General features: G+C 48.6%; 103 protein-coding genes, 1 tRNA gene, 1 other RNA gene and 2 pseudogenes (2 of these 107 only partly in view). 32 read left to right on the top strand and 75 right to left on the bottom strand.

What is annotated here, in order from left to right; translation table 11 throughout:
* On the bottom strand, positions 1 to 930 hold the 5' portion of the coding sequence (locus tag QNH46_RS01375) for a hypothetical protein (protein WP_283926597.1). Its footprint begins 402 nt before the window's first position; the window shows 930 of its 1,332 coding nt (coding positions 1-930); its start codon is at positions 928 to 930; its stop codon lies beyond the left edge, outside the window.
* An 897-nt stretch (positions 931 to 1,827) separates the two neighbouring features.
* Here QNH46_RS01375 and QNH46_RS01370 point away from each other — a divergent pair.
* From QNH46_RS01370 to QNH46_RS01335, 8 genes are all read left to right on the top strand, one after another.
* Positions 1,828 to 3,156: an ABC transporter substrate-binding protein gene (locus QNH46_RS01370; RefSeq protein WP_125081468.1), complete on the top strand. Its 1,329-nt coding sequence runs from the start codon at positions 1,828 to 1,830 to the stop codon at positions 3,154 to 3,156.
* Between the two features lie 157 nt (positions 3,157 to 3,313).
* Entirely contained in the window at positions 3,314 to 5,095 is a 1,782-nt protein-coding gene (locus QNH46_RS01365; RefSeq protein WP_283926596.1) for a cache domain-containing sensor histidine kinase, read from the top strand.
* A 5-nt stretch (positions 5,096 to 5,100) separates the two neighbouring features.
* On the top strand, positions 5,101 to 6,726 hold the full coding sequence (locus QNH46_RS01360) for a response regulator transcription factor (RefSeq protein ID WP_283926595.1): 1,626 nt from the start codon (positions 5,101 to 5,103) through the stop codon (positions 6,724 to 6,726).
* 262 nt (positions 6,727 to 6,988) lie between these two features.
* The gene (locus QNH46_RS01355) at positions 6,989 to 8,491 is read left to right on the top strand and encodes a glycoside hydrolase family 32 protein (protein ID WP_283926594.1); all 1,503 of its coding nucleotides are present in this window, start codon (positions 6,989 to 6,991) and stop codon (positions 8,489 to 8,491) included.
* Positions 8,492 to 8,503: 12 nt separating this feature from the next.
* Positions 8,504 to 10,402 carry a GH32 C-terminal domain-containing protein gene (locus tag QNH46_RS01350; protein WP_283926593.1) on the top strand — a complete coding sequence of 633 codons (1,899 nt, stop codon included), beginning with the start codon at positions 8,504 to 8,506 and terminating at the stop codon, positions 10,400 to 10,402.
* A 17-nt stretch (positions 10,403 to 10,419) separates the two neighbouring features.
* The gene (locus tag QNH46_RS01345) at positions 10,420 to 11,355 is read left to right on the top strand and encodes a carbohydrate ABC transporter permease (protein ID WP_283926592.1); all 936 of its coding nucleotides are present in this window, start codon (positions 10,420 to 10,422) and stop codon (positions 11,353 to 11,355) included.
* A gap of 82 nt (positions 11,356 to 11,437) precedes the next feature.
* Complete coding sequence (locus QNH46_RS01340) at positions 11,438 to 12,277, top strand: carbohydrate ABC transporter permease (protein WP_155612375.1); 840 nt, start codon at positions 11,438 to 11,440, stop codon at positions 12,275 to 12,277.
* Positions 12,278 to 12,327: 50 nt separating this feature from the next.
* Positions 12,328 to 13,311 carry a carbohydrate kinase family protein gene (locus QNH46_RS01335; protein ID WP_283926591.1) on the top strand — a complete coding sequence of 328 codons (984 nt, stop codon included), beginning with the start codon at positions 12,328 to 12,330 and terminating at the stop codon, positions 13,309 to 13,311.
* A 128-nt stretch (positions 13,312 to 13,439) separates the two neighbouring features.
* Here the strand turns inward: QNH46_RS01335 and QNH46_RS01330 are convergent.
* Positions 13,440 to 13,601: pseudogene (locus tag QNH46_RS01330) on the bottom strand (transposase); the annotation flags it as partial.
* A 536-nt stretch (positions 13,602 to 14,137) separates the two neighbouring features.
* A complete protein-coding gene (locus QNH46_RS01325; protein ID WP_283926590.1) occupies positions 14,138 to 14,401 on the bottom strand; it encodes a hypothetical protein in 264 nt (87 codons plus the stop codon).
* Positions 14,402 to 14,572: 171 nt separating this feature from the next.
* On the opposite strand from QNH46_RS01325, the gene QNH46_RS01320 reads away from it, so the two are divergent.
* On the top strand, positions 14,573 to 15,538 hold the full coding sequence (locus QNH46_RS01320; RefSeq protein ID WP_283926589.1) for a copper amine oxidase N-terminal domain-containing protein: 966 nt from the start codon (positions 14,573 to 14,575) through the stop codon (positions 15,536 to 15,538).
* 6 nt (positions 15,539 to 15,544) lie between these two features.
* Here QNH46_RS01320 and QNH46_RS01315 read toward each other — a convergent pair whose 3' ends face one another.
* Positions 15,545 to 15,760 (bottom strand): hypothetical protein, encoded by a 216-nt coding sequence (locus QNH46_RS01315; RefSeq protein ID WP_213594627.1) that lies wholly within the window; start codon positions 15,758 to 15,760, stop codon positions 15,545 to 15,547.
* 68 nt (positions 15,761 to 15,828) lie between these two features.
* Between QNH46_RS01315 and QNH46_RS01310 the strand changes: the two genes are divergently transcribed.
* Entirely contained in the window at positions 15,829 to 16,260 is a 432-nt protein-coding gene (locus QNH46_RS01310; protein ID WP_283926588.1) for a hypothetical protein, read from the top strand.
* An 86-nt stretch (positions 16,261 to 16,346) separates the two neighbouring features.
* Here the strand turns inward: QNH46_RS01310 and QNH46_RS01305 are convergent, their stop codons facing one another.
* Positions 16,347 to 16,883, bottom strand: coding sequence for an NAD(P)H-dependent oxidoreductase (locus QNH46_RS01305; protein ID WP_213594830.1), 537 nt, complete (start codon positions 16,881 to 16,883; stop codon positions 16,347 to 16,349).
* 286 nt (positions 16,884 to 17,169) lie between these two features.
* On the opposite strand from QNH46_RS01305, the gene QNH46_RS01300 reads away from it, so the two are divergent.
* Entirely contained in the window at positions 17,170 to 17,562 is a 393-nt protein-coding gene (locus QNH46_RS01300; RefSeq protein ID WP_430691870.1) for a winged helix-turn-helix transcriptional regulator, read from the top strand.
* 78 nt (positions 17,563 to 17,640) lie between these two features.
* On the opposite strand, the gene QNH46_RS01295 is transcribed toward QNH46_RS01300, so the two are convergent.
* The 6 genes from QNH46_RS01295 to QNH46_RS01270 form a co-directional block, all read right to left on the bottom strand.
* A complete protein-coding gene (locus QNH46_RS01295) occupies positions 17,641 to 19,341 on the bottom strand; it encodes an ABC transporter substrate-binding protein (RefSeq protein WP_283926587.1) in 1,701 nt (566 codons plus the stop codon).
* An 81-nt stretch (positions 19,342 to 19,422) separates the two neighbouring features.
* A complete protein-coding gene (locus tag QNH46_RS01290) occupies positions 19,423 to 20,307 on the bottom strand; it encodes a carbohydrate ABC transporter permease (RefSeq protein WP_283926586.1) in 885 nt (294 codons plus the stop codon).
* 21 nt (positions 20,308 to 20,328) lie between these two features.
* Positions 20,329 to 21,285 (bottom strand): ABC transporter permease, encoded by a 957-nt coding sequence (locus tag QNH46_RS01285; RefSeq protein WP_155612384.1) that lies wholly within the window; start codon positions 21,283 to 21,285, stop codon positions 20,329 to 20,331.
* Positions 21,286 to 21,394: 109 nt separating this feature from the next.
* Positions 21,395 to 22,966, bottom strand: a complete 1,572-nt coding sequence (locus tag QNH46_RS01280; protein ID WP_283926585.1) for a response regulator transcription factor — start codon at positions 22,964 to 22,966, stop codon at positions 21,395 to 21,397.
* Complete coding sequence (locus tag QNH46_RS01275) at positions 22,959 to 24,752, bottom strand: sensor histidine kinase (protein WP_283928313.1); 1,794 nt, start codon at positions 24,750 to 24,752, stop codon at positions 22,959 to 22,961. The genes QNH46_RS01280 and QNH46_RS01275 overlap by 8 nt, the downstream gene beginning before the upstream one ends.
* 220 nt (positions 24,753 to 24,972) lie before the next feature.
* Complete coding sequence (locus QNH46_RS01270; RefSeq protein WP_283926584.1) at positions 24,973 to 25,422, bottom strand: VOC family protein; 450 nt, start codon at positions 25,420 to 25,422, stop codon at positions 24,973 to 24,975.
* A 119-nt stretch (positions 25,423 to 25,541) separates the two neighbouring features.
* Between QNH46_RS01270 and QNH46_RS01265 the strand changes: the two genes are divergently transcribed.
* Together QNH46_RS01265 and shc are read left to right on the top strand one after the other, a co-directional pair.
* Entirely contained in the window at positions 25,542 to 26,480 is a 939-nt protein-coding gene (locus QNH46_RS01265; RefSeq protein WP_283926583.1) for a helix-turn-helix transcriptional regulator, read from the top strand.
* A gap of 71 nt (positions 26,481 to 26,551) precedes the next feature.
* Positions 26,552 to 28,450 (top strand): squalene--hopene cyclase, encoded by a 1,899-nt coding sequence (shc, locus tag QNH46_RS01260; protein WP_283926582.1) that lies wholly within the window; start codon positions 26,552 to 26,554, stop codon positions 28,448 to 28,450.
* 51 nt (positions 28,451 to 28,501) lie between these two features.
* On the opposite strand, the gene ahpF is transcribed toward shc, so the two are convergent.
* From ahpF to QNH46_RS01245, 3 genes are all read right to left on the bottom strand, one after another.
* A complete protein-coding gene (gene ahpF / locus QNH46_RS01255) occupies positions 28,502 to 30,031 on the bottom strand; it encodes an alkyl hydroperoxide reductase subunit F (protein WP_283926581.1) in 1,530 nt (509 codons plus the stop codon).
* A gap of 13 nt (positions 30,032 to 30,044) precedes the next feature.
* Complete coding sequence (gene ahpC, locus QNH46_RS01250; RefSeq protein WP_283926580.1) at positions 30,045 to 30,608, bottom strand: alkyl hydroperoxide reductase subunit C; 564 nt, start codon at positions 30,606 to 30,608, stop codon at positions 30,045 to 30,047.
* A 295-nt stretch (positions 30,609 to 30,903) separates the two neighbouring features.
* Positions 30,904 to 31,893 (bottom strand): cysteine peptidase family C39 domain-containing protein, encoded by a 990-nt coding sequence (locus QNH46_RS01245; RefSeq protein ID WP_283926579.1) that lies wholly within the window; start codon positions 31,891 to 31,893, stop codon positions 30,904 to 30,906.
* Positions 31,894 to 32,660: 767 nt separating this feature from the next.
* On the opposite strand from QNH46_RS01245, the gene QNH46_RS01240 reads away from it, so the two are divergent.
* Complete coding sequence (locus tag QNH46_RS01240) at positions 32,661 to 36,623, top strand: glycoside hydrolase family 10 protein (RefSeq protein ID WP_283926578.1); 3,963 nt, start codon at positions 32,661 to 32,663, stop codon at positions 36,621 to 36,623.
* A 118-nt stretch (positions 36,624 to 36,741) separates the two neighbouring features.
* A complete protein-coding gene (locus QNH46_RS01235) occupies positions 36,742 to 36,933 on the top strand; it encodes a hypothetical protein (protein ID WP_283926577.1) in 192 nt (63 codons plus the stop codon).
* Positions 36,934 to 37,099: 166 nt separating this feature from the next.
* Here the strand turns inward: QNH46_RS01235 and QNH46_RS01230 are convergent, their stop codons facing one another.
* The 21 genes and pseudogenes from QNH46_RS01230 to QNH46_RS01130 form a co-directional block, all read right to left on the bottom strand.
* Complete coding sequence (locus QNH46_RS01230; RefSeq protein ID WP_283926576.1) at positions 37,100 to 37,672, bottom strand: histidine phosphatase family protein; 573 nt, start codon at positions 37,670 to 37,672, stop codon at positions 37,100 to 37,102.
* On the bottom strand, positions 37,669 to 38,409 hold the full coding sequence (locus QNH46_RS01225; protein ID WP_283926575.1) for a DeoR/GlpR family DNA-binding transcription regulator: 741 nt from the start codon (positions 38,407 to 38,409) through the stop codon (positions 37,669 to 37,671). The genes QNH46_RS01230 and QNH46_RS01225 overlap by 4 nt, the downstream gene beginning before the upstream one ends.
* A 76-nt stretch (positions 38,410 to 38,485) precedes the next feature.
* Positions 38,486 to 39,400, bottom strand: a complete 915-nt coding sequence (locus QNH46_RS01220) for a ribokinase (protein ID WP_283926574.1) — start codon at positions 39,398 to 39,400, stop codon at positions 38,486 to 38,488.
* A 43-nt stretch (positions 39,401 to 39,443) separates the two neighbouring features.
* Entirely contained in the window at positions 39,444 to 40,427 is a 984-nt protein-coding gene (locus QNH46_RS01215) for an ABC transporter permease (protein WP_283926573.1), read from the bottom strand.
* A 2-nt stretch (positions 40,428 to 40,429) separates the two neighbouring features.
* Entirely contained in the window at positions 40,430 to 41,929 is a 1,500-nt protein-coding gene (locus QNH46_RS01210; protein ID WP_283926572.1) for a sugar ABC transporter ATP-binding protein, read from the bottom strand.
* A 77-nt stretch (positions 41,930 to 42,006) separates the two neighbouring features.
* On the bottom strand, positions 42,007 to 43,113 hold the full coding sequence (locus QNH46_RS01205; protein ID WP_283926571.1) for a sugar ABC transporter substrate-binding protein: 1,107 nt from the start codon (positions 43,111 to 43,113) through the stop codon (positions 42,007 to 42,009).
* A gap of 93 nt (positions 43,114 to 43,206) precedes the next feature.
* Complete coding sequence (locus QNH46_RS01200) at positions 43,207 to 44,127, bottom strand: sugar phosphate isomerase/epimerase family protein (RefSeq protein ID WP_283926570.1); 921 nt, start codon at positions 44,125 to 44,127, stop codon at positions 43,207 to 43,209.
* A gap of 323 nt (positions 44,128 to 44,450) precedes the next feature.
* A complete protein-coding gene (locus tag QNH46_RS01195) occupies positions 44,451 to 45,209 on the bottom strand; it encodes an ABC transporter ATP-binding protein (RefSeq protein WP_283926569.1) in 759 nt (252 codons plus the stop codon).
* 4 nt (positions 45,210 to 45,213) lie between these two features.
* Positions 45,214 to 47,288: pseudogene (locus QNH46_RS01190) on the bottom strand (ABC transporter permease).
* A gap of 3 nt (positions 47,289 to 47,291) precedes the next feature.
* Complete coding sequence (locus QNH46_RS01185) at positions 47,292 to 47,936, bottom strand: TetR/AcrR family transcriptional regulator (protein WP_283926568.1); 645 nt, start codon at positions 47,934 to 47,936, stop codon at positions 47,292 to 47,294.
* 173 nt (positions 47,937 to 48,109) lie between these two features.
* A complete protein-coding gene (locus tag QNH46_RS01180) occupies positions 48,110 to 48,532 on the bottom strand; it encodes a DUF1259 domain-containing protein (RefSeq protein ID WP_283926567.1) in 423 nt (140 codons plus the stop codon).
* Between the two features lie 48 nt (positions 48,533 to 48,580).
* Entirely contained in the window at positions 48,581 to 49,000 is a 420-nt protein-coding gene (locus QNH46_RS01175; RefSeq protein WP_283926566.1) for a DUF1259 domain-containing protein, read from the bottom strand.
* A gap of 134 nt (positions 49,001 to 49,134) precedes the next feature.
* Entirely contained in the window at positions 49,135 to 49,437 is a 303-nt protein-coding gene (locus QNH46_RS01170) for a hypothetical protein (protein WP_283926565.1), read from the bottom strand.
* Positions 49,421 to 49,879 (bottom strand): hypothetical protein, encoded by a 459-nt coding sequence (locus QNH46_RS01165; protein ID WP_283926564.1) that lies wholly within the window; start codon positions 49,877 to 49,879, stop codon positions 49,421 to 49,423. The genes QNH46_RS01170 and QNH46_RS01165 overlap by 17 nt, the downstream gene beginning before the upstream one ends.
* Positions 49,880 to 49,957: 78 nt before the next feature.
* On the bottom strand, positions 49,958 to 50,527 hold the full coding sequence (locus QNH46_RS01160; protein WP_283926563.1) for a TetR/AcrR family transcriptional regulator: 570 nt from the start codon (positions 50,525 to 50,527) through the stop codon (positions 49,958 to 49,960).
* A gap of 133 nt (positions 50,528 to 50,660) precedes the next feature.
* Positions 50,661 to 50,825, bottom strand: a complete 165-nt coding sequence (locus QNH46_RS01155) for a hypothetical protein (protein ID WP_283926562.1) — start codon at positions 50,823 to 50,825, stop codon at positions 50,661 to 50,663.
* A 35-nt stretch (positions 50,826 to 50,860) separates the two neighbouring features.
* Positions 50,861 to 51,460 (bottom strand): 4Fe-4S single cluster domain-containing protein, encoded by a 600-nt coding sequence (locus tag QNH46_RS01150; protein WP_283926561.1) that lies wholly within the window; start codon positions 51,458 to 51,460, stop codon positions 50,861 to 50,863.
* Positions 51,460 to 52,500: a helix-hairpin-helix domain-containing protein gene (locus QNH46_RS01145; protein ID WP_283926560.1), complete on the bottom strand. Its 1,041-nt coding sequence runs from the start codon at positions 52,498 to 52,500 to the stop codon at positions 51,460 to 51,462. The genes QNH46_RS01150 and QNH46_RS01145 overlap by 1 nt, the downstream gene beginning before the upstream one ends.
* Before the next feature lie 5 nt (positions 52,501 to 52,505).
* Positions 52,506 to 53,261 carry a hypothetical protein gene (locus QNH46_RS01140; protein WP_283926559.1) on the bottom strand — a complete coding sequence of 252 codons (756 nt, stop codon included), beginning with the start codon at positions 53,259 to 53,261 and terminating at the stop codon, positions 52,506 to 52,508.
* A complete protein-coding gene (locus QNH46_RS01135; RefSeq protein ID WP_283926558.1) occupies positions 53,262 to 53,489 on the bottom strand; it encodes a DUF2997 domain-containing protein in 228 nt (75 codons plus the stop codon).
* 139 nt (positions 53,490 to 53,628) lie between these two features.
* Positions 53,629 to 54,567: an aldo/keto reductase family protein gene (locus tag QNH46_RS01130; RefSeq protein WP_283926557.1), complete on the bottom strand. Its 939-nt coding sequence runs from the start codon at positions 54,565 to 54,567 to the stop codon at positions 53,629 to 53,631.
* Between the two features lie 160 nt (positions 54,568 to 54,727).
* Here QNH46_RS01130 and QNH46_RS01125 point away from each other — a divergent pair, with 160 nt between their 5' ends.
* Positions 54,728 to 55,072 (top strand): winged helix-turn-helix transcriptional regulator, encoded by a 345-nt coding sequence (locus QNH46_RS01125; RefSeq protein ID WP_283926556.1) that lies wholly within the window; start codon positions 54,728 to 54,730, stop codon positions 55,070 to 55,072.
* A 43-nt stretch (positions 55,073 to 55,115) separates the two neighbouring features.
* Here the strand turns inward: QNH46_RS01125 and QNH46_RS01120 are convergent, their stop codons facing one another.
* A complete protein-coding gene (locus QNH46_RS01120; RefSeq protein WP_283926555.1) occupies positions 55,116 to 55,913 on the bottom strand; it encodes an SDR family oxidoreductase in 798 nt (265 codons plus the stop codon).
* 329 nt (positions 55,914 to 56,242) lie between these two features.
* Positions 56,243 to 56,917, bottom strand: coding sequence for a uracil-DNA glycosylase (locus QNH46_RS01115; protein WP_283926554.1), 675 nt, complete (start codon positions 56,915 to 56,917; stop codon positions 56,243 to 56,245).
* Positions 56,918 to 57,078: 161 nt separating this feature from the next.
* On the opposite strand from QNH46_RS01115, the gene QNH46_RS01110 reads away from it, so the two are divergent.
* The gene (locus QNH46_RS01110; RefSeq protein ID WP_283926553.1) at positions 57,079 to 57,423 is read left to right on the top strand and encodes a hypothetical protein; all 345 of its coding nucleotides are present in this window, start codon (positions 57,079 to 57,081) and stop codon (positions 57,421 to 57,423) included.
* Positions 57,424 to 57,463: 40 nt separating this feature from the next.
* On the opposite strand, the gene QNH46_RS01105 is transcribed toward QNH46_RS01110, so the two are convergent.
* The gene (locus QNH46_RS01105; RefSeq protein WP_283926552.1) at positions 57,464 to 57,952 is read right to left on the bottom strand and encodes a MarR family transcriptional regulator; all 489 of its coding nucleotides are present in this window, start codon (positions 57,950 to 57,952) and stop codon (positions 57,464 to 57,466) included.
* A gap of 161 nt (positions 57,953 to 58,113) precedes the next feature.
* Here QNH46_RS01105 and QNH46_RS01100 point away from each other — a divergent pair, with 161 nt between their 5' ends.
* Positions 58,114 to 58,857 carry an NADPH-dependent oxidoreductase gene (locus QNH46_RS01100; protein ID WP_283926551.1) on the top strand — a complete coding sequence of 248 codons (744 nt, stop codon included), beginning with the start codon at positions 58,114 to 58,116 and terminating at the stop codon, positions 58,855 to 58,857.
* 10 nt (positions 58,858 to 58,867) lie between these two features.
* On the opposite strand, the gene QNH46_RS01095 is transcribed toward QNH46_RS01100, so the two are convergent.
* The 11 genes from QNH46_RS01095 to QNH46_RS01045 all read right to left on the bottom strand — a co-directional run bounded on the left by QNH46_RS01095 (position 58,868) and on the right by QNH46_RS01045 (position 74,060).
* The gene (locus QNH46_RS01095; RefSeq protein ID WP_283926550.1) at positions 58,868 to 59,788 is read right to left on the bottom strand and encodes a VOC family protein; all 921 of its coding nucleotides are present in this window, start codon (positions 59,786 to 59,788) and stop codon (positions 58,868 to 58,870) included.
* A gap of 190 nt (positions 59,789 to 59,978) precedes the next feature.
* Positions 59,979 to 60,260 carry a hypothetical protein gene (locus QNH46_RS01090; protein WP_283926549.1) on the bottom strand — a complete coding sequence of 94 codons (282 nt, stop codon included), beginning with the start codon at positions 60,258 to 60,260 and terminating at the stop codon, positions 59,979 to 59,981.
* Between the two features lie 244 nt (positions 60,261 to 60,504).
* Positions 60,505 to 62,055 carry a solute symporter family protein gene (locus tag QNH46_RS01085; protein ID WP_283926548.1) on the bottom strand — a complete coding sequence of 517 codons (1,551 nt, stop codon included), beginning with the start codon at positions 62,053 to 62,055 and terminating at the stop codon, positions 60,505 to 60,507.
* A gap of 3 nt (positions 62,056 to 62,058) precedes the next feature.
* Positions 62,059 to 62,400 (bottom strand): DUF485 domain-containing protein, encoded by a 342-nt coding sequence (locus QNH46_RS01080; RefSeq protein ID WP_283926547.1) that lies wholly within the window; start codon positions 62,398 to 62,400, stop codon positions 62,059 to 62,061.
* Positions 62,401 to 62,728: 328 nt separating this feature from the next.
* Entirely contained in the window at positions 62,729 to 63,889 is a 1,161-nt protein-coding gene (locus tag QNH46_RS01075) for a cobalamin-independent methionine synthase II family protein (protein ID WP_283926546.1), read from the bottom strand.
* Positions 63,890 to 64,277: 388 nt separating this feature from the next.
* Entirely contained in the window at positions 64,278 to 64,634 is a 357-nt protein-coding gene (locus QNH46_RS01070; protein ID WP_283926545.1) for an ATPase, read from the bottom strand.
* Between the two features lie 917 nt (positions 64,635 to 65,551).
* Positions 65,552 to 65,953: an HNH endonuclease gene (locus QNH46_RS01065; protein ID WP_283926544.1), complete on the bottom strand. Its 402-nt coding sequence runs from the start codon at positions 65,951 to 65,953 to the stop codon at positions 65,552 to 65,554.
* Positions 65,954 to 66,446: 493 nt separating this feature from the next.
* Positions 66,447 to 69,785 (bottom strand): DEAD/DEAH box helicase family protein, encoded by a 3,339-nt coding sequence (locus tag QNH46_RS01060; RefSeq protein ID WP_283926543.1) that lies wholly within the window; start codon positions 69,783 to 69,785, stop codon positions 66,447 to 66,449.
* A gap of 24 nt (positions 69,786 to 69,809) precedes the next feature.
* The gene (locus tag QNH46_RS01055; protein ID WP_283926542.1) at positions 69,810 to 70,952 is read right to left on the bottom strand and encodes a restriction endonuclease subunit S; all 1,143 of its coding nucleotides are present in this window, start codon (positions 70,950 to 70,952) and stop codon (positions 69,810 to 69,812) included.
* A gap of 1 nt (position 70,953) precedes the next feature.
* Positions 70,954 to 72,447 carry a type I restriction-modification system subunit M gene (locus QNH46_RS01050; protein ID WP_283926541.1) on the bottom strand — a complete coding sequence of 498 codons (1,494 nt, stop codon included), beginning with the start codon at positions 72,445 to 72,447 and terminating at the stop codon, positions 70,954 to 70,956.
* A gap of 359 nt (positions 72,448 to 72,806) precedes the next feature.
* Complete coding sequence (locus tag QNH46_RS01045) at positions 72,807 to 74,060, bottom strand: mechanosensitive ion channel family protein (RefSeq protein ID WP_283926540.1); 1,254 nt, start codon at positions 74,058 to 74,060, stop codon at positions 72,807 to 72,809.
* Between the two features lie 84 nt (positions 74,061 to 74,144).
* Here QNH46_RS01045 and QNH46_RS01040 point away from each other — a divergent pair, with 84 nt between their 5' ends.
* Positions 74,145 to 74,276 carry a hypothetical protein gene (locus tag QNH46_RS01040; RefSeq protein ID WP_283926539.1) on the top strand — a complete coding sequence of 44 codons (132 nt, stop codon included), beginning with the start codon at positions 74,145 to 74,147 and terminating at the stop codon, positions 74,274 to 74,276.
* A 381-nt stretch (positions 74,277 to 74,657) separates the two neighbouring features.
* Positions 74,658 to 74,981, top strand: a complete 324-nt coding sequence (locus QNH46_RS01035; RefSeq protein WP_283926538.1) for a hypothetical protein — start codon at positions 74,658 to 74,660, stop codon at positions 74,979 to 74,981.
* A gap of 388 nt (positions 74,982 to 75,369) precedes the next feature.
* Here the strand turns inward: QNH46_RS01035 and QNH46_RS01030 are convergent, their stop codons facing one another.
* The 4 genes from QNH46_RS01030 to ssrA all read right to left on the bottom strand — a co-directional run bounded on the left by QNH46_RS01030 (position 75,370) and on the right by ssrA (position 78,063).
* A complete protein-coding gene (locus QNH46_RS01030; protein WP_283926537.1) occupies positions 75,370 to 76,254 on the bottom strand; it encodes an IS3 family transposase in 885 nt (294 codons plus the stop codon).
* Positions 76,176 to 76,472, bottom strand: coding sequence for a helix-turn-helix domain-containing protein (locus tag QNH46_RS01025; RefSeq protein ID WP_283928312.1), 297 nt, complete (start codon positions 76,470 to 76,472; stop codon positions 76,176 to 76,178). The genes QNH46_RS01030 and QNH46_RS01025 overlap by 79 nt, the downstream gene beginning before the upstream one ends.
* A 251-nt stretch (positions 76,473 to 76,723) precedes the next feature.
* Positions 76,724 to 77,374: a type III toxin-antitoxin system ToxN/AbiQ family toxin gene (locus QNH46_RS01020; RefSeq protein ID WP_283926536.1), complete on the bottom strand. Its 651-nt coding sequence runs from the start codon at positions 77,372 to 77,374 to the stop codon at positions 76,724 to 76,726.
* Positions 77,375 to 77,699: 325 nt separating this feature from the next.
* Positions 77,700 to 78,063: a transfer-messenger RNA gene (gene ssrA / locus QNH46_RS01015) on the bottom strand.
* 345 nt (positions 78,064 to 78,408) lie between these two features.
* Here ssrA and QNH46_RS01010 point away from each other — a divergent pair.
* On the top strand, positions 78,409 to 79,443 hold the full coding sequence (locus QNH46_RS01010) for a DUF2167 domain-containing protein (RefSeq protein WP_283926535.1): 1,035 nt from the start codon (positions 78,409 to 78,411) through the stop codon (positions 79,441 to 79,443).
* A 77-nt stretch (positions 79,444 to 79,520) separates the two neighbouring features.
* Here the strand turns inward: QNH46_RS01010 and smpB are convergent, their stop codons facing one another.
* The 9 genes from smpB to QNH46_RS00965 all read right to left on the bottom strand — a co-directional run bounded on the left by smpB (position 79,521) and on the right by QNH46_RS00965 (position 91,408).
* Positions 79,521 to 80,000 carry an SsrA-binding protein SmpB gene (gene smpB / locus QNH46_RS01005; RefSeq protein ID WP_283926534.1) on the bottom strand — a complete coding sequence of 160 codons (480 nt, stop codon included), beginning with the start codon at positions 79,998 to 80,000 and terminating at the stop codon, positions 79,521 to 79,523.
* A 197-nt stretch (positions 80,001 to 80,197) separates the two neighbouring features.
* On the bottom strand, positions 80,198 to 82,780 hold the full coding sequence (rnr, locus tag QNH46_RS01000; RefSeq protein ID WP_283926533.1) for a ribonuclease R: 2,583 nt from the start codon (positions 82,778 to 82,780) through the stop codon (positions 80,198 to 80,200).
* Between the two features lie 237 nt (positions 82,781 to 83,017).
* Positions 83,018 to 83,251: a preprotein translocase subunit SecG gene (gene secG / locus QNH46_RS00995; protein WP_155612437.1), complete on the bottom strand. Its 234-nt coding sequence runs from the start codon at positions 83,249 to 83,251 to the stop codon at positions 83,018 to 83,020.
* A gap of 972 nt (positions 83,252 to 84,223) precedes the next feature.
* Positions 84,224 to 85,510: a phosphopyruvate hydratase gene (gene eno, locus QNH46_RS00990; protein WP_283926532.1), complete on the bottom strand. Its 1,287-nt coding sequence runs from the start codon at positions 85,508 to 85,510 to the stop codon at positions 84,224 to 84,226.
* Positions 85,511 to 85,539: 29 nt separating this feature from the next.
* Complete coding sequence (gpmI, locus tag QNH46_RS00985; RefSeq protein WP_283926531.1) at positions 85,540 to 87,087, bottom strand: 2,3-bisphosphoglycerate-independent phosphoglycerate mutase; 1,548 nt, start codon at positions 87,085 to 87,087, stop codon at positions 85,540 to 85,542.
* Positions 87,088 to 87,840 (bottom strand): triose-phosphate isomerase, encoded by a 753-nt coding sequence (tpiA, locus tag QNH46_RS00980; protein WP_283926530.1) that lies wholly within the window; start codon positions 87,838 to 87,840, stop codon positions 87,088 to 87,090.
* Positions 87,841 to 87,871: 31 nt separating this feature from the next.
* A complete protein-coding gene (locus tag QNH46_RS00975) occupies positions 87,872 to 89,053 on the bottom strand; it encodes a phosphoglycerate kinase (protein ID WP_283926529.1) in 1,182 nt (393 codons plus the stop codon).
* A gap of 201 nt (positions 89,054 to 89,254) precedes the next feature.
* Positions 89,255 to 90,265, bottom strand: coding sequence for a type I glyceraldehyde-3-phosphate dehydrogenase (gene gap / locus QNH46_RS00970; protein WP_055105504.1), 1,011 nt, complete (start codon positions 90,263 to 90,265; stop codon positions 89,255 to 89,257).
* An 81-nt stretch (positions 90,266 to 90,346) separates the two neighbouring features.
* Positions 90,347 to 91,408, bottom strand: coding sequence for a sugar-binding transcriptional regulator (locus tag QNH46_RS00965; protein WP_283926528.1), 1,062 nt, complete (start codon positions 91,406 to 91,408; stop codon positions 90,347 to 90,349).
* Positions 91,409 to 91,817: 409 nt separating this feature from the next.
* Here QNH46_RS00965 and QNH46_RS00960 point away from each other — a divergent pair, with 409 nt between their 5' ends.
* The 6 genes from QNH46_RS00960 to QNH46_RS00935 all read left to right on the top strand — a co-directional run bounded on the left by QNH46_RS00960 (position 91,818) and on the right by QNH46_RS00935 (position 98,269).
* Positions 91,818 to 92,939, top strand: coding sequence for an extracellular solute-binding protein (locus QNH46_RS00960; RefSeq protein ID WP_283926527.1), 1,122 nt, complete (start codon positions 91,818 to 91,820; stop codon positions 92,937 to 92,939).
* A 156-nt stretch (positions 92,940 to 93,095) separates the two neighbouring features.
* Positions 93,096 to 94,415: an ABC transporter substrate-binding protein gene (locus tag QNH46_RS00955; protein WP_213594748.1), complete on the top strand. Its 1,320-nt coding sequence runs from the start codon at positions 93,096 to 93,098 to the stop codon at positions 94,413 to 94,415.
* A 189-nt stretch (positions 94,416 to 94,604) separates the two neighbouring features.
* Positions 94,605 to 94,679 (top strand) — tRNA-Arg (locus tag QNH46_RS00950).
* 344 nt (positions 94,680 to 95,023) lie between these two features.
* Positions 95,024 to 95,620: an ATP-dependent Clp endopeptidase proteolytic subunit ClpP gene (gene clpP, locus QNH46_RS00945; protein WP_213594750.1), complete on the top strand. Its 597-nt coding sequence runs from the start codon at positions 95,024 to 95,026 to the stop codon at positions 95,618 to 95,620.
* An 88-nt stretch (positions 95,621 to 95,708) separates the two neighbouring features.
* A complete protein-coding gene (gene ade / locus QNH46_RS00940; RefSeq protein WP_283926526.1) occupies positions 95,709 to 97,505 on the top strand; it encodes an adenine deaminase in 1,797 nt (598 codons plus the stop codon).
* A gap of 29 nt (positions 97,506 to 97,534) precedes the next feature.
* Positions 97,535 to 98,269 (top strand): DsbA family oxidoreductase, encoded by a 735-nt coding sequence (locus QNH46_RS00935; RefSeq protein WP_283926525.1) that lies wholly within the window; start codon positions 97,535 to 97,537, stop codon positions 98,267 to 98,269.
* 118 nt (positions 98,270 to 98,387) lie between these two features.
* On the opposite strand, the gene QNH46_RS00930 is transcribed toward QNH46_RS00935, so the two are convergent.
* The 13 genes from QNH46_RS00930 to QNH46_RS00870 form a co-directional block, all read right to left on the bottom strand.
* Positions 98,388 to 99,185 (bottom strand): DUF3298 and DUF4163 domain-containing protein, encoded by a 798-nt coding sequence (locus tag QNH46_RS00930; protein ID WP_283926524.1) that lies wholly within the window; start codon positions 99,183 to 99,185, stop codon positions 98,388 to 98,390.
* Between the two features lie 150 nt (positions 99,186 to 99,335).
* Positions 99,336 to 100,385 (bottom strand): ABC transporter substrate-binding protein, encoded by a 1,050-nt coding sequence (locus QNH46_RS00925; RefSeq protein ID WP_283926523.1) that lies wholly within the window; start codon positions 100,383 to 100,385, stop codon positions 99,336 to 99,338.
* Positions 100,386 to 100,690: 305 nt separating this feature from the next.
* Entirely contained in the window at positions 100,691 to 101,497 is an 807-nt protein-coding gene (locus QNH46_RS00920) for an ABC transporter permease (protein WP_213594758.1), read from the bottom strand.
* Complete coding sequence (locus QNH46_RS00915; RefSeq protein ID WP_283926522.1) at positions 101,497 to 102,345, bottom strand: ABC transporter permease; 849 nt, start codon at positions 102,343 to 102,345, stop codon at positions 101,497 to 101,499. Before QNH46_RS00915 ends, QNH46_RS00920 begins: the two co-directional genes overlap by 1 nt.
* Positions 102,342 to 103,310: an ABC transporter ATP-binding protein gene (locus QNH46_RS00910; RefSeq protein WP_213594763.1), complete on the bottom strand. Its 969-nt coding sequence runs from the start codon at positions 103,308 to 103,310 to the stop codon at positions 102,342 to 102,344. The genes QNH46_RS00915 and QNH46_RS00910 overlap by 4 nt, the downstream gene beginning before the upstream one ends.
* 268 nt (positions 103,311 to 103,578) lie before the next feature.
* Positions 103,579 to 104,331 (bottom strand): SIMPL domain-containing protein, encoded by a 753-nt coding sequence (locus tag QNH46_RS00905; RefSeq protein ID WP_283926521.1) that lies wholly within the window; start codon positions 104,329 to 104,331, stop codon positions 103,579 to 103,581.
* 181 nt (positions 104,332 to 104,512) lie between these two features.
* A complete protein-coding gene (locus tag QNH46_RS00900; RefSeq protein WP_019640181.1) occupies positions 104,513 to 104,782 on the bottom strand; it encodes an HPr family phosphocarrier protein in 270 nt (89 codons plus the stop codon).
* Between the two features lie 100 nt (positions 104,783 to 104,882).
* Positions 104,883 to 105,821 (bottom strand): DNA-binding protein WhiA, encoded by a 939-nt coding sequence (gene whiA, locus QNH46_RS00895; RefSeq protein ID WP_213594767.1) that lies wholly within the window; start codon positions 105,819 to 105,821, stop codon positions 104,883 to 104,885.
* A 5-nt stretch (positions 105,822 to 105,826) separates the two neighbouring features.
* On the bottom strand, positions 105,827 to 106,813 hold the full coding sequence (locus QNH46_RS00890) for a gluconeogenesis factor YvcK family protein (protein ID WP_283926520.1): 987 nt from the start codon (positions 106,811 to 106,813) through the stop codon (positions 105,827 to 105,829).
* A gap of 17 nt (positions 106,814 to 106,830) precedes the next feature.
* A complete protein-coding gene (rapZ, locus tag QNH46_RS00885; protein ID WP_283926519.1) occupies positions 106,831 to 107,724 on the bottom strand; it encodes an RNase adapter RapZ in 894 nt (297 codons plus the stop codon).
* Between the two features lie 195 nt (positions 107,725 to 107,919).
* Positions 107,920 to 108,870, bottom strand: coding sequence for an ROK family glucokinase (locus QNH46_RS00880; RefSeq protein ID WP_283926518.1), 951 nt, complete (start codon positions 108,868 to 108,870; stop codon positions 107,920 to 107,922).
* A 274-nt stretch (positions 108,871 to 109,144) separates the two neighbouring features.
* The gene (locus tag QNH46_RS00875) at positions 109,145 to 110,410 is read right to left on the bottom strand and encodes a DUF438 domain-containing protein (protein ID WP_283926517.1); all 1,266 of its coding nucleotides are present in this window, start codon (positions 110,408 to 110,410) and stop codon (positions 109,145 to 109,147) included.
* A 78-nt stretch (positions 110,411 to 110,488) separates the two neighbouring features.
* Positions 110,489 to 110,716, bottom strand: a complete 228-nt coding sequence (locus QNH46_RS00870; protein WP_213594776.1) for a DUF1858 domain-containing protein — start codon at positions 110,714 to 110,716, stop codon at positions 110,489 to 110,491.
* 173 nt (positions 110,717 to 110,889) lie between these two features.
* Here QNH46_RS00870 and QNH46_RS00865 point away from each other — a divergent pair, with 173 nt between their 5' ends.
* The 5 genes from QNH46_RS00865 to QNH46_RS00845 all read left to right on the top strand — a co-directional run.
* Positions 110,890 to 111,567, top strand: coding sequence for a response regulator transcription factor (locus tag QNH46_RS00865; protein ID WP_430691914.1), 678 nt, complete (start codon positions 110,890 to 110,892; stop codon positions 111,565 to 111,567).
* Positions 111,564 to 112,958 carry a sensor histidine kinase gene (locus tag QNH46_RS00860; RefSeq protein ID WP_283926515.1) on the top strand — a complete coding sequence of 465 codons (1,395 nt, stop codon included), beginning with the start codon at positions 111,564 to 111,566 and terminating at the stop codon, positions 112,956 to 112,958. The genes QNH46_RS00865 and QNH46_RS00860 overlap by 4 nt, the downstream gene beginning before the upstream one ends.
* Positions 112,959 to 113,029: 71 nt before the next feature.
* Positions 113,030 to 113,941, top strand: a complete 912-nt coding sequence (locus tag QNH46_RS00855) for an ABC transporter ATP-binding protein (RefSeq protein WP_283926514.1) — start codon at positions 113,030 to 113,032, stop codon at positions 113,939 to 113,941.
* The gene (locus tag QNH46_RS00850; protein WP_283926513.1) at positions 113,938 to 114,651 is read left to right on the top strand and encodes an ABC transporter permease; all 714 of its coding nucleotides are present in this window, start codon (positions 113,938 to 113,940) and stop codon (positions 114,649 to 114,651) included. The genes QNH46_RS00855 and QNH46_RS00850 overlap by 4 nt, the downstream gene beginning before the upstream one ends.
* 2 nt (positions 114,652 to 114,653) lie before the next feature.
* Positions 114,654 to 115,343 carry the 5' portion of an ABC transporter permease gene (locus QNH46_RS00845; protein ID WP_283926512.1) on the top strand. The gene runs 45 nt beyond the window's last position, so 690 of the gene's 735 nt are visible here — the first part of the coding sequence; it begins with the start codon at positions 114,654 to 114,656; the stop codon falls past the right edge of the window.

Raw genomic sequence — 115,343 nt, 5'->3', positions numbered from 1 at the left:
TTCCCTTAAAAACATGGCATTCGCTCGAGACTCCACGGCGCTTCGGAAATCATTCATAATACATTTTCGAAAGATCGCATCAATGGAAAGATCACCTGCTACATCATCAAGATAATGTCCATACTCATGGAAAAAAACAACGCCAGTTCCCTTCCTAGTATAATCTTTTGCAATGTTTAAAAATACGGTGTCCTTGGAATCCCTATAAAATGATCCATCCTCATTTGTTAGCTCTAAGAGAGAGTTATTTTTGACGTATTTTAAAAATAGTTCCTGTGCAATTGGTGTTCCGCTCATAAATCTGTTAATTACTGCATCACGATAGTCTTTATGCTCGTCTATGCCTGGTAGGGTGTCTAACTTCTTTGCAAATAAAGCCAGTAGAATATCCTTTCTGGTTGGCGCTGATCCGCCGTCTATTGATTTCTTCTCCCAATTCATCACGAGATTATGGGTGGTCGGAAGTTTTGGGGTATTTTTCACCGCAGTATCGCTTTCTTCTTGCTGCCCGAAATTAATTTTTCTAAGCTGATCTTTCTTCTGAGACAAGGACAGTTTAAACATTCCTACACTATCTTTATTGTCATAGCCCTCTTCATAATCCAAAACATAAGCATTGGTGAAATTGATTTCCCGTATGACTTGCTCGTCTTTCTCATATGTAATATAAACGTTGCGATAATAATCTGTACCAGGTTCGTAAGGAAGATGGGCCCATTTACTGAGCTCCAAAATCTCCTGCCCCGTTCCTGATTCTTTCATTGGCATTACCTTGCCTGAAATGAGAAGAGTATATCCCGGATCATAAGTCCTTGCTGATGGAACTGTGCTTGTATGGTGCAGATATTCAATGCATGTCAATAATTCATCATCCAGTTCAATGGAGCACCCTTCGTTATCCAGGCCTACAATTTTTAATGCTATTCCCATTAACAGCCTCCTGACAGGGTTAATCACCCTTGTATTCCTTTATTATGTAAATCGGTAAATTCCATCATATTTATTAATTCAAACATTTACCCAGCAAATGCTTATGGCTCGCTCCGCTGCTCTTTGCCCCATAACAGCAAAAAAACCGCTCAAAGAGCGGCTTATATCGAAACCCTAGTTAACGTATCATCACCTTCAAACTAAGCTTCTTTTTGCATGAAGACGGGACCACCTTAACGAATACTAACATCCCCCAAACCTCACCTTCTCACAAACAGCCGAAAGACATTCAATACTACAGAAAACAACCCGCCACCCAGTGCAAAAAGTAAAGTTAAACGGAAGCCGGCCATGGGATTAGATGTAGGATTGATCAATAGAAACAGTCCGCCAAGAATGAATCCTCCGAGACAATACAGCAAGAGATGTGCGAGTTTCCCATACTTCTTAATTCTCATATCGATAAATATGGATATAGGAACAGCAATAAATAAATATATGGCGAACAAAAGGACAAACCCGTTTAATAACTTACTTGTAAAGCTGTAAGATAAGACATTGTCCTCATTCGTATGGCTAATCATAGTGAATACAAGAGATAGAATGAATGCAGAAATGATGGATGATATGATCCTAATCAAAAGACATTCCCTCCTTATGTAGAGCTATTTATGACAAACGCCTGTTAATATCGGCAATAACCTCTCCATATTGATCGCAATTCTTTTAAAAGACTTGACCTCCTGCAGTAGATATGTTTCTTCAATTATAGTTGTTTTAGATCGAAATACCGAACATTTTGAAAGTTTAGTGCAGAGGATAATGAATTTTATCACCGGGCATATCTGATAGTATTCAGTTGTAAGCGTAAGCAACAGATGAAAGGGGAGGTCATTATTGATTAGCAAGAGTAAAGTGGTACTAAGCGTGATGTTGGCAATTGGATTACTCGCAGGATGTGGAAGCAAAGGGGATCATGCACAGCCACAGGCGGGATCGTCAGTAGCACCCAAAGAAGAGAAGGTGTCTATCACGTTCTGGAGGAACTCGGGCAATGACGCCGAGAATTCAGCCTATGACAAACTGGTGGCCTCGTTTAATGAAGCGCATCCCAATATCAAGGTTGAGATGAGTCCGATTCCGTTTGCTGATTACGATACCAAGGTGAGAACAGCCATTGCTTCGGGCAACCCGCCTGATATTATGGCTATCGATGGCCCGAATATGGCTTCTTACGCCCAGGCTGGTGCATTGCAGCCGCTGACCGCATATTTCAAGAAGGACGGTAACCTGGAGGATATTCCGGAATCGACCATTGCCACGTACACCTATAATAATGAAATTTACATGGCTCCGCTCACCGAATCCTCCATTGCTCTTTTCTATAATAAAAAAATGTTTGAAGCGAAGGGAATTCCTCTCCCTTCCAAGAACCCGGAAGAGCCTTGGACTTGGGATCAGGTGCTGGATGCAGCCAAAAAGCTAAACGACCCGGCCAAAGGCGTGTACGGCATTGATCCGGCGCAAGGCTTCGGTAATGCAGGCGGAACAGCATACTTTAAATATCCGATTATTTGGCAGTTTGGAGGGGAGATTATGAGCCCGGACGGAACAACCTCCAAAGGCTATCTGGATAAACCGGAGACCAAAAAAGCGCTGCAATTCTTCTCCGACCTGTATAATGAACATAAAGTGTCTTCCCTGGAATACCCGCCAGATGCGTTCCCGAACGGCCAGCTGGCGATAACGGTTGACGGTTCCTGGTCACTAGGCAATTTAGCTGATAAATTCCCGAACTTCAAATTGGGTGAAGATTATGACATCGCGCCGCTTCCGAAAGAGACCCAGCAGGCAGTCGCCAATGGAAGCTGGTCGCTGGCTATTTCGTCGAAGAGTAAAAATGCCGATGCTGCTTGGCAGTTTGTGAACTGGGTGACCGGTGCTGAAGGAGCAAAAACCTACACCTCCATCACAAAAGATATTCCGGCCCGCTATTCTGTAGCTAATGAGGTCCCTGAGCTCAATGAATATCCTATGAATATCTTTGTTGTACAGAACCAGAAATTCGGCAGACCTCGTCCGATTACGCCGATCTTTCCGCAAATGTCCGAAGCGGTAAACAAGATGATTGAAGAAGTGACGATTGGCGGACGCAACTTGGATACAGCCGTTGCCGAAGCCATCAATAAAATAGACAGGGCGTATGACAGTCTCCCGAAAAAATAATAGTATCTCCAATCATTGCAGAAACGGCAGCCGCCCTTTAAAAAAAGGGCGGCAATGCTGTTTCTTCTTTCAGCTTCAAGAAGCTTCAAGATTTAACTCCCTCGTTGTGGGGTGGTTTGAATTTTTGATCCATAATGATACAAGGGGCGCGGTTGTCATGTTCTACTCGTTACGCAGCAGATTGATGTTGGCCTTTTCAATCCTGCTGATCCTTCCGATTACGTCAGTTGTCTTTATCCTCAGCAAGGAATCGGCGGAGCAGATCCGAAAATCTACCCAGACCTCCACTCTGCAAACCATTGACCAATTTGCCACCCATGTCAGCACGCTGCTGACGCAAATTGAGGATATGGGCAACCAGGTGCTGAGCAGCGGCATCACACAGGAATGGATAACCGCCACACTGAACGATGAGAGCACTAGGAGTGAACAGTTTATGGCCAAAAAAAAGCTGCGTGAGCTGCTATCCTCCTATGCGCTCAATAATTCGAATGTGATTTCCATATCCACCTTTGCGAAGGGAGAAGGCGGGTTATGGACACAGGACCAAAGTTATTTGAAGAGCAGCTGGTACGAACAATATAAGGAGCAGGACGTGCGCTGGACGCAGGCTCACCAAGACAGGGATCAGGCCGACGACAGCATGCGTTCGCGCGAGATCAACAGCCTTGTGCTTCCCTTGGTGCAGCTCCAGTCCCTACAGGATGTCGGAGTGATCAAAATCAACTATCCTACGGAGCTGCTGCGCCAGGATATGGATAAAATCAGCATCGGCAAAAGCGGCAAAGCCTTTTTACTGACATCTGAAGGCCACAGTGTACTTCATCAGGATCTGACAGGAGCTCAGCAGGTGCTTAGCGATGGACTTGCTTATTTGCAGAAACACAGTGGAGAACAGAACAGTGGTATTTTTTCGCTTCGCCAGGGTGAGACCGACTATCTGCTCTTTTACCGCAAGCTGCCTGCCCAGAATTGGTTGATTATCGGCGAGGTGCCGGAGGCGGAGCTGTATGCCACCATCACGAAGCTCAAAGAAACACTGCTCCTTGCCAGCTTTGTTCTACTGATCCTTGTGATCATTGTCGCGCTGCGGCTCTCCACCAATATAACGAAGCCACTAAGTGCCATGGCCCGGGCCATGCGGCATGTCAGAAACGGGCAGTTCGAGCTGGGGCTGAAGGATATGCCGAAGGCCAGATCCCGGCAAAGTGAAGTAGACTATGTGGCTGGTGTATTCGAGGAGATGACCCATCGGCTGAAGTATCTGATCGAAACGGAATTCGAGACCAATCTACGCCGGAAAAATGCCGAATACAAAGCGCTCCTACTGCAGATCAATCCGCATTTTTACAACAATACACTGGAGATCATCAGCGGTCTGGCGGCGATGAAACGAGAGGATCTGGTCATGGATGCCACGGAAGCGCTGGGCAAAATGATGCGCTATTCGCTGAGTCTCGATACGGATCTGGTGCAGGTCAGCGAGGAACTCGGTTATATTCGTGACTACCTGTTCCTCCTAAAGTTGCGGCATGAGGATCATCTGATGGTGGCGATCCAGCAGGATTCCGCCGCGGATCACCTGTTGATCGCCAAGTTTATTCTGCAGCCGCTGGTAGAGAATGCCGTGAAGTACAGCCTGGAAAAAGGGGGAATCGCCGAGGTTACGATCACCTCCAGGGTGTGCGGAGCGCGCCTGCACTTGCAGATACAGGATAACGGTTCAGGAATGACTCCGGAACTGATCGCCAGTATTCTTGCCGATACGGAGTCGAGGGACAGCGTGGGAATCTTATATCATAAAGGGGACAGCATCGGCTTGCGCAATGTGCTATCCCGCTGCCGCCTGTATTACGGTGAGCAGTTCGAAGCCGTGCTTGATTCGAAGCTGCACACAGGAACAACCATTACACTGAAGTTGCCACTGATAGAGGGGTGAATATCATGTATGAGATTATGCTGGTGGATGATGAGAGGGGGATTCGCAACAGTATCAAAGCCAAAATCGATTGGGAAGCCGCCGGCTTTCGGATTGTCTCAGAGGCCTCCAGCGGCAATGAAGCGCTGCAGCTGCTGGAGCAGGGACCGCTACCGCAGCTGGTCATCTCCGATATCCGCATGCCGCAGATGGACGGCATTGAATTTATCCGCATCTGCAAAAAAAAGTATCCGCTGCTGAGGACGGTTGTGCTGTCGGGATACTCTGACTTTGATTATCTAAAATCGGCCATACAGCTTGGAGTGAAGGATTATTTGCTGAAGCCGGTAGCCCGCGCAGAACTGAAAGAGCTGCTTGGCAAACTGGGTGAAGAATTTGAACAGGAGCAAAAAAGCCTGCAGATCTCACAACAGGATCTGCTGTTGAAAAATGAGCAGCTGCGGCTGATGCAGGAGAATTTTTTGCTGCAAATGGTCAAAGACGAGTGGTACAGCCTGGCAGCTATCCAAGAACGGCTGCAGCAGCTGCAACTGACCCCGCTGACGGCGGATGATCTGAAGCTGCAGTTTGTCGCTGTGGAGATGAGAGTGCCGCCGGGGCGGATGGCGGACCTGCAGGACCGCCGGGATCTGCTCAATTTGGCTTTTCAAATGCTATGCCGGGAGACGGCTGCTAAGCGGAAAGAAATCTATCCGTTCTGCGATGTCGCCAATTCTGCGATGATGTATTTTCTGGTTATTATGAAATCGGGGCCGGAGCATGCCGATCGAACGGAACGGTTCGTTGAAGAACTGAAACGAAACATCGCCAGTTACCTGAAGCTGGAATGTGTGACGGGGATTGGCGAGGAAGTGACGGGACTCAAGCGTCTGAAGAACGGTTATGCTTCCTGCATGCTGTCCTGGAGTCAAAGCACGGTGTATAAAGATGGAGAGGGTGAACGGAACCGGGTGATGGAGCTTACGCTGGCCTTTACCCCGGAGGTGGAGCGGAAGCTGGTGCAGGCGATTGAAAATTTGGACATGAGCACCTTCCGCCAGCAGCTTGACACCATTTTCAGCAGCGAAAGAGATACGCCGATGTTTGCTTTTACCTTTCTGGCCCTGCGGATCCTGCTGATGTTCAGCTCCATCGCTAAGAAGTTCGAGCTCGGCGGCTCCGCACTGCAGAAGTATTTGTGGAACTGTCAGATGACCATTTCCGATTACCAGTCGCGTGAAGGCGTGCTGGGGCAAATAGATGAGCTGGCGCAGCTTGTCATGGAGGAAGTGAAGAAGCTCCGCTTCTCCAGTGGACAGCATATGGTCGAGGCGGTCAGAAAATACGTGGAGGAGAATTTCTCTTACGAGTTGACGCTCTCTTCACTCGCCGAAATGTTTCATCTGAATGAGACCTATTTATCTGGGCTGTTCAAGCAGCATGTGGGCATTACGTTCAGCGACTATGTCACCAAGCTGAGAATGGCCAAGGCGGAGCAGCTTTTGCAAGAGAACGAACTGAAGCTGACCGATATCGCCATGCTTGTCGGCTATTCCAGCTCCAGCTATTTCAGCACTTCTTTCAAGAAAAACATGGGCAAAAGCCCCAAGGATTACCGTGAATGGTATTTGAAGAATCACACGCACGGGTAGTCCTAACGATAGCGAAGCTTTCAGTGCAGTTCTGCCTGTTCTGCGACAGCATCAATAATATTGTCTATTCTAAGAAATAGACTGCGCAATGCCACATTGGACGGAACTCTGATGTGGCAATTTTATGTTTCACGCCAAAGTGCCCGTTCCATTCCCCCACTCCCTGAAAACATCACAACTCCCTAACTGATCATATTGAAATGATTTCTCCGATAGTTTAGCTACAATAGTCTAAAACAAACAAGGAATAGGAGCATGCAACATGAATGTTTCGGGTGAGAACCAAGCACATAAAGAGAGCATCCGGCTGGCGGAGAAAGCGGTGGCGGCACAGGCAGAGGCTGCGGCTCGGGATGACTACCGGCTGCAGTACCATGTGCTTCCGCAGGCTGGCTGGATGAACGACCCTAATGGGCTGATCCAATATAAAGGGGAATATCATCTGTTTTATCAGCATCACCCCTATAGTGACAAATGGGGGCCGATGCACTGGGGCCATGCTGTAAGCAAGGATTTGGTGCATTGGAAACACCTTCCTATTGCTTTAGCACCTACGGAGCCTTATGAGCTTGGGCAGGAGGGCGGTTACGGGTGCTGGTCCGGCAGTGCTGTGGAGATTGATGGCAGGCTAACCCTAATCTACACCGGGCATGTGGACGGCCGGGAGCCGATGGAAGTGCAGTGCGCAGCGAGCAGCGTGGACGGGGTAGTTTTTGACAAACATTCCGGAAACCCTCTGATTCCAGGTTCGCCCGATACAGGGAACCTCGGCTTCCGTGATCCCAAGGTATGGCGTCATGAAGGTCTGTGGTATATGGTGCTGGGTTCCGGGAAAGAAGGCAAAGGTAAGGCGTTGCTCTACCAATCGGAGGATTTGGAGCGATGGGAATACATGGGGACGGCTGCGGAGAGCGACGGCACTCAAGGGGACATGTGGGAATGCCCCGATTTGTTCCCGCTAGGAGATAAGCATGTGCTTGTACTATCACCGATGAATATGCAGGATGCCAAAAATTTATATATGATCGGCGAAATGGATTACGCCAGCGGCAAGTTTATACCGGAGGCTCAAGCGAAGCTTGATCATGGTCCTGATTTTTATGCTGCACAGACTTTGTTGGACGACAAGGGCAGAAGAATTATGATCGCTTGGATGGATCACTGGGGTTCGGAGATGGCCCGTGAGGATCGCGGGTGGTATGGGGCAATGACATTGCCGCGAGAGTTGGTGTTGCTGCCGGAAGGCAAGCTGGTTTCACGGCCAGTTCCCGAGCTGGAACTCCTGCGGGAGGATGGAATAATAGCTTCCGGGGTGACCCTCTCTAACGGGAATGATGTGGAGTGGAGCGTTAGGGACGGACAGGGTTTTGAATGGATTGCTGAGTTTGCTCTGGACGGCACACAAGCTGAGCGTCTTGAGATTACTTTGCTTGCAGTAGAGGGGAGCGGAGAATCGACGGTAATCCGCTATTTGCTCCGGGAAAACAAGCTGATCCTGGATTGCAGCGCTTCCGGCCATGGCGATGCATCGATAAGTGAAGTTTCAGTAAGTACGGAAACATCAGATACTAACGGAGCCACGCTTAAACTGCAGGTATTTGTCGACCGTTCCTCGATTGAGGTGTTTGTAAATGATGGCCGCTATGTGCTGACAGGCCGGGTGTATCCGTCTGCTCTAACCGGCGGAATAACAATGAAGGCGAAGGGTGGAAATATAACGCTGCAGTCGCTGAATATGTGGAATCTCAAATCTATCTGGAGCTAGTCAGGAGGGACTATGATCAAAACTACAAGCAAGCTGGCATGTGTAGCTGTAATGCTGCTGGTTATAGCAGGCTGCGACATTGGCGGCAGTACCAACAATAACGGATCAGGAGGAAGTGAAATGAATGCTTCTGATTCTAAAACTCCATCCAATGCCGTCTCTAATACTGCACCTGCGGCTTTTCAGTTTTCTGCGATTCCCAATTACTACACGGAGCTGTACCGCCCACAGTATCATCTGTCGCCGGAAAGCGGGAATATGAGCGATCCAAATGGAATGGTTTATTTTGAAGGTGAATATCACCAGTTCTACCAGAATAGCGGCCAGTGGGGTCACGCCGTCAGCACGGACCTGATTCATTGGCAGCATCTGCCGGTAGCTCTGATGCGTGATTCGCTCGGGGAGATTTGGTCAGGCAGCGCGGTGGTGGACTGGAAGGATACGAGCGGTTTTTTTGACGGCAAAGCGGGGTTGGTGGCGATCTTCACCCATTTCAAAGGAGGAACGCAGTCGCAGAGCCTGGCTTACAGCTCGGATAAAGGACGCACCTGGACCAAATATGAGGGCAATCCCGTTATTCCGAATCCCGGACTCAAGGATTTCAGAGATCCCAAGGTGTTCTGGCATGAACCCTCACACTCTTGGGTGATGGTTGTCTCGGTGGACAACCGGGTGAGATTCTATACCTCTCCAGACCTGAAGACCTGGCAGATGGCCAGCGAATTCGGCGCCGACCAGGGTTCGCATGCCGCCGTTTGGGAATGTCCGGATCTGTTCGAGCTTCCCGTGGAAGGCAGCAAGGAGACCCGATGGGTATTGGCGCTCAGCATTGGAAATAACAAAACGACCCGTGGATCGACAGCGCAATATTTTGTCGGCAGCTTCGACGGCCGGACGTTCAAGAACGAGAATGAGCCCTCCAAAGTGCTGTGGACCGATTACGGAAGAGACTTCTACGCCGCAGTGTCCTACTCGGATATTCCGCAGACGGATGGCCGCCGTATCTATGTCGGCTGGATGTCCAACTGGCGCTATCCGTTCTCCATGCCGACCGATCCGTGGAAAGGTAATATGTCGCTCCCGCGGGAGCTGAAGCTGCGTGACATTCCTGGTGAGGGATTGCGCCTTGTCCAGCAGCCGGTGCAAGAGCTGGAGGCTTTGCGTGGCCAAGCTGTCAAGGTGGGAACCCAGCGGCTGGAGCCGGGCAACAATCCCCTGGTCGGCCTGCGAGGGAGTTCCTATGAACTCGATACCGAGTTCACCGTGCAAGAAGAAGCGGAATTCGGCTTCAAACTGAGAAAAGGCGGAAATCAGGAAACAATTGTATCTTATAACAGCGTTAATTCTACACTGACGATAGATCGGACCAAATCCGGCGACAGCTCATTTGAAGCCGAGTTTGCCGAAACGGTTAAGGCTCCCCTAAGAGCCGTAAACGGGAAAATTAAGCTGCGTATTTATGTGGATGAATCGACGCTGGAGGTGTTCGGCGCAGACGGCGAGACAGTGGTTTCCAGTATTTTGTTCCCGGGGGCTACCAGCAACGGATTGGAGTTGTATGTGAAAAAGGGGAACGTGACGCTGGACCAGGCCGTCTTTTATCCGATGGCCAGTATATGGCGGGATGAGGATCCCGACGGCTCGAAACCGCTTCGCGTTCTGCTTAGCCATTCCAGTGTAGATGTTCCACTTGGCGGCACTGCGGAAGCGGAAGCGGCGGTCGTTCCGCTAACAGCTCCCCAGGAGCTTACCTGGTTATCGAGTGATGAGACGGTTGCACAGGTGGATAGCCGTACCGGAACATCCGCTGTCGTAAAGGGGGTCAAGGAAGGGCATGCGGAGATTAAAGTTCTTGCTCCGGGTGGGCAAATTTATGCCGTGATGAACGTGTTCGTATATAAACCGGATTGAAATGGAGTGAAAAGATCATGACAAGCGTTACATCGGCAGCCGAGTCTGGCTCCAAATCTATACTTGCAAGCAAAAAGCCCAACCGGTATCTGCGGGGAGAAGAAAGGACCGCCTGGTGGTTCGTGCTGCCTTCCTTTGCTTTGCTGCTCATTTTTGTATTTTATCCGATGCTGCAAGCCTTTGTGATCAGCTTCCAGAATTATAACCTGGTGGGGTCGACTCGCAGCTTTATCGGGTTGGACAATTACAAGAATCTGTTGACGGACAGGGATTTCCTGGCCAGTCTCAGGCATTCGTTTCATTTTGCCATCATTGTTATTCCGATTCAGACCAGTATTTCACTGTGCTTAGCCCTGTTAGTCCAGAAAAAATTCGCGCTCACTGGGCTGTTCCGCACACTCTATTTCATTCCGGTTGTTATTTCTACGGCAGTGGCCGCAACCGTGTTCAAGCTGATCTACAACAAGGAATTTGGGATTCTGAACAATGTGCTGAAGACGTTTCACCTGCCCACCACCAACTTCCTCTCCAACCCGGAGACAGCGATGTACGGCGTGATCATGCTGGGGATATGGAAAGGCGTCGGCTTTTTCATGATTATCTTCCTGGCCGGACTGAATAACATTCCGCAGGATTTGTACGAGGCGGCCCGGGTGGACGGTGCTACAAAAATACAGCAGTTCTTCCGCATTACGCTTCCTTTGCTGAACCGTACCACGGCCTTCGTCGTTATTATGACGACAATCGATGCAATAAAGCTGTCCGGCCTTGTCTTTGTATTGACCGGTGGAGGACCCAACGGGGCTACCGAAACCGCAGTCTATTATATTTATAAAATGGCCTTCCAGCAGATGCAGATGGGTTACGCCACCGCTGCCGCCTTTATTCTGTTCGTGATTGTTCTCGTGATCTCGCTTGTGCAAATGAGACTGTTTCGGAACGCGGAATATTAATGGTGGAGCTTCTAAAGCCAATCTCGCTGCAGGGTCATTTCAAAGAAACGGTCGTTTCGCTAAACTACTAGGAGGAATACACATGAACCGCTTTGCAAGCATTGTTAAGTATACGGTTATGACCGTCCTGGCTGTCATTTCAATTATCCCGATCCTCTGGATGATCTCAGGTTCACTGCGACCTTATGAGGAACTGTTCAAGTACTCCTCTAGCCTGAATTATCATTTGTTCGTTCCTGTCCAGCCAACGCTGGCTAACTTTAAAGAGGTTATCTTCAATGAGGGCAACCCATTTATTCGCTATATCGCCAATACACTGTTCGTTGCAGGGATTGTGACCTTGCTGGTGCTGCTGGTGAATTCGATGTCGGCGTTTGCTTTTGCCAAACTGCGTTTCCGTGGAAAAGCGGTTGTCTTCGCACTGTTCATGTCGGCGATGATTATTCCTGGTGAAGTGACGCTGGTCCCGAACTATCTGCTGATGAATTATTTCGGCTGGCTCAACTCCTATAAGGCGTTGGTGATTCCTTCAATGCTGTCCGTGTTCGGGATCTTTCTGCTGCGGCAGTTCTTCGCGGAGATTCCCGATGAGATTCTGGAGGCGGCCAAAATCGACGGGGCCTCGATGCTGCGAACCTTTTCCAGCATTGTCTTGCCTGCGACCGTCCCACCAATGATCACCCTCGCACTAATGACCTTTCTCGGTAATTGGGATTCGTATCTATGGCCGCTGATCGTAATCAATGACGACAAAAAACAGATGATCCAGGTAGCTATTGCCGCGTTCTCCTCGGTGGAAGGAACGGATTGGTCTAAGATTCTTGCGGCAAGCACCATTTCCACGGTTCCGATCCTGATCCTGTTTCTGTTCTTGCAGCGCTATTACATTCAGGGCATTACGATGTCTGGTGTAAAAGGGTAATGCTGCAGCCATTCTACTGATCTGAATTGATAACGAAGGAGCAACGAACGATGAAATATGATGCGGTGGCGCTCGGTGAGCTGCTGATAGATTTTACTCCTGCGGGGACATCTCCTGCGGGTAACCCCTACTTTGAGCGAAATGCCGGAGGCGCTCCGGTGAATGTGCTGGCCGCATTGTCGCGGCTCGGCAAGCATACGGCTTTTGTTGGAAAAGTCGGCGATGATCCGTTCGGTCAGTATCTGCGGGAAGCATTGGTTGCCGAAAATATCGCGGACAGCGGGTTGGTCCAGACAAGGACAGCCCATACGACGATGGCGTTTGTACATTTGGATGGTGACGGGGAGCGGAGCTTTCATTTCTACCGACATCCGGGCGCGGATGCTGAGCTGACTTTCGATGAGGTGAATCGTGAACTGCTTAGCAGCACACGGATCTTTCATTTCGGGTCGATCTCCATGACCACCGAGCCTGCTTACAGCGCTACAGTTCAGGCGGTCCGGCTGGCCAAATCGCATGGGGCACTTATCACCTACGATCCTAACTGGCGGCCTGCGTTATGGATGGATGATGCCCACAGCAGGGCTGCGATGGAAGAAGGGCTACATCTGGCAGACATCGTAAAAGTATCTGAAGAAGAACTGGTCTTCCTGACAGGAAGTCAGGATTTGGCGGATGGAGCAGGGCAGCTCTTGAACAGCTATCCTATCGCGCTATTACTCGTCACGCGGGGAGCAAAAGGAACTTATTATGCCAACCGGACAGTGTCTGGCAATGTGGGCTCCTATCCGGTAACCCCAGTAGATACCACAGCAGCGGGTGACGGCTTTATGGGCGCTTTTATTTACCGACTGCTGGAGCTGGATAAACCGGTGACGGAGTGGGAAAGAAATGAACTGGAAAGAGCGGTGGCGTTCGCCAATGCGGCAGGCGCGATAGCGACCACGCGGAAAGGGGCAATCGCCTCCCTGGCAAAATTGGATGAGATTGCGGCGCTACAGCATCGTGGCGGAGGAAACGCAGATTCGATCTGATCAGGGGCTCGGATACTACTAGTCGCCGGAGTCCTCTGTCTCAATAATAATGAGAGGAAATAAGCGAGGGGAAGAATAACAACCTATTTTCTGAGAAAAAAGCTGCGCTTCCGGAAAAGGCAATGCTTACGCTTCCTAAAGGCCTCAACATGCTCAACCATGCCTCGCGGCATATTGGACACCGTTTGAGGCGTATAGTGATGTCCATACATTTTCTCAAGCAGATCTGAAATCTCCGCCATGGTTACGCCCTTCTGGAACATGTGAATGACGAATGATTCCAGGGTGTCGTACAGAATATGCGAAGATTTTCTATTTTAATTAAAATAACAAGGGAGTTGGAAGCTAGTAGCAATCGACTAGTTGATTAATCCGCTATTAAATTACGAATCCCAAATCAAAATCCCCCTCAACATACTGTTCAGGGGGATACACGCTTTAGGGATGATCCAAGGAACGTTATTATTGTTTCAGGAAATCAATTTCTATTTCATTTCTTTGTGGTTCACGTTTAAACAGATATTCACCATGCCGAATGGATGCAAGTACTTCTGCACGCTCACGAATGGCTTAAGAGGATAAGACAACGCCAAGAGGAGCCCGCCACAAGTTCTGTGACCAAGCTCCTTTTTATGAAGGTAAACCATAGTATCTCTAATCTATGAAACAGTCGATTAACAAACACGGGTCTTCAATTCCATTGCTCCCACATCTATCAATGCTTCTGCTAGTTTCAAAAAATTAAATCTTAGTATTCCGTCGATTTCCATGCCATAATCCATATTTCCGATTTCAACTTGAAAATCTTTAAGGGCCGCTTCTCCAACTATAATGGAATCCAGGTTCTAATCCCTACATATCGTTCTCGCGCTACTACCTCTGAACGGGATGTGTGGAAAAAACAATACTCGCGGTGAGGGTCCTCCTGGTGCAGCTCACTATACCGCTTCAATGCTTTGGTGGAATCCTCGAAGGAGTCAATAACAGTCATCTCTTCTATGAAACGCTGGCCTTCCTTAGAATACGCTTTGGTTGCCTCAAGAACGACCCATTCATTGGGAAATCGTTCTTTAACCTCATCCCATCGCATCTTGGACACCTCCGATTGAATAGTTACTTTTATTATATCATATCGGACTGCTTATCATTAACCAGTGTAAGCCCCCAGCTGATGCTCCATAAACTCATACTGACAAAACTTTCCAGTCCCTCTATGCGTCTAATACAGTACCAATGAAAAATTTCACGGAGGTAACGTACCATGAAGAACTGGCTTCGCCACGCCGTCCTTGCGGCGGCAGCTTTTATTGTACTTCTTGCTAACCTTCCGGCGGCCGATGCCGCCTCTACGCCTGCCACCAAGCTGATTGTAGAAGGAAAAACGATCACCGAGCGCCTGCCCGTCATCACGGATCGCGGACGAACCCTGGTCCCGCTGCGCATCATTAGCGAAGCGTTGGACGCTCAGGTGCAGTGGGATACCAAAACATCTACGGTCACCGTACAGAAATGGGGAGAACGCCTAAGCTTGAAGCCCGGCACCAAAAAAGCCACATTGCGGGGGACAAAATCCGGCGATCTAGCTCTAGAACTGGATGCGCCAGCCAAATTAAAACATGGAGCCGTTTATGTTCCGATGCGCCTGATTGCCCATTCCTTTGGATATCAGGTGGAGTGGACTCAAGGGGTAATTAAAATCTACTCACCGCTTAGCGAGGAGACCAAGAACATTTTGTATCGTGGCTCTCTGGAAGAGGCGAGACCGAAAATTACACGGCTCATTCAGTCCGCACACTATATGAACCCTCCGCTGGAGACCAAGATTGTAGATGAAAATTACGATAGGACGTTTATTTTTCCAGAAGGCGAGGCGTTGGGTTATTACTATATTTACGGAGATACGATATCCTGGGTCGAACTGCAGGATAACTTTCTAGTATGTACTTGGCAAGCTAACTTTGAATATGCCTCTATTGGTCACACGGAGACCCTCATGGGAACGAGCATCACAAACTCCACGGGCAAAGCGCCTGAAATCAACAAAAACATGCTGTTCTATTCGCATGGTATTTTTGGCGACAGCAGTCATACCGAATACGGGATAATCGATACAAACTACCAATATACGACTCTCGCTTACGAACGCATTGTTGGCGATAGGGTCACTGACTCGGAGGGGGTTATGGCATTTACGCTCCCTGGCGAGGTAAGAACGGATTATCGATAGTCCGCTCTAATCTGCCGGCAAGCTCTCCACCGCTGTAAAAAATACATCCAGCAGCTCGATTTCAAAGTTAGCTTGGACATACTCCGTGATTTGCTCCAGCTCTCGGGCACTCCTATACTCCAAGCATGGACGCCCTTCGCTCCAAAGAATTCTGCATTGAAATACCTCTGTGACACGTTCAATAATGTAATCTTGCTCTACAGCTCCACGACGGATGGGCATGTCTGATACTCCCTTGCTATTTAATCTCAGTGGTATAGCTATATAGTAATATTATATTTGGAGGAAAAGTGAAAGCAATGATGCGAAGAAGAACCTTCCTTATTCTTATTTCAATTCTAGGGATCATCTGTGTCTGGACGCTGTCCCGAGCGTTATTTTCGAATCTGACCGCAAATCGCAGCTATGATCTCCAGCTTGGATGGACATCTAATCACGAGCTTCCGAAAATTAACGACAGTTCTGATCGTTTTATCAACCATGCTCCGCTAACTGCAATAGCCATTTATCCAGATCAGAAGGAAGGCTTACTTCAGGCTCAATTATATGTAACAAAACGCGGGGAAAGCGAAATTCTTCAGCAAGAGTCAATGAGAGAAACCGAGGACCTAGCCGCGTTTGAAATGCGGCTTCATAATTTGGAATGGGAGAAGGGAGACTACACTCTTCACTTTAAGCGAGGGTTGAACATTCAAAAGTCCCTTGATTTTACGCTTCGTTAGTTCATGTGGCGGCTTCCAATATTCTTCAGTATGGTCCTGTAAGTGCTCCTTACAGGACCATTGTAAATTGCTCTGGTTTGACAGCTTCAACTCATCAGCAGCTCCGACGGCATCCGGGCGATCTCCGCATAACGCTGCGCTTCCTGCAGAAGCTCTGCATCCGTCGCCTTCGTTGTATTGTACGTGACGAATGGCGGCAGAAATTCGGCATCGCACCGGGTGAGGGTTCTCTCGATCGGCCGCAGAAGCTCGCTAAGGGTATATCGGTTAAACCCTCCTGAGCGATACTCTTTCTCCGACCCTCCCGTCGTCGTTGCCACCATGAATGCTTTGTCCTTCAGCTGATCTCCACCTGATCCATAGGCCCAGCCATACTCCAGTACGTCATCGAACCATTTTTTGAGCAGCGGCGGACTGCTGTACCAGTACAAAGGGAATTGAAGAATGATTCGGTCATGCTCCAATAACAGCTGCTGTTCTTGCTTCACATCGATGTTCCAGTCCGGATACGCCCCATATAGATCATGAAGCAGCACTCCCGCTCGCTGTAATTCCAGACATAGCGCCCGGTTTGCGCGAGAAGTGTTCAAATCGGGATGGGCCAGGATAGCCATAATTTTCACCAGCATATCTCTCCTTCCAACAATGGTGCATCGCGATGCAATCCCATTATTGGCGAGAATGCGCTGAGGTGTAAAGTACGCATTATTATCGTACTATGTACGCCAAATCGTACATTTAGCCGGACAGTTGTTCATTTGTTGGTGGTACATATTACAGATATCCAGCAGACATCCCCTTTAGTACGGTATAACGTACTTAGTACTGCTAATGAGCGTACTGTTCTATTTCTTAGCCCTCTGGTAAAATCTGTGTTGAACAGGTACTCACACGAAAGGGGCGCGGACGATGATGGAAGACGAAATGCAAGACGAGAGGCGCGACGAGGTGCGCGATGACGGAAAGACAGCGGGCATATTGACCACACTCCGCGTGATCGGAGGAAAGTGGAAGCCACTCATTTTGTTCATTCTGCTGCAGGACGGCACGAAACGCTTCGGCGAGCTGCGGCGCCTGCTCCCGAATATCACGCAAGGCATGCTGACTAATCAGCTGCGTGAGCTGGAGCGGGACGGTCTGGTGATCCGCACGATTCATCAAGAAATCCCCCCTAAAGTGGAATATTCCATCTCGGACTACGGTAAATCTCTCCACAAGGTACTGACGGAGATGTGCGGCTGGGGATTTCAACACCTGGAATATATTCAGCACACGGCCAGCGAGCCAGCCGCCAAATCTTAAGCAAGCCATCGGCAGTCAATTCTTGCAACAAAAAAACTGCCAACCAACAAGTTGGCAGTTCCGGTTCACGCTATATTCTTACTCTCCATACCACAGCTTAACCCGGTCTTTAACAAACTGGCCATAAGCCTCTTCCATCTCCTTGACGCCGGCTTTATCAAGCTCCTTCATGTAGCTGTCCCAAATGGCATCGAAATCCGCTGGCTTCGCCATAATCGCTTCCGGGATGCGTTTCCAAGTAATATCCTTCATTTTGGCTCCCAGTATAGTCGCCTTGTTATCTGCCGGTAAGGAGATGTTGTATACTGCACCGGCCTTTCTCTCCGGGAATTCCTCTTCACTAGGGAAGAGGCCCTTCCAATGCTCTATATTGTATGCGGCCAGCGCTTCTTTCTCCGGCTCACTGTAGGAAGCCGTCAGCTCCTCGGCATTCGTCTTGGTGAAATAGTTGCCCGTGGAATCTTTGATTCCATCTCCATAATGCACCATCATGTTCCAGTAGAATCCAAGGCCGGATTCCTTGGTGTAAGCCGTGCCCTCCCGGTCCATTTTGTCCTGAATGTCTTTAGGCACATAACGTTTGCCATTCTCCACGACGTAATCGATTCCTTCAACGCCCCAGTTCACCAGAATTTGTCCCTCTTCGGAAGCCAGGTAGTCCAGAAACTTGATGGCCGCTACAGGATCCTTGCATTGACTGGAAATCGCTACGCCATAACCTCCGTCAAAGCCTGCTGACCAGAAGCTGGGATCTTTATATTTCTTGCTCAGCGTTACTGGATAATGTCCATAGGTATGATCGAACTTGCCGGCTGCTTTCAGCGATTGCTGCGCATCCCCGAACTCCCACATCGGAACAATGAGACCAAGCACGCGTCCTGACGCTACTTTAGACTTGAACTGATCTGTTTTCTGAACGAAGCTCTCCGGGTCCAAGAGGCCGATATCGTTCATGTGGTTCAGCCAGCGGAAATATTCCTTCTCTTCCGGGCGGCGGAAGTGATACGTCACGTCAAAGGTTTCCTGATCCACATAATATTCTCCATCGTCAGGCGCGCCCGTCGTCATGAAGCCTACGTTAGTCACCATGTACATATGCCAATCATCTGCATTCAGGGAAAGGCCGATATTCTTATTTCCGTTCTCGTCGGTAGGATACTTCGCTAAATAGTCGGAGATGACTTTCTCATAATCCTGAAGAGTGCGAATTTCGGGATAACCGGCTTCTTTTACAACCCGATGCTGCAATTCGAAGCCGTGCTCTGCTCTGAATTTCTTCTCCTCTACTGCGGACCAGGTAGGAATGGCATAGATCGACTGATCCTCCAGACTGTATTTGGCGCGGACAATCTTATCTCCTAACATCTTCTTAATATTGGGCGCATGCTGTTCAATCAAGTCGGTTAAATCAAGAACCCCTCCGACATCGACCAATTTGCCCAAATCGGCTTTGGCAGCGATGAGATCAGGGTACTCCCCGGTAGCGGCCATAATGGACACCTTCTGCCCTGGATCGCCCACCGCAAACTCAGCATCCAGGATGACACCCGTCTTTTCGGTAATGATTTTGCCAATACGGTCCTGCATCTTATTCCAATTCGGGTTCGGATCCTCAGAGAAATACGTCAACGTGATGACTTCATTAGACGGTATGGTGTCTGATTGCTGCGACTCGTCAGGCTGCTCCCCATTTTTGGCCCCGCCACAACCCGTTAATGCCGTAGACAGCATCAGCAGAACGAGTAGTGAAACAGCCAGCCCCTTCCTTCCTAGCCTCATATGATCACACCCCTTAGTTATGATTGCGTATTGAACAGACCCACACCTGACGATACCGGTCTCACGGATCATCGGGCTCCCCTAGCTTTTGACTGCGCCGAGAGTCATCCCTTTCACAAAATACTTCTGCAAAAACGGATATACGACGAGAATCGGAACCGTAGCTACGATCGTAATGGCCATCTTAACGGAATCCGGAGAGATCTGGGCCATCAACTGGTTCATGTTGTCCCCGCGGACATTGTTCGCATTCACGGTCGTGCTCTGCAGCACCTTCATCAATTCATATTGCAAGGTAGTCAGCTTGCTGTTAGAGCCGTTAAATAAATAAGTATCGAACCAGGAATTCCACTGGCCCACGGCAAGGAACAGAGCTACGGTAGCCAGTGCCGGCTTGCATAGCGGAAGAATTACCCGATAGTAAATCGTGAAATCATTCGCCCCGTCCAGCTTCGCTGACTCCTGAAGAGAATACGGAATCCCATCAATAAACGACCGGATGACAAAAATGTTGAAGGCACTTACAAGCCCCGGCAAAATATAGACGGCAAACGTGTTCACCAGGTCCAGATTACGAATCAGAACGAAGCCTGGAATGAGCCCGCCTGACACGTACATCGTGATCGCCAAGAAGGTCGAGATGAACCTTCTGCCCTGGAATTCCGTCCGGGCCAGAGTAAAGGCAAGCATTGAGCCGCTGATCAGTCCCGCAATCGTGCCGACTACGGTACGCAGAACGGATATTTTAAACCCGGTAATGAGACCGTCGTAGCTGAAAATCAGCTTGTAATTCTGCAAAGTGAACTCTCGCGGATAGATCGTAATGCCGCCCCTGACGGTATCTACCGAATCGTTAAAAGAAATCGCCAGCACGTTTAAGAACGGGTACAGTGTAATGATCGTAATGAGCGTAATAAGAACATAGACCACGACGTCAAACAGTCTGTCGAATAACGATCTGGACACTATGGCAAGCTCCTCCTTCCCTTACATGATGCTTTCATTCGCTATTCTCTTGAACGCTCCGTTCGCAATAAACAGCAGCATGAGACTGATGACGGAATTAAAAATGTTAATCGCCGTACCAAATGAATACCGTCCCATTTCAAGCCCATATTTTAGAGAATATAAATCGAGGACCTCGGAATAATCACTGACCATATGGTTGCCAAGCAGAAACTGTCTCTCAAATCCAATGCCAATCAAATGACCGATCGACATAATTAATAGAACGATAATCGTCGGCCGGATACCCGGCAGCGTTATATGCCACATCTGGCGCAATCGGCTGGCTCCATCCACTCTCGCCGCTTCATACAGCTCCGGTCCAATTCCCGCAATGGCGGCCAAGTAGATAATGGCGTTCCAGCCGGTCTCCTTCCAGACGTCCGCCGCGGTTACAATTCCCCAGAACATGTGGCCCTTGGCCATAAATTGAATAGGCTGGTCTATCACATGAAGGCTCATTAAGACAGCATTCACGACGCCTCCGTCTGTGGACAGCATTTTGCTCACAATCCCGGCGGCCACAACCCACGATACGAAATGGGGCAGGTACGATACCGTCTGCACAAAACGCTTCAACACCTGTACCCTCACTTCATTTAGCAGCAGCGCAAACATGACAGGGAATACAAATCCAGCGACAAGTCCCAAGCTGCTCATAGCCAGCGTATTTCTAAGCACCAGATAGAATCGGTCATCCTGAAATAAAGCGGCAAAATGCTCGAAGCCTACCCATTTCTGTTCGAGGAAGCTCTTTCCCGGTTTGTAATTTTGGAAAGCCATGGTCCAGCCCCATAAGGGCAAGTACTGGAACACCAGAACCCATAGCACGAAGGGTACGGACATCATGTACAGCACTTTTTGGTTTTTGAATGTGGTCCACTTTGTCCTTTTCCTGGTTAATCCCAGCTCCGGCTCATCCCTTGTTACCGCTTTCATCCCTTTCGCCCCCCTCCTGCATTTCATAGTAACGCAGGAGGGGAGCACCACAACAGACTAGGGATTTCGCATAAATTCCTCCAACATCTTCGATTGTTTCTGAAATTTTTCAATTACTTCCATCCGTTTTAGCTTTTTTCTGATAATCGGATGGAGATTTTCCATCGTACCTTTTGAATTTGCTGTAGAAATAGTTTACGCTCGAGAAACCGGCCTTTTCAGCTGCTTCATATACTTTGTCCCCTTGGGCCAGCCATTCCTTCGCCTTCTGAATCCTCACCTTATCTAAATAGGTGTTAAAGTACTCCCCCGTCTTGTTCTTGAAAATTTGTCCTAAATAAGCGCTGCTGTAATTAAACATGCGGGCTAAGGTCTCCAGCTTGAGGTTCTCCGCATAATGGCGGTCTATAAAATCCAGCATCTTCTTAATTTCGCTATGTTGCCCCGAGGAAGCGGATACGATCGACAATTTCTCCAGTACGCTAAGCACATCTGCAATCAGCCGGGCCAGAGTATGGTGTCCGTAAATACTGCTTAAAAATTGGGCTGGACTGCATGCCAGATTCGCTTCTTGCCATGTTTTCGCTGAAATTCTCCGAATCACTTCATTGATCATTTGGAAGAAAGCCTCTTTTACCTCCTGCTCGCTGCATCCGTTGTTCATATAAATTTGGGCTGCATCCTTCAATAAAGGCTCCAGATTGCCGCCATCCCCGACATCTATGAGGTAAAACAACCGAAAACCCCATTCCTGTACATCCGGCAGCTCGCAGTGATCCAGTACTGTCCCATGGGGGAGGCTGGCTGTGGAAGAATCGGGGCATAGAATGGTATCCTGGCCATAGAAGAAGCTCTTCTCCAATAAACCTTGGGCTGTGGTGTAGGACTGTCTAATCTCCAGCAACTGCTGCACTTTACCGCCTGCGGCTATCGTTATGTAAGGGCGCAGCTCTCCGGATATATGCTGCAATTCCTGATAGAGCTCCACCCTCTCCTCTTCTCTCTCCAGCGGATTCTTAAGCAGTATGGCAATATAAGCAGCAGTATCCAGAACAACACCGCGCTGCTGACGGTTAAACAGATCAGCAAGCTGTTCGCGGAAACGATGGATTTCAGCTTCATTTCTGGAACCCTCTCCCCGAACCTCCACAAGCACCACTTCATATTCCGGCCAGCTTAACTCGTATTCTATAGCCATGTCCTGAACCATACTTTGATCCATATTAGAGCTGCCTGATAACAGCGAATATATAAGCCACTCCTTCGATGGGGGGTCACTGCGTCCAGAGCTTTGCTGCTGCCTCTCTTGCACCATTTTCTCCCGCACGTTTATTAACAATGAGGTCATTTCATCCTTGTTCACAGGCTTCAGCAAATAACCGTCGGCTCCTAGCTGCAGCGCTGTCCGGGCATATTCAAAGTCGGCATAGCCGCTAACGATCACGTAACGCATAGGCACTCCGAGAGTGCGGATCTCCTGAATGAGCTGCAAGCCGCTCATGCCAGGAATGCGGATATCGACAATGAGCAGGTCAGGCAGCTGTGTATCGAATGAACGAAGCACTTCTTTTCCACTGGCCGCTGTCCCAATGACTTCGAAGCCTATAGATTCCCATGGAATCAAGGTTCTCAGTCCGTTGCGGAGCTTAGGCTCGTCGTCTACGATCATCACTTTATACATGCATATGACCCTCCTTCGGGATTAAAAATGACACTCTGGTTCCTTTCCCTTCTACGCTGTCGATGCGAAGCCCATACGGCTTGCCGTAAGAGAGGATTAATCGGTCATGCACATTGCGAAGTCCAATTCTTCGATCCGCCGCCTCTTCCTCCAGGTCCTCCAGATGGCCATGAATTTCAAGCAATTTGTCCTGCGAAATCCCCGCGCCGTTATCGATAACTTCAATTCGAACGCCCTCCTGTATGCGATACACATGAACTTGGACTAGGGTAGCTCCTTCCTCTTTATTCTCCAGGCCGTGAATGATGGAGTTCTCCACCAAGGGCTGAATAATGAGGGGCAAAATCTCAACCTGCTCCGCATCCGGTCCAATATTTAACTCGTACTGCAGCCGCTCCTCATGACGGAATTTCTGCAATTCAAGGTAACAGAGTACGATATTCATCTCTTCTCGCAGCTGGATAGCCCGGTTCCCGATCTCGAGGCTGCTCCGGATCATGCTGCTAAGCTGCCATACAGCCACAGCGATGTCCTCCTGCCCGCGAACATGCGCCTCCATGCGGATCGAATCGAGCGTATTAAATAAAAAGTGGGGGTTGATCTGACTGGCCAGCATTTTGAACTTAATATCGTTTTGCTTCTGTTCCAGCAGGCTCTTCTGGTAATTGCTCTCCTCTACTTCATCCATAAGCTGATTCAACCGTTCGACCATTCCATTAAATTGTCGGGATAGCTGCCCAATTTCATCCTTGCCGTCGATCGTCAGGAACGCTTTCCACGACCCGCTCCCTACCTTAGACATATGCTTGCTAAGACGCAGCAGACGCCTTGTAATGAGGGAGGCCGAGCTGTACACTAGCAGAATCGCGACGAAGAAGCTGGCGGCAATAACCCGTGCCGCGCGCCCGATCACCCCATTTGCTTCCTTCACAATTTCCGGAATACGGAAGACCGAGATGACTCTCAGTCCATTCCAGCTATTCTGGAGACTAAGACTGGATATGACGACTTTGGACGGATGCCCCGCCAGCATCACGTCAAAGCTTCCTTCGCTCCTCGTTAACATCTCCGGGTTGTCCCCATGCATTTCTTTTAGATTTTTCCCGTACAAATCCGGGCGGTTCGCCGCTACAATGTTATTCTGGTCATCCACAATCCACGTGGCGAAAGTCTCCTGGGCTAATATCGCCTCCAGCAGCACCGTATCTACGTTGATGACAAGGACGTTATCATACGGCCAGTCTTCGAGATTAATTCTGCGCACCAGACTTAGATAGGACCGCCCATCCCGCTCATCCTCCATAAAGCTCCACCCGACAAGCCCCCTCTGCTCTAGCGCTTGCTTATACCAAGGCAGGTTCTGTATAGCCGCATCAGGCTGCATAAAATCCCAGTTGTTAAGCATCGTTGAATTGGGGGTGTACAGGCGGATCCCCTGGATTTCCTTATACATATGGACGTAGTTCCTGAGATCGGTATACTGCTTATACGCATGGACGACTTCGTAATTGCTGCCATACTCCCGGTTAACGACGGTCTTTAGTCGCGAATCGTTGGAAAGCCGATAGGAGATGTCCAGGGGAACCTTGATCACCTCCTCGGTTCTCTGTCTTACCCGCTCCACATTGCTTACAGCCTGCTGAAATGCGCCCGCAATTAAAATTTCGCGAAGCTGCACCGTAAGAATGACACCGCTAATCAGCATCGGTATAACGGCAGCAGCAATGAAAATCAACGACAGTTTATTTCGCAGCTTCATATCATTGAGGATCCCGGTTAGCTTCATCATTCTGGATTCTCCTTGGTCTCATTGTCCAAAAATTTCAGAACCTCTCCAACATCACCTCATTCGTTCAGACTACAGATGAAACAAGCCATCTTCTTCATCATATTTAATGGTCATGAAGCGTATGTCGGTATACAAAAAAGGAGCCTCATGGCTCCTTTCAAAGTAGGGACTTTTTCATATGGCATGTGAACTTGGGATAGGGATCATCTAGCACTTCTCACCCCAGTCTCTCATCATACATCAACTGAATCTGAATCCCGAACGGGTCTTCAATAATCCCATACGCCTTGCTGAACACATTGCTGGATAAGGGAACAATGACCCTCACTCGATCATCTGAAGTCAGGCTCTTGTAGAAATGCTCCATTTCCTCCAGGTCTGCGCTTTGAATGCACCAGGAGGTGTTGTTGCCGACGGTGTACTTTTCCCGAGGGTCCATCGTTTCTTCGGCCAGCATGATCTTCGTTTTGCCGATGGTTAGGACGGAATGCGTGATGTAATGTTTATTCTCCTCCGTAAGCTGCAGCGAACTGTCGCGTTTTGCCATGTCTTCATAGGTTACCAGCAGCAGTTCCTTGGCGTTGAAATGCTTTTTGTAAAAATCGATAGCCTCTCTCGCTCTTCCGTTCATCGATAAGAAAATAGCTACTTCCAATGTTGCACTCATGGGATCAGTCTCCTTTGGTCGTGATTTAGGTATATCTCATCTACATTTGATATTTGACCTTGAACTCATCATAATTTATAAAGGTATCAAAATATGACACCTTTCTAAGGAGATCTAGGATGAAGAAATCGGAAAGACTAAATGACATGATCCGGTATTTGAATGGCCGGGAGTTTTTTAATTTACATGACCTGATGGATAAATACGACATTTCCAAAAGCACCGCTCTGCGCGACATTCATTCGTTAGAGCAATTAGGCATGCCGATTTTCTCCGAGCATGGCCGGCATGGACGATATGGCATCTTAAAGAACAGGCTGCTATCCCCCATTGTCTTCACGATGGATGAAGTGTATGCTCTGTATTTTGCCATGCTGACGTTAGAGGCTTATCAATCCACGCCATTTCATCTTAGTGTGAATAAACTTCATGAAAAATTTGAAAACTGCCTCTCCGATAAACAACTCCAGCAGATCCGCAACATGAGAAAAGTCCTGCAGTTTGAAATGGTCCAGCATGCGCATGTGAGCCGGTATCTAGATCGCATTCTGAAAAGCATTCTTCAGGAAAGCAGCTGTACGATTCAATATCGGAAAAATAAGCAGCAAACAAGCTACCACGTTCAATTTTTCAAAATATCCGCTAGGTTTGGTCAATGGTATGCTTCCGGAGTCGAGTTAAGTACGCAGCAGTATCGGGTGTTCAGGTGCGACCGAATCACCTCTGTAGAAGAAATGGAATCCGAATCTCCCTTTTCGATTGACGAGCTCCTTCGTCGTTCGTTAGAAATTTACCAATCTGAGCATAGTATTGGCTTTGAAGTGGAGATTTTAGAACAGGCCAAGGATCTTTTCTATAAAGAACATTACCCTTCGATGAGCCTGCACAGCGGGAATAAGACGGTTATAAGGGGCTTCTATAATCCGGGGGAAGAGGCGTTTATGGCTGATTATTTGATGAGATACGGCAGCTCTGTGGTATCCGTGAAGCCTGAATCCCTGAAACGAATGATCCAAGATCGGGCAGAGCGTTTGTTGCAACATTATCGGCAATTATGACTGCATCCCCTCATTTCCCCTCCCCTGCCTTCATATAATGCTAAAAAGACATACCTCGGAGGTACCCAAGGATGGGCGACGTGCTCCGTGCAGTGGATGAGGAAATAACGCGGCTGACCAAGGCGCTGATTCAGCAGCAGCGTGAGGATGGATCCTGGCATTTTTGCTTTGAAAATGGGACGGTGATCGATGCGTATGTGATCATTCTCTTTCGGGTGCTGGGCGTCGAGAATGAAGCGCTGATTCGCCAGCTCCATGACCGGATCCTCGCAGAGCAGCAGCCCGAGGGCTGCTGGAAATGGTTCTTCGATGAAGCAGAAGGAAATCTATCCGCTTCGGTGGAGGCTTATTATGCCCTGCTCTATTCCGGTTACAGCCAAGCAGCTGACGAGCCGATGCAGCGGGCCAAACGGTATATTCTATCCCAAGGCGGGCTTGGGATGGTCACCAATCTCCTGACCAAAGCGATCCTCGCCGCCACAGGGCAAAGGAAATGGCCCAAATCCATCTCGCTTATCCCGCTGGAGTTTCTGCTGCTTCCGGCTGATTTTCCGATGAATTTCTTTGACTTCTCCGGTTATTCCCGGGTTCATCTTACCCCGATGCTGATCATGGCCGACAAACGTTTCTCCATAAAGGGAGCTCATGCTCCCGATCTGTCCGATCTCACCAGCCGGCCTGTGGATGAGGACGAGCAGCTCCCTCGCGGCTATCAGGATATGCTGGACGGCATACAAGCGGGGCTAAACCGGCTTATCGGCACACCCCATAAAATACATAAAGCCGCTACAGCCAAGGCTGAGCAATTTATGCTGGAGCGGACCGAGGCCGACGGCACTCTCTACAGCTATGCCAGCAGCACGATTCTCATGATTTTCGCCTTGCTGGCTCTTGGGTATGATCAGCAGCATCCTCTCATTACCCGCGCCATTCAAGGGCTTACCGCTATGCAATGCCGCTCTGATGGTACAACAACGATCCAAAACTCCCCTTCTACCGTGTGGGATACCGCTTTGCTCGCCTATGCTCTGCAAGAATCCGGGATGGCCGCTGATCATCCAACGGCTCGGCGTGCCGCTTCGTATCTGCTCTCTAGACAACAGCATAAAACGGCAGATTGGAGCCTCCATAATCCGGATACCCCTCCCGGAGGCTGGGGATTCTCGGAGACCAATACACTCCATCCCGATGTGGATGATACGACGGCGGCTCTACGGGCAATCGCGGGCTTGTCCCATACCGATCCTGCCTGCCTGGCATCGTGGAACCGCGGACTAAATTGGGTAATATCCATGCAAAATAACGACGGCGGATGGCCGGCATTCGAAAAGAACACGAATCATGAGATGCTGACCTGGCTCGCCATCGACGGCGCCAAATCGGCAGCTATTGATCCCTCAGAGGCGGATCTTACAGGCCGGACCCTGGAGTATCTCGGGAACTTCGCCGGACTGGATACCCGGCTGGAATGGATTCAGCGAGGAACGCGGTGGCTGCTCCAACATCAGGAGAAGGATGGCTCCTGGTATGGAAGATGGGGCGTCTGCTATATCTATGGTACATGGGCTGCACTGACGGGCCTAGCGGCTGTCGGCCTCCCGGCAAGCGATGCGGGGATACAAAAAGGCACCCGCTGGCTTCTAACCATCCAAAACCCAGACGGCGGATGGGGCGAATCCTGCCACAGCGATCGGCTGCAGCGTTACTTGCCTTTAGGGAACAGCACCCCCTCCCAGACCGCATGGGCACTGGACGCGCTTATCGCTGTGCACACGCAGCCAACGTCTGCGGTAAATGCAGGAATCCGCAGGCTTATCGCATTACTGCATGAAGACAACTGGAAGAGCACTTATCCGACAGGCGCGGGTCTTCCCGGCCATTTTTATACCCATTATCACAGCTACCGCTATATCTGGCCGCTCCTGGCGCTGAGCCACTATCAAAGGAAATATGGTGACAAGCACAACTAAAAACGGCCCCAGTCCCAACACAGGTCGGGACCAAGGCCGTTCATAAATATATTATTGATTCCGAATCAGGTAATCGAATGCACCTAAAGCTGCGGTAGCACCGGATCCCATCGAAATGATGATTTGCTTGTAAGGCGAGTTCGTGCAGTCGCCGGCAGCGAATACGCCAGGGATGCTCGTTGCGCCATGGTTGTCAACAACGATTTCGCCCATGCGAGTACGCTCAATCGTGTCACCGAGCCAGTCGGTATTCGGAACCAGACCGATTTGAACGAATACGCCCTCGAGATCAAGATGCTTTGTCTCGCCGCTCTCGCGCTCGATGTAGCTGACGCCGTCAACTCGGTTCGAACCCGTGATTTCTTTCACTTGCGCATTTTTGATAACAGTCGTATTTGGCAAACTATTCAGACGCTCTTGCAGTACAGAATCTGCCTTCAGCTCTGGCATAAATTCCAGAACGGTAACATGGTCGGTAAGACCTGCAAGATCAATCGCTGCCTCAATACCGGAGTTTCCGCCGCCTACTACGGCAACCTTCTTGCCTGCGAATAGAGGACCATCGCAATGCGGGCAGTAGGCTACGCCTTTGTTCTTATATTCTGCTTCGCCAGGTACGCCCAGATTGCGCCAGCGGGCTCCTGTGGAAATGATGACGGTCTTACTCTTCAGAATTGCGCCATTTTCCAGCTCAACTTCAATAAGATCCTTCTTCTCCAGACGTTTCGCACGTTGTGCCTTCATAATATCGATGTTGTATTCCTTCGCATGCTCTTCAAGGCTGGCAGCGAGTTTAGGCCCTTCCGTGTACTTCACGCTGATGAAGTTCTCGATGCTCAAGGTATCATTAACCTGTCCGCCGAAGCGCTCGGCCACAATACCTGTGCGGATTCCTTTGCGTGCCGCATAAATCGCCGCACTCGCGCCGGCTGGTCCGCCGCCGATGACCAGGACGTCAAACGGCTCCTTGTTCTCGAACTCGGAGGTATCCGAAGTACCCAGCTTCGCAAGGATGTCATCGATCGTCATGCGGCCGCTCTCGAAGAATTCGCCATTCAGGTGAACGGTCGGCACGGCCAGAATGTCCTTGCTCTCCACTTCTTCCTTGAAGGCTGCGCCGTCGATCATCGTATGTGTGATGCCAGGGTTCAGAATACTCATCAAGTTGAGTGCCTGCACAACGTCAGGACAGTTGTGGCAGGATAGGCTTACGTAAGTCTCGAAGTTATATTCGCCTTTAATGCTCTTGATCTGATCAATTACGCTTTGTTCCACCTTTGGAGCTCTGCCGCTGACTTGAAGCAGTGCCAGAACGAGCGAAGTGAATTCATGTCCCAATGGAACGCCGGCAAAAGTTACGCCAGTATCTTCACCTACACGATTGACGCTAAAACTTGGCGTTCTAGCCAATTGCGCATGCTCTATAGTAATTCTATCCGACATGCTGGATAGTTCATTCACTAAATCCAGCATGTCGTTAGATACAGAATCGCTACCTGCACTGACCTTCAGCAGAACATCGCCTTCCAAAAGCTGAAGATATTGCTCCAGTTGTTGTTTAATGTCTGCATCCAGTTTCATGATTTCTCTCTCCTTAGATCTTACCTACGAGATCAAGGCTAGGCTTCAATGTTTCTCCGCCTTCTTTCCATTTCGCAGGGCACACTTCGCCTGGATGTTTGCGTACATATTGAGCTGCCTTGATTTTGTTGATAAGCGTGCTTGCATCACGGCCGATGCCGTCTGCAGTGATTTCAACCGTTTGGATTACGCCGTCTGGATCGATGATGAACGTAGCGCGGTTCGCCATGCCACTTGCTTCATCCAGCACGTCGAAGTTACGGGAAATGGTATGGGATGGGTCACCAATCATAATGTAAGTAACCTTGCTGATGGCCTCGGAGCTGTCATGCCATGCTTTGTGCACGAAGTGGGAATCCGTGGATACGGAGTATACTTCTACGCCAAGGTCTTTCAATGTAGCATATTGATCCTGCAAGTCTTCAAGCTCAGTTGGGCACACAAATGTGAAGTCTGCTGGGTAGAAGCAAACTACGCTCCATTTGCCTTTGAAGTTCTCGTCAGATACCTCGATGAATTCACCGTTGTGGAAAGCCATTGCTTTAAACGGTAGTACCTCTGTTCCAATCAATGCCATGGTTAATCTTACCTCCTAAATTTTCGCAATTAGTGATAGAAGCTTAAGACTAGTTTATCACACCGTCTCACTCAACTAAAACTAATTCTTATTTATAATCATTATTATATGCTACTGATTCTCATTGTCAAACATCTTCACGAAGTCTTCATAATTCCTAATTTACCCTATGTGAGCATAAATTATCTGTCGCAAACAGAAAACACATAATAAAAAAACTGTAACTCCAATCATCAGATACAATCTAACAATTAGAGATACAGTTCAGCGGGGCAATCTTTATCACTTCATTAACTTACTGAGCCGCCAAGTCTCCAATAATCTCCTGGAGTAGTTCCTTCTCCGTTTCTTTAATTATGTCGAGAAGTTTAATCATACGCTCCACAACCTCTAGCTGTTTGCTTATGTGCAGACGCAGGCAAAGATTACGCAAGACAAGGCATTGTTTCGCCAACTGTTCATAACGGTCAATATGTTCGAGGGACAACTGGACTCCTTTATTCTCAACCAAGAAGCGCAGCCTAGCATGCATAACTTTTTTATGTTCATACAATATGTGAAATATCCTTACATCGGTCACGTGACTACGTAAATTATGTAAATAATCGATAACTTCATCATACACCGCTAGCCCGAAGACATTTTCAGCAGAATTGGCATACATACGAAAACGGTCTGATGAATTACGACTATATAGGTACTCTTCCATTTGTTCCAGCATAATTCTCTTGTCAAAGGTAAACGTATTAGAGTGTTTTAGATCTAAGAAGTGCATACCATCAGCCCACTCAATAAGATCACCTTTCGATTGGTCAAACTGGAGTAGCGCCTTTTCCATTAAGGCAGAGCTCACCTCTCCGGAATTATAGAGGAAATTTTCATTAAAGCCGGCAATGTGAAATTCATCCCGCTGTGGATCGAACCCGTACAAAAATATATCATGTGCATTATGCCTTCTTTGATAGTTTAACCTGTTGGGCACGTAATACTCATTAGCAAATGTGATGATATATTTACCTTCCTCCAACCTATCTTTAAGAAATGGAATCAGCGGGGTGTACTTGGTAATTAACGACTTCGGAATGTACATTTCTCCGAGCAGCGGGCTGGATTTTTGAAATTCATAGAAATCAAGCACAGGAGTATATGGCCTCTTAACCAGCACTAACTGAATGTAATTGCAATAAAACCAGTTGAAAAAATCAGTATGCTGCGCCATAATGGACAGCCTGTAAGCATGATGCTGATAGCCAATTACCGGTGAATCCCCTAATGAAAGCTTCATAATTGCTTCCCTCCGTTTATTCAGAATGCTGCTCATGTAATCCTCTGGCACACAACATACAACCTACTATAGTTTCCTCTAATTTACCCATCTTCATCTTCCATGCTTCCGTCCATCCTCTCTTCAGCGAGGAAATTGATTGTATTTCATGCAGTTAGATCCTCGGTTTTGGCCATGTTAGAGGGAACTAATTGTAAAACTTACATTTAGTTTTAGGTTATTTCGACGATTTAGCCCAATTCAGGCAAACTACCAGCATGTTTTACATTTAGCATATGTATTTTTTAAAAAAGAGCTTAAAATCTAAGGGCTGAGACGTCCGCCACCGCGATCTAACAAGCCTCCCTTCCTACAATTAAAATGTTCTGTACCTAAACATCCTCTTCATTCCTTAAGTAATAACTTAATTATTAACAAATAATATAATAAATTTCTCATCTGCAATGAATACACAAAACTATAAATGTTACATATAAAACTTTAGATATTACACAAGAATATAACAGGTATTCCCCTAATAGTTTAAAACTGTAATTATCCTGTAGTATTAATTATTGATGCAATCCATTTAACACAGCCCCTCTGTTCCCCATCCTAAAGAGCACAAATGGAAATTTATCTTTAAAAACTACGGAATAATCTTTAATTTCTAGCTAGAAGCGTTTTTTGCACGGATGCTATGATTTGGGTTGGGAAAGGAGGACTCCTTCAATCTATTGAAAGCGCTTTACCATTTTAACCAATCTACTGTAGGGGGAATGCAACGAATGGGAAAAATGTTCAAGCAAGGCATCTCGATTTTGCTTGCAGTAATCCTGCTTATTCCTTTAGGCTGGCTGCCTCCAGAAGCGAATGCGGCGGCGCCATCGGCCACGAATGATGCGGTAACCGTCTATCACGAGACCTTTGCCGGCGGCCAAGGCGCGGCGACACAGTCGGGTGGCGCTCAACTGGCACCGGTCACCAGCAAGGTCTTTGACGGGAACGATGATGGAGCGGCTCTATATGTCAGCAACCGAACGAACGACTATGACGCAGTTGATTTCAAATTTGCCGACATTCACCTGATTAATGGCAAAACTTACACCGTCACAGCATCCGTCTATGTGGATGCGAACGAGAGCATACCAAGCGGTGCCCAGGCTGTTCTTCTAACTGTGAATAGCTATGGGAACTGGACCGGCGTTAACTATGAAGCTGGCAAAGCTGTTACTTTGACCAGAGAGTTTACCGTCGATACCAGCAAGGATACGGCTCTGCGCATTCAATCCAATGATGAAGGAGCCTCCGTTCCCTTCTACATCGGGGATATCCTGATCACCGAGAAGGCCAATTCCGGCGGTGGCAATCCTGAACCGCCTAGACCGCCAGCGAAGGATTTCACCACCATCACCTTCGAGGATGGAACAACCGGCGGATTTGAGGGACGTGCAGGCACAGAAACGCTGAACGTCACCGAAGAAGCCAATCATACCGAAGGCGGCTCCCGCGCTTTGAAGGTAGAAGGCAGAACATCGACTTGGCATGGCCCGTCGCTGCGCGTCGAGGAATACGTCGACAAGGGCAGCGAATACAAGATTTCCGCTTGGGTCAAGCTGATCGACCCTGCAAGCTCGCAGCTTCAGCTGTCCACGCAAATCGGCAATGGCGGCAGCGCGAATTATGTCGCACTCGCCCCTAAAACGATCAATGCCAGCGACGGCTGGGTCCAGTTTGAGGGAACCTATCGTTATAACAGCGTCGGCGATGAATACTTAACGATCTATGTGGAGAGCTCCAATAACGCCGCGGCCTCCTTCTATATCGACGATATCAGCTTCGAGAAAACAAGCGCCGGACCGATTGATATCGAAAAGGACCTGCTTCCGATCAAGGACGTTTATCAATCTGACTTTCTGATCGGCAGCGCCATATCCGCGGAGGATCTCGACGGCGTTCGGCTTGAGCTGCTGAAGATGCATCACAACGTAGCCACGGCGGGCAACGCCATGAAGCCGGATGCGCTGCAGCCGAGCAAAGGGGACTTTACCTTTGATGCCGCCGATGCGATGGTGGATAAAATTCTAGCCGAGGGAATGCAGATGCACGGACACGTGCTGGTCTGGCATCAGCAATCGCCGGCATGGATGAATACGACGACGGATGCAGCAGGCAATACGGCTCCCCTGAGCCGGGATGAGGCGCTCGCGAACTTAAGAGCCCACATCCGAACGGTCGTTGAGCATTTCGGCGACAGAGTCATTTCCTGGGACGTCGTCAATGAAGCGATGAACGATAATCCGCCTAATCCGTCCGACTGGAAAGAGGCGCTGCGCAAAGCTCCATGGTATCAGGCCATCGGCCCGGACTATATCGAGCAAGCGTTCCTCGCCGCCCGGGAAGTACTGGACGAGAAAGGCTGGGACATCAAGCTGTACTACAATGATTACAACGATGATAACCAGAACAAAGCCGAGGCCATCTACAGCATGGTCAAAGAAATCAATGAGAATTACGCCAAGACACACCCGGGCAAGCTGCTGATCGACGGCGTCGGCATGCAGGGGCATTATTCGGTGAACACGAACCCGGCCAACGTCAAGCTGTCCTTGGAGAAGTTCATTTCCTTAGGCGTGGAAGTGAGCGTCACCGAGCTCGATATTCAAGCCGGCAGCAACTATCAGCTTTCCGATCAACTTGCCAATGCGCAATGCTATTTATACGCAGAGCTGTTCAAAATCTATAAGGAGCACGCCGATCATATCGCCCGCGTTACGTTCTGGGGCCTCGATGATGCCACAAGCTGGAGAGCCTCGAGCAATCCATTGCTATTTGATAAAAACCTCCAGGCCAAACCGGCTTATTACGGTGTCATTAACCCGGATAAATTCATCGAGGAGCATCAGCCTGAGACAGGCAATGCCAACCAGTCCACGGCCAAATTTGCCACTCCGGTCATTGACGGAACGGTTGACGCCGTATGGAATGACACCCCGGGCATGCCAATTAACCGGTATCAGATGGCTTGGCAGGGAGCAAATGGAGTTGCCAAAGCGCTGTGGGACGACAAGAACCTGTACGTGTTGATCCAGGTAAGCGACTCCCAGCTCGACAAATCCAGCGCTAACGTATGGGAGCATGATTCCGTCGAAGTCTTCCTGGACGAGAACAATGCCAAAACCTCGTTCTATCAAGATGACGACGGGCAGTATAGAATCAATTTTGCTAACGAGACTTCGTTTAATCCGCCAAGCCTCGCTGAAGGCTTCGAATCGGCTGTCCAGGTCTCCGGCTCGAACTACACGGTGGAAATGAAGATTCCGTTCAAAACGATTACACCGGCCAACAATATGAAAGTAGGCTTCGACGCCCAGATCAATGACGCCAAAGACGGCGCCCGCCAAAGCGTAGCCACGTGGAATGACACGACCGGCAACGGATACCAGGACACCTCCGTGTACGGTGTGCTGTCTCTCATCGGCAAGCCAGCTGCCCCAGGCGGAAGCAACAGCGGCGGAAGCGGAAGCAGCAGCGGCAGCACCAATAGCGGCAGCGGATCTGCCCCTCAAGAAGGAAACGTGGAGAGCAAAGACGGTGTAGTCACGATTAAACCGGGAGTCAAAGTCGATAACGGACGTGCAACGGCTACGATTTCCGAGGACACCCTGAGCAAAGCTCTCGAGCAGACCGCTCCTGCCGCTAACGGCAAGAAGCAAATCGTCATTGACGTGCCGGAGCAGGCGGAGGCAGCGTCCTATGAAGTGCAGCTGCCAGCGCAGAGCCTGAAGGGGCAGGAAGCCTTCCAGCTATTATTGAAGACGGATCAAGCGACACTGCAAATTCCGAGCGGACTGCTGTCCAACGCGGCCGTAGACGCTGATCAAGTATCTGTCCGCGTAGGCGCAGCCTCTACTGAGGGCTGGAGTGCGGCTGCCCGGGAACGGATCGGCAGTCACCCGGCGATCGACCTGAGCATCACGGCAGGTGATAATGTCATCGCCTGGAATAACCCTGATGCCCCAATCACGGTAGCCATTCCTTACACGCCGTCCGCGGAAGAGCTGAACCATCCGGAACAGATCGTTGTTCTGTATATTGACGGCAATGGCAACGCGACAGCCATTCCGAACGGAAGATATGATGCAGCAGCGGGAACGGTTGTTTTCCAAACTGACCATTTCGGTTCCTACGCTGTAGCCTTCTCATCGAAGAGCTTTGGAGATCTGCACCATGTTCCTTGGGCCAAACGAGCCATCGATGCGCTGGCGGCTCGCGATATCATCCAAGGAACAGATGACAGCAGCTTCTCTCCTGAAGCTGCTATCAACAGAGCGGACTTTCTGGCGCTTCTGATCAGAACCCTGGAGCTGAAAGGCACTGGCCGCAATGAGGCCGCCTTCAGCGATGTCCCATCCACGGCTTACTACAGCCATGAATTGGCCATTGCCAGGGAGCTCGGTATCGCCGCCGGGTTTGCGGACAATACCTTCAGACCTGACACCGAGATCTCGCGCCAGGATATGATGGCGCTGGCAGCACGCGCACTTGCAGCCGCTGGCAAGCTATCCGAAGGCACCGCAGCCCTGGACGCTTATACGGATGCAGAGAGCGTTGCTGACTATGCCAAAGACAGCATCGCAGCTCTGGTGAAGAGCGGCATCATCGCCGGCAAGAACGACAAGCTGGCGCCGCATGATTCACTCAACCGCGCTGAGGCAGCGGCCATCCTGTACCGCATTTGGAAGCTGTAGGCACGGATAACAAACAAGCTGACACCGGCTCATACCGGTGTCAGCTCTTTATTTGGATTAAGGTAGCAATAATTGACTGCTATACACAAATATGAAAAACTTGGGTTAGGTGATGAGTATGGATATTCCAAACAATAACAATATCGTCGGGAATAAAGTTTCCAACGCCCAAAAAGGCGGCAAACGACCCGGAGCCGGCCGCAAGCCTATCGGCCTGACCCGGAAAATATCCTTGACGCTGCCGCCCGCCTATGGGCGGAAATCGACCGGCGCTGCTACAACTCTGATTATTCCATTTCGGAAATATTAAGAGCGATCGTAGAAGACTACCTGCAGGAAGCAGACCTTCTCGATACGTCGAAGTAAGGAGGGATTGGCATGGCGGATCAGCATCATTTAGAATTGCCCGATGGGCGACAGAATAAATCCACAACCTCATAACACACAAGCCCCACCCCAATGGGCCGGGCTTTCAATTACTCCAAATGCTTACTGCAATTTAATAAATTACAGCGCCAGCCTGACTGATCATAGGCTAAAATCGTCAAAGAGGTGTTCGTCAAGTGGCCCTGCACCACCGTTCCGTAACGATTAGCGATTACGGGTTCGATCATGCCCCCGTGACTGACGATCAGCAACCGCTTCCCTTCATAGATTCTCCCCATCTCTTCATAAAAGGAATCCCAGCGATGAAGCACAGAATCCAGTGGTTCTCTTCCTAAATCCAGCTCGCGCCAGTTCTCTCCCCAGCGCTCGATTCTTTCTGACAGCGTCGTTCCTTCCAATTCTCCGAAGCTGCGTTCACGAAGCCGTTCATCCGCTCCCAGGAACGGAATACCCGAAGATCCCGCCAACAATTCTCCCGTCAGCCTCGCCCTGTCCAAGTGACTGGATACAATTCCGTCCCACTCCGCAGCGTCAAGCCTTCGTCCAAGCAATAAAGCCTGGTCCCTTCCGGCCGCGGCTAGAGGAATATTTGTCATCCCCTGCATGCGTCCAATTAAATTCCAATCCGTGATTCCGTGACGGATGAATCCTATTTTGATCATGTCGCTATAAAATACTTTGCATGCTTCTCCAAAGTATCGTTCGACTCATCGGTAATAATCGTGCATTCTTCGATATCAAAAGCCTTGCAGAAGGTCATTTTATCAGCCTTGGAACTGTCTGCCAGAACAAATACATCGGTCGAGTTGTTCTTCACGATTTCCTTCTTCTTGGCTTCCTTCGGATCCGGCGTATTAATCCCGCCTTTCAGAGCGTAACCGCTGGCTCCTAGAAATGCCTTATCAAAAAACATACTTTCTAATTGAGTTTCCGTTAAGGGGCCAGAAATAGATGCCAGAGACTTCGTGACTTCTCCGCCTAAGACGATACAACTGAACTTGGCATCATAAATTTCAGGGATTACTTTCGTGTTGGAAGTAACTACTTTTATGTTTTTGTCTTTCAGATATTTGATCATCTCGAACACGGTTGTCCCGGAGTCGATATAGATGACATCTCCCTCATTGACTAGAGACGCCGCAAATTTGGCGATTTGATCCTTCTTTTCGATATTGATTAACTCTTTCGTACGGATTGGAGTTTCATAGGAGTCCTCCTTGATCCGGACGGCGCCGCCGCGCAGAAGCTCGATTTGCCCTTCCTCGGCAAGCGTCTTCAGGTCACGGCGAATGGTAGACAACGAAGCACTTTTAATCGTTTGGGCCAATTCTCCAACATATACGATCTCCTTCTTCTCTACCTCTTCAAGAATCTGTTTTCTGCGAACATATGGAATCAAATTTGGTCACCTCAGCCCTTTAACACTACAGCCATTCCGGCCTAAATCTAACCTAATTATATCATATGCCCCGTCTTTAAGAACGGGGCGCTGCAAGCTCCTCTAATGTCGGCATCGCAGGCTGCGCACCGATCCTGGTTACAGTTATAGCTGCTGCCCTTGTCGCAAATTCCGCCGCTGCGGTAATCTCCGTATCTAGCAGAAGCTGATAAGCCAATGCGCCGATAAAGGAATCTCCTGCACCGGTCGTTTCAATCGCATGGACTGGCCGTGCTTCAATGTGAATATTAGAGGCGTCGTTAAACAGCACGCTCCCCTTGCTTCCTAATGTAATGATCAGCAGCTCCCCTGTTTTGTTATAGAGCTCTCGTCCATATTTCAATGCAGATTCCAGATCATCAATCTCCTGGCCGCAATAGAATGAAGCCTCCGGTTCATTGACGACCAGGCAATTTACCTTCGCAAGTGCATCAGCGGAAATTGCCGCAGCAGGAGCCGCATTCAGGATCACATAGCAGCCAAGTTCATGAGCCCGATGAATGCAATATTCCACGACCTCAACCGGAACTTCAAGCTGCAAAATAACGATGGAACTGCGTTTCAGAAGAGACTCAATCGCATCGATTCTCTCCTTTGTCATTGTGTAATTGGCCCCTTTGGATATGGTGGCCATCAATGATCCATCTTCCAGCGCATTTACGACGCCTACGCCTGTTGTTTCATTTACTCTGGCTACATAATCCGTATTCACGCCGTAACTCTTCAGCTCTTGCAGCAGTTGATCCCCCATAACATCCTTGCCGGTCGAACCAACCAGGTAGGTGGGAACACCAAGCTTGGCACATTGCACCGCTTGATTCGCTCCTTTGCCCCCGCCTGCAACGGACATGTGCTCGGCTGAATAGGTTTCGCCTATGGCTGCCAAGCGCTGCTGTTTAAAAATAATATCAAAATTGATGCTCCCTATCACAGTAATAACCTTGTCCTTCACTCAACTCCACTCCATCCGCTTGCGAACTTTGATGTCTGCCCACTCAGATTTTGCCCAATAATCTTTTGCCAAAACCGCTGATTTTGCTTTGCACGACTTCAAAATAAGCCGCTACTGCAATAATAGCTCCTGTAGCTATATACTGCCAGAATGAATCCACGCCAACGACAACCAGGCCGGTCTTTAATGCGGACAAAATAAGAGCGCCAAGCAGGGTGCCGATGATGCTGCCCTTCCCTCCAGCCAGACTAGTCCCGCCAATAGCGGCTGCGGCGATCGCATAGAGCTCATAGCTCTGTCCGGCGGCTGGTTCGCCTGTGCCTAACCGGGCCAGCATCACCATTCCGGCAAGCGCCGCTCCAACGCCGCACAATGCATAAGTCACAACTTTGGTAAAATCGACATTGATGCCAGATAGCCGTGTGGCCTCTTCATTACCGCCAATTGAGAATATAAAGGTTCCTGTTCTGGTCTTCTTCAGGATGACATGACTTATAACTGCAAATGCTAATAGAATTGGAATGGATATCGGGAAGTCCCCGACCAGATCCCCATCCATCATATTGCGGAAATTCTGGGGAATATTCAGTACAGGCCAGCCTTTGGTGATGATATAAGCCACACCGCGGAAAATACTCATCGTCGCCAATGTCGCAATAAAAGGCTGCAGCTTGAACTTGGTGACAAGCAGACCGTTAAACGCCCCAATTAACGCACCAAGCATAATCCCTAGAATGATAGCTAGAACAGGGTTCATCCCGCTTTTCGTCAAAAACCATCCTACGCTGACAATGACAATCGCCATAATTGATCCAATAGACAAATCGATGCCGCCCGTAATAATAACAAAAGTAATCCCTATCGCCAAAAGGCCGTTAATCGTGCTTTGGTCGACGATGTCCAGCAGGTTGGCAGGACTCAAGTAAATAGGATCAATGATAGCAAAAACGGCCACCAACAGAAACAAAGTGACAAGCAAGCCTACTTCCCTGCCCATATTTTTAATCATCCGGTTAAATAAGTTCATGGCTACTTCTTCGAACCCCCCATGGCATAATGTAATATGGTCTCTTCATCAAGTTCATGCCTTTGAAGTTCCTTCATCATTTTTCCTTCATGCATGACGATGACTCTATCGCTCATTCCAATGACTTCCGGAAGCTCTGAGGATACCATAATGATAGATTTTCCAGCTTCCAGAAGCTCCTCCATCAGCCTATAAATCTCTGCTTTAGCACCGACGTCAACCCCTTTAGTCGGTTCGTCGAAGATTAAGATATCAACGTTAGTAGAGAGCCATTTCCCTAATACCACCTTCTGCTGGTTACCTCCGCTGAGGTTATAAGTCATATAATTGGGATCTTTGGGGTTCAGCTGCAGATCATTCGTTAGCTGCTTGCAGTTATCTATTTTCAAATTTTGATGAATGAAGCCCATTGGTGAGAACTTGTCCAGAGCAGCCAGGCCCATATTATCCGCATTCGTCAGATTGCGAATGAATCCCTGGGTTTTGCGGTTCTCCGGGATGAGCCCGATACCCTGCTTCACTCCTTGCTTTGGTGTCCTGATCTCCCGCTTCGTGCCTTTTATAAATATTTCGCCGGTTGTCTTCCGGTCAGCCCCGAATACCGTTCGTACCACATCCGTACGTTTAGAACCGACCAGACCCGAAAACCCTAAAATCTCGCCCTTATGCAATTGAAAGCTTATATTCTCGAAGACGCCGCTTCTGGACAGATTCTTTACTTCCAGTACAATTTCATCTGTAGCGAGTTCCGGCTTTTTGCGCTCAGCGAACGCGGCCACTTCCCGGCCAACCATACTTTGAATCAGCTTCTGGCGCGTCATTTCTTTTGTTGGATAAGTGCCTACGAATTTACCGTCCCGCAGCACTGTAATGCGATCGGAAATTTCAAATAACTCATCAAGGCGATGCGAAATATAAATCACGGTGATACCATTGGCCTTTAGTTCCCTTATAATCTCAAATAACGCCCGCGTCTCATTTTCGGTCAGCGCAGCTGTAGGTTCATCAAAGGAGATGATACGGGCTTCATGAAAAAGAGCCTTCGCGATTGACAGCATTTGCATTTCGCCTGTGCTCAAGGTACTCACCAAATCCGAGCTTCTAAACTTGCATCGCAGACGCTGGAGTATCGCGTCCACCCGGAGGTTCATCGTTTTAAAATCAATAAAAACACCCTTCTTCGGCTCATGCCCGAGGGCAACATTCTGTCCAACCGTTAAATCTGTAATCAGGCTTACCTCTTGGTGAACCTTGGAAATGCCTGATTTAATGGCATCATTGGCATTCCTGAAGGAAGCCTTTGCTCCATCAATCCAAACTTCACCTTCGTATTCGTTATAGATGCCATGCAGAATGTTGAGCAAAGTGGACTTGCCGGCTCCATTCTCGCCAATTAACGCATGGATTTCACCCTCGAGCACATTGAAGCTAATGTTATCGAGTGCTTTTACTCCGGGAAATGTCTTTGATATGGCCTTGAAATCAATCATTGGATTTGACATCGTTCTCCACCTTCTTTATGAGAACAGCCGGAAGATCAGCGGTCTGTCCGGCCGTTCATTTGGATCAGATTTATGGATTACTCAAACACTGCTTTCTCCCAACCAATAATTTCTTCTGCCGGCGTATTGACGTTAGAACTATCAATGAGAGCCTGAGGAGTCCAAATGACTCTCGGCATCTCCTGCCCTCCAAGTACACGAAGCGCCGCTTCTACGGCGATTTGCCCTTTGTATTTAGGGAAAGAGTCGATGGTTGCCGACAATTCGCCTTTTTTAATCGACTCGTAAGCTTCGCCAATACCATCAACGCCAACTACAAGAATATCTTTGCCGGACGCCTTAACCGCTTCCACAACACCGAGCGCCATCGTATCATTGTTGGCAAAAATCGCTTTCAAATCAGGATGCTTTTTGATCCAGGTTTCGGCAAGATCTCTCGCTTTGGAACGATCCCAGTCCGCGTTTTGTTTCTCGACAATTTTAACGTCAGGTGCGTTCTTTGCGATCCAATTCTCGAAGCCGGCTGTTCGCTGACGGGCTGCAAACGCTTTCGGCATTCCGATAACGATAGCAATATCACCTTCGTGATTCAATTTCTCTGCGATCCATTCCGCAGCCAACTCCCCATTTTCAATCGCTTTTGGACCTACAAAATATGGAGCGGTTGCAATCAATCCATCATTAACGTTAATCACCGGAATATCTAGTTTTTTGGCGTCTTCCACACCTGGCGTCAGGTTGCCGTCAGAAATCGGAGAGAGCAGCAATGCGGAATACCTCTTATTAATCATATCTTTAACAACGGACAGCTGACCTTGTTCGTCCCCTTCCCCTTGAGCCGCCTTCACGTCGATGCTAAGGTCGATGCCACCCTTTGCCATTTCCTCTACGCCTAGCTCCATTCCTTCCTTGAGCGTTCTCCAATACTCATTTTCAAAAGCTTTAGAAACCGCGCCCAATATAATCGGCTTAGCCGGTTTCGGGACAGCTCCATATTGTTCTCTCAGCTGCTTGAATTCTACACCGTCAGCCTCATCAGGATTGAATTCAACCGCATTTGCGGGGTCGGCAGATTCGGGCTTATTATTGCCTGCATTGCCTGATTCGCTAGTTCCGCCGCAAGCGGTTGCAAAAACTACGACACACATGAGCATAACAAATGTTTTCAAGATACCTGTTCTCATTCTCTTTATCCCCCTAAGATAGTATAAGTTTCAAGCAACCAGCCGTGATAAACACGGTTTAGGTTGCAGGAATACAGCCGCTATGATGGTGTTTTATTTCAGGCAAGCCAACATGATTTCTTGCGCGGCAACAGCATCATTCCGGTCAATGATCGATTGGATCCGCTCGACACCGATTTGATCAATTAACTGCTCCAATTTGCTGAACATCGCAATGTTTGCCTTAAGCTCGTCTAATGGCTGTTCACGAACCGGGAACGTATCGAAGTAAACAACTCCCTGATAATTATACTTCTTCATATAAAAGATGAATTCCAGCGTTTGAATAAAGTTGACTGAACCAACCATCAACCCGTCATCATTGAGCTTATTACCGTCATTTATATGAATGCCATGGAGCTTCCCGCGCTCGGCTACCAGGCTTAACCCATAAGATGGATTCTCTGCCTTCATAAGCATGTGGCAGAAATCAAGGGTAACCCCCAGATTGGAAGCCCCTACATCTCCAACCATGAGCAGAGTATCGGCGTAGCTGGAGATGAATGAATATGCTCGCGGCTGGAACGGCTTATACTCGATGCTGATTTTTAAATCGGAGCCGTAGCGGCAAATCTCTTCGATCGCGCGGGCGACCTGGTTCCACACCTGTGCATAATTGATTTGAAAGGAGTAATCAAAGCCCTCATAACCGAGCCAGATGATGACATGCTCCCCGCCCAGCTCCCTGCAAACATCAATGGATTGCTTGCACAGTTCAATGGCTTTGCGCGCCACATCCGCGTCAGAATTCCCCAGCTCTCCGTTAATAAACTCCTTCCGGAATCTCGGATTAATGGCATTCAGCTTAATGTCGTTGCGCTTCAACGCATCCTTGATCTCTTCTACAGAGTTGGTTTGAAAATGCTCCGGGTAATTCAGATCGACATGAGTCACGCCAGATACCGCAGCGACTTGGTCAATCGTCTCGACGATAGAGCTATTAGGAAAAGAATTCAACCTAGTTGCGAATTTCATGGATAACTCTCCTTTTCAGTTCGGTTCTCTCTTATCTATCTTCTCTATTGCCAGCAAAATATAGCTGGTTTTTTCAAAAATTATCAACCCTCCTTAATTTTTTTGACGATTTTTGTCTCATAGTGAAAAATAATAAAAAATATTGATCTGTTATGATTTTATAGTAATTGAGTGACGCCATGTTGTCAATAAGTTTCATTAATATTCATTTATTAGCGATAAAAAAAGAAAATATATGAATTTTAGTGAAACACAATGTAACAATGATCAACAAAAATCCACAGCCATACCGGCTGTGGATTATGCATCCAATCTTACTATTGCTATATTCCTATTTCTCTCATCTTCGCTGTTACTTGCCCGACCCTTCCATCGGTGTCCGTTCCGTTATACTTCGGAAGCTTCAATTCGCTGACGATGGTTCCATCGCGCATGAACATAATACGTTCCGTCCGTGCCGCAACCGTGGCGTCGTGAGTGACAAGCAGAATCGCGGTCCCCTCTGCATTGATTTCGGAAAATAGGTCCATAATCTCCTGTGCCGATTTAGAATTGAGCGCGCCCGTAGGCTCGTCACCGAATATAATTTTCGGGCTATTCATCAGCGCGCGGCATATTCCCGCCCGCTGCAGCTGGCCTCCGGATACCTGGGTCATGTCACGTTTCTCAAGCTCGGCAATGCCTACTCTTTGCATCAGCGCTCTTGCCTTTGCCGTAATTTCTGCGGCGTTCTTTCTGCTCCCCCGCATGGACGGAAGAATGATGTTGTCAAGGATGTTCAGGTGCTTCAGCATCGTCGGCTGTTGAAATACAAAGCCCATCTGGGTTCTGCGCATATCCGCAAGCTCATTCTCCCCAAGCTTGGATAGATCCTTGCCGTCAAACAAGACCTTGCCGTCATTTACGCGATCCGTACCGCTCAGTGCAAACATCAGCGTTGATTTTCCCGAGCCCGAAGGCCCCATAACGGCCACGAACTCGCCTTCCTCTATTTCCACGGTCACGCCGCCCAATACGTTGCGCCTTTCATCGCCCTCGCCGAAGGTTTTTACGAGATGATCTCCAATAATGATTTTCTTCATAGGCCTACTCCTTTATATGTTCGGAAATGGTGATTCGACCCGCGCCCAAGGTGCCGAGGATGGTGGCGATCAGCACCGTGCCGGTCATCATCAGCGGATTTAGCAAATAGGCCGCAAGCGGCTCGACCGTAAAACGAAACGCTGCCGCTCCAAAGGAGGAGATCACCGCCCCCGCAAGCATCTCGCCTAGCGTATTGGCCAGAAGCGTCCCAAAGACAATGCCGATGATCAGCACGAATACCGCACGTGATACATACTGTGCCTGTATATCGGAACCTGTGAAGCCGAAGGCTTTCATGACAGCGATAGAGTATCTGTCTTTGGCGACAAGCAGTTTCATGAACAGCAGTGTAACCAGTACCATGATCATGAGGGCCACTGCAACGGCCGCATAAGAGGCCTTTTCGATGGAGCTTATGGTGGAACCAAACGTCTGTGCAATATAGGCATCCATATCCGATACCTTGGCGTAAGCAAATCTGCCCGCATAGTCCGTAACCTTGCTGTGGATCAGGGATGGATCTGCAAGCTCTGCACAGATGATGTACCACATCACGTCTGACGAATGGTCATTGAAAACTGCCTTTGCCGTTTTGCCTCCGTTTTGAACGTTTTCGTAGCAAACACGGCATACTCGGAAATGGCCTTATCATCTTTCATTGTCTTTAAAATTTCAGCGGCTTTGTCGGAAATGCGGTCGGTCTGCTGGAGATCAACGCGCAAATCATAGCTCCCGACACCCATATATTGAATGAAGCTTTTGGAGGAAATCGTGTTGTACAGATTCTGCGGCACAATCACGATAAATACGGCAATGATCAGCACGATCAGCATGGTGGCGTACAGTTTTTTTCGGGCCAGAACGTCCTTGACCCCTAGAAAAATATTCGTGTTGAACAGCCGGTTCGTGCTTAGGCGCAAGTGCTTTGTAACTGTCGCTTTTTCCTGAGAGTTGCCGAAACGAATGGCTTCCGCTCCAGAAATCTGCCGAAAACGTCTCAGCACGCCATTCACATAAATCATAATGGCGAGAAAAACAAGCAGAATGCCGATGATTCCAAAGAGCGGCGCCAGGGATGCGTTGCGGCTCTCCCCCATATACAGCCGGATATTTTCAAGAAGCAGATCTTTGAAGACCAAGGACAGTCCAAAACCCGCCAAGCTCCCAGCCACTGCAATGGCCGCATATTTGGCGAGATAAATCTTCTTGATGTCGGAAATACGCAGCCCTAATGTCTTCATCACTCCGATTTCGCGGTAATCGTCTTCGATTTTTGCAAGGAGCGTAAACCGGATGCACATCAAGGCGATAGCCACCAACAGGATAACCCCGATCATCATCCCATCAGAAATCGCATTGATCATTTTGAAAAGCGGATATGTAATCGTCGGCCCGTTCGCTTCGAGCCCTGCCGCAGCATAGGCCGTCTCGAAAGCCCCTAATGCCGATAAATCCTTTAACCTGAATTCAATCAAATATTCTGTGCTGCCCAGGCTTTTTAAATCGGCGTGGTCCTGGGCACTGACCAGAAATCGCTTGGAGGAAGAGAGCATGGAGTTCATCTGCGAGTCGCGCAGAAATCCCGCTACGGTAAATTCCTTGCCGCTGATGACTGCCCTGTCGCCAAGCTTGGCCGTGTTATCCCTCATATAGTTGACGGGTACATACAGCTCGCCGTCAGATACGTCTATGATGTTCCCGTTCAGATCAAGCAGATAGTCAAACTTATCGCTCTGTACGCTGAATCCGTTATCCTGGACACTGTCCGCAAGCGAGTGATTTCCTAACTCGATCCGGGCGCCGTCCATATTGAGAAACTCCAGCACTTGAAATTCATCCACATTGCTGTGCTGATCCGCAAATTCCGTTAGCCGGGCAGAATCAAGTTCACCTGCATGCATCTGCATAAAATGAGGCGTCTCCGCCCGTGTCATCAGCGTATCTATCGCTCCCGACAGATGGACAATGAGTATCGCCGCAAGCGAGACAAGCATAGCTGCCGCTGCTACAAATATCGTGGTCGTCAGCGTGATTAGTTTGCTGTTTGAAATATCATTGCGGATTAATCTAAAATACATAAGTCACCCCTGTGCCTCAGGATTCATCCCAAACATCTTCATCGTGTCCCTCAGGCTTCCGCTCTCTGCGCCAAGCAGCCTCTCCACATTGCAGATCAAGGCGTGCATTCGCGACAGGAGCTCCTCATCCGTCAATGCAACCATGTCATCATCAAAGATGGTATTCGCATAAATCACAATCATTTCCATGCACTCATAGGGATACGGCGTGTGGAACATTCCCTGCTCAATCCCCTCGCGGATGATGTCCGTTAATATCGGCGGAACGCCATGGATAATGACCTTTTGTATTTTCTGATGCATCAGCGCGTTCTGCGGCTTGTGGATATGCTCCATAATCTCCTTGCTGCTTCCGCCGCTTAGGTTCAGTGCCATGACAACACGGATCATACGCTCGACAACGGGGATGCTCCTGTCTGCGGCAGCATGCTGAGCTGCGTCTAGAAGCCGGGCGCTATACCGCTCAATGAGCGCGTCCATAATATCTTCTTTCGACTTGAAGTGATGATACAATGTTCCCCGCGCAATTCCGACCTTCTCGAGAATATCGTTGGTGCTTGTACCATCAAAGCCCTTTAGACCAAAGAGCTCATCCGCCGCATCCAGTATTTCGTTTTTGCGCTCCTCTGCATTTTTTACAATTCTCATTGATATGCCTCCTTGACCTTGCATCGCCTTACCGACCGACTGCCTGTCTATTACATCGTAACATGTCATTTTGAGATGTCAAGAGGCTCCGTTTGAGCATAAAAAAGCCCGGCCTTCATGCGGCTGGGCTTAACCATCCGACTTCACATGTTAGGATTACTCCTCCATAAATCTTAGCCTAAGAAAGCAATAGAGCGTTTTACTTTCCTTGCGAATGCAATAGGATTGTCGATCGATTCCCAATGGATATACATGAGACGCGGTTGATCAAACAGCCAGTGATTGTGGACTGCCGTTACTTTAATCCCGTTCTTGCGAAGATTGCTTAGCAATTGATTGACTTGGTTCTGGAAGAGTGCCGTTTCCCCTAAACAAAGGGCGCGCCCCGACTTATCCAGCGATTCAAACGAGAACAGCTGATAACGCACCAATGGAGATGTTGTCTTTCTGCCCAGAATAGAAGCGTTTATTCTCCTATTTCGAGATACAAAACACACCGGCCCTTTGGTTATTTCGTGCTCCGTTCCACCTAAGATGCTTGAGAACCGATCACATAATCTTCTAAAGCGAGGACTTGCTTTCACTTGCTCCGCCAAATGAGTTCATCCTTTCCATTCATAATAAAAAACTCAACCCCAACTGCGTCAACCCAAAAATGCAATCGATTCTTTTGTATTTCTGGCAAACACTACAGGATTCGAAATGGCCTCCCAATGCATATACATTAAGCGCGGGTTTTCCTTGAGCCAGTGATTATGAAGGGCAGTCACTGTTATTCCCCGTTTACGGAGATTCGAGAGCAAACGGTTAACCTGGTTTTGATGTACGGCTGTCTCCCCCAGACAAAGCGCGCGCCCCGACTTATCCAGCGATTCAAACGAGAACATTTGCATCTGAACCAACGGGGACCGCGTTCTTCTGCCCAGGATGGTCTCGCTTAAATTCGTCATCCGCGTGACAAAACAAACCGGCCCCTCCTCAATTTCAGATTCGCCCCCCAGAATTCTTCCAAATTGATTACACAGCCTTTTGAATTGCGGACTTACCTTTACTTGCCCCGCCATGTCAATCCTCCCTTAATCATTTTCTAACCATCTTATGACCGGAAAGAAAAAGTGAATTAGGCGAATCACTCATTTAAGCACAATAAAAAAAGACACTAACCCATTCAGAGTTAGTGTCTTCCGTGTTAAGGAGTCTAAGACGACTTCTTGCCTATGTTCATCGTTAAAATGCCTGTAAGGTGATCATACGACACCTTGACCATTCTGCCGTTTAACTTAAACTGCTCCGGAATGTCGTTGCGATTAAAGTAATTCCAAACCGTCTTCCATTTCTCCTCGAAGTAGAAGTGGAATAATTGCGCTGAAACGACCGGAATCTTGAACGATTCCGACAACGTCGCATCCGGCTGTCCGGGAGGCGTCCCCCATCCTGTAAACTGAAGCGTAACCTCCGTCCCCGTATAATTAATTGATTCGTATCTATTCCGGTAATACAACCAATATCAGAGCAATAACAAGAATCAGCTTAGTTAGCCGTTCAACCAGACGGTGGCCCGCATTTTGTTCCTTGCTGCCAACTGCATCGGCGGCATAAGTGTTCAGACGCTGCTTCAGCTGTTTATCGACGGCAAGCTTGCCAATCAGAGCTGCCAGCATCAGAAAGGCTAAGACCAAGTGCCAATAGGCCGATGACAGCCGAGCGAGGACCCGGATCACGTCAACGATCAATAATGCCGCGGCCGAGACTAGCGCCAACCGGTTATACCTGTTCCAGGCGTTAATGGATATCTCCTCAAGCATCGGAGCCAGATCCGAACCAGAGCTTAACGCCAGCTTGCCGGACAACAGCGGACGAACCGCTGCGGCCATCACGATCCCCCCGCCAATGATGAGGGCCAGTGCAAAATTTTCAATGGCTTGCAAGATGAGCATGAACATCGTAAACATCTCCTTTTTAACTATCATTCTAAGTTGGTCAACCAACCAAATTTTATTAAAAAAAAGAAAAGCGGCCTCTTAATCTGTAATATTATATCTAGCTCGCAGCATTTTCTCTAACTCTAAGTATGCACCGTCTATATCAAACTCTGGATTTAACAGCTTCTGCAAAGCCAACCCGTCAAAGCAGGCCAGCATAATGGCCGCCACCGAAGCTGCTTCTTCTCCGGCATGGCCAACAATCTTGTGCAGAATTGCCTCAATCCCGGTTCGTGCATTTCCCAGCAAGGCATTTACACTATCCGAAATTTGCGGATTGCGAAGCCCCAGGGCAAATAATTCGTATCGGAGTTTATACCAATCGGGCTGCCTTTCGACACGATCCTTAGGTTCGTTAAGAGCCGCCTTCGCGAGATGCTCCGCAGGTACGCTCGATTGAAGCCTCTGCATATCCTGCGTGTACTGCCTGGAGGAAGCTATTAGCAGATCGGTCAGGATTTCTTCTTTATTGCGGAAATAATAATGAATCAATCCGGGCGTAATCCCCGCCTCACTGGCTATATCTTTAATGGATGCCTTCTCGTATCCCTTTTCTGACATCACTTTATATGCCGCATCAACGACTTTATCCCGCTTCTGTTGTACCATGCAATCACCGCATTTCTAAATTTGGTTGGTTGACCAATTGAAGTCAAATATAGCACAATAACCACCATATGCCAAGAGCCCACAAAGAAAAAAAAGACACTAGCCTGGATAGATCAGTGTCTTTCCGCCAAGTCTATTGGGCTGAGTCCCGCCTAACTGCAATAATACTCGGTTCTGCTCCGATGGTGCGGCGGAGCTTTTTTCTCGCTTCCACCGGCGTTCTGGCCGTCACCGGAGCTACTTGCTGTTCACCGCCGATTTCATAGGTTACAAGAAAACATTTCTCGCCACATCTCATATTGCATCTTCCTATCTCGTTAATCCATACACAAACTATGATAGCAGCCGTCCAAACAGATCCTCCAAATCCTTAACTTCAGCTAGCCCGTTAACCTTCACCCTGCCGTCAGGCGCAAGACGCACCTCGAGCCTGTTTGGAATCTCTGCCAGCTGATCCTGGAGATGAAGGTACCGGTCCGTCAGGAAATGATAGCGCTGATTGGAGGACCCTACCCAGGGACGGCTCGTATCCAGCTTGTCCTTCTGAAATGGCCCGTCAATCAGCAGATCGGTCACCGCCAATAAGTCAAGGTAATCCTGGTTTCCCGAGCTCCGCAAGTTTTCAATCAGGTAACCCGTGAAGGTCATTACTGACAGCCCCGAATTCTTTAGGATGCCGCCTAGCTGAGCCAATGCCCGGGCTTGGGCAAAAGGCTCCCCGCCCAGAAAGGTCACCCCTTCAACTTCAGGACCCTGAAGAATCTGTTCCGCCAGTTTCTCTACCTCCATCGCGATCCCCCCGTCTGCCGCCCAAGTAAACGGAACCGCACAGCCAGGGCAGTGAATGGGGCACCCCTGTACCTGAATGCAGGCCCGTATGCCGGGCCCCTCCACTCTTGTCGCAGGTATAAATTGATGTACGCGCAGCAGCATCAGTAATCCACCACCCGTGCGTTTGGCTTCAGCGGTGTTGGCGTTGGGGATACAGATACATCTATTGGTGTAAAGACAACCTGCTTACGCAATCTCTCTACTTGGTGAGGCTTCAACCCTAACAATTCCCCCACCTCTTCGGGAGACCGGAAGCCGCCAATGGCTTCACGCTGCTGCACGATTTGCCCGGCTCCGGCCACTCCGACGCCTAGAACTTCAATCAACTCCTCCATGGACGCGGTATTGATATCCACAGATGCTGGCTCGCTCGTGTCCTTCGCTTGCACCCGGTCCAAGGCTAGTTCAATCGAGCCCTCTATAGATTGTAGGGGCGGCATAAACTGGGGCTCCAGCGCAGCTGGCGATAGAGCTGGAAGGACAAGCTCGGCCATTTCGGGCTGCCTCATGAACGGAATCCAGTCCGGCATTCCCGGCTTCCAAACATGGGCCTCTTCCGGCCGAATTTGCCCGCTGCCCAATAAGCTTTTAATCAGATATATATCGTACGGACCATAGGACTGCCCGGCAATGGCCACCATCCACTTCTCTGTTGGCGCAGGCAGCGGTGGAGCGATCACCTCATCCTGCGTGACTTTTTCATTCAATTCAGCTTGCTCTTGATCCTCAAATAACGTAATGATATAGCTCTGAATATCCTGAAGCAGCTGAACCAAGGCGTCCTTATCAAATTGACCAGCGGACATATTGAAATAATTGCCTGGACCAAGCTCGATGTCATAATCTCCGCTCCGCATGACCGAGACCTGTATGAGCTCCTCCCAGCTCAGATAATTCTTCCTGGTATCCGTCGCCCAGTCATTGCGCCAATATACTCCGGCCTCGGTAATCAGCAGCCCATTTTTACCGCTGCCAAATACGGTAGCGTCTATAAAAGCAATGGCATGGCCCTGAACCGGGATCGGTATCGCTCTACAAAACTTAGACAATTTGTTGAGCGGAATCGCCTCTGCGACGAAATAGCCAGACCCCCAGTAACCCGCGCAAATGCGCTCAATTTTATTAAAATCTATGGATCTCATCCTGCTCAACCCCTGATGTTGATCGTAAGTACTATAGAGTTGTCCTCCAGCACTTCTTCACTTTCGACAGTCATGTTCTTTGCTTCCACACGTTCCTTTAGCTTCTCATAGACCATGGACTGCAGGCAGCGTTTATAATCCTCATCTACTTCGGATAGGTATTGATATACTTTGCGCAAATCCGGCGCATTGTGAACCTCGACGTAAAATGGGCTGTCATGGGATTGGGACTGCCTGAATATCAGCAGGGAATCCTCTACTCTGCATTTCATGCCCGAGCCCTCACGGACCGGGTTAACGCCGAATTCCTTCAGTGTTCTGAACAAAAGCTCCCCGTCCCGAAAATTGGTAGGAAAGGTCGCTACGGACTCGGCAGTCTCTGTGGCTGATGTCATGGTCATCGTGTCGCCCTGTACCTGAAGCTGCTCGAAAATCTGCCGCCCGGCCGCCTGATTGATCTCAGCCATGAATTGCCTGATTTTCTGCCTGGAATCAGATCTTCCAAAGACCGCTGTCCATTTACCGTCATCGAGCTCCCAGAAGAAAAACAGATCTTCCCCGTCGATATGGGTTTTATAGCTTCCTCCCCATTTTTCCGCATCGTATCCGGCCTTGCGTACCGTGCGCACGAGTTCAAGCTCATTTTCAAAGGTGGAGGGCTCCTTTACTTGCATCGATTCGGCCCATCTGTCAAATTTGTCCTTACCCATCACCAGGCGCAGCGTAAGCGCGACAGGAATCAGTGCGATAGAAACCGACATTTATACTCCTCCTTCTCTGGTCTTGATCTGATTTACATCCTGCTGCTGAATTTCCACTTGCTCCGTTTCATAATATTCATCCGTATATTCAGAATCTATCGTTTCCGCGTCGAGCAGCTGTTCGAGAATTTCTATATAATCCGTGCAGGATTTCCCCTTGATTCCGATAACGTCTGCTTTAATTTGTCCATCGGGAAAAATTTGGACCCGAATCTGTTTCTTTGCCATATCCCCCGCTCCTTTATCCAAATCTAAATGTTATGTATTTATTCGACATACGGAAATATATCCCTGCCGCGACAAAAAGGCCGCCCCAAAGCGGATCGCTTTTGAGTACGGCCTTTATCTGTATGAAGCGGGGGGCTTCCTATTTCAAAATTTCTTCAATACGGCTCAAAACGTCTTCGCTGAGCTCGATGCCCGACGCTTTGGCGTTCTCCGTGACCTGCTCTGGACGGCTGGCGCCCACGAGCGCGCTCGCTACGTTCTCATGGCTCAGAATCCAAGCCAGCGCAAGGTTACCCACGGTAATTCCCAGCTCTGCCGCAACTGTTTCAAGCTGCCGAACCTTGGCAATCTTCTCCTCCGTGATGCCTTTGCGCATCCACTCGAGCTTCGCCGCGCGGCTGTCCTGCGGGATGTCGGTAGCGGACGTGTATTTGCCGGTCAGCAAGCCTTGTGCAAGTGGAGAGAAGACGACTTGCCCGATGCCGGAACGTTCGCAGAGCGGCATGACTTCCTTTTCGATATAACGGTCGAACATATTGTACACTGGCTGGTTGACGACGATACGATCCAGCAAATAACGGTCGGCCACGCCAAGCGCTTCCGCGATTTGGGAAGCTTGCCACTCGCTGACGCCAGCATATAACACTTTGCCTTGGCGAATCAGATCATCGATAGCGCGCAGTGTTTCATGCAGCGGCGTTTCCGGATCATGGCGATGGCAGTAGAAAATATCCACATAATCGTGTCCAAGGCGCTTAAGGCTGGCATTGGCCTGTTCAACGATATGCTTGCGCGACAGTCCACGGTCGTTCGGCCCTTCGCCCATCGGCCAGAATGCTTTCGTTGCCAGCACGTAGGATTCGCGCGGGTAAGCCTTCAGAGCTTTCCCCACCAGCTCCTCCGCGGCTCCCTTCTCATAAACATTGGCTGTATCGAAAAAGTTGATCCCCAGGTCGTAGGCCGTTTTAATGGAATTTACCGCGTTTTCGCGTTCCACGTAACCACCATATGTAAGCCAGCTGCCCAAGCTGATTTCGCTGACTTTAAGTCCGCTTCCGCCTAATCTTCTATATTTCATTTTATAGGCCTCCTTCATAAATGTTTGTAACCCTTTTCAATCTCCCTTTTCATTCTATATAATCTCATATACAATTTGAAGAAGTGAAATGTTGTTCACTTAATTATATGAGGTATAGGTACTATACATAATATAGTATGAATATTGGAGGGGTGTTCTTATGACAACGGCCAAAAAAACCAGCAGCTACATTCCAAAAACGCCTGAACATATCGAATGCAACATCGAAAAAACCTTGGATGTTCTAGGCGGTAAATGGGCATTTCTTGTCATTCGGGAGCTGTTCAACGGCACGCTCCGGTTCGGGGAGCTGCAGCGAAAAATTCCCAGCGTAAGTCCTCGTGCCTTGACCAGTACGCTCCGTCATCTGGAAGAGAAAGGGGTTCTGGAGCGGAATGTATTCCCGACGGTGCCCGTGACGGTCGAATATTCGCTGACTCCGAAGGGGCAGGATCTGCACGTCATATGCCACGAGATGAAGCTGTGGGCGGCCCGCTGGACCTAGGCGCTTTATTCGCCAGCTCGGGTCTCGGGTCTGCCTTAGCGTACTAACCACGCAGCAGAGATTCCCCGCCATCGATATAGACGTCTGTACCCGTAATGTGAGACGACCGATTCCCGAGCAGGAACGAAACCAGCTCTGCTACCTGCTGTGGACTGGCCGGCCGATGCTCAAGCGGCATGCCGCCATGCGGTAATTGAACCGGCAGCTCCACAGCCTCGAGCTCGGGTTTCTCATCTATGCTCGCCTGAATATTTGTTTTCACGCCGCCGGGACAGATGGTATTCACGCGAATGCCGTATCCCGCCAGCTCGAGCGGAGCCATTTTGGCAAAGGTGCTCAGCGCTCCCTTTGATGTGCTGTACGCCGACATCCCGACCTGGGAGATTACCCGGTTGCCGCTCACCGAGCTTGTAATCACAACGCTCCCTCCCTGGCGCTTCAGATGCGGAATGGAATACTTGACCGTTAGAAAGACGCCTTTTAGGTTCGTGTCCATGACCTGATCCCAATTAGCGGGCTCCATCTCCTCTATGGACGTTAAGTCGCCTACGATGCCACCGTTTGCAAAGACGCCATCGAGCTTCCCCCACTGCTTGACGACCGACTGTACCGCCTCTTCGACATCGCCTGGTTTCGTCAAATCGCAGAGAACCGCCAAGGCCTCACCGCCCGCAGCCACAATATGATCAGCTGTCTCCGCCGCTCCAACGAGATGGATATCGGCCACGCATACCTGCGCACCATACTCCGCCAGAAGCTCTGCTGCAGCCCGGCCAATGCCTGATCCTCCTCCCGTCACCAAGACTGTCTTTCCAGATAGCTCGCCGTTCTGTTGCGCCATTTGGTTCATTCCTCCCTTTTATGGTAGGATCCCTTCTCGTTTATAATACCCTTGGCTTTACTCTTTGATTACCCGGCTTTACGATCTTTGACGTAACCCTTCAACACAGGAATGCACTTCTATTCATAGCGTACCCGACAGAAATAAACGCCGGAACTATGATCGGATATCAGGTACATTTGCGCATCACAAATTATTGAGAACAAAAAAAGAGGCTGTATCGTAGTCGGAGTAAACCTCAGCAGCAAAACCCGCTCAATTGAGCGGGTTTTCTGTATTATTTATACCGGCGTGGATGTATGAAAGGAAAACGAGGGAATCAAACCTTCTTACAGGTTAGGGATTTGCCAATCTATTTCTTGAAGCCCCATCTTTCGCAGAAATGCGTTAGTACGAGAAAACGGCCTGCTGCCAAAAAAACCTCTATGGGCAGACAACGGACTCGGATGCGGCGAACGAATGATCATATGCCGCGGGTTCGTAATAAGCTCTGCCTTCTTCTGGGCATGGCTTCCCCATAACAGGAATACGACAGGCTCACTTTTCCGGTTCACCGTCTCAATGACTTTATCCGTGAAACTCTCCCATCCCCTGTTTCTATGAGAATTCGCTTCATGCGCTCTGACCGTGAGCACAGTATTTAGAAGCAATACCCCTTGCTGTGTCCATGTAAGCAGATGACCGTTATTCGGAATGAAGCAGCCCAAATCATCCTGCAGCTCTTTAAACATATTCTGCAAGGATGGAGGTGTGCTTACGCCCTCTTTAACAGAGAAGCTTAAGCCATGAGCCTGTCCCGGTCCATGATAAGGATCCTGACCCAAAATGACCACCCTAGTGTCAGCTAGCGATGTATAGTGCAGAGCGTTAAAAATGTCGTATTTATCCGGAAAAATGGTCTTCGTTCGATATTCATCAATGAGAAATCGCCGCAGCTTCAAGTAGTATGGCTTCGAAAACTCCTGCTCTAATTCTGACGTCCAGTCGTTCTTCAATATAGCCATTCCAAGTTCTATCCTCCCGCGAAGAAATAAATATAACTGAATTATATCATAGGGTTCTTTTCCGTTCGGTCTTGATGTTGCATCTCTATGTAGATATCGTTTATATAGTAGAATACTAGTATGAATATAAACCTTGTCACCTGGCTGAAGGAGATCTCATAATGAACCAACCATTAAGTATTATCCCGGATAAGTGGAAACGAAATGGGATTGTAACGATCGGCGGCATATTAATCGGGGCAGGACTTGCCGACTCCCTCATCGCCCTGAATCAACTGGATTTAAATCAAATCGCTAGAGGACTAACCATCTTTGGCGCAGGCCTCACCATCCTAGTCATCATGGATAACTCCAAAACACAAAAGGACGCTGAGAAAATCCAACAAGAAACCCAGCTCCGATTAGAAAAAGTAGAGGAAAAGCTAAATACAATGCATCAATCTCAACAGATGACTAAAGAACAGCTGCATGAAATAAAAGAACTGCTGAAAAAATCAAATTCGTAGGGAAGCCCCCTCTGCCCGTGCCGGCTTGGAACCCCGCAAGCTACTTCAGACTGGACAGCTTCTCCAGAAAGTCTGCCACAATTTCCAAAGACGGCGCGTCGAAGCTCGCCAGCAGTTCCATTGCCTTCTGATCCTTCTCCTGGTGAAACAGCCGATGCAGTTCGGCCAATTCGGCGCCAAGCGGAGTCACAAAGAAATAAATTTCCTTCAGGTTGTCCGGCAGCTGGGCTTTCCGAATCAGGCCCTGCTCCAGCAGTTTGCGGGTAATTTTGGAGACGGCACCTTTTGTTAAGCCCATTTCGCGGGCGATATCGATCCCTATAATACCGTCATGCGCATGGATGACATCCAAAACGTGCAGGCTGGAGATAGATAGGCGAGACACCAGCTTTTTCAGCCGATGGTCGGCGACGCGCTCCGTCAGCCATAGCCGATCTTGATCCTCGTCGCTTTCGCTGATGAGGATCCGGTATATTGATTTTTCGATGCGATTTTTGAGCTGAAGCAAATCATCATTTATATCTGGCATAAGGCAAGCCTACCTTTTTTCTCTCCATTATACCATGGTTTTCACGGAAACCATTTGACAGATCGTTACAGCCTTGTTAATATTGTTTCCATGGAAACCATAATGCGAAATATGGTCTTCATGCAGCTTCTACAGAAACCATTTATTTGGAGGGAAATTCTATGAATGAGGTTATCCAAGTCATCCGCCAGCATCGCTCCATCCGCAAGTTTAAAAATATTCCGTTGACTGGCGAGCAAATCGAGGCCATCATCGACGCAGCGCAAATGGCGCCAACCTCGGCGCATATGCAGCCGTTCTCGATCATCGGCGTCACAGATCAGGAGCTGCTAAAGAAGATCGCAGCCCGTTCGGAAAATCCGTGGATCGAGGAATGCGGCTACTTTTTTATCTTTTGCGCGGATCTTCATCGCATGATGCTGGCCGCCGCCCCGGACCAGCAGGAAAAAATGGGCGCCAACCTGAACTTCTCGTATTTTTATCAGACTGCTGTACTAAGCTCCGCGCTTGCCCTGCAAAACGCCAATTTGGCGGCCGAATCGATGGGGCTAGGCGCCGTGATCATCGGCGGGATTACCGGGGCTCTGCCGGAACTGGACCAATGGCTTGAACTGCCGGACTTCGTCATTCCTTTGGTTGGTCTTGCGGTAGGCGTCCCCGATGAATTCCCTGAGCAAAAGCCGCGGTTGCCCAGGTCCGCCGTGTTTTTTGAAAACCGGTACAATCACGATCTTAAAGCACAAGTCGAGCGGTATGACCGGGAAATTGAGGAATATTACGGCGCGCGAACGAACAACAAGCAGAAGGCCAGCTGGTCCGGGAAATTCATCGCTATGCTGGATAAGGATTTGCCATTGGGCGGATATACGGAATATGTGAGAAGCAAAGGATTTGATCTAAAATAGCTGAATCATACTATCTTTTGTACGCTTCCTGTAACTCCGCAAGATCAAATTTCTTCATTTTAAGAAATGCTTTTGTTACGGAAGCCATCTGCTCCGGTGTGCCCTTGCTCATCATCTCGTCCATTTCTCTCGGCACGATCTGCCAGGACAGACCATACTTGTCTTTCAGCCAGCCGCATTGTTCGGCTTCAGGAACTGCAGAGAGCTTGTCCCAGTAGTAGTCAATTTCATCTTGCGTGTCGCAATACACGACAAATGAAACTGCCTCATTGAAACTGAATCTATGCTCATGCGCGCTGTCCATGGCGGTAAACCACTGATTTTCCAGTATGAATTCAGCGAACATGATCGTCCCTTCTTTGTCGGGCTCCATGCCTTTGGGGTAGCGGGCAGTAAGTCCCTGCTTTGAGTTCTTAAATACGGACAAGTAAAAATGAATCGCCTCTTCCGTTTGCCCGCATACCTCACCGACAAACAACATCGACGGCAGGATCGCAGGGCGCTCCTCGCCTTCCGGGTTGGTAAGAATTAATTGCCATGTCATACCGTACTTATCCTGAATCCAGCCATATCTCTCACTGAACGGATACTTATCCAGCGGCATTAACGCTGTGCCGCCATCCGATAATTTGCTCCAAACCTCATTCAATTTCTCTTCCGCATCTTTGTCTCGAGAGGGGTCAAAATTAACCATGACAGACACTGACGGATTGATTTTAAAATGGGGTCCCGCGCTGATCGCCATAAACTTCTGACCCCAAATTTCAAAGGAGACTAGATCGCTATCGCCAGACGGTGTGTTATGTAATGTGGTGACACTCGTCATTTTTGAGTCCGGGAACAAGGAGACGTAAAACTCTGCTGCTTCTTTGGCCTCCTTGTCGTACCATAAATGCGGAACGATCCTTTGATCTGTTAACCGGATGGACATGATTCAACAGCCCCTTTGTGGAGGATTTTTGACACCTCTATTTTGCAAAAATATTGGTAAACTTTTATAGAAATTATAAAGTTCACCAGCTCTATTCGTTATTTTATCACAATAGAGGCAGCTCAACAGCGCGCATATCTCAAAGGCCTGGGCCATAGGTTCCCTCGGATGTGAAGCTGCCCATACCCTTTCATGTTGAATCAAAGAATTTGAGAATAAGCTCATTCTCGGTTTCGATGCAGTAGTATGGATCAATATCCGCCTTCCCGCCTTGCAGTATATTGGCAAGTAAAGGCGAGACAAGCGGCAAATCCGTCAGACTTAAATGCTTTGCGCCTTGAAAATGAACTGTATAGGCTGCTGCTTGAAATCCAGCACCGATATCTTCTTTCGCGAGTTCATCCAATAACTGTTGGACCTGAAGTTGAAGGTCCGCGAAATTTTGGCGTTTTTTGTTCCATGGATTGGTCAATGCACTCAACTCCCTTTTATTATTAGAACAGTAGAGTGCAAAGCCCATCCTTAGAAATATCACGCGGGCGAACACCGTTACTTATCATCCGCCCATGCAAAGGTTCGCCCTAAGAATAGGCTTTGCCTGAGCCGCATATCATGCCGGTAAAATGATTTGCCATCTTATTCAACCACCACCTGGAAATTTTAGCAAAAGCGCATTGATGCCTCAACGCCAAAATACATATAATAAACTGTTGGATTTACATCACCGTATTATCCATTCCCGTATTGGAACGTACGAGGATTTCATCGAATTCGACTTGATGATCTGCTTTGCCTGTTTTACGCGACAGCATTGTGCCCATAAAACCAGCTAGGAAGCCAAGCGGAATAGAGACAATACCCGGAGTCGTAAGCGGGAACCAGGGTTCCCCCACGAACATCGCCTTTCCGGCTTCCGGATGAAATACGTTTGGACTGACGATAACGAGTCCCACGGAAACGATCAGACCCACCACCATAGCCCAGATCGCCCCGTTTGTATTGAATCGCTTCCAGAAAATCGTATATAGGATCACAGGCAGGTTCGCACTTGCCGCAACGGCAAACGCCAGCGATACCAGGAAAGCAACGTTAAGGTTTTGGGCAAATAAGGCCAGGATAATCGAAATGACAGAAATGCCGATGGAAGCGTACCGTGCCATATTGACCTGCTGCTTCTCGGTCGCTTTCCCTTTTCTCAAAATTTGATTGTAGAAGTCATGGGAGAAGGCAGCCGCAGCGGTAAGCACAAGTCCTGCTACAACGGCGAGAATGGTCGCGAAAGCTACGGCCGAGACAAAGGCAAACAGCATATTGCCGCCCAACGCTTGTGCGAGCAGCGGAGCAGCCATGTTCCCCGCTTTATCGGCAGCAGTAATATCGCTATTTCCAACAAAGGCAGCAGCCCCAAAGCCCAGAAAAATCGTCATCACATAGAAAAGCCCGATAATCCAAGTTGCGTATACAACGGAGCTGCGGGCTATTTTTGCATTCTTAACTGTAAAGAAGCGGACAAGAATATGAGGCAGGCCTGCAGTTCCAAGGACTAATCCCATCGTCAAGGACAGGGTATCCAGCCCATCTTTATACTTCACGCCAGGATGAAGAAATTTCTCTTGGAGTGGCGTTGCTTCTTTGACTTGATCGAACATGCCTGTGATGCTCCAGTTGAATTTGTGCAGCACCAAAATCGAGATGAGAAGCGTTCCGGCCATCAGTAGAACCGCCTTAGTAATCTGTACCCAGCTCGTCGCGTGCATCCCGCCAAAGGTGACATAGACGGTCATAAGAATCCCTACGATGATCACAGAGGTTGCAAAGTCAATGCCGAGAAGCAGCTTGATCAAAGCTCCTGCACCTACAAGCTGAGCAATCATGTAGAAGATGGAGATGACCATCGTATTAAACGCTGCGAACCCGCGAATTTTTGCCGTTTTAAAGCGAACGGCGATCATATCCGCGAACGTATATTTCCCTAAATTTCTTAAAGGCTCCGCAACCAAGAATAGAACGACTAAGTAAGCGACGAGGAATCCAATACTATAGAAGAATCCATCAAATCCTGCTAACGCAATCGAGCCCGCAATCCCTAAGAACGAAGCCGCTGACATATAGTCTCCGGCAATCGCCATTCCGTTCTGCCAGCCGGTCAATCCGCCGCCAGCCGTATAAAATTCGCTGGGTGAATTATTTTTTTTCGAAGCCCAATATGTAATAACGAGGGTCAGGGCAACGATCACTAGAAACATCATAAATGCAGCTGTATTCATCGTCTACCTCTCCTTCTCAGCTATAATTTGATGGGAGATTTCATCGAACTTGGCCGCTTTTTTGTAGTAGATCATACATAACGCCCAGGTCATAATAAATTGCAGAAAAGCAAAGACCCAGGCCCATGTGATACTGCCGTAAAAGGAGTGGTTCAGGATGTTTGTGTAGGAAGTCAGAATCGGCAGAGCGAAATAGAAGCAGAGGAAGAAGATCGTGAAAGGAATAATGAATGTTTTCTTGATTCGAATCAGCTTTCTGAATTGATCCGATTTCGCGATGGATGAGTATTGTGCGGGAGTTAGCTTCTGCCTTTTCCGGTCAGCGGTTAACGGTTTACTTACCATCGGTAATCCCCTCTCATTCAATTTAATTTACCTGCAAAGTATAAATACGAAGCGCTTCCAACATCCCGTCAAATGATTAAGGGCCACCACCTTTAACAAAATGTGAACAATTTGTGAATATGCAATTTGAAAATATTATACAACAAGAATTAAAATTGTAAATATATTATTTTATTTGTATTTTATGTAATCCACAAAAAGCCTGTGCGATGTCTACAATTTTACTCTTAAAATGAGAAAACCCGCTCAAAGAGCGGGTTTTCAGTATGGAGGTGAGGGGAGTTGAATCCCAGTCAACCAACCCCCATATATATATCCCTACACATTCCTATTTGTTCCAATATTGCTGGGCAATTCTTTGTCCTTGTTTAATTTTTGCCCACTGCTCAGCCTCAGTTAATTCATTACCCCCATCACAAGAAGCAAATCCGCATTGATGGGACAGCAGCAATCGATCCTTGTCAATAATACGCGATGCTTCATCAAGCATTCTGAAGACACGCTCTTCATCATCCAGCGTATTCGTTTTGGATGACAACAAGCCAAGTACAATTTCTGTTTCCGGCTTATCCTTGAAGACGGCAAGCGCCTCAAGCGAACCTGCACGTTCATCATCCCATTCCAGGAAGAAACGGTCATATTTAAGCTGCTTCAAGAACAGATTAGCAATTTTCACATAGGAGCCGCCACCCATATTCCGGGAATCATAGTTGCCGCGGCAGTTATGCGTCCACATTTTCAAACCTAAGCGATGACCAAAATCAATCAATGTATTGTTAATGTCAATAAATTCAGCAGCAAGAGCTTGTACTTCCTCTTGATTGATATGTTCACCGGTATATGGAGAATTCGGGTTGTCATCCGCAAACAGTTCCCATAAGCAATCGTCAAATTGCAGGATTTTCCCGCCAGCCGCGGCAAATTCCTCAACAAATTCTTTATATGCCTGGACGAGGCCATTTTTAAGCTCATGTCTATCTTTATAAACCGCATCTTTGCCGCCAATGTTATCCGACCATGACAACTCACCAAAAATATGGGATGGCGAAGGTACGCATAGCTTCGTTTCACGGTCGCCAGCAAGAGCTTGGAGTTGTTTGAATATGCCAATGAAATGATGATTCTTTCCGCTCAATTCACCTGTAATGCGCAAACCAATATCTTTTCGTGTCTCATATTTCGAGCTTCCATCAATATCGCGGAAAAAATATCCATGATCCGCAATATAGCGATCAACTCCTTGAAATCCCCACACAAAATCTAGATGCCACATGGATTTGGAATATTCACCATCCGTAATAATGGACAAATCATGCTCAATTTGTTTTTCAACTACAGCCTTAATTGCCTCTGTTTCACACTGCTCATAGCCCTCAAAATCTTGATAAAACGGATAGCTGATGTCATCACGGTGTTCTATTTGTGTTTTATATTTCAATAGTTCAGACGGCCGCAACAAGCTGCCTACTGTTTGGAATTTACTGCTCATTCAAAAAACCTCCTCGTTGTCTCATCTCGTAATGCTCTGATTGTAGCATGGAAGAGGTATTATAACGTAACACCCAAAAGTCATAACTAGTTATAGCTAAAAGCTATATCGGAGCGAGTGGGGTGTGAAATAATGGCATAGAAAAATCCACAACCTCATACGGCTGTGGATTTATATAAAATAGATAATAAAATAAGCCCCTCCGATGGCACGTGCATAGGTATCTACGGACTTTGGGCGTAGTCACGCGGTATTATAGTGTCACTCGATCATCTGTACCCCAAAAGAACAGTCTCAGACCAAGCAGGTGTCGACTCGGCACAGTAGATCATCTTACCATTCATGACTTCAGCCACGATGGAAGACTCATATGTATTATCAATAATGATTACTGATCTGCAATGGCCAAAGCAGGTTTTAGATTTTGCAATGATTGACCATATCGAAAGCGAATATCCTCTTCTGCTATCCAGTGTCCACCCTGCTCAACACGAGAAGCTACACGGTCTATATGCATTTGGACGTCTTGCAGGCCGATATAGTAAACGACAATGCTATAACCGATATCTTTTGCAATTTGCATATGTTTTAAAACAAAGGTGCCTGATAATGTAGCTTCAATGGCAAAGTGTAGGCCACTTTTGATAAGAGAACGAATTCTTTTCACAGCTTCCCTTCCAGCAGACAGATCAGCACTCCGCGGATCGTCTGGCCTTAATTCTCCAGCAATCTTGATCCGGGTCAATTAGTTCACCGATCCATTCCCTCATTTGTAAGCTAATCGTACTTTTGCCGGCTCCATTGGTATCAGCAAAAACTGTCATGATGGGTTTGGTATCACTCATGATATTCAAATTCCTGCCGCTTTCCGGTTGCATCAATAATGATCTCGAACTTATTGCCCTCTGCGTCTTCACGAACACGTTTGTTATTCTTTATATAATAAATAGATGCACCTGACTCTCTTGCTTGCTTCCGTGCATGTCCCCTTTAAAGATTCTATAGCCATTAATCCATAATTCAGGACGTATCTCTTTTTTATCGTATATATAATGAAATGCCTTCATAGGTGAATGAATAAATCGATATTTTATCGTGAATCCCCTGCACCTTCTCCTTAAATTGTCTACTTCTCTCCACGCTTCGAAATTAAAATGAGTTACATGACTTCTCTTCTCAGAATGAGTAAAACAATCACCACAGCTGTTGCAAGTCAGTTCGATTCCATTATCCTTTTCATCGCTTAGCCCCGTGCAAATCCTAAAAGTATATGGTTGTTGGCATTTCGAGCATGTTAAGCAATCATCAGTTACCTCTTTTAATATGCTCAGAAAATCAGCAGTTAACTCTCTAATCATTTCTGTTTGAAGTTTGAATAAATTAAATAACGCCCCCCCCCTTGATCAATTTTTCAATCAAATTCTTGTAATCTGCAATTTGAAATTTCCATTAAGGTCATTATATTCACTCCAAATCTAATATTATAGTAATTGGTGGAGGGTAGGGGAGTCGAGTCCGAAGGCAACGCCACATAGGCAAGCTTCGCATGGGTGTAGTCACAGTTTTAATGTCGGCAAAGCAAACGCCTGCTAAGATTCCTGTAGCGACTTTAGTGGTAGAAACGACAATTCTCTACCTTTGCTCAAGTATCGTTTTTTACAATTAACGATGTCTGTATTTAGCTCTAAAAATGCGCCAACAAAGCTTGATAAGATTAGGAACCGAATATGCTTTTTCGGCAAGATAGGAGAACGCAGTACGGTTTCCTCGCTTCGTATTACAATCGCTACATGAAGCAAGCAGATTGTGTGGAAGATCCGAGCCGCCTTTGCTTGAGGGGATAATATGGTCCACTGTCGTGGCGGGACGTCCGCACCACAAACAAGTGTGATGATCCCGTTTTAGCGCAACTTTTCGATAGTCACGAAATAAGAACGGGTTATAAAGTAATTGGATCGTCTCCTCATCAATCCAGACGGCACGCGAACGCTCGACTTCCCGCCAAGCTCGATGAGGCAAACATGGTGTTAGTTCTTGACCATCTATATTGAGTACCGATATCATTGTACCTCCCTCATTATGATTATGATTCATCTATTTCACTCCATCTATAAGAAATGCTTTACTTATTATAAACAAAAACACCATCCTCATGCGGATGGTGCTCATGATGGTGGAGGCGAACCATGGCTTTGCATAACTAGCGCGATAAATACGATTGATTTAGTAGAATCTTTCAGAGCGGAAAACACGCTTAGCACACCTTCTTTAGGAATACTGCCGCATGATCTGCTGCATTCCTAAAGTATCAAATAAAAATCATAACTAAAAGTATCCTTTTAATATAAAAGGTATGTACCGTCGTAATCTCATATGACTTTTTCGTAGGCGTTGTCATTTTTTCATATTGTAAATCATCTCATTCAATGCAAGGGAATCAGTCACTATCGCTGTATTTAATAATCAATAGCAAAAAGCAGAAACGTTAATTGAACAACATTCCTGCTTTTAAAAATTCCACTTAAATTTACGTCAAAAAGGACTTTTTAAATAGCCCTTAGGAAATATCCTCCGCATTACGGTTAATATGATCAATGATATCCAAAATTCCTCGAGCTTTTGGAAGCTGGTCCTTGAACACAACCATGATCCCACCTACTGAACTAAACGGATCTTGCTGCAATACTTGGCGTTCTAATGTACCATTCTTAACGATGTAATCAATGATCAACTCAACGAATTTCGTTTGTTGTAAGTTTAAGTTCTGTTCAGAAATAAACGTTGAAAATGCTTCAACAGCAGCTTGGCGGTCAAGACCAACAATTTTACGAACGAGCTTTGTGACAGGGGTATCGCCATAATCTTTTTCGTACTGTTCTTTGGAACCAAGTTCATTCCACAAGATTCGCTCTAAGTATTCCACATCTTGCTTCGTTAATGGTTTGTTGTTACGCAGCTTATAAATCGCTAATGTATCCTCATGTTGATGCTCTTTTAAGTAATGCTCCACCTTTTTTCGATAGCTTTGTAAGTCATTCACATTATAAATCGATGCATTTTCTGCAACAGTTATCACTTCATCTTGGAAATCCGTGTAATAAATTTTCTGATTCGAACGCTCAATATAGCGAATTAAATCACGCAGCGCAACACGTACCCTTTCTAAATCAACAAGCGAAGCCTCTTCCCAGAATTCCATCGTTCGTACGTCATCAATCACTTTTTTTTGTGCTAATACTTCTGGAATTGTACCTAGTTTTGAAAGAGCTTCGGCTGTTTCAATAACTCGGCGAATTGGCTTTGTGGCATTATTTGATTGCAAGCTCGCTAATTCAATCGTCAGCATTAGCAGATCAAAGCGTTTGGCTAACTCATCATCTTCAATCGGTGTAATTAACGGTGAAATGTTTTCTTTCACTTCATTGGTCTGCACGACCGACAACGCTTGCCAGTTCTCCTCATTTTGATACTTGTGCACATATTGTAAGTATTGGCGCACTCGGAAATTCTCATCATTTAATGCTCGAACGTCCGATACAATTTCCTTCAATAGCTGTTCACGATATGAAATAAACGGTGCTTCTTGATATTGAAGCGATTGTAATTCACGTACAATGTCTACCTTAGCGTTAAACAACTTTTCCGTTAAGGTTTGGGTTATTCTCGCTTCCTCGCCTTTTTCATTCTCACGGAAATACTCGAAGTTTCTTAAATAATCAAAAATTAAGAAGTAACCCTTATCCAATCCTGGTCCAAATAAGTCTTTACGGAGACGTGTTCCGCGACCGATCATCTGCCAGAACTTCGTTTTCGAGCGTACCTTTTTGAAGAAGACTAAGTTTAATACATCAGGCACATCAATTCCCGTATCTAACATATCAACCGATATCGCAATTTGTGGCATTTTGTCCGGTGTGGAGAAGTCATCAATGAGCGTCTGATAATATTCCACACTATAGTCGATTACCTCTGCAAAATTACCACCGTATTCAGGGAATTTCAAATCGAAACGTTCTTTAATGGCCATCGCATGCTTGTGGTTTTTTGCGAAAATAATGGTCTTCCCTAACTTGTCTCCACCTTCAACCTTCAAGCCATGTTCCATTAAGTCATTTAACACGTGATCGATTGTGTTCTTGTTGAATACAAAATTATTTATGGCAGAGCTATCAATATCCCTTACTTGCGGTTCATCTTCAAAAATCTCGTCAAACTCTTCTTTTTCGTCTTCGGATAAATCATCGTAACGAATACCATCATCTAAAATTTTCAACGTCGTTTCTCGTGTGCGATAATCAACTAAGTAACCATCTTCAACAGCCTTCGCTAATTCATAAGCAAAGGTCGGTACGCCGTTCTCTAAATCAAAAATGGTGTACGTATTTTTATCAAGTTCATCTTTCGGCGTTGCTGTTAAACCGACAAGCATCCCGTCGAAGTAATCGAAAATGCTTTTATACTTCTGATAAATCGAACGATGTGACTCATCGATAATAATTAAATCGAAATGCCCTATCGTAAATAAACGATTACCGTTCTTACGCTTCACCTCATCAATCGCATTCATCATCGTTGGATACGTCGAGAACACCATACGAGCAGCTTCTGGATTCGAATTTTTCTCAAGCATATTACTTAATGATAAATTCGGAAGAAGTGTGTTAAAGTTACGGAATGCTTGCTTCACTAAAGATGTACGATCCGCAAGAAACAGTACATTTTTCACCCAATAATGCTTCGTTAACACATCGACTAATGAGATCGCCGTTCGTGTCTTACCACTACCTGTGGCCATTACAAGCAGGCCTTTTCGTTGGTTGTTACTGAACGTATCACAAATAGCTAAAACTGCTTCTTTTTGATAGTAACGGTTTGTAATATCATCATTAATTTCAATATTCTTTAAAGGCTGCTTCATTTGGCGACGGTCGATTAACAATTGCAGCTCATCTTGTGTATAGAATCCTGACACTTTACGCGCTGCATATGGATCATGCCAAATATGCGTTTCAAAGCCGTTGGTATAAAAAATAACTGGTCGTAACCCCTGCATCTGCTCTACACAATCCGCATACAGTTTTGCTTGGTTACGTCCTTCTTTGGGGTCACGTGAAGTACGTTTTGCTTCGACAACGGCTAAAATTTTACCGTTCGTACCACGTAACACATAATCTACATAACCTTCGCCTTTTGCATTTGGCATACCTGTTACCGGATATTCTACCTCAACGTTTTTGCCAATTTCCCAACCCGCTAACTTTAAGTCTAAATCAATATAGCGTTTACGCGTCTCAAATTCTGAAATCGTATCGACATCAAAATCGTAATCTCGCTGTGAATCTACACGATTAGCCGTGAGTTGCGCCCGGAGCCCTTCATTTTGCTTACGAAGCTCTTCAAGTGACTGATCCTTAGCACTTAGCTTGTCATATAAATCACTTAATTCCTCAGGACGCTCTCGCTTGTATACTGCATCATACAGTAACGCTTCATCAAACGTAGATGCGGTATATTCCTCTGCGTAACAATAATCAATCCATGCCACAAACTGATGTAAATTATGTAAAGACAACACCGCTTCATCACGGGTAATTGCCACATTCGTATGTACAGCTGCATTACCAAGCTTCACCACATACTTCATCATCGGCAACAGTTCTTCATCAATGATGCCCAAGAAGTGACGATTATGAATCAAGCTTGAGAGGTTATCCTGATAGGGTATTCTCACATCGTTATCAAACTGATACACCCATTTGACCGCAAGCTCAAGCGCACGGCGCGATAAAATCGCAACCGTGGCCGGGCTAACTTGCATCGCCTTTTCCGCTTCAAAGCAGGCATTGGCAAAGCTAGAAAATAACTGTTTCTCCTTTAAAAAATTGAAGTTCAACATATACTCATCTCCTATGCGAGATAGTTATTGTTCTTGGAAGAGTTCGCCTTTGAAGGCTTTTTGGAGTAGGGAGTTGTATAGAATATTCATTTGCTCTAAAGATTCATTCAATTTCCTCTTTTGGTTATCTATTACACTCTTTTTATCTATAAATTCATCTTGAATTGCTTGCAGTGGTAATCTCAATTTAACTTTATTTAAACCATCACGACTTATAGTGTATTGTCCTGCAGAAGTCTTTACATTCTTTTGAATTTCAGATACTCCTAATGGGCTATTCAACCAAAAAGACAGATATCCAACATTCACATTTTTCACGACCGTTCTAATAATATGATCATTAAAATAGACATCTTCATCAAAGCCTGTAAATACAGCACTTCTACCTACATAGTTTGGGTTTCCATTTACCCTTACAATCAATAAATCTTCCACATTCAATTTATAATTTTCTTTTTCTTTTTCCTGTAAGTCGATTCGGTTAATCTCTTCAAAATTGATAGTATTACCTTTCACATTCTTCAATTTTAATACTATCTTTCCGTTCGCATCATCGCCTCTTCGAGACATTCCATTTTGAGTACTGATAATCAAATCTTCTAAGTAAACATTTTCAAGTCTTCCTTTCAATGTATTCACAAATAATGTTGACGTTAATTCATCTAACGCTGTGATTTGGGATTGGCGTTTTTCAATAATATTATTTGTATCATGTAGTATTTCAACAATCTTTCTTTGTTCATTTAAACTGGGTAAATTGACCACTTCTTTCTGAATATCCTTTACAGATAGATGCTTAACTGTTACAAAAGGAGTCCGGTCTTCAATTTTTTTCAAGATTGAAGGCATTAGGTATAGTAAATATTCCGTATCTAGTAATTCACTAGCACTTTCTATTTTACATACCCGTTGGTTCAATAAACCATCTTCCCCTACCCATTTCTTGATTTTAAACTCCCCATCCATAGTAATTAATAAATCTCCAAACTTAACGATATACTGTTCTGGGTAGTCGCCGTTATAGAAAGTTTTAATTATTCCTGTAGTGACATCCCTAATACGAATTAAAGGCATGCCTTCTTGGTTCTCATTAAATAAACTTGATTTAAATGCATAACCGGATAGAATTTTAACATAGTCACCTAATTCGATTAGATTTTCAACCATGTTATTTCCCCTCCAATAATTGTTTAAGCTTTTCTATACCCTCATGAATTTCGTGCTCTAAAGCTTTTACTCTTGATAATATTTCCTTTGGTGAATCATACTCCACTTCCTCATACTCAACCTCTTTATACTTATTAATTGACAAGTCATACCCTTGCTCACGAATCTCATCCACTGGCACAAAGAATGATTGCTCTGTACGTTTACGTTCTACTTCACCTTGTAAGTTACTGAAACGGGCAATAATATCCTCAATATCATTCGCTTCAATTGGTGCGCGTTTATCGTCTAACGAGTAACCATCTGCTTTCATATCATAGAACCATACGTGATCCGTTCCGCCTGTACCTGTTTTCGTGAAAATCATAATCCCTGTTGAAACTCCTGCATACGGCTTAAATACGCCACTTGGCATTGAAATGATAGCTTCTAATTTATTGTTATCGATAATTTCTTTACGAATGGCCTTATGTGCATTTGAACTACCAAATAAAACACCATCCGGTACAATGACCGCAGCACGTCCACCAGCCTTTAACGTACGTAAAATAAGCGATATGAATAGTAGCTCTGTTTTCTTCGTTTTCGCTATTTTTAATAAGTCATTCGATACCGCATCATAGTCTAACGATCCTTTAAATGGTGGATTCGCTAGTACTAATGTGTATTTATCCGCGTCTCTATTTTCCTCAGATAGTGAATCACGGTAATCAATATTTGGAGCGTCTACCCCGTGCAACATCATGTTCATAGCCCCAATACGTAGCATCGTTGTATCCATATCGTTACCATAGAACATGTGGTTGTGGAAATGCTCATTTAACCCTTGTACTAAAAACAAGTCTTGATGGTTCTTTCGTAAATATTCACTTGCTGAAACCAGGAAACCCGCTGAACCCATTGCCGGATCAATAATGATATCTTCTGGTGACGGCTTCATGAGTTCTACCATCATATTGATGATATGACGTGGTGTACGGAATTGACCATTTGTCCCCGCTTGTTGTAGCTTCGATAATAAGTACTCGTAAATGTCCCCTTTTGTATCACGCTCTTCCATTGGGATACTATCCAGTGCGGTTACTACTTTTTGTAATGTAGCAGGCTTATTAATTTGGAACATGGCATCTTTCATATACTTTGAGAATGCAGATTCTTCTTTACCACCTAACGTTTTGATAAAAGGGAAAATCGTACTCACCATTACTTCATACATTTCTTGGGCAGGTAAGTTCTTAAACTGTGTCCAACGCATCATTGGCCAGTGCTTCTTTTGCACTTCATTGACGTCTGCTGGCATTTCCGAGAAAATCCCTTGATATTCAAGCCCTAAAAATTCTGCTTCGTTTTCCTTTTTCAGTTCACCTTCATCTAAGCCTTTAATGAAGAGTAAGTATGTTAATTGCTCAATATTTGTTAAAGGGTTTGTATTCCCCTCTGTCCATAATGTCGTCCAAATGCTATCAATTTTGTTTTTGATCTCACCTGTAATCATGTTGTAACCTCCATTTTATTAAGGTACCCAATGCAGACACCTTCTCTTACGATCTATTTTAAACTAAATGTATGACAATGCCCATTTGAGTATAAGCATTCAGCTTACCAATCCTTTAATTGTTCAAAACCTGTTCTAGCTTCATTTTCAGCTCTAGTTTTTCTTTGACAAAGTTCTTGACAATTCCTTGTTGTTTCTACATCTAAACTACAATTTATCATTTAATAAGAAAAACCCGCTCAATGAGCAGGTTTTGAGAATGGAGGCGAGAAGAGTCGAACCCCCGTCCGAAGGCAACGCCACATAGGTGTCTACGGGTGCTCCTTCACCTTGCATATCGCTTCAACTTACTTCCGATCTCAATACCCGCGCGAAAATTGCGTGCTTTCTTTGAGCTGGGCGATATCGTGGCCCGTTGGATTTTGGAAGGCGCGAAGCCCAAATGTCGGCGCAACCGCAAAAATGTGGTCAAAGATATCCGCCTGAACCGATTCATACACTGCCCAGTTAGTATCATTGCTGAAAGCGTAGATTTCCAATGGCAGACCGTTATCTCCCGGTGCTAACTGTCTGACAATCAACGTCATTTCCTGATGAATTTTCGGATGATTCCGCAAATATTGATGGATGTATTCCCTGAATACACCCACATTTGTAAGCTGTCTACCGTTCACTTTGCTTTCCGTATTAATCTGGTGTTCCCGATTGTATGCGTTAATCTCATCTAATCTTGTCGTGACATAATCGGTAAGGTAGTGAATTTTCTTGAATTCCTCAATCATTTCCTCGGTACAGAAGCCTATGCTGCTCGTATCGATATGGAAGCTTCGCTTAATCCTTCGGCCACCGGATACTTGCATGCCTCTCCAATTCCTGAACGAGTCCGAGATGAGGGCGTAGCTCGGAATCATCGTGATCGTCTTGTCGAAATTCCTCACCTTTACCGTGTTTAACGTAATGTCGATCACATCGCCGTCCGCATTATATTTAGGCATTTCAATCCAGTCACCGACACGCACCATATCATTCGATGATAATTGAACGCCTGCCACCAGGCCTAATATGGAATCCTTGAAGATGAGCATCAGAACAGCCGATAAAGCACCAAGGCCACTGAGAATGATCAAGGGATTCTGGCCGATGAGGTTCGAGATCACCACAATGCCGCCAACGATGAATAGAACGATTTTCGCTACCTGAATGTATCCCTTAATCGGTCTGATCTTAGAGACTTCATACGAGCGATAAATCGCATCAAAAGCATTGAGCAGCGCATTAAACACCGCGATGGCTACGATAATCATGTACGTTAATGCGGCCTTTTCAATCAAAGCTTGATAGGGCAGAAAGGTGGACGCAGAATAATAGATGATGATGGCTGGCACGAGATGCGACAGCTTATGGAACACTTTTTTCTCCAAAATAATATTATCCCACGTATACCTATTGTTATGAACGATATGAATAATCGTCTTCAACACAATTTTTTTGGCTATGAAATTAGCCAGTATACAGACCACAGCTATAAAAACGACCATGATCATATTCGAAAGATATCCAATGGTTTGTTCGCTCATGCCATATCCGTCTAGTTGATTTTTGATAAATTCCATGGTCTCCTCCTAACGCAGTATAGATTAGCCTATAATTATAAGTTAGATTTTAGTGCTAAGCAAAGTCCAAGAAGGAGGCCGAGAATGGCCGGAAAACAATACCCAGACTCGAGCTTTTATGAGAAGAAGCTCGCCAAAGTTATGGAGCGCTTCTGGGCTGGAGATTGTAATTATGACTGGGGCCGGCACGGCGGTTGCCAGATGTCACTGGCGTAACAGGATGATTGTTATGGTGCATTTTCATTGTTTGTTCGATATAATTAATACTAATATATGTTATTTAAGTAAAATATGGTTTATAGTGGTGTTCCATAAGGCGATTTTCACTACACTTGATCCGCATGTAGTTCTAAGTTCATTTGTTATTACAAGGAGGCTTTTAAAATGCTCAAATACATTCATTGGTTAGGTCAATTATTGATGGGATTCTCTATTTTATTTGTTGTTCTCAAATTGGGGAGTATAGGTACAGCGTTAATCATATTCGCTCTAGGTATTATTATATACATATTTGGAATATTATATAAAAAAATAGTAGGTAAATATTATTATATGTTATATACTAAATATGTAAAATAATTCATATGGAGGTATATAATGGCGAGAATTTTGTCTATTGTTTTGTCTCTTACTCTTGTTTCAATGCTTTTGGGAGCAGTTGGGGCTTCTGCAGCACCAGTAGTAGCTCCTTCCGTTGACCCAGTAAAACAAGCAATTCGAGATGTACTTCCTAAAGATGTAGAAGTTCCAGCGGATTTTTTTGTTGAACGAAAATTGCCAAAAGGTTCAGTAAGTCCCTTTGCAGAAACCGACGTACCCCTTAAGGGAGGATATGCATATTCTCGGTACTTTGCTGCTGGTGGGAGAGTTGATGTTGAAATACATCAACTTTATTTAAATCCTACGGATGCAAGAACATAGGAAAAGCGAAACAACAATTTATGAAGGTATTGCATGGTTTGGAGCCTCTTTTCTTCCAGTTGCAGGTCCTTACCTCTCCACATTAGGAGTTTTTAAAACGGTACTTGATTCCCTCTTTGTAGGTAGTATTAGACAATATGCGGATTACGATCATTTAGTTTCTTCTTATGTGAATTATAAATACAACTAATTCTGTCCTTATTGGATTTTAGAATCCCTCAGCTCACCACCCACGAAACGACCAAGCGACCCGGAAATTCACCGGTTCCATTGGTCGTTTTGTGCCTCGCGCAATGTGGGTACCCGGTAGCAGAGAAGTAAAAAACCTTAATCTTATCTAAGGCTCTAACTTGTCAAGCCCCAATTTTGTGGACATTGAAAAAAACACCTAGGCTGTAAACTGGCGCCGATACTCTATCGGCGTCAGTTTATTTAATTTGCGCTGTGGTCGCCGTCGGTTATAAAATCGTATGTATTTTTCGATTCGGCTTTGTGCTTCAGCTAAACTTCGGATATGATAGGGGTAGAGCCCTTCCGTTTTGAGATGCGAGAAGAAGCTCTCCATGGAGGCATTGTCTAGACAATTGCCCCGACGAGACATGCTGATTTGGGCGCCAACCTTTGGCAGCATGTCGTGGTAAGCATGAGACGTGTACTGGAATCCCTGGTCGCTGTGAACGACGAGTCCGGTCACGTCTTTTTGCTTGGCAAAGGCTTTGGCGAATGTCTGCAGAACGAGTTCATTGTCATTACGCTCACTGAGCTGATAAGCCACGATCTCATTGTTGAATAAATCCTTTACGGCCGAAAGATACAGCCAGCGCTCGCCCACCCGGTATTGAGTCACATCCGTCACCCATTTCTGGTTGGGTTGATCTGCTGTAAAGTCTCGCTTAAGCAAATTCTCAGCCACACGTTCTCCAACCTGGTACTTCATATTAAGCCGGCGTTTCCGGCGAATACTGGCTTGAAGACCAAGCTCTTGCATCAGGCGTAATACCTTCTTGTGGTTCATCCATACGCCGTCATCCTGCCACAAGGAAAGTTGGAGCTGCCGATAACCATACCTTCCTTCATAGCGTTGATACACTGTGCTAACTTGACGCTTGGCCTCGGCATCCCGGTCATAATTCTTCCGCTTCAAATAGGCATAGTAACCACTTCTGGAAACACCAAATAGCTGGCACAGCTCAGCTACCTGCCCTCGCTGGGCTGCTTGTTCGACGAGTTTGAAACGTTCTTTCTTACCTCCCTCATCCCAATTTCCAAACACTTTTTTAGCATCTCATTCTCCCGCTTCAGCTGCTGCACATATCGTTCTTGATCCAAATACTCCTTTCGCCTTCCTCGCTGATCCAGTAATCCAAACTCAACTTGCTCTCGATATTTCCGCATCCACCGTTTCATTCGGTCTTTGTCTTGGATACCCAGATGTTCGTTGATCTGCCGGTATGTCCATTTTTCCTCTACGTGCAGGCGTATGGCCTCCATCTTGAGTTCCTCTGAATAAGATTTAAACTTTTGACCTTTAATCGCCATTAAAAATGCACCCCCTAGAATTCATCGGTTAAACCAAGGGGTTTTTCCAATTTCCATTCTAAGGGGTGCACTTCAGTTTGGTGTATGTTAGCTTCCTGGGGGGGGGTTCAAGGTATGCTCATCTATTTAGTTGTGCTTTCGGCACGAAAAATGCAGTGGTGGCGACTAAGAATATGGTCGCCATGACTCTTAGACTAGCTTCCTTACACCTTAGATAATGAGCTTCCGTACATTTTACTTTTTTCCTCGAGCAACTTGAACCGACAACATCGTTTTTCAAGTCTTGATCTCTCACTTTTAAATTCTTCATTATCTTCGGTCATCAAATCGTACAATTCCCGTGCATTTCTCAAAATATTGTCCTTATTCTTCCTAATAAAAATAGCTTGTTTCTTTAAAACAATCTGATACTTTTTATCTGGCTCGGCATTAATATTATAATTTTTTATTGCATCATCATGAACAGGGAACATGTTATTGAAATTAATAGCTCCATAACGACCACCCTCAATTTTCAAGAAGTCCTTATCGTTCTTCATCGTTTTAAACTTTTTCTTTGGAGAACTCAGAGGAGCAAAGTATTTACAAGAATTAATTTCGAATAGTAGACCGACATACTTTCTTGTTTTTGCTTGTATGTGAGCCTTCTCTTCTGGGATACGATCATCAAACTTCCGCAAATAATCAGTGTAGGCTCTATCAACCTCGTAAATCTTTAATTTCCCCACAGCCTCTCCTTCAATAAAAAAAGACGACGATCTAACCGTCGCCTTCTTCTCAGATCCACTTTGTGGTAGGATCTCACCGCTTTTTTCATTGTCCACTTTGTGGTAGGACCTCTCCGCTTTTTTCATCGTCCACTTTATGGCAGGACCTCTCCGCTTTGAGACCATATTACCACATTTAAAAGTAAAAAACAACTCAAGTGGAAATGAAAAAAACGATATCCTTATTATCCCCTTGGAGTAGAATCTTATGTACTAATGTATTTAGATACGTTTAAAATGTTACAGTTCCCTCCAAACTACAAGTTCATAATATTTACAACAACAAAAGTAACCCAGTAGACAAAATGTCTACGAATAAACTACTTCAAACTCACTCAAAATCCTGATGTCTACGGTGGTCTACAAATATGAGCATAAGAAAAGCCCAGTCCGCATGAGGACTGGGCTTTCATGGTGGAGGCGAGGGGAGTCGAACCCCTGTCCGAAGGCAACGCCACATAAGCTTCTACGGGTGTAGTGACAGTTTTGATGTCACCCTAGAGACTCCCCGTCACCGGATTCCCTTCGGGTCAGCCTGTTTGTCTTCTTCAGCTAGCCGCAGGCGGAGACTAGACAGCGTATCCCACTAAAGTTGAGCCCTCATCCCGGTACATGGGCGATACAGAGCGAGAGCACGTCTGCAGGTTATTAAGCTGCGAGAGCGTAGTTTGTTTGTTGTTTGCCGTTTAATTGGCTTTAGCGTTGATAAAGCGGACGCGTCCCCACTACCCGCTACCTATGCTCGATCTACCCCCGTCGAATCCAAAAACGCCCCCGAAATAAGGATAAGCGGTCTACAACGAACCGCCCGCCTTAAACGGCGACTCGAATGCGTCGGCTGCGATTGCCGGTTCAATCCGAGCATAAGTGCTGTTTGCACTTAATATAACCAACTCAGCGAATATCGCCTCAATTGGACTATAACCATTATACCACTTTCACCACGTTTCATGTCTGGTGATTTAATGGCAGGTAGACCATAATTGTAGCAACCCGAACAACGAAATGCAAGTTTCTCGGCCGCTAATTATAGCTTTCAAGGTAATATTAAACATTAATCTACAAAATATAACAACATTCTCCGATATAAATGGTTGGACAAACGAATATTGGAGGATGTTATGAAAATTAACTGTTTTTTCAAAAGTCATGCAACACATTTTATGATGGCCTGGATTCTAGTCATCAGTACCTTGGCCGCGCCTTTATCCGTCAGTGCTGAAGCTGTCAACGAAACCAGCCTGAACTGGATTCAAGGCTCGAATCAACCGCTTCCCGTGGGAGACATCGCACAAGTTACGATTAATGAGGATTACGTATTTTTAAATGGTACTGATATCAAGACCTATATCCGAGAATATGGGCAGATCCCTTCTGATTTAGAGATCGGAGCTGTTTTTCCTATAGACGAAGATGCTTACTGGATCGCTTACTTTGAATACGTAGATTCGGGTCATATATCGGATGACGAGAAGACCAAAATTGATGCCGACAAGCTTCTGGACAGCTTCAAAGCAGGCACGGAAGAAGCCAACAAAGAAGTTGCAGAGCATAGCCGTCTTTATGTGGATGGTTGGGACATCGCACCGGTATATGACGAATCCTTGCGGAGCCTCACCTGGTCCTTGCTTCTCCACAATTACAAAGGAGAAAAAATCATTAACTATCACGTCCGTATATTGACGCGTACGGGTTACCTATCCGTCATTCTGGCCTCCGACCCTGAGCACCTGGCCGCAGACCGCGCGACTCTGGAGCGCGACATCCTGCCCAACCTCGTAATTAACCCAGGGAAAACCTATGAGGATTTTGATCCTGCCGTCGATAAAAAATCCTCGATGGGTTTGACCGGACTCATTCTGGGCGGAGCGGGACTGGCGGTCGCCAAAAAAGCAGGACTGTTCGGCTTGCTTGCCGTCCTGATCAAAAAATTCTGGTTCGTGTTAATCCTGCCGTTCGTATGGCTGTTCAACAAGCTCCGCGGGAAAGGCAAGAAGAAACAGCAGGAAGATCCGGCTGAAGAGACTAACCAAGCGGACGGAGCAGATCACAGCTCCCATCCAAGCGATCCGCAGCAGGAGGCTGACGAAGACTCGAGATTCAAATCCAAATTCGAATTGGAAGAGGAAAATAAAAAGCCGCCAACCTCTCTTTAGGAGGCATCAAAAAAACCTCGGATTGCAGCAAGCATGATGCCGCTGCGATCCGAGGTTTTGGCTGTTATTGTAGTAAATTACCGCGCCACCTTCTGCTTCTCGCGAAGGATGCGCTGAATATCGCGCTGTGCATCGCGCTTGGCTGCGGCTTCCCGCTTGTCGTACTGCTTCTTCCCTTTACCAAGGCCGATCAGCAGCTTGGCGTAGCCGTTGCGGATATATATCTTCAGCGGCACGATCGAATACCCTTCCTGCTTCGACAGGCCGAGCAGCTTGTTGATCTGTGCCTTATGCAGCAGCAGCTTGCGTGCTCGTGTCGGATCCGTCGGATTATGCCGATTCCCTTGTTCGAACGGGCTCACATGCATATTGTGAATGTGAATCTCGCCGTTGCGGATCGTCGCAAATGCATCGCTGATGTTCGCTCTGCCGCCCCGGATCGACTTGATTTCGGTACCGGTCAGCACCATTCCTGCCTCAAAGGTATCCTCGATGAAGTAATCATGGGAAGCCTTCTTGTTCTGCGCCAATACCTTACCATCATTCTTCTTGCCCATGTTCATCCTCCCCACCGCCATTTTTGCCAGGTCACTGACTCTAGTACAACCAGAAATTAATTGTATCAACTCCCTGAGGCAAAATCAAGGCGCCCCCGCACCGCGGCGCGGCGCAAAGCCCCGGCCGCCACCACACGTGGGCGCGGCCACCTCAGCCCGGGCACAGCCCACGGGCGGGCGAGCCGCTCGCGCAAGAGCTACCGCTTCTTGCGCGGCGGCTCCCCATCGGCGCCCGGCGCACCACTGCTGCCGCCGCCGATGAAAATCCCGCTCGCGGACGTCTTCTTCCGCCGCGAGCCCTTGCCCGCGCCGCTGCTGCCGCCCGCTTTGCGGCTCGTGGCCGCCGGCCCGGCGCCATAGCCGCCCTTGCCGGAGCCGAAGCCAAAGCTTACCGCTGGCCCGGCATCCCCAGCCGCCCCAGCGCCACGCTTGCCGCGCTTGCCCCCGGCCGCAGCCTTGCCCTTGCCGCCGGCGCCTTTACCGGCTTTGCCGAAGGCTTTGCCCGCTCCAGCCTTCTTCCCGGCCTTACCGCCGCCGTTCTTGCCGCCTTTGCCGCCTGCCGCCTGCCACGGCTTGCCGCCGCCTTTACCGCCCGGGCGCCCGCCGAAGCCGTCTTCAATGCCTTCTCCCCGGCGCCGCGGCTTCATATTCACCATCTCGAAATCGATCGTATGGTCGTCCATATTGACCCGGGCCACGCGAATTTCGACCTCATCGCCGATGCGGTAGATTTTCGACGTACGCTCACCGATCAGCGCCATATGCTGCTCATGGAAGTGGTAGTAATCGTCCGTCATCGCACTGAGGCGGATCAAGCCTTCCACCGTATTCTCCAGTTCGATGAACATCCCGAAGCTCGTCACGCTGCTGATAATGCCCGGGAATTCCTCCCCGACCTTATCGAGCATAAATTCGGCTTTCTTCAGCTGCTCCGTATCCCGCTCGGCTTCCACAGCGACCCGCTCGCGCTCGGACGATTGCTGGGCGATCTCCTGCATCCGGCTGGCCAAATATTCTTCCCGCGCCGCCGGCAGGGTCCCACCGCTCTCGATAACCTCGCGAATGACCCGGTGAATGACCAAATCCGGATAACGCCGGATCGGCGAGGTGAAATGCGTGTAGAACTCAGCAGCCAGCCCAAAATGCCCCGTACTCTCCGCATCGTATTTCGCCTGCTTCATCGAACGCAGCATCATCGTGCTGATGACCGTCTGCTCCTTCGTCCCCTGGATATCCTCCAGCAGCGACTGCAGCGCGCGAGGATGAACACGGTCGCCTTTGCCGCCCTTAACCGAGTATCCGAAATTGGCGACGAACATCATGAAATTGAGCAGCTTCTCCTGATCGGGGTCTTCATGGATCCGGTAAATGAACGGCACCTTCAGCCAGTGGAAATGCTCCGCCACCGTCTCGTTGGCCGCCAGCATGAATTCCTCGATGATTTGCTCCGCGATCGAGCGCTCTCTTTTGACAATATCCGTCGGCTTGCCGTTCTCATCCACGATCACCTTCGATTCCTCGAAGTCGAAGTCCACCGCCCCGCGGCGCATCCGCTTGCTCCGCAGCTTGAGCGCCAGCTCCTTCATCAGGCGGAACATATCGGCCAATTCGCTGTAGCGCGCCGTTACCTCCGGATCCTCGTCCTCGACGATCTTGCGCACATTCGTGTAGGTCATCCTTTCTTTCGTGCGAATCACACTCGTAAAAATATCATGCTTCACGACCTTCATCTGCTCGTTGAATTCCATCTCGCACGACAGCGTGAACCGGTCTACCTTCGGATTCAGGGAGCATATGCCGTTCGACAGCCGATGCGGCAGCATCGGAATTACACGGTCCACAAGGTACACGCTGCACCCGCGGTTATACGCCTCCTGATCGAGCTTCGATTTCTCGCGTACATAATAGCCGACATCGGCGATATGCACGCCCAGCTTAATGTTGCCGTTCGGCAGACGCTCCACGTTCACCGCATCGTCCAAATCCTTCGCATCCTCACCGTCGATCGTCACGATGACCTTATCCCGCAGATCGCGCCGCCCTTGCTTGGCAATTTCCGCCGGGTCGATCTCATCGGGGACGCTCATCGCCTCTTCCATCACATCGTCCGGAAAAGCCTCCGGCAATTGATGCTTGCGAATGATCGACAGAATATCGACGCCCGGGTCATCCTTATGCCCGAGAATTTCGATAATCTCGCCTTCGGCCGCGGCTCTCCCTTCCGGGTACTGCACGATCCGCACGACGACCTTCTGGCCGTTGGCCGCACCGTTAAAGCCCTCTTTCGGAATGAAAATATCGCGATTAATCCGCTTGTCATCCGGGATGACGAAGCCATAAGCCTCTTCGTTCTGAAATACGCCGACAACCTGGGTCACGGCCCGGGTAACGACCCGTACCACCTCGCCCTCCAGCTTGCCGCCGGCTATGCTTTTCGAATTGACGCGCACGAGCACGGTATCGCCGTTCATCGCGCTTTTGAGATCATTGGCATGAATATATACGTCAGGGTGCTCGCGATCCTCTGGAATGAGAAATGCGAAGCCTTTGGCATGCGCCTGCAGCCGCCCCCGCACTAAATCCATCCGCTCCGGCATGCCGTAACGGTGAGTTCGCGTCAGTATGATTTTCCCTTCCTGCTCCAAACGATTCAGCAGCTTCAGGAACTCCCTGAATTCCTTCGCGTCCGCAATATGGAAATGCTCTTCAAGCTCCTGATAGGTCATCGGTTTATAAGCGGTCTCCCGCATAAAATCAAGCAGCTCTGATTCTGTTACCATAAACTCACCTCGGCCCGGCTCGGCTTGTCCTTAACCGGTTATGTATTTTATATGTTGGGAACCAATTTCCACGAATTACCCTTCATGTATATACCCTAGTATACACGAAATTAACCGTCCGCATCCGTTTCTCCTTAAATCGCCGAGCTGCATTTTTCCCCCAATTTGATTTCACCTGAAAACCAATGCAAAAAACCCCCGTTCGCAAGGAACGAGGGCTCTCTTATATACGGTATCCTATTTAATAACAACGGCAACGGCAATGGCCAGAATGAAGAATCCAGCAGCAAGTACAACAGTAGCCCGCTCCAGAACAAGCTCCATGCCGCGCGCTTTCGCTTTGCCAAACAGATGTTCCGCTCCTCCGGAGATGGCGCCGGTCAGACCCGCGCTTTTACCTTCCTGCAGAAGGACTGCCGTGATTACACCGATGGAAAAAATAATAAGCAATATTTTCAAAAACAATTCCATTGAATCCACCTCCTAAGTGAGAACATCCAAATTGCTTCAACGAGTATCATGATGATGGTATCATGTCATAAACAGAAAAACAGCATTATCATTGTACCATAGCATCCATGGAATGACAACCTAAATAAGCAAAGAACCTCCTGCGTTTTCCATCCAAACATTCGATGCAGCTAATCCAACGGTTGCAGGTGCTTCATTATTTTTGCGAGAAGCTCAGGATAAAGTTCCATCCTTAATTTGCACGTAGAAGTACTGTCCATTTCAATATATTTTGTCGTTCTTTGCTCCTATTCTTAAGACATATGTTGGATCTGTATATGCCACGACCTGATTGTGATCATACTTAACAGTAAACTCTCTGTACTTTTCATTTTTATTCATAGATTCATCTTCCTTCTAAAGCTCAGAAATTAGCCAACAAAAAGTATGCTCTTGTTTTCTGAATCTTCTGGGACTAACCTAAATCATTTGTAGGCTCATCAAATACTATCAATTACACGGCTCTCCACTCGCTTTTACGCCGAGCATGAATCGCAGGTTTCTAATTCTAAATGGAATTATAGTAGTTAGTTTCTGCGGCAAAGAAAGGAAAGCAGATTTAAATGGATTTCATGTCGTTAGAAGAAGGGAATTGTCCACCATGGGCGGGATTCTTGATTTTAGGTACATGAAATCCATCTACTCCCCTAAAACATTCGTTTAGAGCATAATTAGATACATGAATTCCATTTAGTGTTCGAGTTCGACAGCTTATATAACATAGGCCACAGAGTGGGATTTTAGAGTTCGATAGCCTATATAAGATGAGCCAAAGAATGGGGCGCCCCTCAGTCATCTTTGATGACTTCTGGGACAGACCTGTCGTTTATTTTAGGGTTATACAATATTTATCTCAGATCATCAACAAAAAAACTCCCGCATTCCAGAGAATACGGGAGTAACTATCAATAGATGCTGAAGATCTGCTCCAGACTATTGTTTCAGGTTGTAGAAAGATTTCAAGCCGTTGTATTGAGCCAGCTCGCCCAATTGGTCTTCGATGCGAAGCAATTGGTTGTACTTGGCAACACGGTCTGTACGGGAAGGAGCACCCGTTTTGATTTGGCCAGCGTTTGTCGCTACAGCGATGTCAGCGATCGTGCTGTCTTCGGACTCACCGGAACGGTGCGAGATCACTGCCGTGTAGCCTGCGCGTTTCGCCATTTCGATCGCGTCGAAGGTTTCAGTCAGCGTACCGATTTGGTTTACTTTGATCAGGATGGAGTTACCGATGCCTTCTTTGATCCCTTTTTCAAGGCGCTCCGTGTTCGTTACGAACAAGTCGTCACCAACCAGTTGGATTTTGTCGCCCAATTTCTCAGTGAGCAATTTCCAGCCTTCCCAGTCGTCCTCGGAGCAGCCGTCTTCGATCGTAACGATTGGGTATTTGTCCACCCAAGAAGCCAGCAAATCAACGAACTCAGCTGGAGTATAGGATTTGCCTTCACCTTCAAGATGGTATTTACCGTCTTTGAAGAATTCAGTAGAAGCAACGTCCATACCAAGCATAACATCTACGCCTGGTTTGTAGCCTGCTTTCTCGATCGCCTCGATGATGGAGGACAGCGCATCTTCATTGGAAGTGAAGTTAGGAGCAAAGCCGCCCTCGTCGCCTACTGCTGTGTTCAGGCCTTTTGCTTTAAGTACGGATTTCAGGTTATGGAAAACTTCAGCGCCTACGCGAAGTGCTTCTTTGAAAGTAGGTGCGCCTACAGGCAGAACCATGAACTCTTGTACGTCAACGTTGTTGTCCGCATGCGCGCCGCCGTTCACGATGTTCATCATTGGAACTGGAAGCTGCTTCGCGTTGAATCCGCCAAGGTATACGTACAGCGGCAGATCCAGAGCGTCAGCTGCTGCGCGGGCTACAGCCATGGACACAGCCAGGATCGCGTTCGCGCCGAGCTTGCCTTTGTTAGGCGTTCCATCCAAAGTGATCATCAGCTTGTCGATGCCAAGTTGATCCAAAGCGTCCATGCCGATCACTTCAGGAGCGATAATTTCGTTTACGTTCTCAACAGCTTTCAATACCCCTTTACCCAGGTAACGGGATTTGTCTTCGTCACGCAGCTCAACTGCTTCGTGAGCGCCCGTGGAAGCGCCGGAAGGAACGATAGCGCGGCCGATTGCGCCGGACTCCAGATATACTTCAACTTCTACCGTCGGATTACCGCGGGAGTCTAGGACTTCGCGAGCGTATACGTCAGAAATAATAGTCATTGTATAGTCTCCTTTGATATGTGTATTTTTTATGCTTTGCGGCTGGCGATCATCGAGGTGCCTGTCATTTCTTCCGGTTTAGGCAGACCCATCAAATCCAGAAGCGTTGGCGCCACATCCGCCAGGATGCCGCTTTCACGTAGTATAACATTCTCATCAGTTACAATGAAAGGAACCGGGTTCGTCGTGTGCGCAGTGAACGGACGGCCGTTCTCATCAAATACCATATCGGCATTCCCGTGGTCGGCGATAATGATGACGACGCCACCTTTTGCCTTAACGGCATCCACCACTTTGCCTACGCATTCGTCGGTGACTTCCACCGCTTTCTTCGTTGGCTCCAGCATGCCGGAATGGCCTACCATGTCCGGGTTCGCGAAGTTCAGAATGATCGCATCATGCTTATCGGACTCGATCTCCTTCACGGCAGCTTCAGCCACTTCATAAGCGCTCATTTCCGGCTTCAGGTCGTACGTGGCCACCTTCGGCGAGTTGATCAGCACACGCGTTTCGCCTGGCAGCTGAACATCACGTCCGCCGCTGAAGAAGAATGTGACGTGCGGGTATTTCTCCGTTTCGGCAATGCGAAGCTGAGTTTTCCCATGCTGTACAAGAACCTCGCCAAACGTATTGTCCAGATCCTTCGGCTTATAGGCTACATATCCCTCTACCGTCTCTGCGAACAGCGTCAGGCAGACAAAATGCAGACCTTGCGGGAACTTCGGCCCCCGGTCAAAGCCTTGGAAATCCTTGTTCGTAAATACGTTCGACAATTGAATCGCCCGGTCAGGACGGAAGTTCAGGAACACAACCGAATCGCCGGACTCGACAAGCGCGATCGGCTGGTCATGTCCGTCCACGATGACAGTCGGCATAACAAATTCATCGAAGACCGATTTCTCGTAGGATTCCGTCACGGCTGTGATCGGATCGGTGTATTTCGGCCCTTCGCCATATACCATGGCGCGGTAGGACTTCTCTACGCGATCCCAGCGTTTGTCGCGGTCCATTGCATAGTAGCGTCCTTGCACTGTGGCGATTTTGCCTACTCCGACTTCCTCGATTTTGGCAATGAGACGCTCGATGAAGCCTTTCGCACTGTCCGGAGCCACGTCGCGGCCATCCAGGAATGCGTGGATATAGACCTCGTTCATCTCTTCCTTCTTCGCCAGGTCGAGCATCGCGAACATATGGTCAATGTGGCTGTGTACGCCGCCGTCAGAGAGAAGCCCGTACAGATGCAGCTTCTTCCCGTTAGCCTTGGCGCTGCGCACGGCATCGACCAAAGTCTCGTTCTCGAAAAATTCGCCTTCACGGATCGACTTGGAAATCCGGGTCAAATCTTGGTACACGATGCGGCCTGCACCGATGTTCAAGTGACCTACCTCGGAGTTCCCCATCTGCCCTTCCGGCAGGCCTACCGCCTCGCCGCAAGCCGTCAGTGTCGTATTCGGATATTCCTTCAGGTAGCGGTCGTAGTTCGGCTTATAAGCCTGGGCAACCGCGTTGCCTTCCGTCGTATTCCGCAGGCCGAAGCCGTCCATGATGATGAGTGCTACAGGTCTTGGAGCTGCCATTTATTGCGCCCCCTCGACCAGTTGAATATACGAAGCAGGCTGCAGGCTGGCACCGCCGACAAGCGCGCCGTCGATGTCGCTTTCGCCCATATATTCCTTCACATTCTCAGGTTTTACGCTGCCGCCGTATTGAATACGGATTTTGCCGGCAACCTCTTCATTGTACAAATCTTTAACCAGGCTGCGGATGTAGGAAATCACTTCATTCGCATCCTGAGCCGTAGAGGATTTGCCCGTTCCGATCGCCCAGATCGGCTCGTAAGCGATAACCACTTGTGCGGCCTGCTCTGCGGACAATCCTTTGAGCGCCGCTTCGGTTTGCACCTTAACGACTTCCTTCGTTTGGCCAGCCTCGCGCTCCTCCAGCTTCTCGCCGACACAAGGAATCGGAGTCAAGCCATGCTTGAATGCAGCGTGAACTTTCTTATTCACGATTTCATCCGTCTCTCCGAAGTAAGCCCGGCGTTCGGAATGCCCGATAATGACATAATCGACGCCCAGATCCTTCAGCATTCCACCGCTGATTTCACCGGTAAATGCACCTTCATCTTCGAAATGCAGGTTTTGAGCACCAATTTTGATTTTCGTTCCTTTAGCCGCTTCGACCAAAGCTGGCAGATTCGTGAAAGGAGCGCAAATTACGCTCTCAACGCCTTCTACCTCCGCTTTGCCTTTCACCGCTTCGAAGAAAGCTTTTGCTTCAGGAACGGTTTTGAACATTTTCCAGTTCCCTGCAATGATCGGTGTTCTCATGCGGTTCACTCCTTATCTTTCACTGATAGTGTTACTTGTCGTTCAGAGCCACAACGCCTGGAAGCGCCTTGCCTTCCATGAATTCCAGGGAAGCGCCGCCGCCCGTGGAGATGTGGTCCATTTTATCCGCCAGGTTGAATTTCTCGGTTGCCGCTGCCGAGTCGCCGCCGCCGATAATCGTGTAGCCTTCCGTCGAAGCGCAAGCTTCTGCTACCTCGCGAGTACCGTTTGAGAAAATATCAATTTCAAATACGCCCATCGGTCCGTTCCATACAACCAGCTTGGAGTTCTTGATAATTTCCGCATACTTTGCGCGCGTCTTCGGTCCGATGTCCACGCCTTCCCAATCTGCAGGAATGCTGTCGATATCAACGACTTTATGGTTGGCATCCGCGCTGAAGTCATCCGCAACAACGATGTCTACCGGAAGCTCGAAGTTTTTGCCCAGCTTTTTCGCTTTCTCGATGAATCCGAGGGAAACGTCCAGCTTGCTCTCATCCAGCAGGGATTTACCGATCTCATAGCCTTGTGCTTTGAAGAAGGTATAAGTCAGGCCGCCGCCGATCAATACGTTGTCGGCAATGTTAAGCAGGTTGTCGATCACATCGATTTTGTCCTTAACCTTGGAACCGCCGATGATCGCTGTGAAAGGACGATCCGGATTGGACAATGCTTTGCCAAGAACAGCAAGCTCTTTCTCCATCAGCAGGCCGGATACGGCTGGCAGATGATGAGCGATGCCTTCCGTAGAAGCATGGGCACGGTGAGCCGCGCCAAACGCGTCATTAACGAACAGATCAGCCAGTTCGGCGAATTGCTTCGCAAGCTCGGGATCGTTTTTCTCTTCGCCTGGATAGAAGCGCACATTCTCCAGTACAAGTACATCGCCATTGTTCATGGCAGCTACTTGTGCTTTAACTGCTTCGCCGACAGCTTCGTCAGCTTTCGCTACTTTTTTGCCGAGCAATTCGGACAGGCGTTCTGCAGCCAGGTTCAGGCGCAGCGATTCAACCACTTGGCCTTTCGGGCGTCCCATATGGCTGGCAAGGATTACTTTCGCGCCTTTCTCCACCAAATAGTTAATGGTAGGCAGCGTCTCACGAATACGAGTATCATCGGAAATTTTACCATCCTGAACTGGGACGTTAAAATCGACGCGGACAAACACGCGTTTGCCGGTTACTTCCACATCACGTACACTTTTCTTGTTCATCTCCACGTTCCTCCTAAGGTATGCGGCTATGGCTTCAGGCCACTATACGCCACGGGTTCTCTTGAATGATTTCTCTCCTAAGCGGTGCTTGTATCTCTATAATTTGTGTGTGTGAATGTCGATTCTATAACTTCATGAACCAAAGAGGAGTCCTGCAGCCAGGTCGCTCCTCTTTGGTATATAGGGTGCTATATAACGGAATTACTTAGCTTTTTTAGCGAAGTACTCCAGCGTACGAACGAGTTGTGCTGTGTAGGACATTTCGTTGTCATACCAAGCTACAGTTTTAACCAGCTGCTTGTCGCCAACAGTAAGAACTTTAGTTTGCGTAGCGTCGAACAGGGAACCGAAAGTGATTCCTTTGATGTCGGAAGATACGATCTCGTCTTCTGTGTAGCCGTAAGTTTCTGGATCAGCAGCAGCTTTCATTGCTTCGTTAATCTCAGCAGCCGTTACGTTCTTCTCAAGAACAGTTACAAGCTCAGTCAGGGAACCTGTAGCTACAGGCACGCGTTGTGCTGCGCCGTCAAGTTTGCCTTGCAGTTCAGGGATAACCAGACCGATAGCTTTAGCTGCACCAGTCGTGTTAGGAATGATGTTCTCAGCAGCTGCGCGAGCACGACGGAAGTCGCCTTTCGCATGAGGAGCGTCAAGCGTGTTTTGGTCGCCTGTGTAAGCGTGGATTGTTGTCATCAAGCCTTCAACGATACCGAATTTGTCATTCAGAACCTTAGCCATTGGAGCCAAGCAGTTCGTCGTACAGGAAGCGCCGGAAATAACCGTCTCGGAGCCGTCAAGGATTTCATGGTTAACGTTGTAAACGATCGTTTTCATGTCACCTGTAGCTGGAGCGGAGATAACAACTTTCTTCGCGCCGCCTTTCAAGTGAAGCTCAGCTTTTTCTTTCGTGGTGAAGAAGCCTGTGCACTCCAGAACGATGTCCACGCCAAGCTCGCCCCAAGGAAGCTCTTCAGGGTTGCGGTTAGCCAGAACTTTAACTTCTTTGCCGTTCACTTTGAAGAAGCCGTCGTGAACTTCTACATCGCCTTCGAATCTGCCTTGAGTTGTATCATATTTCAACAGATGAGCCAACATTTTAGCGTCGGTCAAGTCATTAATCGCTACTACTTCGATGCCTTCTACGTTTTGAATACGACGGAAAGCAAGACGTCCAATACGTCCAAAACCGTTAATACCTACTTTTACACTCATTGATAGATCCTCCCAGTGTGTTTGTTTTTTTATTATTCAAGACCACCTGATAGGCAGTCATGAGTAAATAAGGTTAAACGATCAAATTGCGCTGTTCTGCTGTCTTTCTTTGTGCTCCAGTTCGCTCACGATGTCCATTGCCGCGGCTTCGTCCGTGACGAGAATGTCTTCATGTCCGAACTGCAGCACCGCGTGTATAGCTTTGGCCTTGCTTTTGCCGCCCGCGATTCCGATCACCGTGTCCGTCTTCCTGATGTCTTCCAGACGGAGTCCCAGGGTCAGCATTTTGTGAACAACTACGCCTTCTTCATCGAAATAGTATCCAAATGATTCTGCGACCGCGCCATCCTTCTGCAAGTCCTCGATCATCGCCGCGTCGAGCTTGCGGCGGCGGGCCATCTCCGTAGCATCCCCGATGCCGTGCACAACAATCCGCGCCTGGCGAATCGTACTCACGATATCCTGAATGTTCGGGTCGTGCACCAGTGACTGATACGCTTCCTTGCCGAGCAAATCAGGCACATGCAGCAATCGGTACCCTGCTCCAACCCGCTTAGCCATGCCAGAAGCAATCGTATTGGCCTGGATTTCCAGGCTCTCGCCGAGCCCTCCGCGCGCCGGAACGAACCAATTCTGCTTGAACGCTGCATTCGCCGGCGGATTCAGCTGTTCCGCTACCTCGGCCATCGTTGTGCCGCCTGTGACCGCTACGACGTCTCCGCCGCGCATAGCCCCGAGCAACGCTTTGGCACCTGCCAGACCGAGCTCCCGCTTCGTCAGCGGAGAGGTCTCCCAGTCTCCAGGAATGACCACAACTTTGCGCAATCCAAAGGCTTTGCGAATCCTCTCCTCCAAATTAGCGAGGCCGAATATTTCCTTTACGATCGGCTCCATATCCTCTAGCAGTTTCCTGCCCGAATCGCTAATCCTCATGCCTATATTCTCGATTTCAATCAGGCCTTGAGCCTTCAGGAGATCTGTTTCGGCACGCAGTACACGTTCCGTCATGTTTAGTGAAAGCGCCAAGGTTCTGCGACCAATCACATCCGATAACATGATCTGGTGAAGTATGGTATGCCTTTTTTTGAGAATTTCCATGAGATCTGGAAGAAGCTGCTTCTGCATTTCTAAAATATTTCGCATGCTTTCCACTCCTGCAAGCTTCGTCTTCCTCTCCATCTCCCTTGGCCTTAAAATGTCCCGGGTTAACGTTTTAAGTCCCACTGATATTTTAACCAATTTTGGTCCCAGTTGCAAGTGTGATGTCCCTATATTTCTCTATCTTCTGGAGGCTTATTCAATTATTTTCGATGAAATTCGCCAAGACATGAAAAACGGCGTTTTTATGACTTTTTTGCGGCAAGCCGGCAGCAGCATGCTAGCAATCTAGTTTGTTGATTTACAAAGAGTAGAGACGAGGGTATACTTAAATTTTCATCTAATTACAATTTTGGGAAATGTGGTGTATTCATTGCGTGTTCGGACAACATATATTCTTATCATTTGCCTGTTTTTTATAACCGGATGTACGGGTCAGCCCTCCCCTTCCGAATTGAACGACAGCGAACTCACCCTAAACATCGGCTACTTCTCAGAGAAGCAGTTCGAGAATAGATATTCATCCTTGCTGTCGATTGAATATCCGAAATTAAATTACAATGTAATACCGACAAGTGACTTAATAACGGAGAGGATATCCGTACAAGAATGGACTGCTGAGAACACTGTAGACCTAATCTACCTTCCGCCGGCTTATTTGCAATATTTGGCAAATAACGGATTTCTCCAGGAGCTTGATCCATACATACAAAAAACCTCCTTCTCTCTGGATACTTTCGTACCGAGCGCCGTAGAACTCATGAAGCAATATGGAGATGGCAAGCTATACGGGCTGGCCCCAACCTTCTATAGCCGGGCACTTGTATACAACTCTCGTTTATTTGACCAATATGGCGTTCCATATCCCAAGGATCAGATGACCTGGGAGGAAATCATTGATTTAGCCCATCAATTCCCCAAAGGCCTGACGCATTCTTACCCGTCGAACGCCCACTTTTTAATTAACGTTGGGCAAACCGAGAACCTCCAAGCCTACAATGAGGATACGAAGCAAATCACTTTGGACAGCTCCTCATGGGCAAATTTGCTGGAGCTTACTCTTGAGCCGCTAAGAACAGGTAACATTGCCCTTCATGATTTAAATGACAATTTATTTTTAACAGGCGAGTATGCCATGGGCATTATCACATACGAAGAATTGATTCAGCTGGAGCAGCAAGGCTCGGATCTGGAATGGAAGCTGGTGACCATGCCAACCCATCCATCGGAGCCGGATTCAAGCCACCACTATGGGTTGGACGGCATGTGGGCGATCCCTGCCAGCTCGACCGAAAGCGATGCAGCCTGGGAATTAATCCGTTTCTTTATGTCAGATCAAACTGCCAAGTGGTCGTATCGTTCCGTTTATGGCTTTTCTTCACTCACGGCTTACACTTCCATGGGGCAGAGCACCTCAGATATAGAAGCCTTCTACAAGCTTAGACCCGCATATCGTACAAGCCCGGTTCCAAGCACCATTTATGAGCTTCTAAATGAAGCGATAGAACAGGCCATCACCGGTAATGCAACAGCAGAACAGGCTTTAGCTGAAATCGCGAAGAAAGAAATTCAATAACTGTACCGACTCTGCAATTAGGTTGATGTAATCGGGAAGCATCAAGAACTTATTTCTCTGGAGGCAAATACGCCCAGGATTATGCATCAGATAGCTGGTAATAAATAGGGCGGGTCTATCCCGCCCTATTCTTCACTTACAAGGAGGAACATACATATGCCCATAAAACGCGGACTGTTCATACCTTTACTTCTTATCATCGTTTTTTCGTCACTTACAGGCTGCCAAAGGCCCCAGCAGGTTCAACCGATTACGATCAAAGTCAGCTATCCGTCTGCACAGCAGTTCTATAAAATGTTCGGCTTTGCTTTCCAGAAGTCGCATCCCTATATTGAAATCCAGGTCATCCAGGATGAACCCGGAACGGACGGTGGCAGCTTCGATGCAGAGGCTGATGTAATCTATATAAACGGAATGGACCAATACAAAGCAGCAATAGAGCAAGGTAAGCTTAGACAGATCCCTCCGCCCCTATTAAATCCATCAACGAACGAAGGAGATCTCTCGCCAATCGTTACCGCACTACTTAGCTCAGCTTCCGAGGACGGCCGCTACTATGCGTTAGCTCCTACTTTTCATAGCGAAGCGCTATATTTCAACAAGAAGCTGTTTGATGAATATAATATTGCTTATCCGTACGACGGAATGAGCTGGAGCGATGTATTTGCTCTGGCGCAGCGATTTCCTACTGAAGATAAAGAAGGCAACCGCTTGTACGGCATCCAAATGAATTATTACAAGAACGTGACGATGAACTATATCCTTAAAGCCGGGGAGACGGAGAACTTGTCTTATTTCGATCCCCATACCATGAAAGTAACAATGAATACCGAACACTGGAAATCGATCTGGTCCAACGCGGTTCAGGCTTTCCGTGCAGGTGTCGTTTATGACCTAGGAGAAGAGCTTGATTCAATGAAGCATCCCGCATTCTTGACAGAGGATGCGGCAATGACTGTGAGCTCCAATGTTCTCGCTTATAACTTCGAGCCCTTCTCCCATTTTGAAGGCGGTACAATGCTTGACTGGGGAGTGGTTAGCGCGCCTATTGACCCGCTGAATCCTGACACCTCCAACTTTTATGAGATCTTTGACTTTTTTGGCGTCTCTTCAATTTCAGAGCATCCGGAAGAAGCGCTTGAACTCGTCAAATTCATTGCTGGTGATGCTCTCAACAGCCGTCTGCTGGCTCAGAAACAGCCCAATTACGGCTTGCCGGCCGTAACCGAATATGTCCACCCGGTAACCGGGCATGATCTCTCTCCCCTTTATTCGCTTCAGGCTAACCCCGATTACATCGACCCGTATACCCAGGTCGACGCCAATGTGCTGGATGCTTTTCAATCTGCCGCTCAATCCGTGCTGGATCGGCTCCTGCAAAATGAGCTGACGCTGGAGGAAGCGCTCGCGGAGGCGGAGCTGCGTGGCCAAGAGGCGGTCGATACAACACTCGCCGAGCTTGAGCTGAAGCAGTAAAGCGCAAAGTAAATACAGGCCGCCAACACGTTTCGGCCGAGTTTGTCCCGCTAGGCAGTCTCTCAACCCGCAGTATGGCTCTTGGGGGCAGACGGACATGCCGTCTACACACGTGTTGGCGCAGAATAAAATTTGCCACTTGAAATTTGTCCCCCGATGCCATATAATCATTTTTGTTACGCTAAATTTGCGCCCGTGGTCCAATGGATATGACGTAGGCCTCCGGAGCCTGAGATCGAGGTTCGATTCCTCGCGGGCGCGCCATCTAAATTTCAACCTTCAAACGCGCAAAGCCTTAAATAAGGCTTTTTTTATTTTTCTACAGCACGCAAGCAGCGTTCTTATTACTGTCAGAACCGGAACGGATCATGAATGCACCAAACCAAGTGGTGCTTTTTCTTTTTTTATAGTTTGACCATCTTTGACTTTCTACTTAAAATTGTTTATGATGAGGTTAATAATTCTCGATTTCGTCAATTATGAGATTGATTGAATCGATACATGAATCTATATTACAATGGAGGCTATACTGCTCGCTTCGCGATTGGCCCGGCCTTTATCGAAGAGACGCTAGTAGGAGCTCGAACCAATCTAAGGAGGTTTTATCGGTGAGTTATATTCCAATGGTCGTTGAACAAAGCAACCGCGGAGAACGCGCATACGACATTTATTCCAGACTGCTGAAAGACCGTATTATCTTCCTTGGTAGCGGAGTGAATGACGTCGTTGCCAACTCCATCATCGCGCAAATGCTATTCCTGGATGCAGAAGACCCAGGCAAAGATATTCATTTGTACATTAATAGCCCTGGCGGCTCAATTACCGCAGGGATGGCGATTTATGATACGATGCAATTTATTAAATCAGACGTATCGACGATTTGTGTCGGACTGGCTGCTTCTATGGGCGCTTTCCTGCTGAACGCAGGCGCGAAAGGCAAGCGTTATGCGCTGCCTAACAGCGAGATCATGATCCATCAGCCGCTAGGCGGTGCGGAAGGACAAGCGACGGACATCGAAATCCGGGCTCGCCGCATCCTGAAAATGCGCGATAAACTGAATCATATTCTTGCGGAGCGTACTGGACAGCCGTTGGAGCGGATTGAGAAGGATACGGACCGCGATTACTTTATGAGCGCTGCCGAAGCAATGGAATATGGCATTGTGGACAAAGTGATTGAGAAAGTCACTCCTGCTGGAGTGTAACGATTGTAAATAAGGCTGTCTTCCAAGCATAGCTTGGAGGACAGTCTTTCTTGCAATTAGGGTGCTAGGTGTAAAGGAGACCAGAGAAATGAGCCATAACCGAACGAACAAACAATATGACGTCAGCCACAGCCTGGGCCAGGTTGCCATGGGGGCAGAGCCCGCCGATCTGGTCGTCACTAACGGTACGCTGGTGAACGTATACACCGGCGAACTGATCGAGAACACGGATGTAGCCATCAAGCATGGCCGCATTGCTTATGTAGGCCATGCCTTACATACAATAGGAGCTAGTACGCAGGTGATCGACGCCGCTGGCCGGTATATTTCACCAGGTCTGCTGGATGGACATATGCACGTTGAAAGTACGATGCTGTCTGTCACCGAATTCTCCAAAGCGGCGCTAGCCAAAGGAACCACTGCTATATTTATGGATCCGCATGAAATCGCCAACGTATTCGGAACGGAAGGGGTCCGCCTCATGCATGAAGAAGGCCGCGGTTTGCCACTGAAGGTATACACCACCTTCCCTTCCTGTGTTCCGTCTACGACGGATCTCGAGGATGCCGGCGCCGAGCTGCATGTCGACGACATCGCAGAGGGCATGACCTGGGACGGTGTTGCGGGCTTGGGCGAGGTGATGAACTTCCCCGGCGTCGTGCATGGCGAACCGAAAATGACCGGGGAAATCAAAGCCACCATGGAAGCCGGCAAAGCGGTCACCGGCCACTTCCCTAGCGACGACGAGCAGCAGCTTCAGGCCTACATTGCCGCGGGTGTGACCTCCTGTCACGAGACGGTTACAAGAGAGCAAGGCTTGGCTAAGCTAAGGCTCGGCATGCATCTGATGATCCGCGAGGGCTCCGCCTGGCATGACGTCAAGGAGGTTATCAAGGTCGTCACTGAAGATCGTGTAAGAACCGACAACATTATGCTTGTTACCGATGACGTCTACCCGGAAACGCTGGTTGAGAAGGGACATCTCAACCATGTTGTCCGCCGTGCTATAGAGGAAGGTGTTGACCCGGTTACCGCTATTCAGATGGGGACGATCAACACAGCTCGCTACTTCAAGCTCGATGGCGATATCGGCGGAATCGCCCCGGGCAAATGCGCCGATCTGCTGCTTATCGATGATTTGCGGCAAATGGAGCCTTCCAGCGTTATTACGAACGGCGAACTGGTCTATGATCGCGGCAGACTGATAGCTCAGTTTCCCAGCTATGTCTATCCGGAGAAAATACGGCAATCGGTTCATTTAGCCCGCCCGCTTACTGCAGCGGACTTCCTGCTGAGCAGCCGAAGCCAGGGAACAAGCACCAAGGTGCATCTCATCCAAGCAATCGAGAACAGCGCCCGCACGGCGAAGGCAACAGCGACGCTGCAGGTCTCCGGCGGCATTATCCAGCTTGACCCTAAGCAGGATATCGTACAGCTGGCGTGCATTGAGCGTCATCATGGCACCGGACAAATCTCTCTGGCCTTCGCCCAGGGCTTCCAATTGAGAAGCGGAGCGGTTGCTTCTACAGTGGCCCATGACAGCCACAACCTGCTCGTCATGGGAACGAATGCAGAGGATATGGCTCTCGCAGCCAATGAGCTAGCCCGGCTTGGCGGTGGCATGATTGCGGTGGAGAACGGCCAAGTCCTCGCCTCGGTGCCTATGGTCATCGCCGGCTTGATGTCCGATCAGCCGCTGGAGACTGTAACCAGGGAAGTGAAGCAGCTTGCTGCGGCCTGGCAGCAGTTGGGCTGTCCATTGAATGCACCGTTCATGACCTTCTCGCTGATCGCCCTGCCGGTCATTCCGGAGATCCGCATTTCAAATCGCGGTCTGGTTGACGTCACCGAGTTCAAGCTTATTCCTGTAGAAATTATTGAATGATAGAAGAGTAAATTTAAGGAGGCAATCCCATGAAAGTAGACATATGGTCAGACTTTGCTTGCCCATTCTGCTATATCGGCAAACGCAAATTCGAAGCAGCCCTGAAGCAATTCCCTCATGGCGACCAAGTCCAAGTTGGCTTCCGCAGCTTCGAGCTCGCGCCCGATGCCGAGAAGAAGACCGGCAAGGATATTAACACGGTGCTGGCCGAGAAATACGGCATGCCCTACGAACGAGCCAAACAAATGAATGAGCAAGTCACTATGCAAGCCGCTGAAGTCGGGCTGGAGTACCACATGGATAACGTCATCCCCACGAACACCCATGATGCCCATCAATTGACGCAGTTCGCCAAACAGCATGGCAAAGGAAACGAGCTGGCCGAACGGTTGTTCCAAGCTTATTTCACGGAAGGTCTTGATCTCGGCGACCATCCTACGCTTGCCCGGCTATCGGCCGAAGTAGGCCTCAACGAACAGGAGGCTCTTCGCGTTCTTGAGGAAGGCGCCTTCGATTCCGCAGTAATCGGCGAACTCCAGCAGGGCGCTCGTCTTGGAATTACCGGTGTTCCTTTTTTTGTCTTCAACGATAAATACGCCGTATCCGGCGCGCAGCCAAGCGGAACATTCCTGGAAGTGCTTGAGCAGGTGTGGCAGGAAGAACAGCAGCAGCCATTGCAAGTGATTTCTGGCCAGGCTGGCGGAAATTCGGACACAGGCCCGAATTCCGACCCCTCCTGCTCGGACGGCTCTTGCTCCGTTTAGGAGCTCATCCAGAACTGACAAAAGCTCCCCTCATCACAGGCAGGTTAAATACCCGTCCTTATGAGGGGAGCTTTTTCGTAACCATAGAATTGTTCCACTATCGCAAAACATAATAGTATTATTTGTGTCTCGTGAAATCAAACGGATTCGTACCTGAAGGCAGCAGCTGCGAGAAAGGAAAATAGAACTCCGGAAATCCGTTCACATAAGGCAAATACTCATACAACGGGAAAAAGATGACGACACCCTCGTCCTTGACGTAATACGACGGATTCGGGCCAATCGTCTTGAAATTGCCGAAATAGCCCTGCGTCTGCTGTAATTGCTGAGCTATGGCAGGATCGACGATCTGGCGATAATTCGGATTCGCCCGCAGCAGCTCGTCAAGCGTTAGCCGCTTGCCGTCCTTCAGCCGAAAGGTCAGCCCTTCCCGGTAGCTGTTTCCATGTGCTCCCCCGGTGTAAGCATAGGTCTGCTCATAGAGGCTCAGAATGCAATTCTTGTTATAGGTGACCGTATAGTTAGCCAGAAATTCATACTTATTCCCGCTTGGGGAAGGCTGGTTCTGCTTTGCTTCCTTAACGGATTTCTTCACGAAATCCTCCGCGCGGGCTGTGAAGTACGAATTAAGCTTCCGTTGGACCGATTTGCTCTTCAAACCGCTTATATGGGGATATTCCGCTTTAATCGATGCCCCTGGCAAGGACTTCGTTATTGTTCGCGTCTCGACTTTAACCCCTTGTTCGGCAGCTGCTGTTGCTTGGGTTGTCCCTGCGAATGGTGTCTGCTTGGCTTGAACTCCCATTCCCAGAGCCCCATCCTCTGCGCCAACGTTGCCTTCAAGCAGCATTCCCGCCGATAACAACACGGCCGCGAGCAGGCCTAACCCAATCCGGCAGTTCTTCCACATCATCATCTTTGCCTCACCTCTTTCCTTGGATAGTCGAATTATGTCCCTCTTCCAGCAAAATCATGCCCAACATCCGATTAAGCGTATGAGACCACAAAAAAAGCGAAGCGCAAATGCGCCTCGCTGTTGTAAATTATTGTTGCCAATCGATGGCCGTTATTCCCGTCCGCTCTTCAGCTCTGTCCAGTAACGGTCGTAGAGCTGCAGCTTATCCCCAACGTCGCCAAGCCATTCTGTGCGGGACAGCTCATCCGCAGAAAGGTTGATCATCGTATCGGCATTATATTCGTCGCTATGGAACTCCTTCGCCTTGATATTCGGATCGCTATAGCCGATCGACTCGTAGTTCTTCGCGCTTACTTCAGGCTCCAGCATGTAGTTGATGAACTTCTCTGCCAGCTCCTTGTTCTTCGCATCCTTCGGAATCGCATAATTATCGGCCCAGATCGTACCGCCTTCTTTAGGCACAACATATGCTACGTCCGGATTGTCACTGGCAATCACGGAAGCATCGCCCGACCAGACTGTGCCAATCCAGCCCTCTTCCTGGATCATTTTATTCTTAATATTATCCGTATCAAAAGCAAGCACGCTTGGCAGCAGCTGCTTCAAGTCGTCCACCGCAGCGCCGATTTCTGCTTCGTCTGTCGAGCTGTTCGATTTGCCGGCTTTTTTCAGAGCCATCCCGATCACTTCGCGGTTATCGTCCAGCAGCAACACCTTTCCTTTGTAAGCCGGGTTCCACAGATCTTCCCAGCTGTCGATCTCGTCCTTGATGTATTTCTTGTTGTATGCAATTCCCGTCACGCCGGTCATATAAACGATGGAATACTTGTTGCCCGGGTCGAACACAGGATCCTTAAACGCAGGATCGATGTTCTCGAAGTTCGGGATGTTCTCCATGTTCAGCGGTGCCAGCAGCCCCTCTTTAATCATGGTGTCGACCATATAGTCGGAAGGCTGAATCAAGTCGTAACCGCTGCCGCCCGTTTTGATCTTCGCAAGCAGATCCTCGTTGTTGGCAAACACGTCATATACAATTTTTACGTTATATTCTTTTTCAAAATCAGCGAGTACGTCGGCGTCAAAGTTATCCGCCCAGCTGTAGATGTTCAACGTTTCCTTGCCAGATGATCCGCATCCGGACAAGAGGGAAATAACTAACATGCTCGCCAGCAGTACGCCGGCCCATCTCATTTTTTTCAATTCTTTGATCTCCTCTCTTTAATAACCTATTATAAGTTGGACAGTTGAGAAGGATGTAGGGCAAGTACGTAAATTGCTCCTACGATCGCTGTTGTTCCCGGATTTCTTGGAGTATATAAATTCATATGAGGCAGAAATCCGATCACAAAGCCGAGTCACAAGCTTATGCTTCCGAAGCAGCTTTCCTTCAGAAAGCTTTCATTTCTTCGGAATCATTTTTCTCCCTTGCCTGCATCCATTCTTTAATTAATCTTATTTACTTTAATCATGTTCAAAAAGTCAACTTTTCAGTGCATTACCTCTCATTAGAATGGGAGGAGGGATTTTTTCTTTTGCCCTTTGCCCCGATTCAACGCATATTGCGCCAGTAAAATCAATGTGACGCTGACGATGATCAGAATGGTACACAACGCATTAATTTCCGGGGAAATACCCCGTTTTACTTGCCCGTAAATATAGATCGGCAGCGTCGTCGAGCTAGGCCCGCTGACGAAGAAGCTCACCATAAAATCATCCAAGGACAACGTAAAGGCGATAAGCGCACCAGCCACGATACCAGGCATGATTTGCGGAAATGTGACATAACGGAACGTCTGCCACGCATCCGCCCCCAAGTCGTTCGCTGCTTCCTCCAGCTGCTTCCCCATGTCCGCCAGCCTCGTGCTGACCACAACGTAAACATAGGACATGCTAAACGTAATATGGGCTAGAATAATCGTCAGCTTGCCCATCGGAATATGGAACTGGGTGAACAGGACAAGCAAGGATAATCCCATAATAATATCCGGAATGATGATCGGCAGGTAGAGCAGACCGCCCATCCCGGCCCGCATCTTGCGGTTCAACTTTCTCATCGACAGCGCGGCCATCGTTCCCAGAATGGTAGATGCTACAGTGGATACCGCAGCAACGATTAAGCTGTTGCTCAGCGCCTCGATGACCCGGCGGTTTTTAAACAAAGAGAAATACCAGTCCAGCGTGAAGCCGCTCCAGTCGGCAGCCAGACGCGAACTATTAAAGGAATATGCAATTATAAAAGCGATCGGCACGTAAATAAACACCATCATCAGCAGCGAATGAAAGCCGAGCAATGGATGCGTCTTCGTCTTCATCAGCGCCCCTCCTTTACTTTGAGGTGCCTGGAAGTCATTGCTTTGTTAAACAGCGCGATCATAATCAACGACGTGATCACAAAAATGATCGACAGCGCCGAACCGAACGGCCAATCCCTCGCTCCCGAGAATTGCGCCTGAATGACGTTGCTGATCATCGCCGATTTCGCGCCGCCCAGAATGTCCGTTACAACGAACATTCCCGTGGTAGAGACATAGACCAGCACCGAACCCGTCATGATGCCGGATCTGGTCTGCGGCACCGTAATGTGCCAGAACGACTTCCATGGCGATGCGCCAAGGTCGCTGGCCGCCTCCAGCAGCTTTTTGTCCATTTGTTCCAGCGCAACATAGATCGGCAGCACCATAAAGGGAATAAACGTATAGACCATACCAAGCAGAACGGCTCCCCGCGTATACAGCAGCTGCAGCGGCTCGTGAATCAGTCCGATATCGATCAGCAAATTGTTGACGACGCCCTGCGTGCGAAGCAGTAGAACCCAGGCATAGGTGCGAATCAGGAAGTTGATCCAGAACGGAATTGTCACCAGAATCAGTCCCCAGGTCTGTCTTCTCGGTCCAGCATTGGCAATATAATAAGCTAGCGGATAGCTCAGCAGCAGACAGATCACCGTCGTCATGACGGACAGTACGATCGTATCCCAATATATCCCCAAATACAGCGGATCGAAAAAGCGGGCATAAGCATCCAAGCTGAAGCCGGCTACGACGCCGCCAACCTGGTCACGGCCCATAAACGACATGCCGACAACAATAAGCATCGGAATGAGCATAAAAACGCCCAGCCATAACACCACCGGCAGTACCGACAGGCTCGATTTCCTCATGGCCCGATTACCACCTCGTCCTCGGCATTCCAGTCTACTCCTACCTTGTCGCCGATGCTCCAAGGACGATCATCCGTAATATCAAATATGATGGACACCGTCATCGGCTCGTTATCCAACTGAACGATCAGCTTGTGAATGCTGCCCAGGTAGAGCACATCCATGACCTCTCCGCTGCGCTTCGAGCCTTCCACCTGCCTACTCGCCCGTAATTTCTCCGGACGCACAGCAAATAGCCGCCCATCGCTGGAGAAAATGTTATTCTCTCCTACAAAGGTGGCGGAGAACAGGGTGGCTGGCTTAGCATAAATTTCACGCGGCGTGCCGATTTGTTCCACTTGTCCGTTATTCATAATCACGATCCGGTCGGACAGCATCATCGCTTCCTCCTGGTCGTGGGTGACGTATACAAACGTAATCCCCAAGCTGCGCTGCAATTGCTTCAGCTCGGATTGCAGATTCTTGCGAAGCTGCAAATCAAGGGCGCTCAGCGGCTCGTCCAGCAGCAGGACCTTCGGCTTGTTCGCAATCGCCCGGGCGATCGCTACGCGCTGCTGCTGTCCGCCGGACAGCTGATGCGGATAACGCTTGATCAGCGGAGTCAGCTGGGTCATCGTAACCGCTTCCTCAACCCGCTGGCGCTGCTCCTTGGACGGTATTTTCTTCATTTTCAGTCCAAATGCGATATTATCCTCTACCGTCATATGCGGGAATAATGCATAGTGCTGGAATACCAGGTTCAAATCCCGGCGGTTCGGAGGCAGATCGGTCAAGTCCTTGCCGTCCAGCATAATTTTGCCGCTTGTCGGATGCTCGAACCCGGCGATCATGCGTAAAATCGTCGTCTTGCCGCAGCCGCTCGGGCCCAGCAGGGTTAGGAACTCCCCCTCTTGTATGGTGAGCGATAGCGGATGCACAACGACTTGTCCTGCAAAGCTTTTCTCAACTTCGGACAGTTCAATCATGTATGCACCAACTCCTTTAAGTCTACTAAGAAAAAAAAGCCATATCCATTGGTATGGCTTTTAACAGGTCAGTCGATTCATTTTTTGCATATTCACTATACCTTGTTTTGTCCCTAGATACAACACTTTTCTAGGCCGTTTGGCAGAACTAGAGGAAGTTTTGTGAAGGTTTTTCGTGAATTCGGCTCATTAAAAAAGCCGCGATGCCGCTGTCCTTGGACAGATTCCCGCATCACGGCCCTGGTACAAGGCCCTAGAGGCTTCCAGATTATTTCATCTCGTACATCACAGAGAGTGTTGTCTTTACACTGATTTCTCCCGGCTCGATGGAGGTTCTCTGATCCATGGATGCCTTCTCCGCTACGGCGAAGCTCACATTCATATAAGGCGCGTAATCGTTGCTGGCCTGAGTGACGCTCAGCACAACACCGACTTGGCGTTTGGCGGCCTTGGCAATTGCGGCGGCTTTCATGTCCGCATTAGCCATCGCCTTCTCGATCACCTGCTCCTGATATTGATCGGGATTCTCGGTGGAGAAGCGGACATTGTCAATGCGGTTAGCCCCTGCCTTCGTAATTTCGTCCAGCAGTTGGCCTACCTTCTCCAGATCGCGGTAAGTAATCGACAGTGTATGGTAAGCGGAATAGCCCTTGACCTTCTGGCCTTCCTTCTCGGAATAACTGTAGTTCGGCTGCACGGAGAACTGGCCTGTCTTCATATCCTTTGTATCCAGCTTCCACGTATCCTTGAGCAGCGCGTTCACCTTGGCCATCTGGGCTGCATTTTGGCTCTGCGCCTCCTTCGCCGTAGCCGCCTGTGTCTCTACCCCTACGGAAATATACGCTACGTCCGGCTTAATCATAATTTCACCGCTGCCAGTGACGTTGATGACATTGCGCTGCGCCTCATTGTCAGCGTATACAGGCTGTGCCATATCCAGTCCCCCGCCAATCCAAGTTCCTCCAACCACTAATGCACTTGCGATCACAACTGCGCCAATCGGCTTGAACCATTTTTTCATTAGTAATGACCTCCAATATAGGGTGAGTTTAACTACTAAACGACGGCTCATATGCAAATGTTGCAGCAATGGATTCATTCTTTTGGAAAAATATGATCCTGGGCCATTTCAATTTAAAAAGGGATGACTTCGCGGCAGGAACCCCGAAATCATCCCTTCAAGAACACTGGCATAAACCCTATTACTGGTTCTCCAGTTCCTCTTTGCTAACCAGATTAATTAAAGCGTTTGCGGCTTGCTCCGCGTCTGCGCCATCCGCACTGATGTAGATTTCCGTTCCGGTGCTAATGGCAAGGCTCATAATACCCATGATACTTTTAGCATTTACTTTTTTATCGTCTTTCTCAACAAATATTTCAGATGAGTATTTATTCGCTTCCTGGACGAAAAGCGCTGCCGGCCGAGCGTGTAGACCCGTTTTCAATCGAACAGTTACCGGGTGTTTGATCATGAAACCTTACCCCCTATTACGAATTCAATAGCATGTTGTAGAACTATGTGATCATGGTAAATTTATATCATTATATCATATACAGACTGTAACAGACTAGCTATAGGCCTGTACCCCCGCGAATTTTTTCCGCCAGCTCATCGATTTTCCGCAGTCTGTGGTTAACGCCTGACTTGCTGACCTTGCTTTTGAGCAGCTCCCCGACCTCTTTGAGGTTCATATCGGGATGAGCGAGACGCACTTCCGCAACCTCGCGCAGCTTCTCCGGAAGGTTCTCAAGTCCCACTTCTTTCTCCAAGAGCCTGATATTTTCGATCTGCCTGACGGCCGCTCCGATCGTTTTATTCAAGTTCGCCGTTTCGCAGTTCACGATCCGGTTGACCGAGTTGCGCATATCGCGCATGATACGCACATCCTCGAATTTGAATAACGCCTGGTGGGCACCGATAATGTTCAGCAGCTCGATAATCTTCTCTCCCTCTTTGATGTAGAAAATAAAGCCCTTCTTACGTTCGATGCATCGCGCATTCAGATGAAATTCATTAGCGAGCTCCACCAGGGCCTTGCAGTGCTCCTCATACATGGAGGCGATCTCCAGATGATACGAGGAGCCCTCCGGGTTATTAACGGAGCCTCCCGCCATGAACGCCCCGCGCAGGTAGGCCCGTTTACAACAGTTTTTCCGGGTCAATTCTGGATTAATCCCCGGCGTAAAAATAAAACCTTCAGACACGATGTTCAACGTCTTCAGTATTTCCTGAACCTTGGCCGGAATTCGTACGATATAGACATTATTTTTCTTAAGCCGCATTTTCTTGCGTACAAGCAGTTCCGTATGAACCTGAAAGTGCTTCTTCAGTAAGGAATAAATTCGCCTTGCTATCGCGGCGTTTTCCGTAGAGATGTCCAGAACAACCTTCTTGTTCGAAACCTGTACCGAGCCATTCATCCGGATTAACGCGGACAGCTCGGCCTGCTCGCAGCAGGAATCAGCCTCGACCATCGTTAGTTCCTTTTTGGTTTGCGCCGCAAACGACAAGGATCTCACCTCTTTCGTAAATTCCAGTTTTGCACCAATTGGTAAATATGCTGACTCAATTTGTCGGCATCATGGCGCAAATAGCGACGGAACAACACGAGCGTGTCGGCAATGACTTTGTAGCCACGGCCCGTAACGACATCCCAGTCGACCTCGACCGGCTTAGCGCCTTGCTCGGCATAGAAATCCTGAACCTGAGTCGGAATTTCGCCGTCATTGACGATGACATAATCAAATAAATGATGGCCTACGTGATCGTAAATGGCCTGGAGATGGTCGCTTACCGCATAGTTATCCGTCTCGCCAGGCTGGGTCATGACGTTGCAGACAAAAATTTTGATCGCGTTCTTGTTGGACAGAACCGCTTCCGTCAGCTTCGGAACGAGCAGATTCGGAATAATGCTCGTGTATAGGCTGCCCGGGCCGATCAGAATGGCATCAGCCTCGCGAATCGCCTCGCACGCCTCCGGCAGCGGCTCGACCTCCTCCGGCTCCAGGAAAATTCGCTTGATCTTCCCCCGGGCCTCGGGAATCTTCGATTCCCCGGTCACGATCGTCCCGTCCTCCATCTCCGCATGCAGCACCACCGCCTGATCGGCGGCGGGAAGCACGCGGCCGCGTACCGCGAACACGCGGCTCAGCTCCCGGACGGCCGTGACGAAATCTCCGGATATATCCGTAATTGCCGCTAGTATTAAATTGCCCAGACTATGCCCTGCTAGTCCAGAACCGTTGGAAAAACGGTAGCTAAGCATATTCGACAGCAATGGTTCTACGTCCGCAAGCGCGGTCAATACGTTACGAATGTCGCCGGGAGGCGGCATATGCAGCTCATTCCGGAGAATCCCGGAGCTTCCCCCATCATCGGCGACGGTAACAATGGCCGTGATATCGAGCGGTTTTTCCTTTAACCCGCGAAGCATGACGGATAGGCCGGTTCCACCGCCCATCACTACGATTCGCGGAACTTTCGTATCGTTAGCTCGATTCATCGTCTTGATTCACCCTCTTAATGCCGGTCTCGGCCCTCATCCCTATGGCTTACGCGAACCGTCTCCGTTTCACTAGTTCCGAGCATCCGGCCCAAATATTCGGCAATGGCGACCGAACGGTGCTTCCCTCCGGTACAGCCAATGGCGATAATGACCTGGCTTTTTCCCTCTTTATGGTATTGAGGCAGCAGAAAATGCAGCATGTCTAACAGTTTTGTCAGGAAGGACTGTGTCTCCGGCCACTTCATAACATAATCATATACATCACTGTCTTGTCCGGTGTGTGGACGAAGCTGCTCAATATAATGAGGGTTTGGCAAAAACCGGACGTCAAAAACTAAATCGGCGTCGATCGGTATGCCGTATTTAAATCCGAAGGAAGTGATGTTTACGGATAAATGATTGCTCTCCAAATGAGAAAAGCGGGAAATGATCTTCTCTTTAAGCTGGGCAGGCTTGATATTGCTCGTATCGATGACCTGGGTGGCAGAAAGTTTCAGCTCCTCTAGCATTTTGCGCTCAAGCCGGATGCCGTCGAGCGGCATGCCGTCCGGTGCAAGCGGGTGGCGGCGGCGGCTTTCCTTATAGCGCTGCACCAGCACGGAATCGGTCGCATCCAGGAATAAAATTTCACAATTAATTGTAAAATGATCTTTTACATAGCCAAGCGACTCAGATAAAGCAGTAAAAAACTCCCGGCCGCGCAGGTCGATGACCAGTGCCACCTTGGCGATTTTCCCATTCGATTGCTCGATCAGCTCAGCGAATTTGGGGATGAGTACTGGAGGCAAATTGTCCACGCAGAAGAATCCTAGATCTTCCAGGCTCCTAACGGCGAGCGACTTCCCTGCGCCCGACATGCCTGTAATGATAATCAAATTGGCTACTGAAGCTTTCTCCTTGTCTGACATGCATTTCCCTCCTCGTATAGTTCTCCTGTCTTCTTCTATCTATTATATAACTAAAATCGACACTATATATCGACAGAATTTGATAACAGACCCCCGATTGCCTGCGAGCTTGTGAGCGTGACTTGTCGAACCCGAGTGTTCACTATAGCCCGAAGGCTGCTGCCCCTGCGAGCATATCTGCTTGCCGTGATTCTCTTAGGAACGCGTGAACAGGCCTGCTGCGCCAACCATTCCGGCATCATTACCGAGCGTTGCAGGAACAATGCTTACCCCTCTTTGCGCTACTTCCGGCGTCAGCTTCTGGAACACGCTGCGCACCTCATTGAACAGGATGTCCCCCGCCTTGGATACGCCGCCGCCGATAATGAACACTTCCGGATTCAGCACGACAGCTACAGCCGCCAGCGCTTTCCCCAAATAGAACGCGGCGCGATTCACGATGCGAATCGCAACTTCGTCCCCGGCTTTCGCCGCATCGAATACGTCCTTCGCCATAATTTTCTCTACTTGCGACAAGGCCGTGCGCTCTCCTCTGGCTACTGCATCATTGGCCATCCGGATAATGCCCGTTGCCGAGGATACGGTCTCCAGGCAGCCGGTCTCGCCGCAGCCGCATTGAATCGCTTCCAGATCGGGAACGACAGACATATGGCCTAGTTCGCCCGCAAATCCGGCGAAGCCTTGATAGATTCTGCCATGAATAATAATGCCGGCGCCTACTCCCGTACCCAGCGTAGCGCAGACGCAATGATCGATGCCCTTGCCCGCGCCGCCCCAGGCTTCGCCCAGCGCTGCAACGTTGGCATCATTGTCTATTTTGACAGGCTTGCCAAGGCGGGCCTCCAGAATCTCGCGAATCGGAAGATCCCTCAAACCTACATTCGGTGCTAGAATGATGATTCCTTCGCGAACGTCCGTAAATCCGGCAACTCCAGCTCCGACGCCTGCTACCTGTTCCCAGTCAAAAGGAGATTGCTCCACGATATGACGGACATACTGCTCGATATTGCTTACAACGGCATCGGCACCTTTATCAGCTTCGGTTGGCCCTTCATAAGTATGAAGAAGCTGCCCCTCCTCATTACAGATGCCGACTTTGATCGCAGTCCCGCCAAGATCAACACCAATGTAGATTTTTTCAGACATTGTACAAGCCACCTTTTTCTTCAAATAAAATTGTTTATCCTACGTACCAACTATAAGCGAACCACACCGTTCGGTCAAGAGAAGCGAACAGCAGAAAATCCAGTAAATACAAGGCTTTCAGCGCAAATGATGAAATTCACAAGCGGTGTTTATGTAGAGAATGCATCCGCTGCGGCAACCCTCCAAATGCTGTCCAATCCTACAATTTCCCAGCAAAAAACCCCGCCGAAGACGGGGTTGCATATTATAGGCGAGCATACCATTTATACCAAGTTCAAGACAATATTCGCTTCTGACCTTCGAGTGCTTGAATTGGCGCGATATTTTGCGTGAATTCCAAGGTGCCCATGTATCGTCCTTCAGCGCTGCGAACCGCGAAATACCGGATATACACGAACTTATCCTTAAACGGAATCCAGAAGTCCTCCGAGTCCTTCCGTCCGGCCTTGAAATCCGCCAGCAGCTCATTCACGACATGCACGCTTTGCGGAGGATGGCAGTTTTGCACCGTACGGCCGATGACGGCCTTGGTCCGGGCGAAAATGCGCTCCTTCCCGTGCGAGAAATACCGGACAACATCCTGCTCGTCAATGAAGGTAAGATCGACAGGCAGATGATTCATTATCGCTTCCAGCTGCGCGGCGGTCAGAATTCCTGTCTCGAAGTGGATCAGCCCCACTGGAAGCTGGCCGTTCTCCGCTCCCTCCGTACCTTCGTCGTACGGGAGCGGCACACGCTCGGGAACCCATTTCTGTTCCGGGGCAGTCAGGCAATAGCCGATCTCATCGCTCTCGGCGGCTATTTTTACCCACTCGTCCTCCGTCAGCTTCTCCAAGGCCATCGGCAGCAAAATATTCTCTTCTTTGAAAATCATCTCGTTTACCTCAGTAATCACGCGCTCCAGATCGATGATGAGTATATCCTTATCGGCGCGGTCACCGTTGTAACTCAGCAGCTTCTCTTTCACTTCCTTGATCATCGCACGAATGGCATCGTCTACACCCCACATCACCTTGGTCGGGCCATAGATGCCGTATTTCTCTAAATACGGGAACAGCAAATTTTCCTTGCGGCTATAGTGTTTATCGAGATCTAGCAGCAGATTTAAATCCTCCACCAGCTTATAGACGATTTCCGTGCTGTCCTCCCGGCGGAATTTGTCCTTATGCAGCTCCAGCCGGAAATTGACATGCCGCTCAATCTCGCGATTCTCCAGCTTCAAGGTATGAACAGGATGCCCCGGCTGCTCTTCCGGCTTGGACGAACGGTGAATTTCCTCAATCGAGCCTTTAAAAATAGCCGTGTGCACAGAGCACAGGCGCTGCACCTCGGAGACTGGGATGCCCTCCTCCTCCATCAAGGCTTGCTCCATCGCTGATATTTCCGCTACTGTCACGTCCCCGACTGCTTCCTCGAACCGGGCCTTGACCTCCTCCACGCTCTTCCCTTCATGCAGCTCCTTAATGATCTCCTTCAGCAGTTCTTGCCGGCGTCCTTGCTCCGGTACTGCATGCTCGCGATTGTTGATCATTTCGCTCATCGCCGTATCCTCCTCTATTTATAAGCCTATTATTTAAAAAATATCCTGAACTCCGGACATACAACGCGCCGCCTGAGCTCACTCCGTGATTTCATAGCCCTTGGCGCGGAACGCGTCCTTGATCGCATCGAGCTCCACCTTGCGCAGCCTGGCTCCCTGGGGGATCGTCATAAAGCGCCCCGCGCTCTGCAGCATCCCCGGCTTGGCCAGCTGCTCGAAGCCCAAGCCCACCATGATATCGATGATTTCAGGATCGGCCGTGCATAACTCGTAGACTGTTTTATGCAAATCGATCTTTTTCCCCATAAGCCCTCACCGCATTTCTTCAAATTTGAATGAAAACCATTCTCATATTCAAAGTAGCACAGGCCGCCCCGACAACTTGTGATTACAATCACAAGGATGCAGGTGCTTTGCCAGCACAGTTTATTTTTTTATGCAGATTTGTCACAATAGGAGCTAAAGGAGGTTTATTGATGATGAATTCCATTCATTTGCTATATATTGAAGACGATCCCGAGATCGGAAAGTGGGTTAACGAAACCCTGCAGGACCGCGGCTACCGTGTAACCTGGCTGACGAGCGGAGAGCATGCCCTGGAACACGCCGATTCCTGCCGGCTCGCCATTCTCGATGTCATGCTGCCCGGCTTGGACGGCTTCACGGTCGGACAGCGGCTCAAGAAGCAGCACCCGAATCTGCCCATATTGATGCTGTCGGCCAGAACCTCGATTGATGATAAGCTGCAAGGCCTGGAATTCGCGGATGACTACCTGACGAAGCCCTTTCATCCGGACGAGCTCGCTGCCCGAATTGAAGTGCTGCTCCGCCGCAGCGGCCATGCTTCCCCGGAACCGCTCAGACTGCGGCATCTGCTCGTCCATGAACGCGAGAACCTCATTATCGACCAGAATACCGGAGAAGAGATTCTGCTTACAGGGAAGCAGTTCCATATCTTCCATTACCTGCTGCGCCACCTCGGTCAAATCATGACGAAGGAGCAAATTTATGAAGCCGTATGGGGAGAACCCTACCTGGAAGGCGATAAGACTCTGATGGTACATATTCGGCATTTGCGTGAAAAAATCGAGCGCGATCCCGCCGCCCCGGAAATTATCGAAACAATCCGCGGCATCGGATACAGGGTGCGGGCATGAGATTTATAAAACAAAGCCCTTTGCAGCGCCTTCGCACTTCCCTCTTATCGCGATACGTGCTGATCATCGTCACGGCTCTCGTATTTATCCCCGTGCTGATTCCAGCCAGCTTCATGGCCTCTTGGGCCGTTAACCGGATGCTGATGCCGGGCGGGCAGGAAACCTACCAGCTGCCTTACGGCTCTGCCTATGAGCTGGAGCAGATGTGGCATAAGCACGCCAAGGCGCTGGCCGCAGCCTCCCCCGCGGAAATCGATGCCAGGCTCTCCGCGCTGAAGGAGGAATACCCTGATGCCGCGCTGTTCTGGGTTGACGGCGCGGGGATCACGCAGCTTCAGCTGCCTGTACAGGCAGCGCTGCCCAAGCAGTGGTCGGCGGAGGATACCATTGCCTTCATGAAGGCTGGAATCAATGCCGACCCCTACACCGTCGTGGCCTTAATCGGAGGAGACGAGCAGGCGAAGCAGGGATTCATGGTCTTCGAGCTGCCGCGCTCCTATTTGACGCCCCAAGGCCGTCCTAGCGATTCCCGGTTCTATGGCTTGTTCATGGCGCTCATCTTCGGCATCTTCATATTGCTGTCCTATTTGTTCTTCCGGGACATCCGCAAACGCCTTCTCCGGCTGGAAGCGGCCATGACACGCGTCGGAGAGAACGGGCTTCCGTCGCCTACGGAAGAAGGGCGCCCGGATGAAATCGGCAGGCTGGAGCAGGCCTTTAATCATATGGTGAACCAATTGGAGGAGGGCCGCAGACGAGAGCGCAAGGAGGAGGAGCTGCGCAAGAATCTGATCGCCAACCTGTCCCATGACCTGCGTACGCCGCTGACCGTGCTCGCCGGGCATCTCTATTCCATGGGTAAAGAGCCTTTATCCGCGCAAGGTCGGCAATCTTTAGCTTTGATGGAGGCCAAGCTGGACGACCTCGACCACCTGATCGATCATTTATTGTCCTATAATTTGCTCACCAGCGGGAAATACGCCTTGTCCATGGAGCAGCAGGACGTACACCGCATCGTCAGGGAGAGCGCTGCCGCCTGGTACCCCGTCTGGGAAAAGGCCGGCATGAGCGTGGACATCGATCTCCCCGATGAACCCCTGAGGTGGGCGGTCGACACGCAGGGCTTTCGCCGCGTCCTGGATAACCTGTTCCAGAACGTCGTCCGCCACGCCGGTTCAGGCAAGTATGTAGGCATCCATACAGCTCGCTGGAAGGGATACCCCGCTCTGATTATTTCGGATCGCGGTCCAGGCCTTGATGCCGCTTCAGCAGCCAAGGGCGCAGGTCTGGGTCTGGCCATCGTAGAGCTGCTGCTACGGGAGATGGGGCTTCGCCTCGATGCGGAATCCTCAGCCAAAGGTACCCGGTTCGTCATCTGTCCCGCTTCTTAACCTAAATTTAAACTTCAACCTCCGCTGCATTTAAACTTCGGAAGCTATGCTGGTTACCGAGGTGATTTATAGTGAGCGAACTGATCATTCAAACCAAGGGATTAACGAAGAAATACCGCGGCCGGACGGCCGTTGATCAACTAAACCTGGAAATCTCCAAGGGAGATATTTATGGCTTCCTCGGACCGAACGGAGCGGGCAAGACGACAACGATCCGCATGCTGCTCGGACTGATTCAGCCGACGAGCGGTTCGATCTCCATTTTTGGGCGAGAGCTCAAGCGGGACAAACTGAACATACTGCGCCGGATCGGATCGCTTGTGGAATATCCGTCCTATTACGGGCATTTGAGCGCTATCGACAATTTGGAGGCGATTCGCCGTATTCTGGATGTGCCGAAATCGCGAATCGCCGAGGTGCTGGAGATCGTCTCCTTAACCAAGGAAGCAAAGCGCCCAGTCAAGGGCTTCTCCCTCGGTATGAAGCAGCGGCTGGGCATCGCCGCTTCACTGCTCGGGAGTCCCGAGCTCCTGATTCTGGATGAGCCAACCAACGGGCTCGACCCATCCGGAATTCATGAAATGCGCGAGCTGATCAAGAATATGCCGCAGCAATACGGCATCACCGTGCTCGTCTCCAGTCACCTGCTGGGCGAAGTCGAGCAGATGGCCTATAAGGTCGGCATTATTCGCGAAGGGCAGCTGGTCTTTCAGGATACGATCGATCATTTGCGCCTCCAGGCGCAGCATGACATCGAGCTGGTCGTATCCGAGCCGGACTCCGCCATTTGGATCGCCCGCGACATGGGCCAGACGGGTATCCTCCAGGGCGGGATTATGACCTTCCCCGGCATGAAGGATGCTCAAGTCGCCCATCTCGTCAAGCGGCTCGTCGAGAACGGGCACGCCATTTACCGGGTCGAGCAGAAGAAGAAATCTCTGGAGGATATCTTCATGCAAGTGATCGGGGAGGGAGCGCTATGATGATGCGCTCGCTTCGCGCCGATTTCCTCAAAATCCGCCGCAAGGGCATCTGGTTCCTGGTGTTCCTCGCACCGAGTGGCCTCGTCGCAATGCAGGGGCTGAATTTCGGACTGCGATTCGACTATTTATCCAAAGTATACAAAGACGATCTCTGGGGCGGGTTAATCCACAATATCGAATTGTTCGTCCCGATGGCGCTGTTCCTCGGCTGTACCTTGATCAGCTCTCTGGTCGCCAACATAGAGCATCAGATGAGCTCGTGGAAGCAGCTGCTGGCCTTGCCGGTGTCGCGCAGCGCCGTATTCCTGGCCAAATTCACCCTGTGCGTGATCGTGTTGAGCATTTCCTGCCTGCTGCTCCCGGTCTTTACCGCAGGACTCGGCCTCCTGCTCGGCTTTCAAACGCCGCTGCCGATAAGGGAATTATTAACCATGGGCTTCTACCCTTATTTGGCCGCTTGGCCGCTGCTGGCTCTGCAGCTCTGGCTGTCGCTGACGTTCCGCAATCAGGCCCTTCCGGTTTCGATCGGCATTGCCGCCGCGATACTCTCGCCTTTTACGCTGGATGTATCCGTATGGCTGCCGCTGAATTGGGCTACTTTGGCCATAAGCGACAATAGCCCGCTGGCCTATATCCTTGGCGGCGTTTCACTGGGCCTTTTCATGCTAATGATCAGCCTGCTGCATTTTAACCGAAAGGATGTGGACTAACGATGCGAAATTTCCTGCGAATCCTGTCGGCGGAAATGCTGAAAATGTCCAGATCCGGCATTTGGCTGATTATTCTGGCCAGCCCGCTTCTCTCGCTGCTAATCGGAGCACTGGTGTCGATTCCCGCGGGCGCCGACCCATGGCCGATCATGCTCGGTAGCATGGTCATGCTGCACGGCATGCTGTTCCTGCCCATCATGGCCGGACTATTCGCCGCCTTCGTCTGCCGTTACGAGCATACCGGCGGAGGCTGGAAGCAGCTGCTTGTGCTGCCCGTATCGCGTACAGGCGTCTATCTCGCCAAATTCGCTGTCGTGGCCAGCCTGCTTGCGCTAAGCCAGCTCCTCTTCCTCCTGGCACTGATCGGTGCGGCGAAGTACCACGCCTTCCCAGGGGCCATGCCATGGGGCATGTTCCTGAAGAGCATACTGGGCGGCTGGGTCGCCTGCCTGCCGCTCGTGGCGCTGCAGCTGGGCGTATCGCTGAACTGGGCGAGCTTTGCAGCACCGCTGTCGCTGAATGTCTCGCTGACGATTCCGAACATGCTCATCGTCAACTCGGCCACCTACGGCCCGTTCTATCCCTGGGCCCAGCCAGTATTGGCGATGATGCCCAGCAGTGAAGCCGATTTCGGCGCCTTTAACCTGCCTTACCAAAGCCTGCTGATCACCGTACTGGGCAGCTTCCTGCTG

It is taken from the genome of Paenibacillus woosongensis (genome assembly GCF_030122845.1).
GTDB lineage: Bacteria > Bacillota > Bacilli > Paenibacillales > Paenibacillaceae > Fontibacillus > Fontibacillus woosongensis_A.
The sequence above is the reverse complement of the archived record's forward strand: the minus strand, read 5'-3'. Positions and strand labels throughout refer to the sequence as shown.

What these genes read in the sequence shown, in the direction of transcription:
- QNH46_RS01365 (WP_283926596.1), top strand. Translation starts at nt 3,314, where the DNA reads ATGTTCTACTCGTTACGCAGCAGATTGATGTTGGCCTTTTCAATCCTG.
- QNH46_RS01360 (WP_283926595.1), top strand. Translation starts at nt 5,101, where the DNA reads ATGTATGAGATTATGCTGGTGGATGATGAGAGGGGGATTCGCAACAGT.
- QNH46_RS01355 (WP_283926594.1), top strand. Translation starts at nt 6,989, where the DNA reads ATGAATGTTTCGGGTGAGAACCAAGCACATAAAGAGAGCATCCGGCTG.
- QNH46_RS01350 (WP_283926593.1), top strand. Translation starts at nt 8,504, where the DNA reads ATGATCAAAACTACAAGCAAGCTGGCATGTGTAGCTGTAATGCTGCTG.
- QNH46_RS01345 (WP_283926592.1), top strand. Translation starts at nt 10,420, where the DNA reads ATGACAAGCGTTACATCGGCAGCCGAGTCTGGCTCCAAATCTATACTT.
- QNH46_RS01340 (WP_155612375.1), top strand. Translation starts at nt 11,438, where the DNA reads ATGAACCGCTTTGCAAGCATTGTTAAGTATACGGTTATGACCGTCCTG.
- QNH46_RS01335 (WP_283926591.1), top strand. Translation starts at nt 12,328, where the DNA reads ATGAAATATGATGCGGTGGCGCTCGGTGAGCTGCTGATAGATTTTACT.
- QNH46_RS01325 (WP_283926590.1), bottom strand. Translation starts at nt 14,401, where the DNA reads ATGCGATGGGATGAGGTTAAAGAACGATTTCCCAATGAATGGGTCGTT.
- QNH46_RS01320 (WP_283926589.1), top strand. Translation starts at nt 14,573, where the DNA reads ATGAAGAACTGGCTTCGCCACGCCGTCCTTGCGGCGGCAGCTTTTATT.
- QNH46_RS01315 (WP_213594627.1), bottom strand. Translation starts at nt 15,760, where the DNA reads ATGCCCATCCGTCGTGGAGCTGTAGAGCAAGATTACATTATTGAACGT.
- QNH46_RS01300 (WP_430691870.1), top strand. Translation starts at nt 17,170, where the DNA reads ATGATGGAAGACGAAATGCAAGACGAGAGGCGCGACGAGGTGCGCGAT.
- QNH46_RS01295 (WP_283926587.1), bottom strand. Translation starts at nt 19,341, where the DNA reads ATGAGGCTAGGAAGGAAGGGGCTGGCTGTTTCACTACTCGTTCTGCTG.
- QNH46_RS01285 (WP_155612384.1), bottom strand. Translation starts at nt 21,285, where the DNA reads ATGAAAGCGGTAACAAGGGATGAGCCGGAGCTGGGATTAACCAGGAAA.
- QNH46_RS01280 (WP_283926585.1), bottom strand. Translation starts at nt 22,966, where the DNA reads ATGTATAAAGTGATGATCGTAGACGACGAGCCTAAGCTCCGCAACGGA.
- QNH46_RS01275 (WP_283928313.1), bottom strand. Translation starts at nt 24,752, where the DNA reads ATGAAGCTAACCGGGATCCTCAATGATATGAAGCTGCGAAATAAACTG.
- QNH46_RS01270 (WP_283926584.1), bottom strand. Translation starts at nt 25,422, where the DNA reads ATGAGTGCAACATTGGAAGTAGCTATTTTCTTATCGATGAACGGAAGA.
- QNH46_RS01265 (WP_283926583.1), top strand. Translation starts at nt 25,542, where the DNA reads ATGAAGAAATCGGAAAGACTAAATGACATGATCCGGTATTTGAATGGC.
- shc (WP_283926582.1), top strand. Translation starts at nt 26,552, where the DNA reads ATGGGCGACGTGCTCCGTGCAGTGGATGAGGAAATAACGCGGCTGACC.
- ahpF (WP_283926581.1), bottom strand. Translation starts at nt 30,031, where the DNA reads ATGAAACTGGATGCAGACATTAAACAACAACTGGAGCAATATCTTCAG.
- ahpC (WP_283926580.1), bottom strand. Translation starts at nt 30,608, where the DNA reads ATGGCATTGATTGGAACAGAGGTACTACCGTTTAAAGCAATGGCTTTC.
- QNH46_RS01245 (WP_283926579.1), bottom strand. Translation starts at nt 31,893, where the DNA reads ATGAAGCTTTCATTAGGGGATTCACCGGTAATTGGCTATCAGCATCAT.
- QNH46_RS01240 (WP_283926578.1), top strand. Translation starts at nt 32,661, where the DNA reads ATGGGAAAAATGTTCAAGCAAGGCATCTCGATTTTGCTTGCAGTAATC.
- QNH46_RS01235 (WP_283926577.1), top strand. Translation starts at nt 36,742, where the DNA reads ATGGATATTCCAAACAATAACAATATCGTCGGGAATAAAGTTTCCAAC.
- QNH46_RS01230 (WP_283926576.1), bottom strand. Translation starts at nt 37,672, where the DNA reads ATGATCAAAATAGGATTCATCCGTCACGGAATCACGGATTGGAATTTA.
- QNH46_RS01215 (WP_283926573.1), bottom strand. Translation starts at nt 40,427, where the DNA reads ATGAACTTATTTAACCGGATGATTAAAAATATGGGCAGGGAAGTAGGC.
- QNH46_RS01210 (WP_283926572.1), bottom strand. Translation starts at nt 41,929, where the DNA reads ATGTCAAATCCAATGATTGATTTCAAGGCCATATCAAAGACATTTCCC.
- QNH46_RS01205 (WP_283926571.1), bottom strand. Translation starts at nt 43,113, where the DNA reads ATGAGAACAGGTATCTTGAAAACATTTGTTATGCTCATGTGTGTCGTA.
- QNH46_RS01200 (WP_283926570.1), bottom strand. Translation starts at nt 44,127, where the DNA reads ATGAAATTCGCAACTAGGTTGAATTCTTTTCCTAATAGCTCTATCGTC.
- QNH46_RS01195 (WP_283926569.1), bottom strand. Translation starts at nt 45,209, where the DNA reads ATGAAGAAAATCATTATTGGAGATCATCTCGTAAAAACCTTCGGCGAG.
- QNH46_RS01185 (WP_283926568.1), bottom strand. Translation starts at nt 47,936, where the DNA reads ATGAGAATTGTAAAAAATGCAGAGGAGCGCAAAAACGAAATACTGGAT.
- QNH46_RS01175 (WP_283926566.1), bottom strand. Translation starts at nt 49,000, where the DNA reads ATGGCGGGGCAAGTAAAGGTAAGTCCGCAATTCAAAAGGCTGTGTAAT.
- QNH46_RS01165 (WP_283926564.1), bottom strand. Translation starts at nt 49,879, where the DNA reads ATGTTCATGCTCATCTTGCAAGCCATTGAAAATTTTGCACTGGCCCTC.
- QNH46_RS01160 (WP_283926563.1), bottom strand. Translation starts at nt 50,527, where the DNA reads ATGGTACAACAGAAGCGGGATAAAGTCGTTGATGCGGCATATAAAGTG.
- QNH46_RS01155 (WP_283926562.1), bottom strand. Translation starts at nt 50,825, where the DNA reads ATGAGATGTGGCGAGAAATGTTTTCTTGTAACCTATGAAATCGGCGGT.
- QNH46_RS01150 (WP_283926561.1), bottom strand. Translation starts at nt 51,460, where the DNA reads ATGCTGCTGCGCGTACATCAATTTATACCTGCGACAAGAGTGGAGGGG.
- QNH46_RS01145 (WP_283926560.1), bottom strand. Translation starts at nt 52,500, where the DNA reads ATGAGATCCATAGATTTTAATAAAATTGAGCGCATTTGCGCGGGTTAC.
- QNH46_RS01140 (WP_283926559.1), bottom strand. Translation starts at nt 53,261, where the DNA reads ATGTCGGTTTCTATCGCACTGATTCCTGTCGCGCTTACGCTGCGCCTG.
- QNH46_RS01135 (WP_283926558.1), bottom strand. Translation starts at nt 53,489, where the DNA reads ATGGCAAAGAAACAGATTCGGGTCCAAATTTTTCCCGATGGACAAATT.
- QNH46_RS01130 (WP_283926557.1), bottom strand. Translation starts at nt 54,567, where the DNA reads ATGAAATATAGAAGATTAGGCGGAAGCGGACTTAAAGTCAGCGAAATC.
- QNH46_RS01125 (WP_283926556.1), top strand. Translation starts at nt 54,728, where the DNA reads ATGACAACGGCCAAAAAAACCAGCAGCTACATTCCAAAAACGCCTGAA.
- QNH46_RS01120 (WP_283926555.1), bottom strand. Translation starts at nt 55,913, where the DNA reads ATGGCGCAACAGAACGGCGAGCTATCTGGAAAGACAGTCTTGGTGACG.
- QNH46_RS01115 (WP_283926554.1), bottom strand. Translation starts at nt 56,917, where the DNA reads ATGGCTATATTGAAGAACGACTGGACGTCAGAATTAGAGCAGGAGTTT.
- QNH46_RS01110 (WP_283926553.1), top strand. Translation starts at nt 57,079, where the DNA reads ATGAACCAACCATTAAGTATTATCCCGGATAAGTGGAAACGAAATGGG.
- QNH46_RS01105 (WP_283926552.1), bottom strand. Translation starts at nt 57,952, where the DNA reads ATGCCAGATATAAATGATGATTTGCTTCAGCTCAAAAATCGCATCGAA.
- QNH46_RS01100 (WP_283926551.1), top strand. Translation starts at nt 58,114, where the DNA reads ATGAATGAGGTTATCCAAGTCATCCGCCAGCATCGCTCCATCCGCAAG.
- QNH46_RS01095 (WP_283926550.1), bottom strand. Translation starts at nt 59,788, where the DNA reads ATGTCCATCCGGTTAACAGATCAAAGGATCGTTCCGCATTTATGGTAC.
- QNH46_RS01085 (WP_283926548.1), bottom strand. Translation starts at nt 62,055, where the DNA reads ATGAATACAGCTGCATTTATGATGTTTCTAGTGATCGTTGCCCTGACC.
- QNH46_RS01080 (WP_283926547.1), bottom strand. Translation starts at nt 62,400, where the DNA reads ATGGTAAGTAAACCGTTAACCGCTGACCGGAAAAGGCAGAAGCTAACT.
- QNH46_RS01075 (WP_283926546.1), bottom strand. Translation starts at nt 63,889, where the DNA reads ATGAGCAGTAAATTCCAAACAGTAGGCAGCTTGTTGCGGCCGTCTGAA.
- QNH46_RS01065 (WP_283926544.1), bottom strand. Translation starts at nt 65,953, where the DNA reads ATGATATCGGTACTCAATATAGATGGTCAAGAACTAACACCATGTTTG.
- QNH46_RS01060 (WP_283926543.1), bottom strand. Translation starts at nt 69,785, where the DNA reads ATGTTGAACTTCAATTTTTTAAAGGAGAAACAGTTATTTTCTAGCTTT.
- QNH46_RS01055 (WP_283926542.1), bottom strand. Translation starts at nt 70,952, where the DNA reads ATGGTTGAAAATCTAATCGAATTAGGTGACTATGTTAAAATTCTATCC.
- QNH46_RS01050 (WP_283926541.1), bottom strand. Translation starts at nt 72,447, where the DNA reads ATGATTACAGGTGAGATCAAAAACAAAATTGATAGCATTTGGACGACA.
- QNH46_RS01045 (WP_283926540.1), bottom strand. Translation starts at nt 74,060, where the DNA reads ATGGAATTTATCAAAAATCAACTAGACGGATATGGCATGAGCGAACAA.
- QNH46_RS01040 (WP_283926539.1), top strand. Translation starts at nt 74,145, where the DNA reads ATGGCCGGAAAACAATACCCAGACTCGAGCTTTTATGAGAAGAAGCTC.
- QNH46_RS01035 (WP_283926538.1), top strand. Translation starts at nt 74,658, where the DNA reads ATGGCGAGAATTTTGTCTATTGTTTTGTCTCTTACTCTTGTTTCAATG.
- QNH46_RS01025 (WP_283928312.1), bottom strand. Translation starts at nt 76,472, where the DNA reads ATGGAGGCCATACGCCTGCACGTAGAGGAAAAATGGACATACCGGCAG.
- QNH46_RS01020 (WP_283926536.1), bottom strand. Translation starts at nt 77,374, where the DNA reads ATGAAAAAAGCGGAGAGGTCCTACCACAAAGTGGACAATGAAAAAAGC.
- QNH46_RS01010 (WP_283926535.1), top strand. Translation starts at nt 78,409, where the DNA reads ATGAAAATTAACTGTTTTTTCAAAAGTCATGCAACACATTTTATGATG.
- smpB (WP_283926534.1), bottom strand. Translation starts at nt 80,000, where the DNA reads ATGGGCAAGAAGAATGATGGTAAGGTATTGGCGCAGAACAAGAAGGCT.
- rnr (WP_283926533.1), bottom strand. Translation starts at nt 82,780, where the DNA reads ATGGTAACAGAATCAGAGCTGCTTGATTTTATGCGGGAGACCGCTTAT.
- secG (WP_155612437.1), bottom strand. Translation starts at nt 83,251, where the DNA reads ATGGAATTGTTTTTGAAAATATTGCTTATTATTTTTTCCATCGGTGTA.
- eno (WP_283926532.1), bottom strand. Translation starts at nt 85,510, where the DNA reads ATGACTATTATTTCTGACGTATACGCTCGCGAAGTCCTAGACTCCCGC.
- gpmI (WP_283926531.1), bottom strand. Translation starts at nt 87,087, where the DNA reads ATGGCAGCTCCAAGACCTGTAGCACTCATCATCATGGACGGCTTCGGC.
- tpiA (WP_283926530.1), bottom strand. Translation starts at nt 87,840, where the DNA reads ATGAGAACACCGATCATTGCAGGGAACTGGAAAATGTTCAAAACCGTT.
- QNH46_RS00975 (WP_283926529.1), bottom strand. Translation starts at nt 89,053, where the DNA reads ATGAACAAGAAAAGTGTACGTGATGTGGAAGTAACCGGCAAACGCGTG.
- gap (WP_055105504.1), bottom strand. Translation starts at nt 90,265, where the DNA reads ATGAGTGTAAAAGTAGGTATTAACGGTTTTGGACGTATTGGACGTCTT.
- QNH46_RS00965 (WP_283926528.1), bottom strand. Translation starts at nt 91,408, where the DNA reads ATGCGAAATATTTTAGAAATGCAGAAGCAGCTTCTTCCAGATCTCATG.
- QNH46_RS00955 (WP_213594748.1), top strand. Translation starts at nt 93,096, where the DNA reads ATGCCCATAAAACGCGGACTGTTCATACCTTTACTTCTTATCATCGTT.
- ade (WP_283926526.1), top strand. Translation starts at nt 95,709, where the DNA reads ATGAGCCATAACCGAACGAACAAACAATATGACGTCAGCCACAGCCTG.
- QNH46_RS00935 (WP_283926525.1), top strand. Translation starts at nt 97,535, where the DNA reads ATGAAAGTAGACATATGGTCAGACTTTGCTTGCCCATTCTGCTATATC.
- QNH46_RS00930 (WP_283926524.1), bottom strand. Translation starts at nt 99,185, where the DNA reads ATGATGATGTGGAAGAACTGCCGGATTGGGTTAGGCCTGCTCGCGGCC.
- QNH46_RS00920 (WP_213594758.1), bottom strand. Translation starts at nt 101,497, where the DNA reads ATGAAGACGAAGACGCATCCATTGCTCGGCTTTCATTCGCTGCTGATG.
- QNH46_RS00915 (WP_283926522.1), bottom strand. Translation starts at nt 102,345, where the DNA reads ATGAGGAAATCGAGCCTGTCGGTACTGCCGGTGGTGTTATGGCTGGGC.
- QNH46_RS00910 (WP_213594763.1), bottom strand. Translation starts at nt 103,310, where the DNA reads ATGATTGAACTGTCCGAAGTTGAGAAAAGCTTTGCAGGACAAGTCGTT.
- QNH46_RS00905 (WP_283926521.1), bottom strand. Translation starts at nt 104,331, where the DNA reads ATGAAAAAATGGTTCAAGCCGATTGGCGCAGTTGTGATCGCAAGTGCA.
- QNH46_RS00900 (WP_019640181.1), bottom strand. Translation starts at nt 104,782, where the DNA reads ATGATCAAACACCCGGTAACTGTTCGATTGAAAACGGGTCTACACGCT.
- QNH46_RS00890 (WP_283926520.1), bottom strand. Translation starts at nt 106,813, where the DNA reads ATGAATCGAGCTAACGATACGAAAGTTCCGCGAATCGTAGTGATGGGC.
- rapZ (WP_283926519.1), bottom strand. Translation starts at nt 107,724, where the DNA reads ATGTCAGACAAGGAGAAAGCTTCAGTAGCCAATTTGATTATCATTACA.
- QNH46_RS00880 (WP_283926518.1), bottom strand. Translation starts at nt 108,870, where the DNA reads ATGTCTGAAAAAATCTACATTGGTGTTGATCTTGGCGGGACTGCGATC.
- QNH46_RS00875 (WP_283926517.1), bottom strand. Translation starts at nt 110,410, where the DNA reads ATGAGCGAAATGATCAACAATCGCGAGCATGCAGTACCGGAGCAAGGA.
- QNH46_RS00870 (WP_213594776.1), bottom strand. Translation starts at nt 110,716, where the DNA reads ATGGGGAAAAAGATCGATTTGCATAAAACAGTCTACGAGTTATGCACG.
- QNH46_RS00865 (WP_430691914.1), top strand. Translation starts at nt 110,890, where the DNA reads ATGAATTCCATTCATTTGCTATATATTGAAGACGATCCCGAGATCGGA.
- QNH46_RS00860 (WP_283926515.1), top strand. Translation starts at nt 111,564, where the DNA reads ATGAGATTTATAAAACAAAGCCCTTTGCAGCGCCTTCGCACTTCCCTC.
- QNH46_RS00850 (WP_283926513.1), top strand. Translation starts at nt 113,938, where the DNA reads ATGATGATGCGCTCGCTTCGCGCCGATTTCCTCAAAATCCGCCGCAAG.